Source organism: Pseudomonas sp. SP16.1, assembly GCF_052682975.1.
Genome location: NZ_JBQYFZ010000001.1, coordinates 2,801,735 through 2,916,140 on the forward strand (window position 1 = coordinate 2,801,735; position 114,406 = coordinate 2,916,140).

Annotated in this window: 86 protein-coding genes, 5 tRNA genes and 5 pseudogenes (1 of these 96 only partly in view); 33 read left to right on the top strand and 63 right to left on the bottom strand. The window is 64.9% G+C overall.

Going from position 1 to position 114,406, the window contains the following annotated elements:
• The 5 genes from ACUTAF_RS13435 to ACUTAF_RS13455 all read left to right on the top strand — a co-directional run.
• Nucleotides 1-1,536 carry the final stretch of a non-ribosomal peptide synthase/polyketide synthase gene (locus ACUTAF_RS13435; protein ID WP_445580434.1) on the top strand. It extends 12,519 nt beyond the left edge of the window, so the window shows 1,536 of its 14,055 coding nt (coding positions 12,520-14,055); its start codon lies beyond the left edge, outside the window; it ends in the stop codon at nt 1,534-1,536.
• Between the two features lie 87 nt (nt 1,537-1,623).
• Nucleotides 1,624-11,769 carry an amino acid adenylation domain-containing protein gene (locus tag ACUTAF_RS13440; protein ID WP_445580435.1) on the top strand — a complete coding sequence of 3,382 codons (10,146 nt, stop codon included), beginning with the start codon at nt 1,624-1,626 and terminating at the stop codon, nt 11,767-11,769.
• Nucleotides 11,769-15,611 carry a non-ribosomal peptide synthetase gene (locus ACUTAF_RS13445; RefSeq protein ID WP_445580436.1) on the top strand — a complete coding sequence of 1,281 codons (3,843 nt, stop codon included), beginning with the start codon at nt 11,769-11,771 and terminating at the stop codon, nt 15,609-15,611. Before ACUTAF_RS13440 ends, ACUTAF_RS13445 begins: the two co-directional genes overlap by 1 nt.
• A 1-nt stretch (nt 15,612) precedes the next feature.
• Nucleotides 15,613-17,250, top strand: a complete 1,638-nt coding sequence (locus ACUTAF_RS13450) for a cyclic peptide export ABC transporter (protein WP_445580437.1) — start codon at nt 15,613-15,615, stop codon at nt 17,248-17,250.
• 13 nt (nt 17,251-17,263) lie between these two features.
• Nucleotides 17,264-18,031: a thioesterase II family protein gene (locus tag ACUTAF_RS13455; protein ID WP_445580438.1), complete on the top strand. Its 768-nt coding sequence runs from the start codon at nt 17,264-17,266 to the stop codon at nt 18,029-18,031.
• A 74-nt stretch (nt 18,032-18,105) separates the two neighbouring features.
• Here the strand turns inward: ACUTAF_RS13455 and fhuF are convergent, their stop codons facing one another.
• Complete coding sequence (gene fhuF / locus ACUTAF_RS13460; protein ID WP_445582446.1) at nt 18,106-18,807, bottom strand: siderophore-iron reductase FhuF; 702 nt, start codon at nt 18,805-18,807, stop codon at nt 18,106-18,108.
• A gap of 184 nt (nt 18,808-18,991) precedes the next feature.
• Here fhuF and ACUTAF_RS13465 point away from each other — a divergent pair, with 184 nt between their 5' ends.
• Complete coding sequence (locus ACUTAF_RS13465) at nt 18,992-20,689, top strand: ABC transporter ATP-binding protein/permease (protein WP_445580439.1); 1,698 nt, start codon at nt 18,992-18,994, stop codon at nt 20,687-20,689.
• A 90-nt stretch (nt 20,690-20,779) separates the two neighbouring features.
• On the opposite strand, the gene ACUTAF_RS13470 is transcribed toward ACUTAF_RS13465, so the two are convergent.
• Nucleotides 20,780-20,854: transfer RNA gene (locus tag ACUTAF_RS13470), tRNA-Arg, on the bottom strand.
• Nucleotides 20,855-20,976: 122 nt separating this feature from the next.
• On the opposite strand from ACUTAF_RS13470, the gene ACUTAF_RS13475 reads away from it, so the two are divergent.
• Nucleotides 20,977-21,453: a GNAT family N-acetyltransferase gene (locus ACUTAF_RS13475; RefSeq protein WP_445580440.1), complete on the top strand. Its 477-nt coding sequence runs from the start codon at nt 20,977-20,979 to the stop codon at nt 21,451-21,453.
• 170 nt (nt 21,454-21,623) lie between these two features.
• Here the strand turns inward: ACUTAF_RS13475 and ACUTAF_RS13480 are convergent, their stop codons facing one another.
• From ACUTAF_RS13480 to ACUTAF_RS13490, 3 genes are all read right to left on the bottom strand, one after another.
• Nucleotides 21,624-23,018: a sodium-dependent transporter gene (locus tag ACUTAF_RS13480; protein WP_445580441.1), complete on the bottom strand. Its 1,395-nt coding sequence runs from the start codon at nt 23,016-23,018 to the stop codon at nt 21,624-21,626.
• Nucleotides 23,019-23,148: 130 nt separating this feature from the next.
• Complete coding sequence (locus ACUTAF_RS13485; RefSeq protein ID WP_445580442.1) at nt 23,149-24,207, bottom strand: Leu/Phe/Val dehydrogenase; 1,059 nt, start codon at nt 24,205-24,207, stop codon at nt 23,149-23,151.
• 80 nt (nt 24,208-24,287) lie between these two features.
• Nucleotides 24,288-27,755, bottom strand: a complete 3,468-nt coding sequence (locus tag ACUTAF_RS13490; protein ID WP_445580443.1) for an indolepyruvate ferredoxin oxidoreductase family protein — start codon at nt 27,753-27,755, stop codon at nt 24,288-24,290.
• A 199-nt stretch (nt 27,756-27,954) separates the two neighbouring features.
• Between ACUTAF_RS13490 and ACUTAF_RS13495 the strand changes: the two genes are divergently transcribed.
• Nucleotides 27,955-28,422, top strand: coding sequence for an Lrp/AsnC family transcriptional regulator (locus tag ACUTAF_RS13495; RefSeq protein ID WP_445580444.1), 468 nt, complete (start codon nt 27,955-27,957; stop codon nt 28,420-28,422).
• 145 nt (nt 28,423-28,567) lie between these two features.
• On the opposite strand, the gene phnN is transcribed toward ACUTAF_RS13495, so the two are convergent.
• On the bottom strand, nt 28,568-29,269 hold the full coding sequence (phnN, locus tag ACUTAF_RS13500; RefSeq protein WP_445580445.1) for a phosphonate metabolism protein/1,5-bisphosphokinase (PRPP-forming) PhnN: 702 nt from the start codon (nt 29,267-29,269) through the stop codon (nt 28,568-28,570).
• Nucleotides 29,270-29,748: 479 nt separating this feature from the next.
• Between phnN and ACUTAF_RS13505 the strand changes: the two genes are divergently transcribed.
• Nucleotides 29,749-30,075, top strand: a complete 327-nt coding sequence (locus ACUTAF_RS13505; RefSeq protein WP_445580446.1) for an Arc family DNA-binding protein — start codon at nt 29,749-29,751, stop codon at nt 30,073-30,075.
• 177 nt (nt 30,076-30,252) lie between these two features.
• On the opposite strand, the gene ACUTAF_RS13510 is transcribed toward ACUTAF_RS13505, so the two are convergent.
• From ACUTAF_RS13510 to mgtE, 4 genes are all read right to left on the bottom strand, one after another.
• Nucleotides 30,253-31,389 (bottom strand): sodium ion-translocating decarboxylase subunit beta, encoded by a 1,137-nt coding sequence (locus tag ACUTAF_RS13510; RefSeq protein WP_445580447.1) that lies wholly within the window; start codon nt 31,387-31,389, stop codon nt 30,253-30,255.
• Between the two features lie 10 nt (nt 31,390-31,399).
• Nucleotides 31,400-33,178, bottom strand: a complete 1,779-nt coding sequence (gene oadA, locus ACUTAF_RS13515) for a sodium-extruding oxaloacetate decarboxylase subunit alpha (protein WP_445580448.1) — start codon at nt 33,176-33,178, stop codon at nt 31,400-31,402.
• A gap of 24 nt (nt 33,179-33,202) precedes the next feature.
• Nucleotides 33,203-33,460, bottom strand: a complete 258-nt coding sequence (locus ACUTAF_RS13520) for an OadG family protein (RefSeq protein ID WP_445580449.1) — start codon at nt 33,458-33,460, stop codon at nt 33,203-33,205.
• A 202-nt stretch (nt 33,461-33,662) separates the two neighbouring features.
• Nucleotides 33,663-35,105 (bottom strand): magnesium transporter, encoded by a 1,443-nt coding sequence (gene mgtE, locus ACUTAF_RS13525; RefSeq protein WP_445580450.1) that lies wholly within the window; start codon nt 35,103-35,105, stop codon nt 33,663-33,665.
• A gap of 322 nt (nt 35,106-35,427) precedes the next feature.
• Here mgtE and ACUTAF_RS13530 point away from each other — a divergent pair, with 322 nt between their 5' ends.
• A complete protein-coding gene (locus tag ACUTAF_RS13530; protein WP_445580451.1) occupies nt 35,428-35,910 on the top strand; it encodes a DUF4124 domain-containing protein in 483 nt (160 codons plus the stop codon).
• 180 nt (nt 35,911-36,090) lie between these two features.
• On the opposite strand, the gene ACUTAF_RS13535 is transcribed toward ACUTAF_RS13530, so the two are convergent.
• The 15 genes from ACUTAF_RS13535 to ACUTAF_RS13605 all read right to left on the bottom strand — a co-directional run bounded on the left by ACUTAF_RS13535 (nt 36,091) and on the right by ACUTAF_RS13605 (nt 50,324).
• Nucleotides 36,091-36,167, bottom strand: a tRNA-Arg gene (locus tag ACUTAF_RS13535).
• A gap of 71 nt (nt 36,168-36,238) precedes the next feature.
• A tRNA-Arg gene (locus tag ACUTAF_RS13540) sits at nt 36,239-36,315 on the bottom strand.
• A gap of 71 nt (nt 36,316-36,386) precedes the next feature.
• Nucleotides 36,387-36,463 (bottom strand) — tRNA-Arg (locus tag ACUTAF_RS13545).
• Between the two features lie 48 nt (nt 36,464-36,511).
• Nucleotides 36,512-36,602, bottom strand: a tRNA-Ser gene (locus tag ACUTAF_RS13550).
• A 61-nt stretch (nt 36,603-36,663) separates the two neighbouring features.
• A complete protein-coding gene (gene csrA, locus ACUTAF_RS13555) occupies nt 36,664-36,849 on the bottom strand; it encodes a carbon storage regulator CsrA (protein WP_003244478.1) in 186 nt (61 codons plus the stop codon).
• 188 nt (nt 36,850-37,037) lie between these two features.
• Nucleotides 37,038-38,276, bottom strand: coding sequence for an aspartate kinase (locus ACUTAF_RS13560; RefSeq protein WP_445580452.1), 1,239 nt, complete (start codon nt 38,274-38,276; stop codon nt 37,038-37,040).
• Between the two features lie 102 nt (nt 38,277-38,378).
• Entirely contained in the window at nt 38,379-41,003 is a 2,625-nt protein-coding gene (gene alaS, locus ACUTAF_RS13565; protein WP_445580453.1) for an alanine--tRNA ligase, read from the bottom strand.
• 342 nt (nt 41,004-41,345) lie between these two features.
• Nucleotides 41,346-42,350: a low-specificity L-threonine aldolase gene (ltaE, locus tag ACUTAF_RS13570; protein ID WP_445580454.1), complete on the bottom strand. Its 1,005-nt coding sequence runs from the start codon at nt 42,348-42,350 to the stop codon at nt 41,346-41,348.
• A 245-nt stretch (nt 42,351-42,595) separates the two neighbouring features.
• Entirely contained in the window at nt 42,596-43,609 is a 1,014-nt protein-coding gene (gene astE, locus ACUTAF_RS13575) for a succinylglutamate desuccinylase (protein ID WP_445580455.1), read from the bottom strand.
• Between the two features lie 17 nt (nt 43,610-43,626).
• The gene (locus ACUTAF_RS13580; protein ID WP_445580456.1) at nt 43,627-43,905 is read right to left on the bottom strand and encodes a topoisomerase II; all 279 of its coding nucleotides are present in this window, start codon (nt 43,903-43,905) and stop codon (nt 43,627-43,629) included.
• 65 nt (nt 43,906-43,970) lie between these two features.
• Nucleotides 43,971-45,317 carry an N-succinylarginine dihydrolase gene (gene astB / locus ACUTAF_RS13585; RefSeq protein ID WP_445580457.1) on the bottom strand — a complete coding sequence of 449 codons (1,347 nt, stop codon included), beginning with the start codon at nt 45,315-45,317 and terminating at the stop codon, nt 43,971-43,973.
• Nucleotides 45,317-46,780, bottom strand: coding sequence for a succinylglutamate-semialdehyde dehydrogenase (gene astD / locus ACUTAF_RS13590; RefSeq protein WP_445580458.1), 1,464 nt, complete (start codon nt 46,778-46,780; stop codon nt 45,317-45,319). Before astD ends, astB begins: the two co-directional genes overlap by 1 nt.
• Nucleotides 46,781-46,839: 59 nt before the next feature.
• Nucleotides 46,840-47,856, bottom strand: a complete 1,017-nt coding sequence (gene astA / locus ACUTAF_RS13595; RefSeq protein WP_445580459.1) for an arginine N-succinyltransferase — start codon at nt 47,854-47,856, stop codon at nt 46,840-46,842.
• Nucleotides 47,857-47,951: 95 nt separating this feature from the next.
• The gene (gene aruF / locus ACUTAF_RS13600) at nt 47,952-48,968 is read right to left on the bottom strand and encodes an arginine/ornithine succinyltransferase subunit alpha (protein ID WP_445580460.1); all 1,017 of its coding nucleotides are present in this window, start codon (nt 48,966-48,968) and stop codon (nt 47,952-47,954) included.
• A 135-nt stretch (nt 48,969-49,103) separates the two neighbouring features.
• Nucleotides 49,104-50,324: an aspartate aminotransferase family protein gene (locus ACUTAF_RS13605; RefSeq protein ID WP_445580461.1), complete on the bottom strand. Its 1,221-nt coding sequence runs from the start codon at nt 50,322-50,324 to the stop codon at nt 49,104-49,106.
• A gap of 528 nt (nt 50,325-50,852) precedes the next feature.
• Between ACUTAF_RS13605 and ACUTAF_RS13610 the strand changes: the two genes are divergently transcribed.
• Nucleotides 50,853-52,532: a SulP family inorganic anion transporter gene (locus ACUTAF_RS13610; RefSeq protein ID WP_445580462.1), complete on the top strand. Its 1,680-nt coding sequence runs from the start codon at nt 50,853-50,855 to the stop codon at nt 52,530-52,532.
• 12 nt (nt 52,533-52,544) lie between these two features.
• On the opposite strand, the gene argR is transcribed toward ACUTAF_RS13610, so the two are convergent.
• The 14 genes from argR to gspE all read right to left on the bottom strand — a co-directional run bounded on the left by argR (nt 52,545) and on the right by gspE (nt 64,704).
• Nucleotides 52,545-53,525, bottom strand: coding sequence for a transcriptional regulator ArgR (argR, locus tag ACUTAF_RS13615; RefSeq protein WP_445580463.1), 981 nt, complete (start codon nt 53,523-53,525; stop codon nt 52,545-52,547).
• Nucleotides 53,526-53,650: 125 nt separating this feature from the next.
• Complete coding sequence (locus tag ACUTAF_RS13620; protein ID WP_445580464.1) at nt 53,651-54,415, bottom strand: ABC transporter ATP-binding protein; 765 nt, start codon at nt 54,413-54,415, stop codon at nt 53,651-53,653.
• A gap of 60 nt (nt 54,416-54,475) precedes the next feature.
• Nucleotides 54,476-55,174 carry an ABC transporter permease gene (locus ACUTAF_RS13625; RefSeq protein ID WP_445580465.1) on the bottom strand — a complete coding sequence of 233 codons (699 nt, stop codon included), beginning with the start codon at nt 55,172-55,174 and terminating at the stop codon, nt 54,476-54,478.
• Between the two features lie 10 nt (nt 55,175-55,184).
• On the bottom strand, nt 55,185-55,874 hold the full coding sequence (locus ACUTAF_RS13630) for an ABC transporter permease (RefSeq protein WP_445580466.1): 690 nt from the start codon (nt 55,872-55,874) through the stop codon (nt 55,185-55,187).
• Between the two features lie 154 nt (nt 55,875-56,028).
• Nucleotides 56,029-56,811 carry an ABC transporter substrate-binding protein gene (locus ACUTAF_RS13635; protein WP_445580467.1) on the bottom strand — a complete coding sequence of 261 codons (783 nt, stop codon included), beginning with the start codon at nt 56,809-56,811 and terminating at the stop codon, nt 56,029-56,031.
• Between the two features lie 447 nt (nt 56,812-57,258).
• A complete protein-coding gene (locus tag ACUTAF_RS13640) occupies nt 57,259-57,783 on the bottom strand; it encodes a type II secretion system protein M (protein ID WP_445580468.1) in 525 nt (174 codons plus the stop codon).
• Between the two features lie 2 nt (nt 57,784-57,785).
• Nucleotides 57,786-58,928 carry a type II secretion system protein GspL gene (gspL, locus tag ACUTAF_RS13645; protein ID WP_445580469.1) on the bottom strand — a complete coding sequence of 381 codons (1,143 nt, stop codon included), beginning with the start codon at nt 58,926-58,928 and terminating at the stop codon, nt 57,786-57,788.
• On the bottom strand, nt 58,925-59,899 hold the full coding sequence (gene gspK / locus ACUTAF_RS13650; protein WP_445580470.1) for a type II secretion system minor pseudopilin GspK: 975 nt from the start codon (nt 59,897-59,899) through the stop codon (nt 58,925-58,927). Before gspK ends, gspL begins: the two co-directional genes overlap by 4 nt.
• Nucleotides 59,896-60,576, bottom strand: a complete 681-nt coding sequence (gene gspJ, locus ACUTAF_RS13655; RefSeq protein WP_445580471.1) for a type II secretion system minor pseudopilin GspJ — start codon at nt 60,574-60,576, stop codon at nt 59,896-59,898. Before gspJ ends, gspK begins: the two co-directional genes overlap by 4 nt.
• Nucleotides 60,573-60,956: a type II secretion system minor pseudopilin GspI gene (gene gspI, locus ACUTAF_RS13660; protein WP_445580472.1), complete on the bottom strand. Its 384-nt coding sequence runs from the start codon at nt 60,954-60,956 to the stop codon at nt 60,573-60,575. Before gspI ends, gspJ begins: the two co-directional genes overlap by 4 nt.
• On the bottom strand, nt 60,953-61,543 hold the full coding sequence (gene gspH / locus ACUTAF_RS13665; protein WP_445580473.1) for a type II secretion system minor pseudopilin GspH: 591 nt from the start codon (nt 61,541-61,543) through the stop codon (nt 60,953-60,955). Before gspH ends, gspI begins: the two co-directional genes overlap by 4 nt.
• Before the next feature lie 5 nt (nt 61,544-61,548).
• Entirely contained in the window at nt 61,549-61,974 is a 426-nt protein-coding gene (gspG, locus tag ACUTAF_RS13670) for a type II secretion system major pseudopilin GspG (RefSeq protein WP_445580474.1), read from the bottom strand.
• 3 nt (nt 61,975-61,977) lie between these two features.
• A complete protein-coding gene (xcpS, locus tag ACUTAF_RS13675; protein ID WP_445580475.1) occupies nt 61,978-63,195 on the bottom strand; it encodes a GspF family T2SS innner membrane protein variant XcpS in 1,218 nt (405 codons plus the stop codon).
• A gap of 21 nt (nt 63,196-63,216) precedes the next feature.
• A complete protein-coding gene (gene gspE / locus ACUTAF_RS13680) occupies nt 63,217-64,704 on the bottom strand; it encodes a type II secretion system ATPase GspE (RefSeq protein ID WP_445580476.1) in 1,488 nt (495 codons plus the stop codon).
• A gap of 221 nt (nt 64,705-64,925) precedes the next feature.
• On the opposite strand from gspE, the gene ACUTAF_RS13685 reads away from it, so the two are divergent.
• The 3 genes from ACUTAF_RS13685 to ACUTAF_RS13695 all read left to right on the top strand — a co-directional run bounded on the left by ACUTAF_RS13685 (nt 64,926) and on the right by ACUTAF_RS13695 (nt 67,709).
• A complete protein-coding gene (locus ACUTAF_RS13685; RefSeq protein ID WP_445580477.1) occupies nt 64,926-65,576 on the top strand; it encodes a type II secretion system protein N in 651 nt (216 codons plus the stop codon).
• Between the two features lie 4 nt (nt 65,577-65,580).
• Nucleotides 65,581-67,521: a type II secretion system secretin GspD gene (gene gspD, locus ACUTAF_RS13690; RefSeq protein ID WP_445580478.1), complete on the top strand. Its 1,941-nt coding sequence runs from the start codon at nt 65,581-65,583 to the stop codon at nt 67,519-67,521.
• 101 nt (nt 67,522-67,622) lie between these two features.
• Nucleotides 67,623-67,709: a small membrane protein YohP gene (locus ACUTAF_RS13695; RefSeq protein WP_445582447.1), complete on the top strand. Its 87-nt coding sequence runs from the start codon at nt 67,623-67,625 to the stop codon at nt 67,707-67,709.
• An 82-nt stretch (nt 67,710-67,791) separates the two neighbouring features.
• On the opposite strand, the gene ACUTAF_RS13700 is transcribed toward ACUTAF_RS13695, so the two are convergent.
• The 4 genes and pseudogenes from ACUTAF_RS13700 to ACUTAF_RS13715 form a co-directional block, all read right to left on the bottom strand.
• A complete protein-coding gene (locus tag ACUTAF_RS13700; RefSeq protein ID WP_445580479.1) occupies nt 67,792-69,075 on the bottom strand; it encodes an FAD-dependent oxidoreductase in 1,284 nt (427 codons plus the stop codon).
• 249 nt (nt 69,076-69,324) lie between these two features.
• Nucleotides 69,325-70,179, bottom strand: a pseudogene (locus tag ACUTAF_RS13705) (universal stress protein); the annotation flags it as partial.
• A gap of 497 nt (nt 70,180-70,676) precedes the next feature.
• Entirely contained in the window at nt 70,677-71,102 is a 426-nt protein-coding gene (locus ACUTAF_RS13710; RefSeq protein WP_445580480.1) for a 3-isopropylmalate dehydratase, read from the bottom strand.
• A gap of 183 nt (nt 71,103-71,285) precedes the next feature.
• Complete coding sequence (locus tag ACUTAF_RS13715) at nt 71,286-71,723, bottom strand: HIT family protein (RefSeq protein ID WP_445580481.1); 438 nt, start codon at nt 71,721-71,723, stop codon at nt 71,286-71,288.
• A 180-nt stretch (nt 71,724-71,903) separates the two neighbouring features.
• On the opposite strand from ACUTAF_RS13715, the gene ACUTAF_RS13720 reads away from it, so the two are divergent.
• The 3 genes from ACUTAF_RS13720 (at nt 71,904) to ACUTAF_RS13730 (ending at nt 74,560) form a co-directional block, all read left to right on the top strand.
• Entirely contained in the window at nt 71,904-72,605 is a 702-nt protein-coding gene (locus ACUTAF_RS13720) for a glutathione S-transferase N-terminal domain-containing protein (protein ID WP_445580482.1), read from the top strand.
• Nucleotides 72,606-72,694: 89 nt separating this feature from the next.
• Nucleotides 72,695-73,915, top strand: coding sequence for an MFS transporter (locus ACUTAF_RS13725; RefSeq protein ID WP_445580483.1), 1,221 nt, complete (start codon nt 72,695-72,697; stop codon nt 73,913-73,915).
• Between the two features lie 87 nt (nt 73,916-74,002).
• Nucleotides 74,003-74,560, top strand: coding sequence for a COG3904 family protein (locus ACUTAF_RS13730; RefSeq protein ID WP_445580484.1), 558 nt, complete (start codon nt 74,003-74,005; stop codon nt 74,558-74,560).
• A gap of 54 nt (nt 74,561-74,614) precedes the next feature.
• Here ACUTAF_RS13730 and ACUTAF_RS13735 read toward each other — a convergent pair whose 3' ends face one another.
• The 3 genes from ACUTAF_RS13735 to ACUTAF_RS13745 form a co-directional block, all read right to left on the bottom strand.
• The gene (locus ACUTAF_RS13735; RefSeq protein WP_445580485.1) at nt 74,615-75,355 is read right to left on the bottom strand and encodes a MauE/DoxX family redox-associated membrane protein; all 741 of its coding nucleotides are present in this window, start codon (nt 75,353-75,355) and stop codon (nt 74,615-74,617) included.
• Nucleotides 75,356-75,425: 70 nt separating this feature from the next.
• Entirely contained in the window at nt 75,426-76,169 is a 744-nt protein-coding gene (locus ACUTAF_RS13740; protein ID WP_445580486.1) for an SDR family NAD(P)-dependent oxidoreductase, read from the bottom strand.
• 64 nt (nt 76,170-76,233) lie between these two features.
• Entirely contained in the window at nt 76,234-76,581 is a 348-nt protein-coding gene (locus ACUTAF_RS13745; protein WP_445580487.1) for a hypothetical protein, read from the bottom strand.
• A 590-nt stretch (nt 76,582-77,171) separates the two neighbouring features.
• Here ACUTAF_RS13745 and ACUTAF_RS13750 point away from each other — a divergent pair.
• Nucleotides 77,172-77,531: pseudogene (locus tag ACUTAF_RS13750) on the top strand (alpha/beta fold hydrolase); the annotation flags it as partial.
• 202 nt (nt 77,532-77,733) lie between these two features.
• Nucleotides 77,734-77,928 (top strand): annotated as a pseudogene (locus ACUTAF_RS13755) (LysE family translocator); the annotation flags it as partial.
• Nucleotides 77,929-77,954: 26 nt separating this feature from the next.
• Here ACUTAF_RS13755 and ACUTAF_RS13760 read toward each other — a convergent pair.
• A complete protein-coding gene (locus tag ACUTAF_RS13760; protein WP_445580488.1) occupies nt 77,955-78,398 on the bottom strand; it encodes a helix-turn-helix domain-containing protein in 444 nt (147 codons plus the stop codon).
• 82 nt (nt 78,399-78,480) lie between these two features.
• Between ACUTAF_RS13760 and ACUTAF_RS13765 the strand changes: the two genes are divergently transcribed.
• Nucleotides 78,481-78,975: a DUF2938 domain-containing protein gene (locus ACUTAF_RS13765; protein WP_445580489.1), complete on the top strand. Its 495-nt coding sequence runs from the start codon at nt 78,481-78,483 to the stop codon at nt 78,973-78,975.
• 73 nt (nt 78,976-79,048) lie between these two features.
• On the opposite strand, the gene ACUTAF_RS13770 is transcribed toward ACUTAF_RS13765, so the two are convergent.
• From ACUTAF_RS13770 to ACUTAF_RS13785, 4 genes are all read right to left on the bottom strand, one after another.
• Entirely contained in the window at nt 79,049-79,774 is a 726-nt protein-coding gene (locus ACUTAF_RS13770; RefSeq protein ID WP_445580490.1) for a substrate-binding periplasmic protein, read from the bottom strand.
• A gap of 224 nt (nt 79,775-79,998) precedes the next feature.
• On the bottom strand, nt 79,999-80,532 hold the full coding sequence (locus ACUTAF_RS13775) for a DUF3087 domain-containing protein (RefSeq protein ID WP_445580491.1): 534 nt from the start codon (nt 80,530-80,532) through the stop codon (nt 79,999-80,001).
• A gap of 47 nt (nt 80,533-80,579) precedes the next feature.
• Nucleotides 80,580-84,608 carry an ATP-dependent RNA helicase HrpA gene (gene hrpA / locus ACUTAF_RS13780; protein WP_445580492.1) on the bottom strand — a complete coding sequence of 1,343 codons (4,029 nt, stop codon included), beginning with the start codon at nt 84,606-84,608 and terminating at the stop codon, nt 80,580-80,582.
• A gap of 148 nt (nt 84,609-84,756) precedes the next feature.
• Complete coding sequence (locus tag ACUTAF_RS13785) at nt 84,757-85,260, bottom strand: MarR family winged helix-turn-helix transcriptional regulator (RefSeq protein ID WP_445580493.1); 504 nt, start codon at nt 85,258-85,260, stop codon at nt 84,757-84,759.
• A gap of 85 nt (nt 85,261-85,345) precedes the next feature.
• Here ACUTAF_RS13785 and ACUTAF_RS13790 point away from each other — a divergent pair, with 85 nt between their 5' ends.
• Entirely contained in the window at nt 85,346-86,248 is a 903-nt protein-coding gene (locus ACUTAF_RS13790; RefSeq protein ID WP_445580494.1) for a DMT family transporter, read from the top strand.
• Nucleotides 86,249-86,384: 136 nt separating this feature from the next.
• On the opposite strand, the gene fadD1 is transcribed toward ACUTAF_RS13790, so the two are convergent.
• Together fadD1 and fadD2 are read right to left on the bottom strand one after the other, a co-directional pair.
• Nucleotides 86,385-88,073 carry a long-chain-fatty-acid--CoA ligase FadD1 gene (gene fadD1 / locus ACUTAF_RS13795; protein ID WP_445580495.1) on the bottom strand — a complete coding sequence of 563 codons (1,689 nt, stop codon included), beginning with the start codon at nt 88,071-88,073 and terminating at the stop codon, nt 86,385-86,387.
• A gap of 407 nt (nt 88,074-88,480) precedes the next feature.
• Nucleotides 88,481-90,169 carry a long-chain-fatty-acid--CoA ligase FadD2 gene (gene fadD2 / locus ACUTAF_RS13800; RefSeq protein ID WP_445580496.1) on the bottom strand — a complete coding sequence of 563 codons (1,689 nt, stop codon included), beginning with the start codon at nt 90,167-90,169 and terminating at the stop codon, nt 88,481-88,483.
• A 181-nt stretch (nt 90,170-90,350) separates the two neighbouring features.
• On the opposite strand from fadD2, the gene ACUTAF_RS13805 reads away from it, so the two are divergent.
• From ACUTAF_RS13805 to ACUTAF_RS13815, 3 genes are all read left to right on the top strand, one after another.
• The gene (locus ACUTAF_RS13805) at nt 90,351-91,082 is read left to right on the top strand and encodes a substrate-binding periplasmic protein (RefSeq protein ID WP_445580497.1); all 732 of its coding nucleotides are present in this window, start codon (nt 90,351-90,353) and stop codon (nt 91,080-91,082) included.
• A gap of 114 nt (nt 91,083-91,196) precedes the next feature.
• Nucleotides 91,197-92,147 (top strand): alpha/beta hydrolase, encoded by a 951-nt coding sequence (locus ACUTAF_RS13810; RefSeq protein WP_445580498.1) that lies wholly within the window; start codon nt 91,197-91,199, stop codon nt 92,145-92,147.
• Nucleotides 92,144-92,614, top strand: coding sequence for a MaoC family dehydratase (locus tag ACUTAF_RS13815; RefSeq protein ID WP_445580499.1), 471 nt, complete (start codon nt 92,144-92,146; stop codon nt 92,612-92,614). The genes ACUTAF_RS13810 and ACUTAF_RS13815 overlap by 4 nt, the downstream gene beginning before the upstream one ends.
• A gap of 90 nt (nt 92,615-92,704) precedes the next feature.
• Here ACUTAF_RS13815 and ACUTAF_RS13820 read toward each other — a convergent pair whose 3' ends face one another.
• The 4 genes and pseudogenes from ACUTAF_RS13820 to ACUTAF_RS13835 all read right to left on the bottom strand — a co-directional run.
• Nucleotides 92,705-93,490, bottom strand: a complete 786-nt coding sequence (locus ACUTAF_RS13820) for a TatD family hydrolase (RefSeq protein WP_445580500.1) — start codon at nt 93,488-93,490, stop codon at nt 92,705-92,707.
• Between the two features lie 108 nt (nt 93,491-93,598).
• Nucleotides 93,599-93,955 carry a PilZ domain-containing protein gene (locus ACUTAF_RS13825; protein ID WP_279819072.1) on the bottom strand — a complete coding sequence of 119 codons (357 nt, stop codon included), beginning with the start codon at nt 93,953-93,955 and terminating at the stop codon, nt 93,599-93,601.
• 36 nt (nt 93,956-93,991) lie between these two features.
• A complete protein-coding gene (locus ACUTAF_RS13830; RefSeq protein ID WP_445580501.1) occupies nt 93,992-94,978 on the bottom strand; it encodes a DNA polymerase III subunit delta' in 987 nt (328 codons plus the stop codon).
• Nucleotides 94,971-95,321 (bottom strand): annotated as a pseudogene (locus tag ACUTAF_RS13835) (dTMP kinase); the annotation flags it as partial. The gene ACUTAF_RS13830 and the pseudogene ACUTAF_RS13835, both read right to left, overlap by 8 nt.
• Nucleotides 95,322-95,424: 103 nt before the next feature.
• On the opposite strand from ACUTAF_RS13835, the gene ACUTAF_RS13840 reads away from it, so the two are divergent.
• The 6 genes and pseudogenes from ACUTAF_RS13840 to ACUTAF_RS13865 form a co-directional block, all read left to right on the top strand.
• The gene (locus tag ACUTAF_RS13840; protein WP_445580502.1) at nt 95,425-96,267 is read left to right on the top strand and encodes a deoxynucleotide monophosphate kinase family protein; all 843 of its coding nucleotides are present in this window, start codon (nt 95,425-95,427) and stop codon (nt 96,265-96,267) included.
• Nucleotides 96,264-98,444: a hypothetical protein gene (locus ACUTAF_RS13845; protein WP_445580503.1), complete on the top strand. Its 2,181-nt coding sequence runs from the start codon at nt 96,264-96,266 to the stop codon at nt 98,442-98,444. Before ACUTAF_RS13840 ends, ACUTAF_RS13845 begins: the two co-directional genes overlap by 4 nt.
• Nucleotides 98,437-100,743, top strand: a complete 2,307-nt coding sequence (locus ACUTAF_RS13850) for a tyrosine-type recombinase/integrase (RefSeq protein WP_445580504.1) — start codon at nt 98,437-98,439, stop codon at nt 100,741-100,743. The genes ACUTAF_RS13845 and ACUTAF_RS13850 overlap by 8 nt, the downstream gene beginning before the upstream one ends.
• Nucleotides 100,736-101,779, top strand: coding sequence for a hypothetical protein (locus ACUTAF_RS13855; protein WP_445580505.1), 1,044 nt, complete (start codon nt 100,736-100,738; stop codon nt 101,777-101,779). The genes ACUTAF_RS13850 and ACUTAF_RS13855 overlap by 8 nt, the downstream gene beginning before the upstream one ends.
• Before the next feature lie 38 nt (nt 101,780-101,817).
• Nucleotides 101,818-103,104: a tyrosine-type recombinase/integrase gene (locus ACUTAF_RS13860; RefSeq protein WP_445580506.1), complete on the top strand. Its 1,287-nt coding sequence runs from the start codon at nt 101,818-101,820 to the stop codon at nt 103,102-103,104.
• A 55-nt stretch (nt 103,105-103,159) separates the two neighbouring features.
• Nucleotides 103,160-103,411: pseudogene (locus ACUTAF_RS13865) on the top strand (transposase); the annotation flags it as partial.
• 122 nt (nt 103,412-103,533) lie between these two features.
• Here ACUTAF_RS13865 and ACUTAF_RS13870 read toward each other — a convergent pair.
• A complete protein-coding gene (locus ACUTAF_RS13870) occupies nt 103,534-103,989 on the bottom strand; it encodes a helix-turn-helix domain-containing protein (protein WP_445580507.1) in 456 nt (151 codons plus the stop codon).
• A gap of 275 nt (nt 103,990-104,264) precedes the next feature.
• On the opposite strand from ACUTAF_RS13870, the gene ACUTAF_RS13875 reads away from it, so the two are divergent.
• The 3 genes from ACUTAF_RS13875 to ACUTAF_RS13885 all read left to right on the top strand — a co-directional run bounded on the left by ACUTAF_RS13875 (nt 104,265) and on the right by ACUTAF_RS13885 (nt 105,922).
• Nucleotides 104,265-104,711, top strand: coding sequence for a hypothetical protein (locus tag ACUTAF_RS13875; protein ID WP_445580508.1), 447 nt, complete (start codon nt 104,265-104,267; stop codon nt 104,709-104,711).
• Between the two features lie 3 nt (nt 104,712-104,714).
• On the top strand, nt 104,715-105,113 hold the full coding sequence (locus ACUTAF_RS13880) for a DUF6957 family protein (RefSeq protein WP_445580509.1): 399 nt from the start codon (nt 104,715-104,717) through the stop codon (nt 105,111-105,113).
• Nucleotides 105,114-105,616: 503 nt separating this feature from the next.
• Nucleotides 105,617-105,922, top strand: a complete 306-nt coding sequence (locus tag ACUTAF_RS13885; RefSeq protein WP_282491244.1) for a hypothetical protein — start codon at nt 105,617-105,619, stop codon at nt 105,920-105,922.
• A gap of 176 nt (nt 105,923-106,098) precedes the next feature.
• Here the strand turns inward: ACUTAF_RS13885 and ACUTAF_RS13890 are convergent, their stop codons facing one another.
• The 5 genes from ACUTAF_RS13890 to ACUTAF_RS13910 are packed head-to-tail and all read right to left on the bottom strand — an operon-like array spanning nt 106,099 to nt 114,277.
• A complete protein-coding gene (locus tag ACUTAF_RS13890) occupies nt 106,099-106,818 on the bottom strand; it encodes a M48 family metallopeptidase (RefSeq protein WP_445580510.1) in 720 nt (239 codons plus the stop codon).
• Nucleotides 106,808-109,915: a type I restriction endonuclease subunit R gene (locus ACUTAF_RS13895; protein ID WP_445580511.1), complete on the bottom strand. Its 3,108-nt coding sequence runs from the start codon at nt 109,913-109,915 to the stop codon at nt 106,808-106,810. The genes ACUTAF_RS13890 and ACUTAF_RS13895 overlap by 11 nt, the downstream gene beginning before the upstream one ends.
• The gene (locus tag ACUTAF_RS13900; protein WP_445580512.1) at nt 109,915-110,688 is read right to left on the bottom strand and encodes a DUF2971 domain-containing protein; all 774 of its coding nucleotides are present in this window, start codon (nt 110,686-110,688) and stop codon (nt 109,915-109,917) included. The genes ACUTAF_RS13895 and ACUTAF_RS13900 overlap by 1 nt, the downstream gene beginning before the upstream one ends.
• Entirely contained in the window at nt 110,685-111,881 is a 1,197-nt protein-coding gene (locus ACUTAF_RS13905) for a restriction endonuclease subunit S (RefSeq protein ID WP_445580513.1), read from the bottom strand. The genes ACUTAF_RS13900 and ACUTAF_RS13905 overlap by 4 nt, the downstream gene beginning before the upstream one ends.
• Nucleotides 111,878-114,277, bottom strand: a complete 2,400-nt coding sequence (locus tag ACUTAF_RS13910) for a type I restriction-modification system subunit M (RefSeq protein ID WP_445580514.1) — start codon at nt 114,275-114,277, stop codon at nt 111,878-111,880. Before ACUTAF_RS13910 ends, ACUTAF_RS13905 begins: the two co-directional genes overlap by 4 nt.
• Nucleotides 114,278-114,406 lie beyond the last annotated feature (129 nt).

The following is a 114,406-nucleotide window of genomic DNA, read 5'->3' on the forward strand; positions in this document are numbered from 1 at the left end:
GGTTTGCAGTTCATCGCCCAGGCGCGCGCCCAGGGCATCGGCCTGACGCCGCGCCAGCTGTTCCAGCAACGCAGCCTGGCCGACCTCGCGCGGGTCGCCAGCCAGGTCGAGCAGTGCCAGGCGGAACAGGGCCTGCTGGAGGGCGAGGCGCCGTTGCTGCCGATCCAGCACTGGCTGCTGGAACGAGCGCTGGTCGAGCCCGGCCATTGGAACCAGTCGGTGCTGCTCAAGCCCAGCCACCCGCTGCACACCGATGCCCTGCAAGCCACGCTGCAGGCCCTGGTCGAACAGCACGACGCCCTGCGCCTGCGTTTCACCCGCGAAGGCGATCGGTGGCGCCAGGCCTATGCCGATGCCAGCCAGGCAGTGGCATTCGCCCAGGTCCGTCTGGCCGTGCCCTGCACGCCGGAAGCCCTGCGCGCCTGCATCGCCGAACAGGTCGAGGCGAGCTTCGACCTGGCCGGCGGGCCGCTGATCCGCGCCCTGCTGATCGACCTGGCCGAGGGTGAGCAGCGCCTCTACCTGGTTGCCCATCACCTGGTGGTGGATGCGGTGTCCTGGCGCCTGTTGCTGGAAGACTTCAACACGCTCTACCCACGACTGGCCGCCGGCCAGAACGCCACGCTGCCAGCCAAGACCAGCTCCTACCGCCAGTGGGGCCAGCGCCTCTGGCAGCAGGCCGCCAGCCCGGCCGTGCAGGCGCAGCGCGACTACTGGCTGCAGCAGACGCTGCCCGGCGAGCTGCCGGTGGACCAGCCCCAGGCCGACAACCGCGTGGCCGACGAGGTCAGCCTGAGCGCGGCGTTGAGCGTCGAGGAAACCCAGGCGCTGCAGCAGGCGCAGGGCAGCTATCGCACCCAGGGCCATGAACTGTTGATCGCCGCCCTGGCCGGTGCGCTGCAGCAATGGTCGGGCGCGCGTGCCATCGGCATCGACCTGGAAGGCCACGGCCGCGACGCGCCGTTTGCCGAGCTGGACGTCAGCCGCACGGTGGGCTGGTTCACCCAGCTCTATCCGGTGCGCCTGGAGCTGCCGCAGGGCGGCGACAGCGGCGCGCTGATCGTCGCGGTCAAGGAGCAGCTGCGCGCCGCGGCCGACAAGGCCCTGGGCTACGGCCTGCTGCGTCACCAGGCCGAGGCGCCGCTGCCGGCGCACCGCCATCCGGTGCTGTTCAACTACCTGGGTCAGGCCGACGGCATCGGCGGCGAGGGGCTGCTGCAACTGGTGGATGAGCCGCTGCCGCCCACCGTCGCCGCCGACACCCCGCGCAGCCATGAGCTGGAGGTGGTGCTGGCGGTGCTTGGCGGGCGTCTGCAGGTGGAGATGAAGTTCGCCGGCCTGCGTCTCGCGCCGGCCAGCCGCGAGCGCCTGTTGCAGGCCTACCTCGCCCATCTGCGCGGCGTCATCCGCCACTGCCAGGGCAACCAGACGGGGCAGCTGTCACCAACCGACTTCCCCCTGGCCAAGGCGCTGAACCAGAAGAACCTGGACACCCTGCTGAGCAAACTCAAGAGCAAACCGATCTCGCAGAGCTAGCGAGCGCCGCGCCGGCCGCCCCACGGGGGCGCCGGCGCCCGCCCCGCACTCGACACCTTTTTACGGCCTACGGACTGGAACCAGAACATGAGCAACATCGAGGACATCTACTCCCTCTCGCCCACCCAGCAGGGTCTGCTGTTCCACAGCGTCTACGAGCCGGATTCGCGCGTGTACTACCAGCAGCTCAGCCTGGACATGACCGGACCGCTCGACAGCGGCGCCTTCCGCCGCGCCTGGCAAGCGCTAATGCAGCGTCATGCCGTGTTGCGCACCGCCTTTCTCTGGGAAGACCTGGACGACGCCTACCAGGTGGTACAGCACGAGGTGCCGCTGCCGCTGAGCGAACTGGACTGGCGCGACCGCGACGAGGCCGAGGAGGCGCTGCGCCAGCGCGCGCGGCAGGAACGCGACCAGGCGCTGGAACTGAACGAGGCGCCGCTGATGCGCCTGTGCCTGGTGCGCCTGCCCGAGCAGCGCTGGCACCTGATCTGGACCTTCCATCACATCCTCATGGACGGCTGGAGCGTCGGCGTGGCCATCCAGGAATGGCTGGCCCTGTACTACCAGCAGGTGCGCGGCGACGCCCCCGGCCTGCCGCCGAGCCCTGGCTACCGCGACTACATCGCCTGGCTGGCCGAGCAGGACGCCCAGGCCACCGAGGACTTCTGGCGCGAGCAACTGCTGGACTTCAGCGACCCCACCCCGCTGCCCTGCTTCGCCCCGCCGCCCGAGGCGCCGCAGACGCATCCCTACGCGGAACGCGAGACGCGCCTGGACGCCGCCGAGACCGAACGCCTGAACCGGTTCGCCCGCAGCCAGCACCTGACCGTCAACACTCTGATCCAGGGCGCTTGGGCACTGCTGCTGGGACAGCACGCCGGGCGTGACGAGGTGGTCTACGGCGTCACCGTCGCCGGTCGCCCGGACGGGCTGGCCGGGGTGGATGCCATGGTCGGCCTGTTCATCAACACCCTGCCGCTGCGCGTGCGCCTGGACGACGCCCGCCCGCTCGGCGACTGGCTGCAGGACCTGCAGCATCGCAACAGCGACCTGCGCCAGCACGCCTACCTGCCGCTGAGCCGGCTCAAGCCGCTGAGCCAGGTGCCGGCCGAGCGCGCGCTGTTCGATTCGATCCTGGTGTTCGAGAACTTCCCCGTTACCGACGCGCTCAACCAGGACGCCGGAGGACTGAGCTTCAGCGCCCCAGCGGAGCTGCGGCGCGAAGACGGCATCCGCCTGACCCAGGGCCGCAACCACTTCCCGCTGTCGCTGATCGTGGTACCCGGCGAGCGCCTGGAGTACCTGTTCAGCTATGACCGCAGCCGCTTCGGCGACGCCGAGATCGCTATCCTCAGTGCCCAGCTGCGGGCGATCCTGCTGGCCATGGCCGAACAGCCGCAGGCGCGCGTGCAGATGCTGGACTGGCTGAGCGACGAGGAACGCCAGCGCCTGGAGGCCCATGGCCAGGGCGCGCGCCTCGCGGTGCCCGCCGCCACCCTGCAGCAGCGCTTCATCCAGGGCGCGCAGGCCCACCCCGAGCGCCTGGCCGTGCAGGATCGCCAGCGCTCGCTGAGCTATGCCGAACTGGACGCCGAGTCCAACCGTCTGGCCCACCGCCTGCAGGCCCAGGGCATCGGACGTGGCCGGTTGCTCGCGCTGGCCCTGGAGCGCAGCGTCGACTTCGTGGTGGCGCTGCTGGCCACCCTCAAGTGCGGCGCCGCCTACCTGCCGCTGGACCTCAAGCAGCCGGCCGGGCGCCTGGCGGACATCCTCGAGGACAGCCGCGCCGACCTGCTGCTCAGCCGCCGCGCGCTGGAGTCGCGCCTGCCCCGTAGCGAAGGCCCGGCCCGGCTGTGGCTGGACGACGAGGCGAATGCCCTCGCCGACCTGCCGGCCCACCCGGTGATGGCGAGCGACGACCCGGACGCCCCCGCCTACGTCATCTACACCTCCGGCTCCACCGGCACGCCCAAGGGCGTGGTGGTCGAGCACCGCGCCATCGTCGGCTATCTCGCCGCCGTCGCCGAGATGCTCGATCCGCCTGCAGCGGCGCGCTACGGCCTGCTCTCAACGGTGGCGGCCGACCTCGGCCATACCCAACTGTTCGGCGCGCTGTGCAACGGCGGCAGCCTGATCCTGGTCGACGAGGACACCAGCTTCGATCCACTGGCGCTGGCCGACTTCTTCGGCGAACACCCGGTGGACGTGCTGAAGATCACCCCCGGCCATCTGCACGGCCTGCTCCAGGCCCACCCCGACCCACGCCTGCTGCCGCGCGAACGCCTGGTGTTCGGCGGCGACGCGCTCAAGCCCGAGCTGCTGCGCCAGGTCGGCGCCCTGGCGCCGGCCTTGCGCCTGTTCAACCACTACGGCCCGAGCGAGGCCACGGTGGGCGCGCTGGCCACGCCGCTGGCGGCCGACACCGGCCTGGTGGCCCTGGGCCGGCCGCTGGCAAACCGCCGCCTGCGTGTGGTCGACGGCAGCGGCCGCGAGGTGGCCATCGGCGTTCCCGGCGAATTGTGGATCGCCGGCGACTTGGCGCGCGGCTACCTGCACCGCGCCGACCTGACCGCCGAGCGCTTCGTCGAAGCCGACCGGCAGCGCTGGTACCGCACCGGCGACCGCGTGCGCTGGCTGGCCGACGGCCAGTTGGCCTTCCTCGGCCGGATCGACAACCAGGTCAAGATTCGCGGCAACCGCATCGAGCTGGGTGAGGTGGAGGCGCAGATCCGCCGCCTCTCGCCGCTGATCGAGCAGGCCCTGGTGCGCATGCTGGAGGTGGATGGCACGCCACGCCTGGTGGCCTACGTGGTGGCGAGCCAGTCGCTGTCGGCGAGCAAGCTGTGCGACGACCTCGGCCGTCGCGTGCCGGACTATATGGTCCCGGCGCACGTCATCACCCTCGACGCCATCCCGCTGACCGCCAACGGCAAGCCGGACCTGCGCCAACTGCCGCTGCCCAGTGCGCCGGCAGCCGACAGCGCCAGCCACGTCGCCCCGCGCAACGAGGTCGAGGCGCTGCTGGCGCGTATCTGGCAGGACGTGCTGAAGGTGGAGCGGGTCGGCGTGCACGACAATTTCTTCAGCCTCGGCGGCGACTCGATCCTCAACCTGCAGATCATCGCCCGCGCCAACCAGCAGGGACTGAAGCTGACGCCCAAGCAGTTGTTCGAGAACCGCACCATCGCCGATATCGCCCAGGTGCTCGGTGCCGGCGCCGAAAGCGCGGCGGCCCGGCAACAGGGCGATGGCTTCGTCATACCGCTGAGCGCCGGCCAGCATTCCCGCCTCGAAGCCGATGCCCTGCAGCCCAGTTGGCGCTGCCTGGCCATCGACGGCGAGCTGCCTGCCGCCCACCTGGCCCAGGCATTGACCGCCCTGCAAGGCCATCACCAGGCGCTGCGCCTGGCCGTTCAGCGCACCCCGGAAGGCGAGTGGCAACAACGCGTGCTGGCCACTGCCGCGCCCGTTGCAGTGAGCGAGCAGCCGCGCACCGACGAGCCGCTGCAAACCCTGGCCGAAGCGGCCTTCGCCCGCCTCGACCTCGCCGCCGGACAGAGCCTGCATGCCAGCCTGCTGCGCGGCGAAACGGGGGATCGGCTGCTGCTGGTCGCCCATCCGCTGTGCCTCGACGAAGCGGCCTGGCCACTGCTGCTTGCCGACCTCAACCTGGCGCTGTCGCAGTTGCGCCATCAGCGGCCGATTCGCCTGTCCTACACGGGCGGCGAGCTCGGCGCCTGGTGCGAACATCAGCAGCGGGACGCCGGCAGCGATCGCCTGGACGAGGTATGGGAGCACTGGCTGCAATTCGCCGGCCTGGAGCTGCCACCGCTGGCCCTGCCTGAGCAGACCGGGCAGGCCGAGCAGCGCCTGGACGACGCCACCTCGGCGCGGCTGAAGCGCCTGCTCGACACCCTGCAACTGGACTGGAACGCCCTGCTGGCGGCCAGCCTGGTCGAACGCCTGCGCGGCGAAGACGGCGCGCCGCTCGCGCTGACCCTGCTGGCCGGTCGCCCGGACGCCACGCGCCTGCCACTGCAAGCACCAATCGCCCAGGCCGATCTGGACCCGGCGCGTCTGCTCGGCGCCCTGGCCCTGCCGGTGCCCTTCTATCTGCAGGCTCCGACCGGCGACAGCCTGGCCCGCCTGCAGGACGTGGCCGCGCAATTGCGCGCCTACCCGCAGCAGGGCGCGGATTACGGCACCCTGCGCCACCAGGCGAACAACCCCTACCTGCTGGAGCCGCTGCGCGAGTTGCCGACGCCGGCGGTGGCCCTGCGCTGGCTCGGCGATTGGGATGCGCACCGCGAGGCGCAGGCGGTACTCGCCGGCGTCCAGGCTGCCAGCCGCGAACCGGCCCTGGCCAAGGCGCTGACCCTGGATGCCTGCTGGCACGACGGCACCCTGCAGCTGCGCGGCGAAGGGCCGCTGGCCAGTGCCTGGCTGCCTGCCCTGGTGGAACAGCTGCAGACCCTGGCGGCGCTGGCGGGCAGCCCCGAGCTACGCCCGGCCAGCGCGGCGTTCCCGCTGTGCCACGCGCAGGCCGCGACCCTGGCCAGCGAGCCGCTGCCCTGGGCGCGCCTGGAGGACCTCTACCCGCTCTCGCCCATGCAACAGGGCATGCTGCTGCACACCTTGCTGCAACCGCACAGCGGCATCTACCTGATGCAGCAGCGCTACAGCTGGGACGGCGCGTTGCAGCGCCCGGCCATGGAACGCGCCTGGCGCCTGCTGCTCGAGCGCCACCCGATGCTGCGCACCGCCTTCTGGTGGCAGGAGGACCATGCCCCGCTGCAGTGTGTGTACCGCGACACCGAGCTGGCCTTCGAGTGGTACGACTGGCGTCACCTCGACGCCGAACGCCAGCGCGAGGCGATGGACGCCGTGCTGGCCGACGAGCGCCAGCGCGGCCTCGACATGAGCCGCGCGCCGCTCACCCACCTGCGCGTGTTCCAGTTGGCGGACCAGCGTTTCAGCCTGGTGCGCAGCTTCCATCACATCCTCACCGATGCCTGGTGCTTCGGCCTGCTGATGGAAGACCTGCTGGCCATCTACCAGGCCGTGGCGCGCGGCGAAGCGGTGGCGCGCCCGCGCCTGCGCCCGTTCCGCGGCTACATGAGCTGGCTCGCCCGCCAGGACATGGACAGCGCGCAGGCCTTCTGGCGCGGCGAACTGGCCGGCTTCGAGGCGCCGACGGCGCTGCAGGTCGACCTGCCCGTGGCCCAGCCGGACCGCGCGCCGGAGGTGGTCGGCGACTGCGACCTGACCCTCAGCGTCGCCCGCACCCAACGCCTGCAGCAGCTCTGCCAGGCGCACCAGCTCACCCCCAACACCTGGATCCAGGGCGCCTGGGCCCTGCTGCTGTCGCGCTACAGCGGCAACCGCGACGTGCTCTTCGGCGTCACCGTGGCCGGCCGCCCCACCGCGCTGGCCGGGGTCGAGGAAATGGTCGGCCTGTTCATCAACAGCCTGCCGCTGCGGGTCGACGTCGACCCCGAGCGCCCGGTGATCGGCTGGTTGCAGGCGTTGCTGTCGCATAACGCCGAACTGCGCGATCACGAATATGCGCCGCTGGTGGACATCCAGCGCTGCAGCGAAGTCCCCCGTGGTCGCCAGTTGTTCGACAGCCTGGTGGTGTTCGAGAACGCGCCGCTGGACGTCGCCAGCGTCAGGCTCGACGGATTCAGCATCGACATCTACGAAGACCGGGTGCACACCAACTTCCCGATGACGGTGGTGCTCTACCCCGGCGACCGCCTGGGCATCCGCCTGTCCTACGACCAGAGCCGGTTCAGCGCCGACAGCGTGCAGCGCATGCTCGGCCACCTGGTGCAACTGCTCGGCGAGATGCTCGACCAGCCCGAGGCGCCGCTCGGCAGCCTGCAGATGCTGCCCGAGGCCGAGCGCCGGCAACTGCTGGTGGACTGGAACCGCAGCGCCGTCGACTTCCCGCTGCAGCGCGGCTATGCGGCGCTGTTCGCCGACCGGGTGCAGGCACATCCGCAGCGCCTCGCCGCAATCTGCGCCGGTGAAACGCTCAGCTACGCCGAACTCGACCGACGCAGCAATGCCATCGCCCATGCCCTGCAGCAGGCCGGCGCCGGCCCGGACACCCTGGTCGCCCTGGCCGCCGAGCGCGGCCTGGCCCTGCTGTGCATGATGATCGCCACGCTCAAGGCCGGCGCCGCCTTCCAGGCGCTGGACATCCAGCACCCGCCGCAGCGCCTGGGCGAACTACTGAGCCTGAGCGGCGCGCCGCTACTGCTGGCGGACGAGAACGCCTGCGGGCTGCTCGATGCGGTACTGGCCGGCCTCGCGCGGCAGCCCACCTGCCTGGTGGCCCAGGCGCTGTGGCAGGCCGACGCCACACCGGTGCGCTACGTCCATCGCGCCGACCAGCTCGCCTATGTGATCTTCACCTCCGGCTCCACCGGCACGCCCAAGGGCGCCCTGGTGGAACAGCGCGGCATGCTCAACAACATCTTCGGCAAAGTGCCGAGCCTCGGACTCTGTGGCGAGGATCGCATCGCCCAGACCGCCTCGCCGGCGTTCGACATTTCGGTCTGGCAGTTCCTCGCCGCGCCGCTGGTCGGCGCCACCGTGCATATCCTGGCGGACAGCGTCGCGCACGATCCCGCCGCGTTGCTCGACGCCATCGAAACCCAGCGCCTGAGCCTGCTCGAGGCGGTGCCCGCGCTGATCCGCGGCCTGCTCCAGGAGGCCGGCCCGCAGCATGAACTGGCCAGCCTGCGCTGGCTGCTGCCGACCGGCGAGGCGCTGCCGCCGGCACTTGCTCGCGACTGGCGCAGCCGCTTCCCCGGCACCCCGTTGATGAACGCCTACGGCCCGGCCGAGTGCTCCGACGACGTGGCCTTCCATGCCATCCACGAGGCGCTAGAAGGCGACTGCGCGCACATGCCGATCGGCCGGCCGACCGCCAACAACCAGCTGTTCATCCTCGACGACGCCCTGCGCCCGCTGCCCATCGGCGTGCCGGGCGAGCTGTGCGTCGCCGGCGTGGGTGTCGGCCGCGGCTACCTGGGCGATGCCGAGCGCACCCGCGCGGCGTTCGTCGAGCACCCGTTCGAGCCCGGCGCGCGCTTCTACCGCACCGGCGACATCGGTCGCTACCGCGCCGACGGCGTCATCGAGTACCTCGGCCGCCGCGACCAGCAGGTGAAGATCCGTGGCCACCGTATCGAACTGGGCGAGATCGAGAACCGCCTGATGCGCCACCCACAGGTAGACAGCGCCGCGGTACTGGCCCTGCCCGACGCCCGTGGCGACCTGCAACTGCTGGCCTGCTACGTGACCTGCGACGCGGCGCTGGACGCTGCCACGGCGCAGGCACTGCTGGCCGAGCATCTGCGTGGACAACTGGCGGCCTACATGGTCCCCGGCCACTGGCGCCGCCTGGAAAGCCTGCCGCTGAATGCCAACGGCAAGGTCGACCGCCGCGCCCTGACCGCCCTCGGCCTGCCCGGCGAAGCCGCCGCGCAGGCCCGGGTGGCGCCGCGCACGCCCACCGAGCAGGCCCTGGCCGAACTCTGGCAGGACCTGCTCGGCCTGACCTCGCTGGGCGTCGACGACGACTTCTTCGCCCTCGGCGGTCATTCGCTGCTGGCCACCCAAGTGGTCGCGCGCATCCGCCGCCGGCTCGCCGTCGACCTGCCGCTGCGCGCCCTGTTCGAGCACCGCACGGTGGCCGAGCTGGCCAAGGTGGTGGACGCCCAGGCACCCAACGAATCGGCAGCCGAGGAGATCGTGCCGGTGTCGCGAGAACAACTGCTGCCGCTGTCCTACGCCCAGCAGCGCCTGTGGTTCCTCGACAAGCTGGAAGGCCCCAGCGCCGCCTACAACCTCTCCACCGCGGTACGCCTGGAGGGCGAACTGGACGTCGAGGCGCTGCGCGCCGCGCTGCAGTATGTGCTCGACCGCCACGAGTCGCTGCGCACCGGCTTCAGCCTGGACGGCGATACGCCGCGCCAGGTGATCGCGGAGGACGTGCGCCTGGAACTGGCGCTGCAGCCGCTCAGCTCGGAGGAAGACGTCCAGCGCTGGATCGACGAGGAAGCCGTGCAACCCTTCGACCTGCAACGCCCGCCGATGCTGCGCGCGCGTCTGCTGCGCCTGGGCGAGAAGCTTCATGTGCTGCAGTTCACCCTGCACCATATCGCCACCGACGCCTGGTCCATGGGCATCCTGGTCGAGGAAGCCATCGCCGCCTACAGCGCCTATCGCGCCGGTCGGCAACCGGTGCTGGCGCCACTGCCGATCCAGTACGCCGACTACGCCCACTGGCAACGCAGCGCCCCGCAGCAACGCCGCCTGGCGCGCGACATCGACTTCTGGCGCAGTCAACTGCAGGGCGCACCGATGCTGCTGCGCCTGCCGCTGGACAAGCCGCGCCCGGCCGTTGCCGATTACCAGGGTGCGGCGCTGCGCCAGACCCTGCCCAGGGCCCAGGCCGAACGCCTGCAAGCCTATGCGCAGACGCAGCGCGCCACGCTGTTCATGGTGCTGCTCAACGCCTTCAACTGCCTGCTACAACGGGTCACCGGCGACGACGACTTCCTGGTCGGCACCGACCTGGCCAATCGCGAGCATCCGGCGCTGGAGCGGCTGATCGGTTTCTTCGTCAACGTGCTGCCGCTGCGCGCGCGCCTCGACCCGGCGCAGGACTTCGCCGCCCGCCTGCAGCGCCTGCGCGACGACACCCTGGCCGCCTTCCAGCACCAGCAGGTGCCGTTCGACAAGCTGGTCGAGACCCTGCAGCCGCCGCGTCAGGCCGGCGTCAACCCGCTGGTGCAGGCGCTGTTCGTCCTGCAGAACACGCCGCGCTCCTCCGCCGAGCTGCCCGGCCTGCACGTCGAGCAACTGGCCCCGCGCCAGGAAACCAGCAAGTTCGATCTGGCGCTGTTCGCCGAGGAAGACCAACAGGGCCTGACCCTGCGCTGGGTGTACCGCACCAGCCTGTTCCAGCAGCACACCATCGAGCAGTTGCAGCGCGGCTTCGACGACCTGCTGCAACGGGTCATCGAGGCCCCCGAACACGCCCTGCAAGGTTGGGACTGGCGCCTGTCCAGCCCGGCCGCCACGGAGAACGCCCCCATGTACGATGCCGACGAGGCGAGCCGCGCCTCGCGCAAGCTGTCCAAGCTGAGCAAGCTCAAGCAGACCCGTGCCACCGCCGTCAGCCAGCGTCCCGAGGAGCAGGTGCGCAGCGCCACCCTGGCCACCGGGCGTTCGCTGCCCCTGCTGATCGAGCCGCGCCTCGGCGAGCTGGACCCGGTGAGCTGGGCGCAGCAGGCCCGTGGCTGGATCGGCGAACAGTTGCGCCATCACGGCGGTCTGCTCTTCCGTGGCTTCGACCTGCCCGACGCCAGCGCCTTCGAGCAATTCGCCCAGGCCATCGAGCCCGACCTCTACGGCACCTACGGCGACCTGCCGAAGAACAACTCGGGCAAGAACATCTATCACTCCACGCCCTACCCGGAGCAGCACATGATCCTGTTCCACAACGAGAGCTCGCACCTCACGCAGTGGCCGCGCAAGCAGTGGTTCTATTGCGAGACGCCGGCCCCGCGCGGCGGCTGCACGCCCATTGTCGACTGCCGCGAGGTGCTCGCGCGCCTGCCGCGGCCGATCGTCGAGACGCTGCGGGCCAAGGGCCTGCTCTACGTCCGCCATTTCACCGACAAGCTGGACGTGCGCTGGCAGGACTTCTTCAAGACCGAACGGCGCGAGGAGGTCGAGCAGCGCTGCCGCGAGGCCGGCACCCAATGGCAATGGCTCGGCGAGGACGGCCTGCGCATCGCCCAGCGCTGCCCGGCCATCGTCAACCACCCGGACACCGGCGAGGAATCCTTCTTCAACCAGGTGCAGCTGCACCATCCGGCCTGCCTGGAGCCGGAGGTACGGCGCAACCTGATCGAGCTGTTCGGCCCCGAGCAGTTGCCACGCAACGTCTGCTACGGCGACGGCAGTCCCATCGAGGACGAGGTGATGGCCGAGATCGGCCGGGTCTACGAGGCCTGCGCCGTGCGCTTCGCCTGGCAGAAAGGCGACGTGGTGATGCTCGACAACATGCTGGTCGCCCACGCCCGCGATCCCTTCGAGGGCGAGCGCAAGATCTGCGTCGCCATGGGCCAGATGATGCGCCGCGACCAACTCGACGCGCTCACGGAAACGGCGACGCGCCACGAGCTGGCGCTGGAGGAGAACCTGTGATGGAGCAGTTCCAGCTTTCACCGCAACAGCGCCTGCGCTGGCAGTCGGGCCTGCCGGCCGCCTCGCTGACCCTCGACCTGCACGGCGCGGTCGACCCGGCCGACCTGCGCCGGCGCCTGCTGGCGCTGGTGGCTCGGCACGAGGCGCTGCGCCTGCGTCTGTGCCCCTCGCCCGGTCTGCGCGTGCCACTGCAGCAGGTCGTGCCGCCCAACGAGGCGACGCTGGCCGCAGTCGGCGTGCTGCTGGACTGCCAGGCGCTGGCCGCCGATCGCCAGCGCTTGCACCTGCAACTGCCGGCGCTGAGCGCCGACCGTGGCACCCTGCTGCGCCTCGCCAGGGCCCTGGCCGGCGAGGTGCAGCCGGACGACGAGGACATGAGCTACACCCAGTACAGCGCTTGGCTGTACGAACTGCAAGGTGATGACGACGCGGAGCTGGGCCGCCGCTACTGGCGCGAGCAGGCCCTGGGCGAACACGAGCAGGCCGAGCTGGTGTACCGCGAAACGCGCGAGCAGGCCGCACCCGGACACCTGGTGGCGCAACTGGATGGCACCCCAGAGCTGACCGCCCAGCTCGATGCCTTCTGCCAGCGGCACCAGGTGACCCCCGCCGAGGTGCTGCTTACCGCCTGGTGCGCCCTGCTGCAACGCCTGAGTCCGGGCGAGGCGCCGGCCCTGACGATGAACTGGGTGCATGACTGCCGCGACGATTACGAGGAGCTGGCCGGTTGTTGGGGAGCGTTCGCCAAACCCCTGCCCCTGGCCTGGCGCTTCCCCCTGCACAGCCGCTTCGCCGAGGCGCTCGATGGCGTGCAGCGCCAGTTCGACCGCGCCCGCGAATGGCAGGAGTATTGCGCCATCGCCGGCGATCCCTCTCCAGATGCCAGCCGCTACGGCTTCGAATGGGGCGGTGTGCTGCCCCAGGGGCTGCCCATGGCCGGCGTGCCGGGCGCGACGCTCTCGGTGCTGGAGCTCGATTCGCCGGCCCAGGCCTTCGAGCTGCTGCTCACCGCCGAGGCCCAGACCGGCGGGCACGGCGCAATCGCCTACCGCTTCAACCTCGCCTTCGCGACCGCCGGCTACAGCCTGCAGACTGCCCAGGTGCTGCTGGAGCAGTACCGCTCGCTGCTGCTCGCCGCCCTCGACGACCCCGAGCAGGCGCTCGCGGCCCTGCCGCTGCACAGCCCGAGCTTCGACGCCACCCTGGCCGCCGTGCAGGGCACGCGGACCGAGGCGTCCGCACCCTTCGTCGCCTTCCCCCTGCGCTTCAGCCAGCAGGCGGCGCGCTTCGCCGAGCGCCTGGCGCTGTGCGATGCGACCCGCCAACTGACCTACGCCGAGCTGGAGGCGCGCAGCAACCAGTTGGCCCGCTACCTGAACGCTCGCGGGATCGGTACCGAGGACCGCGTCGCCCTGCATCTGCAGCGCAACGCCGATGCCATCGTCGCCATGCTCGGCGTGCTCAAATGCGGCGCGGCCTTCCTGCCGCTGGACGTGCAGCAGCCGCTGGCGCGCAACCAGGCGATCGTCGAAGCCGCCCGCCCCGCTTTCCTCCTCGTCGACGGCAGCGCCACGCCGCCGACGCAACCCGGTCTGGACAGTCTCGACCTGGGCGACGTCCAGCGCTGGCAGGATCGACCGGACGGCCCGCTGGCGCTGCCAATCGCCGCGCACAGCGCCGCCTACGTGCTGCACACCTCCGGCAGCACGGGCACGCCCAAGGGCGTGGTGATCGAACACCGCCAGCTCGGCAGTTATGTGGACAGCCTGCTGCGTCGCCTGGCCCTGGCCCCCGGCGAGCGCAGTGCACTGGTCACCTCGCTGGCAGCCGACCTCAGCTATACCCTGCTGTTCCCGGCGCTGCTGAGCGGCGGCGAACTGCACGTGGTGGACAAGACCACCAGCCTCGATGCCGCGGCCTGGGCGACCTACCAGGCGCGTAACCCGATCGACCACCTGAAGACCGTGCCATCCTTGCTCGACGCCTGGCTCGGACACAGCGCGGCCGTCGCCACCCTGCCGCGCAAGCAACTGATCCTGGGCGGCGAACACAGCCCGCAGCGCCTGCTGCAGAGCCTGCGCCGCCTCGCGCCGGAGCTCGCCGTCTACAACCACTACGGGCCGACCGAAACCACCATCGGCGTACTCATGCATCGCCTCGACCCGGCCATCGACTACCGCCACCTGCCCCTCGACGACCGTCTGGACGGCATGCGCACCTATCTGCTCGACGACCAGGGCAACCCCGTTGCGCCGGGCCAGGCCGCCGAGCTCTACCTGGCCGGGCCGCAGCTGGCCCGCGGCTACCTCGACGAACGGCAGACCGACGAGCGCTTTCGCGACCATCCGCAGCGTCCCGGCGAGCGCCTCTACCGCACCGGCGACCGCGCGCGCTACCGCCCGGACGGCAGCCTGCAGATCATCGGCCGCGCCGACCGCCAGGTGAAAGTCCGTGGTTTCCGCGTCGAACTCGACGACATCGAGGCGCAGCTCGCCCGACTGCCCGGCGTGGCCCAGGTGGCCGTCAGCTGCGTGGCACGCGGCGAGTTCGACCAGCAGTTGTTCGCCTTCCTCAGCCTCGAACATGGCCAGGCCGGCACGCTCGCCCGGCTTCAAGCCCTGGCCCAGGAGCGCCTGCCGGAACACATGCTGCCGAGCCTGCGGCTGGTCGACGCCCTGCCCCTGCTGGGCAACGGCAAGCTGGACCGCAAGACGCTCGCGCAATGGGCCGAGCAGGTGCTCGAGCAGGTCGGCGACAGCCTGCCGCGCACGCCGCTGGAGCAGTTGCTGGCCGAGGTCTGGGCCGGCGTGCTGGGCCTGGAGCGGGTCGGCATCGAGGATGACTTCTTCGCCCTCGGCGGCCACTCGCTGGCGGCGGTAAAGCTGGCCAGCCGCCTGCAGAACGCGCTGGGCGCGCCGGTGCCGGTCAACGCGGTGTTCGATGCACCGAGCGTGGCGCGCTTCGCCGAATGGGTGCAGGCCGGGTTGCAGCTCTCGCCGCTGGTGCAGCTGTCCCGGGCCGAGGCGGCGAAGGGCAACCTGTTCTGCTTCCACCCCTCCACCGGCCACGTGCAGGACTATCGCATCCTGGCCGAGCCGCTGGCGGACTGGAGTCTCTGGGGCCTGCAAGCCACCTACCTGGCCGAGGGCAGCCCGCTGCCAGGCCGCGACAGCCTCGATGCCCTGGCCGCGGTGTATGTCGAGCAGTTGCGCCGGCAACAGCCACAGGGTCCCTACCACCTGCTCGGCTGGTCGCTCGGCGGCCTGCTCGCCCTAAGCGCCGCGGCGCAGCTGGAGCGCGCCGGCCAGGAGGTGGCGTTCCTCGGCATCGTCGATTCGCAGACCCAGCGCAGCGCCCCGGCAGAAACCTTCGAACAGTTGCTGCAAGCCGCCGCCGAACGGCTCGACGCCGACAGCCAGCGACGCCTGTCGGCGCTGACCGAGGCGGCACGCGCGCACCTGCTCGAGCGGACACCCGCCGAGTGGCCGCTCGCCCTGGCGCAATGGGCCCGGCAGCAAGGCCTGCAATTGGCAGGCGACAGCTGGGAGCAACTGGAATACCGTTTGCGCCAGCACGGCCACACCCAGGCGCTGATCGGCACCTTCCGCCCCGTCACGCTGCGCTGTCCGCTGCACCTCTGGTGGGCCAGCGCGACCCTGGAGGCCGAGGATTTCAGCGCGCCGGACTTCAGCCGCCTCAGCCAGGGCTTGACTAGAGAACGGGTCATCCCCGCGCAGCACCTGGACATCCTGCGCCAGGACGCCTGGCAACAGAGTCTGATCGAGAGCCTGGCAGCCCTGGGCCCGAACCGACGCGAACCTTCGAACGACGAGACGATTTGAGATGGATCTGTTACTGCTACTGGCGCGCCGCTCCTGGCCCACCCTGCTGATCGCCACCGCCACCGGCCTGGTCTGCGGCCTGGCGGCCGCCGGCCTGATCGCCAACATCAACCACTCGCTGGCCGGCTTCGGCCAGTTGCGCCCGATCGATGGCCTGCCGTTCGCCGGCCTGGTGGCGCTGGTGGTGGTCGCGCGCGTCGTCTCCGACGTCAGCCTGCTGCGCCTGGGGCAGACCGCGGTCAGCGACATGCGCCTGCACCTGAGCGGCAAGCTGATCGACACGCCCTACCCGCGCCTGCAGCGCCTGGGCAAGCACCGCCTGCTGGCGATGCTCACCGACGACACCCAGACCATCAGCCAGGCGGTGGAGCTGGTGCCGATCCTGCTGGTCAACAGCGGCATCGTGCTGGCCTGCCTCGGCTACCTGGGCTGGCTCAGCCTGCCGCTGCTGGGCCTCACCGCGGCGCTGATCCTGCTCGGCGCGGCCAGCTTCCACTGGCCGCAGCGCAAGGCGCTGACCTCCATCGGCAAGGCCCGCGAGCTTAAGGACCAGCTGTTCGACCAGTACCGCCTGCTCACCGACGGCAGCAAGGAGCTGCAGCTCAACCACTCGCGGCGCCTGCAGTTCTTCGAGCGCCTGCTGCATCCCATCAGCCAGCAGTACCGCCGCGACTTCGTGCGCGGCATGAGCATCTACGCCCTGGTGCTCAACTGGGGCAACGCCATCTTCTACCTGCTGATCGGCACGGTGCTGTTCCTCGCGCCGCAGTTCATCGAGCTCGGCGCGGCGCTGGTGACCGGGTACATCCTCACCCTGCTGTACATGATCACGCCGTTGTCGGAGCTGATGAACGCCCTGCCGACCCTGGGCAAGGCCAGCGTCTCGCTACGCAAGATCCGCACCCTGGAAGGCCAGCTGGAAGTCGCCGGCACGCCCGAGGACGCCCTGGCGCCGGCCCGTCAGGTGACCGGGCTGAGCTGCCGCCAGGTGCGCCACACCTACTATCGCGAAGGCGAAGACGGCCGCTTCACCCTCGGCCCGTTCGATCTCGACCTGCGGGCCGGCGAAGTGGTGTTCATCACCGGCGGCAACGGCAGCGGCAAGACCACCCTGGCCTTGCTGCTGACCGGCCTCTACCAGCCCGAAGGCGGCGACCTGCTGCTCGACGGCAAGGTCGCCTCCAGCAGCCAGAATCACCTCTACCGCCAACATTTCTCGGCGATCTTCACCGACTTCTGCCTGTTCGAGCACCTGCTCGACGGCGACGACCCGCAGCTGATGCAGCAGGCCCGCGACTACCTGGCGCACCTGCAACTCGCGCACAAGGTCAGCATCGACGGCGGCCGCCTGTCCACGCTGGATCTCTCCACCGGCCAGCGCAAGCGCCTGGCGCTGCTGGCCGCCTACCTCGACGACCGCCCCTGCTACCTGTTCGACGAGTGGGCGGCGGACCAGGACCCGGTGTTCAAGCGCTTCTTCTACACCAAGATCCTTGCGGACCTGCGCCAGCGCGGCAAGCTGGTGATCGTGATCTCCCACGACGATGCCTACTTCCCGCTGGCCGACCGGATGATCAAGGTGGACCAGGGCCGTGTGTTCGAAGCCAGCCGCGAAGCCCTCGCGGCAACGGCGTCCTGAGGAGCGGCCGATCATGCACGTTCATCGCCTGCAGGACTCGCCGTGGGTGCAGACCCGTCCGCTGCCCGGCGCGCGCCTGCGCCTATTCTGCTTTCCCTTCGCCGGCGGCAGCGTCGGCAGCTTCATGCCCTGGTTTCCGGCCCTGGCGCCGGATATCCAGCTCTGCGCCATCCAGTTGCCGGGGCGCGGCGCACGCTTCGGCGAGCCGGCCATCCACGACTTCGCCACCCTGATCGAGCAGCTGGGTCAGGTCCTCGCCCGTCACGACGACCTGCCCTACGCCTTCTTCGGCCACAGCCTCGGCGCCCTGGTGGCCTTCGAACTGGCGCACCACTGCGTCAGGCGCGGCCTGGCACGTCCACGCCACCTGTTCGTCTCGGCCAGCGGCGCACCGCGCCATCGCGTCGGCGCGCCACGCTACGACCTGCTAAGCGATGGTGAATTGCTGATCAAGCTGCGCGACTATGCCGGCACCCCGCCCGAGGTGCTGGCCAACCAGGAACTGATGGCGCTGCTACTGCCGGCCATCCGCGCCGATTTCGCCCTGCTGCGCCACTACCGCTACCAGCCGCGCCCACGCCTCGATGTTCCCATGAGCGTGCTCGCCGGGTACGACGATGCCCATGTAGGCGAGGAAACGCTGCGCGGCTGGCAGACGGAAACCTCGGCCAGTTGCGAGTTGCACGGCTTCGACGGCGGGCATTTCTTCCTGTTCGAGCGGCCGGATGCGGTGCTGGCGTTGGTCAGGCGTCGGTTGGGAGTCGCCGAGACGGTTCCGTAGCCCGGATGCAATCCGGGAAAATCGTCCAGCACCTGAAAACCGCTCCCGGATTGCATCCGGGCTATAGGGCCGAGCTAGCCCTCGCGATAGATGTAACGCAGATAACTCGCCTGCTCTGCCTGCGGTAGGCGATGCAGCTTCGGGCAGGACTCGCACAGCACCTGCGGCTTGCCGGGCTGCGGGGCGTGCAACTGGTAGTGCAGGCAGCAATGGCGGCGCAACGGGATGCGCGCGCAGACCTCCGGCGCCGGCGAATCGACCATCCATTGCAGGCTTCTCGGCTGCAGACGGCCGTCCGCGACGACGGCCTGTTCCAGCCAACGGTGGGCCTCGGCGAAACCCTCACGCTCCAGGTTGGCGTCGATCCGCGCGAATGCCCCGTCCCAGACCGCCGCCAGGTTGCCCCATAGCACCTTCGGCGCCAGCCCGCCCCAGGCGGCGATGCTGGCGAACAGCGGCTCCAGGTGCTGGTGCAGCAGACGCGTCCAGTAATCACCGCGCCGCTCTACGGCGGGCGCCGGCTGCGGCGAGGGCAGCAGCAATGCCGACGGCTGGCCGGCGTCATGCAGCAGCGCCACCTCCCGTTCCCAGAAGGCGATGACCCGATCACGGGTCAGCACGGCCGCGAGGGTAGCCGGCAGCAGCACGCTGAGGTAGTTCATCGACCACTGCGAGGCGACGGGAGGACGCTTGACGCCGGGATAGAGGTCGGCGAACCGGTCAAGCAGAGGGTGCAACACGCTCGCCTCGGCCAGCTCGGGCAACGGCACGACCATCCGCCCCTGGCTTTCGATCTGGATCACGCGCTGGATGGGCGGCCATGCGTGGCACAGCCAGTCCGGTAGTTCGATGGCCGGCCTCCGCAGCTCAGGGCACAAACAATGAGAACGATTAGCGTTGATGGTATAGACGCCCCTCTATAAACTCAACGCGTTTAACGCCGGGCAAACTCGAGGCCACATGCAGACACTCCGCGATTTCTGGTCGCTCGCCCGGCCGTTCTGGTCCTCTGCCGAAAGACGTCCCGCCCTCCTGCTGTTGTTCGGCACGATTCTGATGAACCTGTGCCTGGTGGGCGTGAACATCCTCTACAACCTGTGGAACCTGCATTTCTACAACGCTCTGCAGGCCCTCGACTACGACGCCTTCCTGATGGGCGGTGGCTATTTCATCCTGCTGCAGGCGGGACTGGCCAGCTTCACCGTGGCCGCCTTCCACTTCCAGCAGAAGCTCACCCTGCGCTGGCGCCGCTGGTCCACCGAGAACACCCTGCAGCTGTGGCTGCAGCGCCAGCGCTACCTCAAGTTGCAGCTCACGGCGCCGGAAACGGATAATCCCGACCAGCGCATCGCCGACGACATCAACCTGTTCATCAGCATGTCGCTGAAGCTCAGCCTGGGCCTGATGACCGCCCTGGTGTCGCTGTTCTCCTTCCTGCATATCCTCTGGCAGGCCTCGAGCCTGGTGCGGGTGCCCTTCGCCGGCGAAGAGCTGGTGATCCCCGGCCTACTGGTCTGGGCGGCCCTGCTCTACTCCATACTCGGTACCGGCGGCGCCTTCTGGCTGGGACGCACGTTGCCGCGGCTGAACTTCCTCCAGCAGCGCCGCGAGGCCGACTTCCGCTTCTCCCTGATGCGCCTGCGCGAGAACGCCGAAGCCGTGGCCCAGTACCGCGGCGAGAGCGAGGAGCACGCCCGCTTCAGCCAGCGCCTGGGCGCCACGCTGGAAAACTTCTGGGCCCTGGTGAAGCAGCAGAAGGTCGTGCTCGGCTACTCCACCTTCTACATGCGCAGCGCCATGATCATCCCGATGTTCGTCATGGCGCCGCAGTTCTTCGCCGGCGCCTTCCCGCTCGGCCGCCTGACCCAGCTCAGCGCCGCGTTCGGCGAGGTCCACGAGGCGATGGCCTATCTGGTCAAGGTGTTTCCGGAGATCGCCGAATGGAAATCGATCGTCGACCGTCTGACGGGCTTCCAGCAACGCCTGGCCAGTGTCGGCGACGAGGCCGGCGTGCGTCTGGAACACCAGGCTGACGGCTTCGAGGTACAGGACCTGGCACTCTGGCTGCCGAACGGCAAGCCGCTGTTCGCCGGTCTCGACCTGAATTTGCGGTCCGGCGACAGCCTGCTGATCCGCGCGCCATCCGGCTTCGGCAAATCCACCCTGATCCGCGCCCTCACCGGCATCTGGAGCCACGCCTGCGGCCTGGCGCGTTACGACCTGGGCAATGTCCTGACCCTGGCGCAGAAACCCTACCTGCCGCTCGGCAGTCTGCGCGGCATGCTCTGGTATCCGGCCCCTGCACGCCCGGAAGACGATGCGAGGTTGCTGCAGGTGATGCGCCAGTGCGGCCTCGATCACCTGAGCGAGCAGCTGAACGCCGAACTCGACTGGGCGCAGACCCTGAGCATCGGCGAACAGCAGCGCTGTGCTTTCGCCCGCGCCCTGCTGCTGCGCCCCAACGTGCTGTTTCTCGACGAAACCAGCTCGGCACTGGACGAAGCGACGGAGCGAAACTGCTATGCGCAGCTGAAACAGTCGCTACCGAATTCGATCATCATCAGCGTGGGGCATCGGGCGTCGCTGGAACAGCTGCACAGCCGTACGCTGAATCTGCAGCATTGCCAGCTGGCCGAGCCAAGACTGGAATACTCCTGACAGCGGCGACAGGCCGCGGTAGTCGAGGCCCCGGGATACGGGGAACGGGGGAAGGATCGATTGCAGCACTCGGCGCCGGGCCGGGAAAGGTGGCGTCCCCTGCTGGAATCGAACCAGCATCTAGCCCTTAGGAGGGGCTTATTCTATCCGTTGAACTAAGGGGACAAGGCCATTCGCAAGGGATCGCGAAGGCCGGGCGGCATCTTAGCGGCGTCGCGCGGATTTGTCATGCCGCTGCCACGCACGGCGCGCCATACTCCTTCGAGCCAACGCCTGGGAGCCGCGCCATGCCGAACCTCACCGCTAGCCCGCCCGATTCGCCGTTCGCCGATTACGTCATCCGCACCGCCTGCGCCGCCGATGCCCCACGACTGGCCGCGCTGCTGCAGCAACTGGGCGAGAACGAGCCGCGGCCCGATGCCGCCCTGCTCGCCCTGCGCCTGGCCGAGCTGCCGAGGGATCGCCTGGTGCTGCTGGCCGAGCGTGACGGCGAGCTGCTCGGCACCTGCACCTTGATCCTGATCGAGCACCTGGCGCACGGCTTCGCCCGCTCGGCGATCCTCGAAGACGTGGTGGTCGATAGCGAGGCGCGCGGCCTGGGCATCGGCCAGGCGCTGATGCGGCATGCGGTGCAGCACGCACGCGCCTGGGGCTGCTACAAGCTGGCGCTGTCGAGCAGCCAGAGCCGCGAAGCGGCGCACCGCTTCTATGCCAAGCTGGGTTTCCGGCCCCATGGCATCAGCCTGGCGTTGGCCTTGGAGTGAACGCGGTTCGCGGCTGAAGCCGCTCCTACAGGCCGTGTCCCGCCCCGCCATGGCGGCAATGCGGCACGGCTGTTGTAGGAGCGGATTTCTCCGCGAACAGGCACGTTAAAGACGGCTGGGGGCTACCCGTGGACAACCGTGAAGCGTTTTCCAGCAGCCCCGCCAGCGCCTCAGAACAACCCCAGGCTATGCAGGAACACCACCAGGATGCACAGCGGGGTGACCACGCGCAGCACCCGCCACCACAACGAGAACAGCCCGGGCTGCTCGATACCGATGGCTTCCTGGACGGTCTTGCGGCTCAGCACCCAGCCGGCGAACAGCACGGTGGCCAGGCCGCCCAGCGGCATCAACAGGTTGGTGGTCAGGTAATCCAGGCTGTCGAAGAAGGTCTTGCCCAGCAGGGTCACCTCGCTCCAGGCGTTGAACGACAGCACCGTGCCCAGGCTCAGCAGCCACAGCGCGATACCGCTGGTCAGCACCGCCGTGAGGCGGCTGATGCCGAACTTCTCGGTCAGCCAGGCGATGGTCGGCTCGCTCAGGGAGATCGCCGAGGTCAGCGCGGCGATCGCCAGCATGATGAAGAACAGCCCGCCAACCAGTTGGCCCAGCGGCATCTGGCCGAAGGCGATCGGCAGGGTGACGAAGATCAGCCCCGGCCCCGCGCCCGGCTCCAGGCCGTTGGCGAACACCAGCGGGAAGATCGCCAGGCCGGCCAGCAGCGCCACCCCGGTATCGGCCAGGGCCACCATCAGCGCGGTCTTGGCGATCGAGGTGCCGGCCGGCAGGTAGGAACCGTAGGCCATCATCGCGCCGCTGGCCAGGCTCAGGGTGAAGAAGGCATGGCCCAGCGCGGCCAGCACACCGGCGGCGCTGAGCTTGCTGAAGTCGGCGTCGAAGAGAAAGTGCACCGCCTGCATGAAATGCCCGGTGGTGGCGGCATAGCCCACCAGCACCAGGAGCAGGACGAACAGCCCCGGCATGAGGAAACGCAGCGAGCGCTCCAGGCCGCCGCGCACGCCGAAGGCGACGATGCCAAGAGTAACCGTCAGCACCAGGGTGCCGTAGCCGGCCAGCTGCCAGGGGTCGGCCAGCATGGCGCCGAACAACGCACCGCTGCTCTCGCCGATCAGCCCGGCGAAGCTGCCGCTCAGGGCCGCCGGGGTGTAGGCCACGGCCCAGCCGGCGATCACCGTGTAGAAGCTGAGGATGAGAAAACCGGTCAGCACCGCGAGCGTGCCCAGCCAGCGCCAGTGCCGGCTGGCCCGCGCCTCCTTGGCCAGGGCGGCGAAGGCGCCCTCGGGGTTGGCGCGGCCGCTGCGACCGATCATCACCTCGGCCATCAGCAGCGGAATGCCGATGGCCAGGATGCACGCCAGGTAGACCAGGACGAAGGCGCCGCCGCCGTTCTGCCCGGTGATATAGGGGAACTTCCAGATATTGCCCAGGCCCACGGCCGAGCCGGTGGCGGCGAGGAAGAACACCCAGCGCGACGACCACAGGCCTCGGCCGGCGCTGCTGGAGGCACCGGCGAAGGTGCCGGCGGCGATGCTGTCTTGACTCATTGGGACTTGCCCTCTTGTTGTTGTGAAAAAGTCAGGAGCCTGGGGTGGTCGGGCCACCCCGGTTGGCGCGCACGGCGCACCCTACGAGTCGGTGCGCCGTGCGCACCGACGTTTATTGCCTATCTATGGCTTAAAGACCGCCTTGCAGGCGCTCGCGGGCCATGCGGTCGGCGATCGCGGTGGTGGTCGCGCCCTCGCGCTCGGCGCGCTGGAAGATTTCCGTCAGGGTCGGGCCGATGCCTTCGATATGCGCCTTGAGCTGGGCGGGGCTGCCGCCGGTGCGCTCGTAGCAGACGTCGATGATGCCGCCGGCATTGATCGCATAATCCGGCGCGTACAGGCATTCGCGACGACGCAGAGTCTCGGCCAGGCTGGCGTCGGCAAGCTGGTTGTTGGCGGCGCCGGCGATGATCGGCGCGCGCAGCGCCTCCAGGGTCTGCGGGTTGACGATGGCGCCGAGGGCACAGGGCGCGAAGACGTCCACATCGAGACCGTAGATATCGTGCTGGCCGACGGCGGTGGCGCCGAGCTGGGCGACCGCGCGCTGCACGTTGGCCGCATGGATATCGGTCACCCACAGCTGGGCGCCGGCGTCCTTGAGCAGCTTGGCCAGGCCGAAGCCGACCTGGCCGACGCCCTGGATGGCCACGCGGATGCCGGAGAGACCCTGACGGCCGAGGCGATGGGCCACCGCCGCCTGGATGCCGATGAACACGCCATAGGCGGTGGACGGCGACGGATCGCCATCGCGGCTGCCGCCTCCGAAGGCCTCGCGCTGGCCGGCGCCGGCCACGTGGCGGGTGCGTTCGGCCATGATCTGCATCTCGGCCACGCCGGTGCCGGAATCCGCCGCGGTGATATAACGCCCGCCGAGGCTGTCGACGAAATCGCCCATGGCCTGGAACAGCGCCTCGCTCTTGCCGGTGTGCGGGTCGCCGATGATCACCGCCTTGCCGCCGCCCAGCGGCAGGCGCGCCAGGGCCGACTTGTAGGTCATGCCGCGCGACAGGCGCAGCACGTCGCGCAGCGCCTCCTCGTCCGAGGCGTAGTTCCACATGCGGCAGCCGCCCAGGGCCGGGCCGAGGGTGCTGTCGTGGATGGCGATGATGGCTTTCAGGCCGCTGGCCTTGTCGTGGCCGTAGACCACCTGTTCGTGCTGATCGAAGTCGACGTGGGTGAAGACGGACATCGGGTTACCTCGGGTATCGGATTGTAAAAGGCCGCCCCGCTCCCAGGCGGGAGGGGGTGGCAAGGGGTGACTGGGGAGGATCAGGCGGCCGGCTCGAACAGCTGCACCGTGGCGATTTCGCTGACCGCCAGGCGCGCCTTGAGCTGCGCGGCCTGCTCGCGTGCTTTGGCCAGCGCCGCTTCCTTGACGTGGCCGTAGCCGCGGATCTGCTCGGGAATCTCGGCCAGCGCCACCGCCGTGCGGTAGTTGCCGGCATCGAGCTCGGCCAGCAGATAGGCGACGGTCGCCTCGTACTCCTCGATCAGCTCGCGCTCCAGACGCCGCTCGGCACTGTGGCCGAACGGATCGAGCACCGTGCCGCGGAGGAACTTGAAGCGCGCCAGCACGGCGAAGACCTTGAGCATCCAGGGGCCGAAGGCGCGTTTGCGCGGCTGACCGGTGACCGCATCGGGCTTGCTCAGCCAGCTCGGCGCCAGGTGGAACTGCAGTTGGTAGTCGCCTTCGAACTGCGCCTCGAGCTGCTTGCGGAAGGCGGCGTCGCTGTACAGGCGCGCCACCTCATACTCGTCCTTGTAGGCCAAGAGCTTGAAGTAGTAGCGCGCCACCGCCTTGCTCAGCCGCTGCTCGGCGTCAGTGTCGGCCTGACTCACGCACTCGACCAGCTCGCGGTAGCGCGCGGCGTAGGCGGCGTTCTGGTAGGCGATCAGACGCTGCGCGCGATCCTCGACGATCTCCTCCAAGCTCTGGCAACGCGGCGCCTCGACCACCTTGGGCGCGGCCAGCTTCTCCACCGCGGCCAGGTCATGGGCGGCGCGGCGGCCCCAGAGGAACGCCTGCTGGTTGAGCTGCACCGCCACGCCATTGAGTTCGATGGCCTTCTCTATCGCCTCGGCCGATACCGGCACCAGGCCCTTCTGATAGGCGTAGCCGAGCATAAACAGGTTGCTGGCGATGCTGTCGCCGAGCAGCGCGGTGGCCAGGCGGGTGGCATCGACGAAGTGGGTCTTGCCCTCGCCCACCGCCTCGACCAGCGCCTCGCGCATGGCAGCGCCGGGTACCTGGGCATCGGGGTTGCGGGTGAACTCGGCGGTGGCCGCCTCATGGCTGTTGACCACTGCATGGGCGATCTTGTCGTTGAGCTTGGCCAGGGCCTCCTCGCCGGCGGCCACCACCAGGTCGCAGGCCAGCAGCAGGTCGGTCTCGCCGGCGGGGATGCGTACGGCGTAGATGTCGTCCTGCCTAGCGGCGATGCGGATGTGGCTGATCACCGGGCCGAACTTCTGCGCCAGGCCGGCCTGATCGAGCACGCTGCAGCCCTTGCCTTCCAGGTGCGCGGCCATGCCCAGCAGCGCGCCGACCGTGGTCACGCCGCTGCCGCCGACGCCCGGCAGGAGGATATTCCAGGGCCGCGCAAGATTCGGCTGCTTCGGCTCCGGCAGGGCAATGAACAGCGCGCCCAGGCCCAGGGCCTCGGGCTTGCGCAAGCTGCCGCCGTGCACGGTGACGAAGCTTGGGCAGAAGCCTTCGACGCAGGAGAAATCCTTGTTGCAGGCGTTCTGGTCGATTTCGCGCTTGCGCCCCAGTTCGGTCTCCAGCGGCAGCACCGACAGGCAGTTGGACTTGACGCTGCAGTCGCCGCAGCCCTCGCACACCGCGGGGTTGATGAAGGCGCGCTTGGCCGGATCCACCAGCTTGCCGCGCTTGCGTCGGCGACGCTTCTCGGTGGCGCAGGTCTGGTCGTAGAGGATCACCGAAACGCCCTTGAACTCGCGCAGCTCGCGCTGCACGGCGTCCAGCTCGCGGCGGTGGTGGAAGCTGACGATGGGCGCGAAGGTGGCGCGGGTCGGGTACTTGTCCGGCTCGTCGCTGACCAGGGCGATGCGTTTCACCCCCTCGGCATAGACCTGCTGGCTGAGCTGGTCGATGCGCAACTCGCCATCGATGGGCTGACCGCCGGTCATGGCCACCGCGTCGTTGTAGAGGATCTTGTAGGTGATATTGACCCCCGCGGCGACCGAGGCGCGCAGGGCCAGCTGGCCGGAATGAAAGTAGGTGCCGTCGCCGAGGTTCTGGAACACGTGCGGGGTGTCGGTGAACGGCGCCTGGCCGATCCAGGTGGCGCCCTCGCCGCCCATCTGGGTGAAGGTGTCGGTGTTGCGGTCCATCCACTGGGTCATGTAGTGGCAACCGATGCCACCCAGGGCGCGGCTGCCTTCCGGCAGCTTGGTCGAGCTGTTGTGCGGGCAGCCGGAGCAGAAATGCGGGGTGCGCGCGGTGCCGTGCTTGGGCGCGGCCAGCGCCGCCTCCTTGGCGGCGAGGAAGGCCAGACGCTCCTCGATCACCGGGCTGGAATAGATCGGCGCCAGGCGCCGGGCTATCACCCTGGCGATCATCGCCGGGGTCAGCTCGGAGAGGTTCGGCAGCAGCGAATTGCCGTCCTCGTCGAATTCGCCGACCACCCGCGGACGCTTGCCCACCGGCCAGTTGTACAGCTGCCCGGTCAGTTGGTCCTCGATGATGCTGCGTTTTTCCTCCACCACCAGGATCTCGTCCAGGCCCTCGGCGAACTCGTGCACCGACACCGGCTCCAGCGGCCAGCTCATGCCGACCTTGAGCACGCGCAGGCCGACCTGAGCGCAGAGCTGCTCGTCGAGGCCGAGGTCGTTGAGCGCCTGGCGCACGTCCAGGTAGGACTTGCCGGTGGTGATGATGCCGAGGCGCGGGTTGGGCGAATCGAGCTTGATCTGGTTGAGCTGGTTGGCCAAGGCGAAGGCGCGCGCGGCGTAGATCTTGTAGGTGTTGAGGCGTTTCTCCTGGACCAGGGGCGGGTCCGGCCAGCGGATATGCACGCCGTCTTCCGGCAGCTGGAAATCTTCGGGAATCTTGACCTCGACCCGCAGCGGATCGACTTCCACCACGGCCGAGGAATCGACGTTCTCGGCGATGGTCTTCAGCGCCACCCAGCAGCCGCTGTAGCGCGACAGCTCCCAGCCGATGATGCCGTAGTCGAGGATTTCCTGGACGTTGGCCGGGTTGAGCACCGGAATCGAGGCGGCGATGAAGGCATGCTCGCTCTGGTGGGCGATACTCGAGGACTTGCAGCCATGGTCGTCGCCGGCCAGCAACAGCACGCCGCCATGCGCCGATACGCCGGCCGAGTTGCCGTGCTTGAACACGTCGCCGCAGCGGTCGACGCCCGGGCCCTTGCCGTACCACATGGCGAACACGCCATCGTAACGGGCGCCGGGGAACAGGCTGGTCTGCTGGCTGCCCCAGCAGGCGGTGGCGGCCAACTCTTCGTTGACCCCGGGCTGGAAGTGGATGTGGTTGTCCTTGAGGTACTGCTTGGCATCCCACAGGCTCTTGTCCAGATTGCCCAGGGGCGAGCCGCGGTAGCCGGAGATGAAGCAGGCGGTATTCAGGCCATGGGCAGCGTCACGCTGTTTCTGCAGCATGGGCAGGCGGGTCAGCGCCTGGGTGCCGGTCAGGTAGAGGTGACCGGTGGCGAGACGGTACTTGTCATCCAGGCGGATCTCGGCCAGTGACATACGGGCGCTCCTTTTATTTTTATGGCGACCTTGGACGGCAACGGTGGGTGCCGCCCTTTCCTGTCCCGGCAGGATCGCTGCACGGGACGACTGGGCAAGATCATGACCGAGGGGTTCCGCTTTTTTCTTTCTATTTTTGGGCAACGCCGACGATACTTCGCATGATCCTTCCAACAATCACAAAAAAATGGAAACAGTCATGCAGGACAAGCTGAGCCCCATCGATCGCAAGATTCTCCGCCTGCTGCAGCACAATGCCGACCTGTCCGCCGCCGAGGTGGCGGAAAAGGTCGAGCTGTCGCAGTCGCCCTGCTGGCGACGCATCCACCGCATGCAGGAGGAAGGGCTGATCGAGCGCAAGGTCGCCCTGCTCAATCCCAAGCAGTTGGGCCTGGGCATGACGGTATTCGTCGATATCAAGCTGTCGGCCCACGGCCGCAACAACCTGGAGGAGTTCGAACAGGCGGTGGTCGGCTACCCGCAGGTGCTGGAGTGCTACACCATGGCCGGCGGCTCGGACTACCTGCTCAAGGTGGTGGCCCGCGACATCGCCGACTACGAGCGTTTCTTGCGCGATCACCTGCTGCAACGCCCGCACGTGCAGGAGGCGCATTCGCATATCGCCATGAGCGAGGTCAAGCGCACCACCGAGCTGCCGCTGGATTAGCAGGAGGGGCTGCCCGACGCCAACCCTGGGCGGGCACCGCAGCCGCGCCCTTCCCCATCCCCGCAGGGCGCACGAAGCACTCGGCCCGCCGCCCGGATTGCCGCCGAACTGCGGCATCTTACGGGCATCGCAGTGCGCAGCAGGGTCAGGCGTATCGCCGGGCCTCGTCGAGCAGCTGCAGCAGGCGGGTGACGGTTTGTTGAAGAGAGCCGGAGTTATCCAGGATTACAAGGCGCTCCACCGAGCAGGGGGAGGTCGGCTCGCGCATCCCCGGTCGCAGCCCAAGGGAAAGGGGCGCATGCCGCAAGCCGGCAGCGAACGGGCGCGGGGCAATCTCCTGCACCCCTGCGGTCGCAGCCGAGACCATCGTCCCCAAAGCACCTCCCATTGCAGTAGCGAAGCTGCGACTGCGCTCCAGACGCGCCTCGATCTGTTCCGGCGTCTCGCGGCCGCGGGCCAGCAGGCGCTCGCGCAACACCGCCTCGTCGACCTGCAGGAGAATCGCCAAGAGCTGCGGGTAGCGCTGCAGCGCCTCGTCGAGATGGCCCCGCGAACCGTTGATCAGCACGTCCTTGCCGTCAGCCAGCCAGTGGTCGATCTCGCGGGGGATGCCATAGGCCAGGCCGTTGGCGCGCCAGCTCAGGGCGAAGGCGTCCTCGGCCTCCAGGCGGTCAAATTCGGCCGGAGTGACGCCAACGGCGTCCTCGCCCACCGCCTCGGCGCTGCGGGTGATCACTCGCCGAGCAAAACGACAGCCGCACCTCTCAAGCGGCGCACGCGCGGCTTGCAACAGGCTGTCCTTGCCCGAGCCCGAAGGCCCCATCAGATAGATCAACCTGCCCTGCATCGGAAAACACCCATCGTGCTTGGCGCCACCCCTACTGGAACATCGACTGCAACGCGCGGTCCCAGGTGGCGACGACCGCAAGTCAATCATAGTAGTGCGGTCGGGCCGCATGCAGCAGGCTGGCCGAATTGTAGAATCGCCACCGCAATATGCTGGCCCTCTACTATCATTGAACGTAGGGGCAACGCCGCTGAAGGAAACGAGGCATGCGATTGAGTAACTGGAGCACTACTGGCATAGCGGTAGAATCGCTTCTGCCGACTGTTGCGCATTTCTGACGGCCGGTGCTGGCATAAAGCCGGTATCTGGCCCAGAATTCGACATGTAATTGGCGTCAAGGAACTGTTCAGATGGCCAATAGGTCATAATCGACGCAAACCGCCATACTGGTTGAACGGCTAGTGAATAAGGTTGTCAAACCGGTGACAATCTTGAAACTGATTACCAGTATCGCCCTCCTGAACTAACCGGTTTAATGTATGCGCCCTATGAAACAGGCTACCTATTCCAGCCGCACGGCTGACAAATTCGTCGTTCGCTTACCCGATGGGATGCGTGAGCGTATCGCTGACGTAGCACGTAACCATCATCGCAGCATGAATTCGGAGATCATCGCTCGCCTGGAGCAGAGCATGCTTCAGGAAGGCGCACTGGGCGACGAGTTCGACCTGCGTCTCGACAGCCCTGAACTGAGCTTGCATGAGCGCGAGTTGTTGCAGCGTTTCCGCCAGCTTTCCCGTCGTCAGCAGAACGCCTTGGTGGCATTGATCGCCCATGACGTAGAAATGGCCGCCGAAGAAGCCTGAGGCGAACACCCACAAAAAAACCGGCCTCTGCCGGTTTTTTTGTGTCCCTGTGCTTCAGCCCTTCGGGGCTTAGGCGTAAAAAACGCTTCGTGCCGCCGCAAGCGACGTCAGGAATTTCCCCGGCAAGCTTTGTACGCAGGAGGCGAGCAAAGGGGCGCACCACGCGCCCCTTCGACTTCAGCCGACGAAGTTGAGCAACACCCCCGCCGCCACTGCCGAGCCGATCACCCCGGCCACGTTCGGGCCCATGGCGTGCATCAGCAGGAAGTTCTGCGGGTTGGCCTCCAGTCCCACCTTGTTCGACACCCTTGCTGCCATCGGCACCGCCGACACGCCGGCCGAGCCGATCAGCGGGTTGACCTTGTGGGTGCTGAACAGGTTCATCAGCTTGGCCATCAACACCCCGGCAGCGGTGCCGGCGCAGAAGGCGACCATACCCAGCAGCAGAATGCCCAGGGTCTTGAGCTGCAGGAAGGCCTCGGCCGACAACTTCGAGCCCACGGTCAGGCCGAGGAAGATGGTGACTATGTTGATCAGCGCATTGCGCGAGGTATCGGCCAGACGCTCGACCACACCGCACTCGCGCAGCAGGTTGCCGAGGGCGAACATGCCGATCAACGGCGCGGCGTCCGGCAGCAGCATGCCGATCAGGATGCACAGCACGATGGGGAAGATGATCTTCTCGGTCTGTCCCACCGGACGCAGCTGCTGCATGACGATGGCGCGCTCCTCCTTGGTAGTCAGCGCACGCATGATCGGCGGCTGCAGCAACGGCACCAGAGCCATGTAGGCGTAGGCGGCGACGGCAATCGGACCGAGCAGGTGCGGCGCCAGCTTGGAGGTGACGAAGATCGAGGTCGGCCCGTCCGCCCCGCCGATGATGGCGATGGACGCCGCCTCCTTGAGGGTGAACTCCATACCCGGAATGCCGATGGCGGTGATCGCCAGGGCGCCGAGCAGGGTGCCGAAGATACCGAACTGCGCAGCGGCGCCGAGCAGCAGGGTCTTCGGGTTGGCCAGCATCGGACCGAAGTCGGTCATGGCGCCGACGCCGAGGAAGATCAGCAACGGGAAGATGCTGGTCGGCAGGCCCACCTCGTAGATCAGGTGGAGAAAACCCGCACCCTCGGCCATGTTGGCCACCGGAATGTTCGACAGTAGGCCGCCGAAACCGATCGGCACCAGCAGCAGCGGCTCGAAGCCTTTCTTGATCGCCAGGTAGATCAGCAGCATACAGACCGCGATCATGAACGCCTGGCCGGGCTCCAGATGGTAAAGGCCGGTGCTCTGCCAGAGCTTGAGCAGCTTGTCCATGGCGCGCCCCTCAGCCGATGGTCAGCAGGCTTTCGCCCACCGCCACCGCGTCGCCGACCTTGACGTTGACCGCACCGATGGTGCCGGCCTTGAACGCGCGAATTTCGGTTTCCATCTTCATCGCTTCGAGGATGATCACCAGTTGGCCCTCTTCCACGGCCTGGCCCGGCTGCACCAACACCTTGAAGATGTTGCCGGCCAGCGGCGCCGCCTGCGGCTCGCCGCCACCGGCTGCGACGGGGGCCGCTGCCGGCGCAGCGCCTGCAGCGCCCCCGACAGGCTTGATACCCTCGATGTCGCCGCCTTCGTTTACCTGCACGACGAATGACTTGCCGTTGACCTCGACGCTGTACACCTCGGGCTTGCCGGCTTCGCGAACGGGCGCTTCCTTGCCGGTAGGCGCCGGCTCGAAGGCCGCCGGGTTGCCGCGGTTCTCCAGAAACTTCAGACCGATCTGCGGGAACAGCGCATAGGTCAGCACGTCGTCGATCTCGTCGGCCGCGAGCTTGATGCCCTTCTCCCGCGCGATGCCCTTGAGTTCGGCGGTCAGCTTGTCCATCTCGGCGTCGAGCAGGTCGGCCGGACGGCAGGTGATCGCCTCGCCGCCGTCGAGCACGCGGGCCTGCAGCTCGGCGTTGAACGGCGCGGGGGCGGCGCCGTATTCGCCCTTGAGCACGCCGGCGGTTTCCTTGGTGATGGACTTGTAGCGCTCGCCGGTGAGCACGTTGATCACCGCCTGGGTGCCGACGATCTGCGACGTCGGGGTCACCAGCGGGATGAAGCCGAGGTCTTCACGCACGCGCGGAATCTCGGCCAGCACCTGGTCGAACTTGTCCTGGGCGCCCTGCTCCTTGAGCTGGCTTTCCATGTTGGTGAGCATGCCGCCCGGCACCTGGGCGACCAGGATGCGCGAGTCGACGCCCTTGAGGTTGCCCTCGAATTTCGCGTACTTCTTGCGCACTTCACGGAAATAGGCGGCGATCTCTTCGAGCAGCTCCAGGTTCAGCCCGGTGTCGCGCTCGGTGCCCTGGAACATGGCTACTACCGACTCGGTCGGCGAATGGCCGTAGGTCATCGACAGCGAGGAAATGGCGGTATCGACGTTGTCGATACCGGCTTCCACCGCCTTGAGAATGGCGACCGACGACAGACCCGCGGTGGCGTGGCACTGCATATGGACCGGAATGGCCAGGCTGGCCTTCAAGCGCGAGACCAGCTCGAAGGCGGTATAGGGGGTGAGGATGCCGGCCATGTCCTTGATGGCCACCGAGTCGGCGCCCATGTCCTCGATCTGCTTGGCCAGATCGACCCACATATCCAGGGTATGCACCGGACTGGTGGTGTATGAGATGGTGCCCTGGGCGTGCTTACCCTGGCGCTTGACCGCCTGCAGTGCGGTCTGCAGGTTGCGCGGGTCGTTCATCGCGTCGAACACGCGGAACACGTCGACGCCGTTGATGGCTGCACGCTCGACGAACTTCTCCACCACATCGTCGGCGTAGTGGCGGTAGCCCAGCAGGTTCTGGCCGCGCAGGAGCATCTGCTGACGGGTGTTGGGCATGGCCTTCTTCAGTGCGCGGATACGCTCCCAGGGATCTTCGCCCAGGTAGCGAATGCAGGCATCGAAGGTCGCACCGCCCCAGGACTCCACCGACCAGAAGCCGACCTGATCGAGCTTGGGTGCGATCGGCAGCATGTCCTCCAGGCGCACGCGGGTGGCCAGGATGGATTGGTGGGCGTCACGCAGCACCACATCGGTGATCCCGAGTGCTTGTTTAACGGCAGTCATACAGGTGCTCCCTCTAGAACCTGATCAACCGCGACGGGCGCGGTGCTGATGAATGGCGGATTGGATGGCGGCCAGCAATTCGGCATCCGGCATCGGGCTGGCCGGCTTGACGCTGGTTGCTGCGGAAGAGGCGACGGGGGCAGGCGTGTGCGGGGCAAAAGCTTCGATCAGACGCGACATCACGCGGATCGCCAGCACCAGCAGCACCAGAAAGACAAACACGAAACCCATACCGAACAGCATGAGCTCGACACCCTCGAGCAGGAGTTCACTGGGGGTCATCTTGGCTCCTTTTGCCAGCAGCGCGCAGGCTGCACTCATTATTGATTAGGAGCGCCCGGGATCAGCCCCCGGGCAAAGCTGGCGAACCTTAGCCTGAAACGAGCGTTTCAAGCAAACCCCAGACCGACCAGTCGGACATTTTTTGTAGTGAATGCGTCATCCCCACTACCAAGGGAGGAGAATCGCCCGCAAGGTCAGGCCGCTAAAGCAGGAAGATCGACGCCAAACCGAGGAAGATGAAGAAGCCGCCGCTGTCGGTCATCGCCGTGATCATCACGCTGGCGCCCATGGCCGGGTCGCGCCCCAGGCGCGCCAGGGTCATGGGAATCAGCACCCCCATCAATGCCGCCAGCAGCAAGTTGAGGGTCATTGCCGCGGTCATCACCACACCCAGCGACCAGCTGCCGTAGAGCATGTAGGCCACCGCGCCGATCACCCCGCCCCAGAGCAGGCCGTTGATCAGCGACACGCCCAGCTCCTTGCGCAGCAGGCGCGAGGTGTTGCCGGTGCCGACCTGGTCCAGGGCCATGGCCCGAACGATCATGGTGATGGTCTGGTTGCCCGAATTGCCGCCAATGCCGGCGACTATGGGCATCAGCGCGGCCAGGGCCACCAGCTTCTCGATCGAACCTTCGAACAGGCCGATCACCCGCGAGGCGAGAAAGGCGGTGACCAGGTTGATCGCCAGCCAGGCCCAGCGGTTGCGCACCGATTTCCACACCGAGGCGAAGATGTCCTCCTCCTCGCGCAGACCGGCCATGCTCAGCACTTCGCTTTCGCTCTCTTCACGGATCAGGTCGACCATCTCGTCGATGGTCAGACGACCGATCAGCTTGCCGTTCTTGTCTACCACCGGGGCGGAAATCAGGTCGTAGCGCTCGAAGGCCTGAGCCGCGTCATAGGCGTCCTCGTCCGGATGGAAGCTGACCGGATCGTCGGCCATCACCTCGCCGACCTGCTTGTCCGGGTCGTTGACCAGCAACCGCTTGATCGGCAGCACACCCTTGAGCACGCCGTCGTAGTCGACCACGAACAGTTTGTCGGTATGCCCCGGCAGCTCCTTGAGGCGACGCAAGTAACGCAGCACCACTTCCAGGCTGACGTCTTCGCGGATAGTGACCATCTCGAAGTCCATCAGCGCACCGACCTGGTCCTCCTCGTAGGACAGCGCCGAACGCACGCGCTCGCGCTGCTGCGCATCGAGCGACTCCATCAGCTCGTGGACCACGTCGCGCGGCAGCTCCGGCGCGAGGTCGGCCAGCTCGTCGGCATCCATCTCCTTGGCCGCGGCGAGAATCTCGTGATCGTCCATGTCGGCGATCAGGGTCTCGCGCACCGCGTCCGACACTTCGAGAAGGATGTCGCCATCGCGCTCGGCCTTGACCAGCTGCCAGACGGTCAGACGATCATCGAGCGGCAGGGCCTCGAGGATGTGGGCGATATCGGCGGGGTGCAGGTCGTCGAGCTTGCGCTGCAGCTCGGCGAGGTTCTGCCGGTGCACCAGATTCTCGACCAGGTCGTGGTGCTGGCCTTCCTGACGATGGGTCAGGTCTTCCACCAGCCTGTGCCGGTGCAGCAGTTCGACCACCTGGGCCAGGCGATCCTGCAGGCTCTCTTGCGGCTTCTTGGCTTCTACTTCAGTCATAGCGCGCTCCACCCCCAGTTGGCGGGCGCGCCAAAGGGGATCAATCAGGTATTACACGATTGTGCGATGGGAGTATTGAGTAACTACTGGGTAAGTCCATGGTGGTATTCCACAAGCCCCGGCGGGGCTGACGCGGCAAATGATAACACCGCAACGAGGCTTTGCACGTGAGAAAGCCTGGCAAGAACAACTGTTTGCATCACAAACTTCAATCCGCGCTGAAATCCTGTTACTGCGACGCCGCCCCTGTCCGGCAGGACACCTGGCATGCACCGAACAACGGGCTAAGCTGATTCAGGCACAGGTCAAGGAGGACGCCCATATGCGAGGACTGCTGCGCGCCACATTCTGCGCCGCCCTGCTCTACCCTACCCAAGCCAGCCTGGCCGCCACCGTGTTCCGCTGCGAGGACGCCAACGGCCATATCACCTTCACCCGCCACGGCTGCCCGGTAGAACAGCAACAGCAAACCCAGAGTGCTCATAATCAGACGCCGAGCAGCGGCAAGGCCGTGCCACTGGCCAAGCCCGCACGCAGCCCCCAGGCAAGCGGGACCGGACAAGTGGTGGTGGTCGGTCAACAGGACGACGGGTGCGGCAACCGCATTACCGGTAGCGCGCGACGCGCCGCGATCATCAAACAGGATATTCGCAGCGGCATGACGCGCAACGACGTGGAAAGCAGCCTGGGCAAGCCGCACAAGATCAGCCGGCAGAACGGCCGGCAGCGTTACCACTACCGCGACGACAGCGGCAACACGCGCCAGGTGAGCTTCGACGAAGCGGGCTGCGTGAAAGGCAGATAAAAGGCTATGCCGCTGTTGGTTGCCGCGCCCCCGCAGGAGCGGATCTATCCGTAAAACTCGCGACTGAAGCGCTGCGCCGCTCGGCTGCCCCTACAAGCGCTGGATCGGAGCGTCGACACGTAACTAATGGGGGACATCGCCAATAAAAAAGGGCCTGCATCACTGCAGGCCCTTTTGGTATGGCGGACTCAGGAGGATTCGAACCTCCGACCGCTCGGTTCGTAGCCGAGTACTCTATCCAGCTGAGCTATGAGTCCGTTTGGTGGTTTTAGACCAGATCACCACTGGTTGAAACAAAATGGCCTGCACTGCTACAAGCCATCCTAGATGGCGGACTCAGGAGGATTCGAACCTCCGACCGCTCGGTTCGTAGCCGAGTACTCTATCCAGCTGAGCTATGAGTCCGTTTGGCGCTTTTAGACCAGATCACCACTGGTTGAAACAAAATGGCTTGCACTGCTGCAAGCCATCCTAGATGGCGGACTCAGGAGGATTCGAACCTCCGACCGCTCGGTTCGTAGCCGAGTACTCTATCCAGCTGAGCTATGAGTCCGTGTCTCTGTTGCCTATCAGGTATGACGCCTGCCTGATCCGCGAAATATGGCGGAGAAGGGGGGATTCGAACCCCCGACACCCTTTTGAGGTGTACTCCCTTAGCAGGGGAGCGCCTTCGGCCACTCGGCCACCTCTCCGCAACACGGGGCGCATGATACTCATGTTTTCCCCGTTTGCAAACCAAAATTTCGAGAAAAATTAGTGGCTTGGTTCGTCACCCTTCTCTTTCTGGATGCGCTGGTAGATTTCCTCACGGTGCACGGCAACCTCTTTGGGCGCATTGACGCCAATGCGCACCTGATTACCTTTCACGCCCAACACGGTGACAGTCACATCATCACCGACCATCAGGGTCTCTCCGACCCGGCGAGTCAGAATCAGCATTCCTTTCTCCTCACGGATTTCATTATCAGGACAACAGTCTGCAAAAAAGAAAACGGCGGCAGCTCCCGACCAACGCAAGCCCGGAAACCTTCACCCAAGTATTGACCAGCCCGCCCAGAAAGAAAGTTCCGAGGCACTCGTCAAAAAAGCGAAAGGCGCGGAACCAGCCGCGCCTTTCGGGTCATGCATCACTCGCCCTGTCGGGCCGGGGCGTCGAGGTCGAAGGCAGTGTGCAGGGCGCGCACGGCCAGTTCCAGATATTTCTCCTCGATGACCACGGAAACCTTGATTTCCGAGGTGGAGATCATCTGGATATTGATGGTTTCCTTGGCCAGCGCCTCGAACATGCGGCTGGCCACACCGGCATGGGAACGCATGCCGACGCCGACGATGGAGACCTTGGCGATGTTGGTATCGCCGACCACTTCACGAGCACCCAGTTCACTTGCGGTCTTCTGCAGCACGGCCAGGGCGTTGTTGTAGTCGTTGCGGTGCACGGTGAAGGTGAAATCGGTGGTGTTATCGTGCGAGACGTTCTGGACGATCATGTCCACTTCAATATTGGCGGCGCTGACCGGGCCGAGAATCTTGAAGGCGATGCCGGGGATATCCGGTACCCCACGGATGGTCAGCTTGGCTTCGTCGCGGTTGAAGGCGATGCCGGAAATGATCGGCTGTTCCATGGATTCCTCTTCATCAAGGGTAATGAGGGTGCCCGGCCCCTCCTGGAAGCTGTGCAGGACGCGCAGCGGGACGTTGTACTTGCCGGCGAATTCCACCGAGCGGATCTGCAGCACCTTGGAACCGAGGCTGGCCATTTCCAGCATCTCCTCGAAGGTGATCTTCTCCAGACGCTGGGCCTGGGGCACCACGCGCGGATCGGTGGTGTAGACGCCATCGACGTCGGTGTAGATCTGGCACTCGTCGGCCTTCAGTGCCGCGGCCAGGGCCACGCCGGTGGTGTCGGAACCGCCGCGACCGAGGGTGGTGATGCTGCCGTGCTCGTCGACGCCCTGGAAACCGGCGACGACGACGACGCGGCCAGCCTTGAGGTCGGCGCGAATCTTGTGGTCGTCGATCTGCAGAATACGCGCCTTGTTGTGCGCGCTGTCGGTGAGGATGCGCACCTGGTTGCCGGTGTAGGACACCGCCGGCACGCCGCGCTTGATCAGCGCCATGGCCAGCAGGGCGATGGTCACCTGCTCGCCGGTGGACACCATCACGTCCAGTTCACGCGGCACCGGATCGCCGTCGCTGACCTGTTTGGCCAGGTCGATCAGGCGGTTGGTCTCGCCGCTCATGGCAGAGACCACGACGACGATGTCGTCGCCCTTCTCGCGGAACTTCTTCACCTTCTCGGCCACCTGCTGGATACGCTCGACGGTGCCGACTGAGGTGCCTCCAAACTTCTGTACGATCAAAGCCATTTCAAAAAGCCGCCTGATTCCTCGAAGGGCGCCCATTAAACCCGCATCGGGTCACACTGCCAAGGCCCGCCGGACGCACTGCGGACCTGGCTTTCACACCTGTTACAGGCCTTGTTCGACGAAGGTGCCGGCCAGCGCCAGGGCCTCGTCCAGTTTGCCGGCGTCGACGCCGCCGCCCTGGGCCATGTCCGGACGACCGCCGCCCTTGCCGCCCACGGCCGCAGCGGCCTGACGCATCAGGTCGCCGGCCTTGAGTCTGGCGATCAGATCCTGGGTGACGCCGGCGACCAGCACGACCTTGTCGTCTTGCACGCCACCGAGCAGGATCACCGCGCTGCCGAGCTTGTTCTTCAACTGGTCGACCAGCGCCAGCAGGGCCTTGCCGTCCAGGCCGTCGAGCCGTGCGGCCAGTACCTTGGTGCCCTTGATCTCGACGGCCGCGCCGGCCAGGTCGTTGCCGGCGGCGCTGGCGGCCTTGGCCTTGAGCTGTTCCAGTTCCTTCTCCAGCTGGCGGTTGCGTTCGAGCACGCCGGCCAGCTTGTCCAGCAGATTGTCGCGGCTGCCCTTGACCAGCACCGCGGCTTCCTTGAGCTGCTCCTCGGCCGCGTTCAGGTAGGCCAGCGCCGCGGCGCCGGTAACCGCCTCGATACGGCGCACGCCGGCGGCCACGCCGCCTTCGCTGGTGATCTTGAACAGGCCGATGTCGCCGGTACGCGAGACGTGGGTGCCGCCGCACAGCTCGACGGAGAAGTCGCCGCCCATGCTCAGCACGCGCACCTGGTCACCGTACTTCTCGCCGAACAGCGCCGTGGCGCCCTTGGCCTTGGCGGTGTCGATATCGGTTTCCTCGGTTTCCACCGCGGAGTTCTTGCGGATTTCGGCGTTGACTATGTCTTCCAGCGCCTTGAGCTGCTCGGGCTTGATCGCCTCGAAGTGGCTGAAGTCGAAGCGCAGGCGCTGGCTGTCGACCAGCGAGCCCTTCTGCTGCACGTGCTCGCCGAGCACCTGGCGCAGCGCGGCGTGCAGCAGGTGGGTGGCCGAGTGGTTCAGCGCGGTGGCCTGGCGCACGCTGGCGTCGACCTCGGCCTTGAGCGAGGCGCCGACGCTGAGGCTGCCCTTGGCGACCAAGCCGTGGTGCAGGAAGGCGCCGCCGGCCTTGGTGGTGTCGCGAACCTCGAAGCTGACGCCGGCCCCCTCGAGGTAGCCGCAGTCGCCGACCTGGCCGCCGGATTCGGCGTAGAACGGGGTCTGATCCAGCACCACCACGCCCTCCTCGCCTTCCTGCAAGCTGTCGACGGCCTGGCCGTCGGCGAACAGGGCGACGATGGCGCCACTACCGCGGGTGCCTTCGTAGCCGAGGAAACGGGTGTCGGCGTCGACCTTGACCAAGGCGTTGTAGTCCATGCCGAAGGCGCTGGCGGAACGGGCGCGCTCGCGCTGGGCAGCCATCTCGCGCTCGAAGCCGCTCTCGTCGAGGCTCAGGCCACGCTCGCGGGCGATGTCGCCGGTCAGGTCGTAGGGGAAGCCGTAGGTATCGTAGAGCTTGAACACGGTCTCGCCGGGGATGACCTTGCCCTTGAGGCCGACCAGATCCTGCTCGAGGATCTTCAGGCCCTGCTCCAGGGTCTTGGCGAACTGCTCTTCCTCGGTCTTCAGTACGCGCTCGATATGCGCCTGCTGTTGCTTCAGCTCGGGGAAGGCCTCGCCCATCTCGGCCACCAGGGCGGCGACGATCTGGTAGAAGAAGCTGCCCTTGGCGCCCAGCTTGTTGCCGTGGCGGCAGGCGCGGCGAATGATGCGGCGCAGCACGTAGCCGCGGCCTTCGTTGGACGGGGTCACGCCGTCGGCGATGAGGAAGCCGCAGGAGCGAATATGGTCGGCCACCACCTTCAGCGAGGCCTGGCCATCGTTGCTGCAGCCGATGGCCTTGGCCGAAGCGGCCAGCAGGTTCTGGAACAGGTCAATCTCGTAGTTGGAGTTGACGTGCTGCAGCACGGCGCTGATGCGCTCCAGGCCCATGCCGGTATCCACGCTCGGCGCCGGCAGCGGGTGCAGCACGCCATCGGCAGTCCGGTTGAACTGCATGAACACGTTGTTCCAGATCTCGATGTAGCGGTCGCCGTCTTCTTCCGGGCTGCCGGGCGGGCCGCCCCAGATGTGCTCGCCGTGGTCGAAGAAGATCTCGGTGCAGGGGCCGCACGGACCGGTGTCGCCCATCGCCCAGAAGTTGTCGGAAGCGTACGGCGCGCCCTTGTTGTCGCCGATGCGGATCATCCGCTCGGCGGGGATGCCGACTTCCTGGGTCCAGATGTCGTAGGCCTCGTCATCGGTGGCATAGACGGTGACCCAGAGCTTTTCCTTGGGCAGCTTCAGCCACTTGTCGGAGGTGAGGAATTCCCAGGCGTAATGAATGGCGTCACGCTTGAAGTAGTCGCCGAAGCTGAAATTGCCCAGCATTTCGAAGAAGGTGTGATGGCGCGCGGTGTAGCCGACGTTTTCCAGGTCGTTGTGCTTGCCGCCGGCGCGTACGCACTTCTGGCTGGTGGTGGCGCGGGTGTAGGCGCGCTTCTCCAGGCCGAGGAAGCAGTCCTTGAACTGGTTCATCCCCGCGTTAGTGAACAGCAGGGTCGGGTCGTTCGCCGGGATCAGCGAGCTGGAAGCGACACGGGTGTGCCCTTTTTCTTCGAAGAAGCTCAGGAAGGCTTCACGGATTTCTGCGCTTTTCATAGGGGTCTTCCACGGAAACAGGCGGCCACGGCAACGCCGGCGAAGCAGACAAAGTGAAAACGTAGCGAGCGAAGGTCAGGCAAGGCGCGACGACCAACGGGAGTAACAGCCGAAGGCTGGCCCGAAGGGTGAGCGCCAGCGAATCAAACCGGCGAAGAACGCACTGGGCTCGCAAACGAGTTTACGAGTTGTAAACGAGCATTCTGAGCCGGTTTTTTAACGCAGCATGACCGAGCGCAGTAGTTTTCACGCAGTCTGCAAAGGGTCGCATTATATCGGGCCCACGCCGCGCGGCTAGTGCCTTGTTGATCGCCGGCGGCACTGGGGCGCTGCGCTTGCGACTCAGAACGAACGAAAAGCGGCAAAGGCCTCGAGCACCCACTCGATATCCTCGGCCCCGATATCCAGATGGGTCACCAGGCGCAGACGCGGCGCGGCCACCACGGCGATGTCGCGCTCGGCCATAAAGGACCTGATCGCCGCCGCCCGCTCGCCGAGCTCGACGTAGACCATATTGGTCTGCACCGGTTCGACCTCGTAGCCCAGCTCGACCAGGCCAGCGCCCAGGCGCGCGGCGTTGGCGTGATCCGCGGCCAGGCGCTCGACCTGGTGCTGCAGGGCATATAGCCCCGCCGCCGCCAGTACGCCGGCCTGGCGCATGCCGCCGCCGACCATCTTGCGCAGGCGCCGCGCCTTGCCGATCAGCGCCTCGCTGCCGCACAGCACCGAGCCGACCGGCGCGCCGAGCCCCTTGGACAGGCACACCGAGACCGAGTCGAAGTGGCGGGTGATCTCCCGCGCGGGCACGCCCAGCTTGACCGCGGCGTTATACAGGCGCGCGCCGTCCAGGTGCAGGGCCAGGCCGCGGCGGCGGGTCAGCTCGCGGGCGGCGGCCAGGTAGTCGAGAGGCAGTACCTTGCCCTGCATGGTGTTTTCCAGGGCCAGCAGGCGGGTGCGGGCGAAATGGAAGTCGTCCTGCTTGATCGCCGCCTCGACCCTGGCCAGGTCCAGCGAGCCGTCGGCCTCGCCGTCGAGCGGCTGCGGCTGGATCGAGCCCAGCACCGCGGCGCCGCCGCCCTCGTACTTGTAGGTGTGCGCCTGCTGGCCGACTATGTACTCGTCGCCGCGCTCGCAGTGGGCCATCAGGCCGAGCAGGTTGCTCATGGTGCCGGTGGGCACGAACAGCGCCGCGGCGAAGCCCAGCTCGTTGGCCAGCCAGGCCTCCAGGCGATTGACGGTCGGATCTTCGCCGTAGACATCGTCGCCCAGCTCGGCGGCGAGAATGGCTTGGCGCATGGCGGCGGTGGGCTGGGTGACGGTATCGCTGCGCAGGTCGATCTGGGGCATGGCGGACATCCTTGAGAGGCACGGAAAAGGCCATGCTACGAGGCCGCCTCGCGCCGTCACAAGATACAGTTGGGCGCGAAAACCGCAGCCATGGCTAAACCCGCCGTAGCAGCCCCGCCGCGGGGCGAAGCTTTGGGTTCGGCAGCGCTTGAGCGAGCGTATTCGCCGCGGGGCGCGGCTCCTAAAGATAGCGCGCGGCCTCATGGGTCACGCCAACCGCTGTAACTCGCGGTGCACCCGGCCCCTCAGGCCAGCCCGGAACCGTCGTCCGGCACGATGAGGATGCCGGCGCGCAGGCCGTTTCTCACCTTGGGATTGGGGAAGATGATGCGCGCGCCCTGCTCTTCGACCACCCAGCGGGTGTCGGCGATGTCCTCGGCGAGCAGGTAGCCGGGCGCAAGTTCGCTGAAGTTCTCGATATCGGCCGGCAGGTGCAACTGGAAGCTGTCGCTGTGCTTGATGATCTCGCGCGCCACGGCGAACAGTTGCAGGCCGTCCAGGCCCTGGGCCTGCGGCGCCGGTTCGCGCCCTTCGATCAGTTCGACGAGGGCATTCTCCAGCAGGTCGAGGTTGACCAACTGGTTCTGGCCGAAGGCGCGCGCCTTGCCCAGCTCCAGGGTGAAGGCCTCGGCGCCGAGCTGGGCATAGGTGTAGGAACTGAAGGTGATCGAGCTCTTGTTCTGCAGCAGCACCGCCTCGATGCCAGCGGCGCGCAGGCGCTCGAGCTCGCGACGCGAATGGGTGCGCCCTTCGTGCCAGGGATAGAGGGCGAACTGCTCGATCTTGGAGCCGCGAATGGCGGTGTGCAGGTCGTAATGCAAACGGGTGCGGCCATTCTCCTTGCCGAAGAAGGTGGCGGCCAGGTGCTCCAGATCGCAGGCGCGGATCGCCTCGAAGCCGCTGGACTGCTCGTGGCGACCGTTGAACAGACGGTTAATGTCCTGTTCGACGAAACGCTCGCCACGGCGGATCGCCTCGGGGTTGCCGAACAGGAAGAGAATGCGCGCCGCCGGGTGCAGCTCGTTGCGAGCGACACCGCGCAGCAGGCGATCGAGCAACTCGATCGGCGCCGTCTCGTTGCCGTGGATGCCGGCCGACAGCAGCAGATCCAGGCCACTGTCGCGCGCCGACGGCGGCGTCACTTCCAGCGCGCCCTCATCGAGCCAGCGCAGACGCGTGCCATCGGGGGTCAGTTGAATCTTCGCTGCCGGCTCGTGGCCGGCCAGGGTCAGTTCAAGCAGTTTGCCGAGGGCAAGCATCAGACACTCCTCAGGGCTTAGTGATTGCAGTCCGGGCCGTGAACATGATCATCCTCGTCGGCGATCGCCGGCTCCATCTCGAGCTGCAGGCTGACCAGGTTAGTGGCCTGGGGGCGCAGCAGCAGGTTGGCGTACTCGCTGTCGCCCTCGGCGACGTCGACGCCGATCAGCAGCTGATCGCCGACGGCCTGCACCCACAACTCCTTGCCCTGCCAGACCACGGCGAAGCGGCTGCAGGAGGTTTCCAGCTGGGTGCCGTCGGTATCTTCGAGAATCAGTTGCAGGGCGTCGCTCATAAAATCTCCGAGATTTGGGTACACGCATGGTGGATGTAAACAGCGACATCCACCCTACGACGTGCCTAGTTCAGTTGGAAAGGATAGACCGAGCCCAGTTTAAGGATCTGCGTCAGTTCATCCAATGCCGTGCGGCATTCGATCAGCAATTGCGGATCGGCCAGATCGGCTTCGCTGAGGCGGTCGCGGTAGTGCTTGTCGACCCAGGCCACCAGGCGGTCATGCAGCTGCGGCGTCATCACCACACCGGGGTTGACCGCGGCCAGTTCCCGTTCCTTGAGCGCCACGCGCAAGCGCAGGCAAGCTGGGCCGCCGCCGTTCTGCATGCTCTGCTTGAGGTCGAACACCTTGACCTCGCGGATCGGCCCGTTGCCGGCGGTGAGCTGCTCCAGGTAGCGCCAGACGTTGGCGTTGTTGCGACACTCCTCCGGCACCACCAGCAGCATGCTGCCATCGGCGCGGCTCAGCAGCTGGCTGTTGAACAGGTAGGAGCGCACCGCGTCGTCCACGCTCACCGCGCTATCGGGGACGCACACCGCCTGGAAGTTGCCGCCGCGGCGGGCGAGCTTGTCGCCGAGCTCGGCCAGCACCCGGTCGCTGTCGAGAAAGGCGTGCTGGTGATGGAACAGCACCTCGCCGTTGCCTACCGCGATCACGTCGTTGTGGAACACGCCCTGGTCGATCACCTCGGGCGTCTGCTGGGCGTAGACCACACCCTGCTCGCTCAGCCCGTGCAGGCGAGCCACCGCCTGGCTGGCCTCCAGGGTCTGCCGCGCCGGATAGCGCTGCGGGGCCGGGTAGCGGCTGTCGAAGGCACTGCGACCGTAGACGAAGAACTCCACGCCCGGCTCGCCGTAGCCCTTGCAGAAGCGCGTGTGGTTGGCCGCGCCCTCGTCGCCGAACTGGCTGACCGCCGGCAAAGCCGGATGATGGGCGAAGTGCGCCTCGCTGGCGAACATCGCCTGCAGCACGCGACTGGTGGTCGGATGTTCGATCGAGCGGTGGAACTTGCAGTTGAGGTTGGCGGCAGTGAAGTGCACGCGGCCATCGGCCGTGTCGGCGCTGGGGCTGACGGTGCAGGCGTTGGCCGTCCACATGCTGGAGGCCGAGCAACTGGCCACCAGCAGGGGCATGGCTTCCTTGGCCGCTTTCTCGATCACCTGCGCGTCGCTGCCGGAGAAGCCCAGGCTGCGCAGCGCGGCGACGTCCGGGCGCTCCTGCGGGGCCAGCACGCCCTGCTTGAAGCCCAGCTCCATCAGCGCCTTCATCTTGGCCAGGCCCTGCTTGGCGGCTTCCTTCGGGCTGGAGACCGCCTGGCTGTTGCTCTGCGAGGCGACGTTGCCGTAGGACAGGCCGCCGTAGTTGTGGGTCGGCCCCACCAGGCCGTCGAAGTTCATTTCATGGGCGGTCATCACAAAGTCACTCCCGGGGTCAGGGTGGTGGGCAGGGCCAGGGTGTCGCTTTCCAGCGAGGCCACCGGGTAGGCGCAGTAGTCCGCGGCGTAGTAGGCGCTGGCGCGGTGGTTGCCGGAGGCGCCGACGCCGCCGAACGGCGCGCTGCTGGCGGCGCCGGTCAGCTGCTTGTTCCAGTTGACGATGCCGGCGCGACTGTGCAGCCAGAACTGCTCGTAGCGCGCCTTGGAGTCCGACAGCAGGCCGGCGGCCAGGCCGTAGGCAGTGGCGTTGGCCTCGGCGATGGCGCCGTCGAAGTCAGCGTAACGGATCACCTGCAGCAGCGGGCCAAAGAACTCCTCGTCCGGACGCTCGGCCACGGCGGTGACGTCGAGGATGCCTGGGGTCAGCAGCGCGGCGTCGGCCTGCGGCTGGGTCATGCTCAGCAGCGCGGTGGCGCCCTTGGCCAGCAAATCGGCCTGCGCGTTGAGCAACTGCTCGGCCGCAGCGAGCGAGATTACCGAGCCCATAAAGGGTGCCGGCTGTGCGTCGAAACGACCGACCCTGAGCTGCGCGGCGACCTGCACCAAACGCGCCAACAGCGCGTCACCCCACTCCCCCTGCGGCACCAGCAGTCGGCGGGCACAGGTGCAACGCTGGCCGGCGCTGATAAAGGCGGACTGGACGATGGTGTAGACCGCGGCATCGATATCGGCGACCTGATCGACGATCAGCGGGTTGTTGCCGCCCATCTCCAGCGCCAGGATCTTGTCCGGGCGCCCGGCGAACTGGGCGTGCAGCAGATTGCCGGTGCGGCTGGAGCCGGTGAAGAACAGCCCGTCGATTCCCGGATTGCCGGCCAGGGCCACGCCGGTCTCGCGGCCGCCCTGCAGCAGATTGAGCACCCCGGCCGGCAGACCGGCCTCGTTCCAGCATTTGACCGTCAGCTCGGCAACCTTGGGAGTCAGCTCGCTGGGCTTGAACAGCACGCAGTTGCCGGCCAGCAGCGCCGGCACTATGTGGCCGTTGGGCAGGTGACCGGGAAAGTTGTAGGGGCCGAACACCGCCACCACACCATGCGGCTTGTGCCGCAGCACGGCAGTAGCGTCGGCCAGCGGGCCGCTCTTCTCGCCAGTACGCTCGCGGTAGCTCTGGATGGAGATGGCGACCTTGTTGACCATGCTGGTCACCTCGGTGGCGGCCTCCCACAGCGGCTTGCCGGTTTCCTCGCCGATGGCGCGGGCCAGCGCGTCGGCATGGGTCTTGAGACAGGCGGCGAAGCGCTCCAGCACGGCGATGCGGCCGTCGAGCGAATGCGCGGCCCACAGCGGGAAGGCGGCGCGGGCGGCCTGCACGGCGGCCTCGACCTGCGCCGCGCTGGCGCCACGCCCCTGCCAGATCACGGTCTGGCTGACCGGGTCGAGCGACTGCAGCGGCTCGCCCTCACCGGGCTGCCACTGGCCTGCGATGTAATGAGTGCTCATTTTGTTCTATCACTCCCAGCGTTCATCGGCAGACCAAAGGCCTGCGCAAAAAAATCCTCTCAGCCGCGTGCCGACAGCGGCACCGCGCGCACCTGGTCGCCAGCCGACAGCTGCAAGCGCCGGGCGGTCTGCGGGTCGACCACCAGGGTGCCGGCGGCCAGCCGCGCCGGCGCGGCGGTGATGCGGCAGTCCTCGCGCTTGCGGTTGTGCATCAGGAAGGGCGCGGCGTCGTCGCTCGGGGTGCCGATAGCCAGCACCAGGTTCTGGCTATCGCGCACCGCGCGGATCTTCGCGGTCTCCGCCTCGATGGCCGGGCCGGCGTCGAAGATGTCGACGTAGCCCTGGTAGCTGAAGCCCTCGGCCTTGAGCATGGCCAGCGCCGGCTCGGTGTCGGGGTGGACGCGACCGATCACCGCGCGCGCATCCTCGGAGAGGAAGCAGGTGTAGAGCGGGAACTTGGGCATCAGCTCGGCGATGAAGGCCTTGTTGCCGACCCCGGTGAGGTAGTCCGCCTGGGAGAACTCCATCTTGAAGAAATGCCGGCCGAGGCTCTCCCAGAACGGCGAGCGGCCGTTGGCGTCGGACATGCCGCGCATCTCGGCGATCACTTTGTCGCCGAACAGCTCGCGGAACTCGGCGATGAACAGAAAGCGCGCCTTCGACAGCAGGCGGCCGTTCAAGCCGGTGCGGTGATCGGCATGCAGGAACAGCGAGCACAGCTCGGAGTTGCCGGTCAGGTCGTTGGCCAGGAACAGGGTCGGCACCTGGCGGTGGATATTGAGTTCCTGCGAGGCGCTGACGGTCAGGCCGACCCGGTAGTTGTACCAGGGCTCGCGCAGGCCGACGGCGCCGGCCACGGCGGAGATGCCGACGACGCGGCCGTCGTCGTCCTCGAGCACGAACAGGTAGTCGGCGTCGGCGCGCTCGGCCTGGCCACGGAAGGTCTTCTCCGCCCAGCCGACCCGGTGCGCCAGGCGCTCCTCGTTGGCCGGCAGGGTGGTCAGGCCGGCGCCGGTACTGCGTGCCAGGTCGATCAGGGCAGGCAGGTCGGCGCTGCGCACGGGACGAACGATCATGGATCCTCCGGATCAGCTATTAGCTTCGAACGGCAAGCTACAAGTTGGAAGACGGGCCGGCTCGCCAGCGATGACGCACCGCATGCCGCTTCGATTCAAACCGCCACCAGCCGCACGCTGGCCCCTTCGCCGACGCCCAGGGCCTCGGCCGCTTGGGGGCTGAGCGTCACCGGCTTGCCCGGCACCCAGTCGAGGTCGGCGACTATGGCGCGGAAATCCTGCAGCTGGCCGTTGCTCACCAGGTACTGGCGCCCGCCCGCCTCGGCCTCACCGATCTTCACCGGCACCAGGCGGCTCTGGGCGATGCTGCGGATACCCGAGGTGCGGGCGTGCAAGGTCGGGCCGCCATCGAAGATGTCGATGTAGTGGTCGGTCTCGAAACCTTCGCGCATGAGGATGTCGAAGGTGATCTGCGCCCGCGGATGTACCTGCCCCATGGCCTCCTGCGCCGCGTCGGGCAGCAGCGGCACGTAGATGGGGTAATGCGGCATCAGTTCGGCGAGGAAGGTGCGGCTCTTCAGCCCGCACAGGCGCTCGGCCTCGGCGTAGTTCATGTCGAAGAAGTTGCGCCCCACCGCGTCCCAGAACGGCGAGTCGCCGTGCTCGTCGCTGTGGCCGACGATCTCCACCACCACCGCGTCGGCGAAGCGTTCGGGGTGGCCGGCCATGAACAGCAGGCGGCCGCGCGAGTTGAGCTCGGCGAACACGCTGCTGACCAGCGGCCGCTCGACGTAGAAGCTGGTGAGCAGGCTGTTGCCGGTCAGGTCGTGACACAGCGACAGCACGTGGATCTTGTTGTGGATCTTCAGCTCGCGCGAGTTGTGCACGAAGGTTTCGTTGCGAAAGCTGTAGAAGGGTTCCGAGTAGCCGGCCGAGGCGACGATGCCCGAGCAGCCGACCAGGCGCCCGCTGTCGCTGTCCTCGAGGACGAAGAAATAGCTTTCCTCGCCGTTGAAGCTGACTTCGGCGGCGAAGGACGCCTCGGAGGCGGCGATCTTGTCGCGCAGCCGCTCGGCATCGTCCGGCAGCGAAGTGACCCCCACCGGGCTGTCCGCGGCGAGCCGCTGCACGTCCGCCAGGTCCGCCATTTGCGCAGGGCGCATCACCAGCATGGGGTCACTCCTTCTCAAGAAAAGCTCCGACTGCCGCGCACGGGCAGGCGGAGAACGCCGGCGTCAGAGACACCGGCACACACAGGAACGTCATCCGTGAGGCAAGCCCGGCGCCTACCTGCGCCGGGCACTCGCTCAGGCGCCAGTCAGCTTGCTCAGGGCACGCTCGAAACGGGCCAGGCCCTCGTCGATATCGGCATCCTCGACCACCAGGCTGGGGGCGAAGCGCACCACGTCGGGACCGGCCTGCAGCACCATCAGGCCCTCGCTGGCGGCGGCATCGAGAATCGCCTTGGCCTTGCCCTTCCAGGCATCGCTGAGCACGCAGCCGATCAGCAGGCCGAGGCCGCGCACCTGGCTGAAGGTGCCGAAGCGCTCGCCGAGCTCGCCGAGCTTGGTGACAAAGCGCTGGTGCTTGGCCTTGACCCCGGCCAACACCTCGGGGGTGTTGATCACGTCGACCACCGCCTCGGCCACCGCGCAGGCCAGCGGGTTGCCGCCGTAGGTAGTGCCATGGGTGCCGACCGTCAGGTGCTTGGCCAGCTCGCTGGTGGTGAGCATCGCGCCGATGGGGAAACCGCCGCCCAGGCTCTTGGCGCTGGAGAGGATGTCCGGGGTGACGCCGTAGTGCATGTAGGCGAACAGCTCGCCGGTGCGGCCCATGCCGCTCTGCACCTCGTCGAACACCAGCAGCGCGTTGTGCGCGTCGCACAGGGCGCGGGCGCCTTCCAGGTAGGCCTTGTCAGCCGGCAGCACGCCGCCCTCGCCCTGGATCGGCTCGAGCACCACGGCGCAGGTCCTGTCGGAGATGGCCGCCTTCAGCGCGTCCAGGTCGTTGTACGGGACATGGGTGATGCCCTGGATCTTCGGCCCGAAGCCGTCGGAGTACTTCGGCTGGCCGCCAACGCTGACGGTGAACAGCGTACGACCGTGGAAGCTGTTGGTGGCGGCGATGATCTCGTGCTTGTCCTCGCCGAAGCGGTCATGGGCAACGCGGCGGGCCAGCTTGAACGCGGCCTCGTTGGCCTCGGCGCCGGAATTGCAGAAGAACACCCGCTCGGCGAAGGTGGCGTCGACCAGCTTCTTGGCCAGGCGCAGAGCCGGCTCGTTGGTGAACACGTTGGAGATGTGCCAGAGGGTGTTGGCCTGCTCGGTCAGCGCGCCGACCAGGGCCGGGTGGCAGTGGCCGAGCACGTTGACAGCGATGCCGCCGGCGAAGTCGATCAGCTCTCGACCGCTCTGATCCCAGACTCGCGAGCCCTGACCGCGCACGGGTACGAAGGCTGCGGGGGCGTAGTTGGGCACCATGAACTGGTCGAAATCGGCGCGTTGCACCGCATCGTGCTGAACGGACATCGAAACTCTCCTGATAAGGAAGACCGGCCTGCAGCGGGCCACGCGGGCAGCCCATTGCGGCAGGCAATGCAAGGATTGTAGGGGCTGATTCGGGGTGGGCATTGTCGCCATGCGACAACTTCTTATAGCGCCAACCCGGGATTTCCGGGGGCTTTCGTCAAAGCGACAGAAAGCGTCGGAATGGCGCAGTTTAAACGCTGCACGGCCACATCCTAGCCCCCGCCGGGAAAAAAGCAGGATGCTCCGAGCGCCGACGCCCCTTGCCGAGTCGACGGCCTCCCGCGCCCCTGCAGCGCCGGCCACGGACGAGCACAGGCGCGCGGGACTGGCACAACGGCGCCGCCGCGAGGGCGGCCAGCCCTGCGACAAAAGAACACGCCGCCGCCTAGCCATATGCCAGCCTCAACTATGTTTACAGGGCAACCATACCCGTGGCGCCCGGACCAGCCCAGGACGCCGGATCCACGACGCGCTCGCGCCTGCATCGGGGCCTTTCAGCAAACCGGCCGGAAGCAAGGAATCCTGGAAATGACAATACTGCTCAGCGAGCTCGGCAAGACCTGGCGCTTCGACCTGATAGCAGGCCTCACGGCGGCCGCCGTGGTACTGCCGAAGTCCATGGCCTATGCCACCGTTGCCGGACTTCCGGTGGCAGTCGGCCTGTATACCGCCTTCGTGCCGATGCTGATCTACGCCCTGCTCGGCAGCTCACGCGTGCTCAGCGTCAGCTCGACCACCACCCTGGCGATCCTGGCCGGCACCCAGCTCGGTCTCGCCGTACCGGATGGCGACCCCGGCAGGCTGCTGGTCGCAGCAGCCACGCTCAGCGCCCTGGTGGGCGCCGTGCTGATGCTGGCCGCGGCGTTGCGCCTGGGCTTTATCGCCAATTTCATTTCCACCCCGGTACTGACCGGCTTCAAGGCCGGCATCGGCCTGGTCATAGTGCTCGACCAGATTCCCAAGCTGCTGGGCCTGCAGCTGGACAAGCAGGGCTTCTTCGCCGACCTGCTGAACCTGGTCAGCCTGCTGCCACAGACCTCCCTGACCACCCTGGCAGTGGCGATCGCCACGCTGGTGGTATTGATCGGCATGGAGCGCCTGTGGCCACATTCGCCCGCACCGCTGGTCGCGGCGGCAGGCGGCATCGCCGCGGCCTGGTTGTTCGGCCTGCAGGCGCAGGGCGTGTCGATTGTCGGCCTGATCCCACAGGGCCTGCCCTCCCTGACGCTACCGGACACCAGTCTGCTGATGCAGCTGCTGCCAGGCGCACTGGGTATCGCGCTGATGAGCTTCACCGAGTCGATTGCCGCCGGCCGCGCCTTTGCCCAGGCCAACCAGCCGCCGATCAACGCCAATCGCGAACTGCTGGCAACCGGCGCCGCCAATCTGGGCGGCGCGCTGTTCGGCGCCATGCCGGCCGGCGGCGGCACCTCGCAGACCGCCGTGGTCAAGGCCGCCGGCGGTCGCTCGCAGATGACCTCGCTGGTGACTGCCGGCACCGCTGTGGCAACCATGCTGCTGCTCGCCCCGCTGCTCGGCCTGCTGCCGCACGCCACCCTGGCAGCCGTGGTGATCGTCTACTCGGTCGGCCTGATCCAGCCTGCCGAGTTCCGCTCGATTCTGCGGGTGCGCAGCATGGAATTTCGCTGGGCCTGCATCGCCTGTGTCGGCGTACTGCTGTTCGGCACGCTGCAGGGCATTGTCGTCGCCATCGTGGTATCGCTGGTGGGCCTCGCCAGCCAGACGGCCAAACCCCACGTGTACGTGCTTGGCCGCAAGCGCGGCACCGACGTGCTGCGCCCGGTCTCGAAGGAACATCCGGACGACGAGCTCTTCGACGGCCTGCTGCTGGTGCGCCCGGAGGGCCGCCTGTTCTTCGTCAACATCCAGGCGGTCGCCGAACAGATCAAGGCCCTACTGAGCCAGTACCAGCCCAAGGTGCTGACCCTGGACCTGAGCCGGGTGACGGACATCGAGTACTCCGCCTTCAAGATGCTGCAGGAAGCCGATCAACATGCCGCGCAGCAGGGCATCAGCCTGTGGCTGGCAGGATTGAATCCGGATGTGCTGCAGATGGTCCGGCGTGCCGGCCTGGCGCAGCAGCTCGGCAAGGAGCGCCTGCTGTTCAACGCACGGCAGGCCATCGCCCAGTACCAGGCGCAGCAGTGCGCCGCCACCCCAGCGCGCAACCCCGAACCGCTGGAGTGACGGGCTGACCGCCTAGCCGCGCTCGACCGGCGGGGAGCTGAGCTCGAAGGGGCTGTTGCTGCGCCGCTGGTTGCGGTCGTCGCGCGGGGTGGCGCCGAAGAAGTTGCGGTAGGCGCTGGAGAAATGCGGCCCGGAGGAGAAGCCGCAGGACAGGCCGATCTGGATGATCGACTTGCTGGTCTGCATCAGCAGCTGGCGTGCCTTGTTCAGGCGCAGCTCCAGGTAGTACTGGCTGGGCACGCGATTGAGGTACTGCTTGAAGATGCGCTCGAGCTGGCGACGCGAGACGCACACGTGCTGGGCGATCTCGTCGGTGGTCAGCGGCTCCTCGATATTGGCCTCCATCAGCAGCACCGCCTGGGTCAGCTTGGGGTGGCTGGAGCCGAGGCGGTTCTGCAGCGGAATGCGCTGGCGCTCGCCGCCCTCGCGGATGCGCTCGACCACCAGCTCCTCGCTCACCGCGCCGGCCAGCTCGGCGCCGTGGTCGCGCGCCAGCACCGCCAGCAGCAGATCGAGCACCGCCAGGCCGCCGCAGGCGGTGAGGCGATCGCGATCCCAGTCGAACAGGTGGCTGGTGGCGATCACCTTGGGGAAACGCTCGGCGAAGTCGTCCTGCCAGCGCCAGTGCACCGCGGCGCGGTAGCCATCGAGCAGGCCGAGCTGGGCCAGCGGGTAGACCCCGGCTGAAAGCCCGCCGATCACACAGCCTGAGCGCATCAGTTGCTTGAGTGCGGCGGCCAGGCCGACGGAAACCTGCGCCGGCGGCACGTCGGCGAGCAGGAACAGCTTGTCGCAGCCGTCCAGATGTCCGGCCCAGGGCTCGCCGGGCAGGCGCCAGTCGCCGGCCGCCAGCGGCTCGGCCTGCAGGAACACCAGCTCGTATACCACTTCCGGATGCACCCGCTGGGCCACGCGCAGCGCCTCCTCGGCCAGCGACAGGGTCAGGGCCTTGGTGCCGGGCCAGTAGAGAAAGCCGATTCGGTGGGGAGTCATGAGAGCCTGTTCAAAGTCTGCCGCGTCGGGCCTGCGATCGGGGCAGGCTCAGGGCGAAGTTTAGCCACTTCTTGCAACCCGTTTACGATCTGGCGAGCCGACGCGCAACAGATCGCAGGCGGGCTCTACTTGAGGCTGCCGGAAAGGAACTGCTGCAGCCGCTCGGACTGCGGGTTGGCCAGCACCTCGCGCGGGCAACCGCGCTCCTCGACCAGCCCCTTGTGCAGGAACACCAACTGGTTGGACACCTCGCGGGCGAAGCCCATCTCGTGGGTCACCACCACCATGGTGCGGCCCTCGGTGGCCAGGTCCTGCATCACCTTGAGCACCTCGCCGACCAGCTCCGGGTCGAGCGCCGAGGTCGGCTCGTCGAACAGCATCACCTCCGGCTCCATGGCCAGGGCGCGGGCGATGGCCACGCGCTGCTGCTCGCCGCCGCTCATGTGCGCCGGGTAGGCGTCCTTGCGGTGCGCCACGCCGACCTTGGCCAGGTAGTGCTCGGCCTTGTCGCGGGCCTCGGCCTTGTCCACGCCGAGCACGTGCACCGGCGCCTCCATCACGTTCTCCAGAGCGCTCATGTGCGACCACAGGTTGAAGTGCTGGAACACCATCGACAGGCGCGAGCGCATGCGCTGCAGCTGCTTGGCGTCGGCGGCCTTGAGCGCGCCGTCCTTGTTCGCCACCAGCTTGAGCTCCTCGCCGTTGAGCAGGATCTTGCCGGCATGCGGCTGCTCCAGCAGGTTGATGCAACGCAGGAATGTGCTCTTGCCCGAGCCGGAGGAGCCGATGATGCTGATCACGTCGCCGGCCTTGGCCGCCAGGGACACGCCCTTGAGCACTTCATGGCTGCCGTAGCGCTTGTGCAGATCCTGAACTTCGAGTTTGTACATGGTTTCCACTCTCTTGAATCAGTCGCGGGCAAGCGACCCTGGGAAATTGAAAGGCGACGATCAGGCCTTGCGCGGCGCGAGGTAGGCCAGCCAGCGACGCTCGGCCAACTTGAACAGGCGCACCAGGATGAAGGTCAGCGCCAGATAGAACAGGCCGGCGGTGATGAAGGCCTCGAAGGGCATGTAGTACTGCGCATTGACCGTGCGCGCGGCGCCGGTGATGTCGATCAGGGTGACGATCGAGGCCAGCGAGGTGGTGTGCAGCATCATGATCACCTCGTTACTGTACTGCGGCAGCGCACGGCGCAGCGCCGACGGCAGCAGGATGCGGCGGTACAGCTTGGCGCGCGACATGCCCATCGCCTTGGCCGCCTCGATCTCGCCATGCGGCGTGGCCTTCAGGCTGCCGGCGAGTATCTCGGCGGTGTAGGCGCTGGTGTTGATGGCGAAGGCCAGGCAGGCGCAGAAGGTGGCGCTGGAAAAATACGGCCACATGAAGCTGTCACGGATGAAGTCGAACTGGGCCAGGCCGTAGTAGATCAGAAACAGCTGCACCAGCATCGGCGTGCCGCGGATCACGTAGGTGTAGAGCCAGGCCGGGAAGTTCACCTGCGGCGCCTTGGACACCCGCATCAGCGCCAGCGGCAGGGCCAGGCTGAGGCCCAGCGCCAGTGAGATCAGCAGCAGCTTGAGGGTCACCAGCACGCCGCCGAAGTACAACGGCAGGTTTTCCCAGATCATTTGGTAGTCGAAGATCATGGCGCGACTCCTACAGCTCGGCGGCCTTAGTGCCGACCGAGTAGCGCTTCTCGAAGAAACGCAGGGCCAGCAGGGAAACACTGGTCAGCACCAGGTACAGCGCCGCCACCGCCAGGTAGAAGGTGAACGGCTCGCGGGTCGCGTCGGCGGCGCTCTTGGCCTTGAACATCATGTCCTGCAGGCCGACCACCGAGATCAGCGCGGTGGCCTTGGTCAGCACCAGCCAGTTGTTGGTGAAACCGGGAATGGCGAAGCGGATCATCTGCGGCACCAGGATGCGGAAGAACACCTGCATCCCGTTCATGCCGTAGGCCGCGCCGGCTTCCGCCTGCCCCTTGGGAATGGCCATGAAGGCGCCGCGGAAGGTCTCCGACAGGTAGGCGCCGAAGATGAAGCCCATGGTGAACACGCCGGCGACGAAGGGATTGATGTCGATGTAGTCGTCGTAGCCGAGCAGCGGCGCGACGCGGTTCACCAGGTCCTGGCCGCCGTAGAAGATCAGCAGGATCAGCACCAGGTCGGGAATGCCGCGAATCACCGTGGCGTAGGCCTCGCCGAGCATCGCCAGCCAGCGGATCGGCGACAGGCGAAAGGCCGCGCCGAGCAGGCCGAGGAAGATCGCCACCGCCATCGACGTCAGGGCCAGCAGCAGGGTGAGCCAGGCGCCGTCGAGAATGGTCGAGCCATAACCTTGAAGCATGCGCTAATACCTCATGCGGGCGCCGCGGACGGCGCCAGGTAGCACAACAGAAAATGCCGGGAGCAGCGCTCCATGACGGCGGCCGTCAGGAGCGGGGAATAAAAAAGTGGCACAAACCGCGGATCAAGTTTGTGCCACTTCCCGTGACCTGCGCTTACTCGCCGTAGACGTCGAAATCGAAATACTTGTCCTGCACTTCCTTGTACTTGCCGTTGGCGCGGATCGCCAAGATGGCGGCGCTGATCCTGTCGGCCAGCGCCTTGTCACCCTTGCGCACGGCGATGCCCTGGCCTTCGCCGAAGTACTTGACGTCGGTGAAGTCCGGCCCAGCGAAGGCGAAGCCCTTGCCGGCATCGGTCTTGAGGAAGCCGTCGTCGATGTTCACCGAGTCGGCCAGGGTGGCGTCCAGGCGGCCGGACTGCAGGTCGAGGAACACCTCGTTCTGCGAGCCGTAGCGCACGATCTCGATACCGGCCGGAGCGAAGACATCGGTGGCGTAGCGGTCGTAGACGGAGGAGCGCTGCACGCCGACCTTCTTGCCTTTCAGATCGGCCAGCGGGTCCTTCACCTCGCTACCGGCCTTCATCGCCAGCTTGGCGGGGGTAGCGTAGTACTTGCCGGTGAAGTCCACCGACTTCTTGCGGTCCTCGGTGATCGACATGGACGACAGCACCGCGTCGAACTTGCGCACCTTGAGCGCGGGAATCAGGCCGTCGAACTCCTGCTCGATCCACTGGCACTTGACCTTCATCTCCTCGCACAGGGCGTTGCCGATGTCGTAATCGAAGCCGGCGATCTGGCCGTCCGGGGTCTTGAAGGCGAAGGGCGGGTAAGCCGCCTCGATGCCGATACGCAGCGGTTTCTCGGCCATGGCCAGCGGCGACAACAGCGACAACAGCGACAGCGCCAGCGCGCCGAGAAGTGCGATCTTCTTCATTGTTTTGCTCCTGCGAAGGGGTTGGCAACAGTGGCAGTGAGAGTTGGCCCTGGCCTTGGAATGAATTGTAGAAAGGCTGCCGGCGTTTGCCGCCCGGGCGACCGGCGAGGGGCCTCGGCTGGGTGAGCGGCATTCTAGCGACAGGGGCTGAGGCGATATTTCCTCAATGCGACAACTAATTACAGAAGCCCTGGAGGCGCCGAGCAGGCGTATTGACAGGCAGGCAAAAACATGCAGAAAAAATAAAATCGCGAACCTTGGATAAAAGCAATAATCGCGCCCCATTTCATCGAAGCCCCGAACTACGCGCCCTACAGCACTCGAGCACTAGCGAATAGACATCCCGCAAGGCTTCAGCCCGGGGCGCGGGCGTTTCCTATCGCCCCATCCCGATGCGCCCTGTTACCCCTGGGCTGGGCGCGCGCACCAGTGTCAACGCCGCCAAACTCAGGAGCCCGCGCGCAAGCTCAGCCTGGCGGCTACCCGTCCCTCGTCGCGGCGCTCCAGGCCGGCCTCCTCGATGCGCACGCCCTGCCCTTGCAGGCTCTGCAGCCAGCGCAGCAATTGCTCGAACGGCGCCGGCTGCAAACTGACCTGCAGCGCACCATGGCCCTCGGCATCGATCCGCTCGATGGCCAACCCCTGCTCCGCCGCCGAGGCAGTGACCAGCCCCTGCAGGCGCGCCGGATCGACGTTGGCACGCGGTTGCAACTGGCGACCACGCAGCTCCGGCGCCCGGCTCTGCAGGTAGACATGCAGGCTGCGTTGCTCCTCGAAGGCGCTGCGCGCCGCCTGGGCACTACGCGCCGCCGGCTGCCACAGCAGCAGGTAGAACAACAGCAGGGCGAGAAACGCCCCCAGCGCCAGCAACGCCAGACGGTCGCGCGGCGGCAAGCCCTGCCAGCGCTGCGCCAGGGCCGAACGCTGCCATTGCAGCTGCAGCCCGCGATTGAATTCACTCCAACCAGCCATGCTCATCCTCCTATCACCAGGCGCGCGCTGACGCCGTCCGCCTCGCGGCTGGCCGAACCCATCTGCACGCTGAGCCCGGCCTGCTGCAGCCGCTCGCGCAGCCTCTCCAGTTCGGCGAAACCCGGCGCCTGCAGCTGCAGGGCGAGGTCGGCGCGGCTGGCGCTGTAGTCGAGTTGATTGACCTGCACCTGCGCCGCGCCACCTGACTGCAGCGCCCGCGCCACCTCGCCGAGCTGCGCCAGCAGTGGGCTGTCGCCGCTGCCAGCGGCATCGGCCAGGTGCTGGTCGAGTTGCGCGCGCAGGTTGATCAGCTTGCTGTCCTGGGGAAACAGCTCGCGGTACAGCGCCTCGCTGGCCTGCGCATAGGCGTCGGCCTGGCGCTGCAGATACCAGCCCTGGGCCAGGTTGAAGCCCCATTGCAGCAACACGCAGAGCGCCAGCACCCCGGCCAGCGGACGCCAGCGGCGCCAGTCATCCCCCGCCTGGCGTAAGGCGAACTCGCCCTGCGCCAGGTCCACTCCCGCGACCTGGCGCACCAGCCACTGCTGCGGTTGCTCCAGCAGATGCGTCTCGTCGACCGGCGCGGGCAGCGCCTGGGCGGCCGGCGCACTGGCGATGCTCGGCGCCGGACAGTGCGGCGCCAGCGCCGGCCAGCTCTCGGCTTGCAGCGCCAGGCGCAGGGGCGTCTCGCCGCCGAGCAGCCAGCGCGATTCCAGCCAGAGCAGCTGGCTGCCCTGGCGCGGCAGTAGATCGGCGTCGACGCGAATCGCCTGCGGCGGCTGCGCCGCGCACAGCGCCAGACACTGGCGCAGCCAGTCGGCGCGCAACGCATAGACGCGGTGGCGGCCATCGGCCAGTTGCTCGCCCAACGCCAGGTGCATCTGCTCGACGTCCTCGGCGAGCAGTTCCTCCACCGCGAACGGCAGCGCCTGGCGCAGCCAGCGCGCCTTCTGCGTCGGCAGTTGCACGGCGCAGGCGGTCACCGCTTCGACCGGCAGCACCAACTCCCAGGCCGGCGGCAGCTCGGCCAGGGCCTCGCCCAGGCTCAGCGTGCGACTCTCGGCGAGCGTCACCCACTGCACCGGCAGCTCGCTCGACAACTGCTGACAGGCCTGCGGCGGCAGGAAGATCCATAGCTGAGTCATTCTTCCGTTTCCTCGATGGGCGACGGCGGCATGCCGCTCTGCCCCAGATCACGCGCCAGGACTCTAACCTGGCCCTCGCTGCTGCGCTGCAACAGGCTACGCAACACCACACGGCGCTCGCCGAGGCTCACCTCGCTGAACACCTCGAAATACTGACTGCCCACCGCCAGCCCCTGTACCGCCTGCTCACCGAGCCCGGCCAGCGCCGGCTGGGCGGCGAAGGCGGCCGGGCTGGCAAAACCCTCGCGCCCGCGCACCGCCACCAGGGCCTGCGCCGCCTCCGGGCTGAGGCCGTCGGCGAGACTGGAAAGCACCATCGCGCCGGCACTGTTGACGTTGAGCAGCGCCTCGCCGGGCAGCGCACTGACGTACGGCAGCAGGCGGCGGTAATCGGGCTCCTCCATCTCCAGCAGCAGGCGCAGCTCGGAGACGTCGCTGAGCTGGCGGTTGGCCGCGCGGTAAGGTGGTGTTGCCAGCAGATACTGGCTGTCCTCGGCGCCCTGGCTGGCGCCGGGCTCGTCGTTGCCGTCGAGCCAGTCGAGCAGGCGCTCGGCGTACGGCTTGTCGATCTGCAGACGCAGCAGCAGGCGACGCAGGCGCTGCAGCGCCACGGCGTCCGGCTGGCCCTGGCGCACCAGGCTGTTGAGGTTGAAACGGCCACTGGGATCGACGATGCGCACCCGCAGCTCGCCGCCTTCGTCCAGCGCGAAGGGCGCCAGCGGCTGCGCCCAGGGCTCGGCCAGGTGGTCCACCGGCTGCCGCGGATCGCCCTGGCGCAGATCGCGCTGCAGCACCGCCTTGGCCAGGGTCTCGCCGCCCAGGGCGTAGTGCCAGGCCTGGCGCACGTGCAGCTGGTTGGCGCTGCTGCGGATCGACAACTGCTGGCGGGCGATCAGCCCGGCGCAGAGCACGGTCACCACCGCCACCACCAGCAGCACGGTGATCAAGGCCACGCCGCGCTGACGCCTCATGCCTGCGGCTCCTCGGACTCGTCGGGGCCGGGACCGGGGATGGCATCGCGCGCCGGCTGATCCGGCAGGCGCAGCAGGCGCCGCAGCTCGCCATAACGACGATGCTCCAGGCGCAGCTCGACGGCGCGCGGCAGCGTGGTGAGACGGCTGTCGCCGGAGACATTGGGCGGCGGCCAGTCGGCGTGCCACTGGCCGTCGTCGTCCAGGTAACGCAGGCTCAGCGCCTGCACGCCATCGAGCGCCTGCTGCACCTGCGGCTGGCTGTCCTGGGCCTGGTCCAGCACGCGCCAGTAACGGCGCTGCCAGCGCTCGCCGCTGAGCTGCCAGCGCACCCGCTGCAGCTCGGCGCGCGGCTGGCCGAGCGGGTTGCGCCAGCCGGCACGGGTCAGCTCCAGCACCGAGGCGTCGCTCGGCTCGCTGTGCAGCGCCGGCTGCGGGTCGCCGAAGCCGTCGCGAATCGGTCGCGGCGTCACCTGCAGCACGTCGCGCTCGAAGGCGGCCATGGCGCGCACCAGTTCGCGCAACTGCTGCTCGTGGTTGCGCGTGGTGGAGTCGACGGCGAGCACACTGTCGAGCATGCGGTAGGTGGCCAGCCCGAGCAGGGCGAAGATGGCGATGGCGATCAGCAGTTCAAGCAGGGTAAAGCCGCGCATCGAATCAGGCGGATGCTTCATCATGGCGCCCCCAGAAAGCCGCTGAGGCTGACCAGCGCGCGCTCGCGCAGATCGCCCGAGGCGCCGCGCTGCTCGGCGGCGACCCACAGGGTCACGCGGCGCATGGCCGGTTCGCTGGTGGCCTGGATCTCGCTCTGCCACAGCCAGCGCCGCCCGGCGAACTCCACCCGGCCCTGGTCGCGGCCATCGCTGGGCGGCGTCTCGGCCAGCTGCAGCTCGCTCAGGCGGTTGTCGGCCACCCACATGGCCAGGGTCTTGGCCTCCAGCTGCGCGGCGGTCTGCAGGCTGCGCGCGCTGGCGGTCAGCACGCTGGCGGCGACCAGGGCGAAGATGGCCAGGGCCACCAGCACCTCGAGCAGGGTGAAGCCACGCGCCCGCTTCATCCGGCGCGTCCCGCCGTCAGCTCCTCGATCCGCGGCAGGCCGAAGCCGTCGCTGGACAGCTGCAGCTGCAGACCGTCGCGGCGCCGCTCGGCCAGACGAAGGCGAAAGGGCGTCAGCTCGCCGCTGGAGAGGATCAGCAGCTGCGGCGCCACGGCGTTGTCGGCGGCGGGCAGGCGGAGCGCCTCGCCCTCCACTTCGAAGTCCAACTCGGCCCACTCGGGCAGGCGGTGCAGCTGGCGATCCAGCGCCTGCCACTCGGCGCGCCGCGGGTCGTAGCGCAGCACGCGATAGCCCTCGCGGGTGAAATTCAGGCCGTACTCGCGGTTATCCAGCACCGCCTCGTCGCTGAGCACGCCGATCAGGCCGGCCAGGCGCTCGGCCTCGCCGCGCAGTTCGCGCCCCGGCCCGGCCAGGCCGGTGCCGAGCACCGCCAGGCCGATCAGGCTGCCGAGGATGACCAGCACCACCAGCAGCTCGATCAGGGTAAAGCCGCCCTGCCGAGCGCCCCGACCAGCGAACGACAGGACGCCGGCAGGCGGCCGCGAGCGCAGCGCGCCGCGCTCCGGGCAGGCCGACGCGTGAGTCATGGCGCTCAGAGATCCCAGTTGCCGATATCCGCATCCAGGTCGCTGCCGCCCTGCTTGCCGTCGGCACCGAAGGAATAGAGGTCGTAGGCGCCCTTGGTACCCGGCGCCAGGTACTGGTAGGGGTTGCCCCAGGGATCGACCGGCAGGCGCTTGAGGTAGCCGTCCTTGTTCCAGTTCTTCGCCGGCGGGTTGCCGCCGGGCTTGCTCACCAGCGCCTCGACGCCCTGCTGGGTGCTGGGGTAGCTGTGGTTGTCCAGCTTGTACATGTCCAGCGCCGCACCAATGGCGCGGATGTCGTTCTGCGCCGCGGTGACCTTGGCCTGGTCCGGCCGGCTCATCACCTGCGGCACTACCAGCGCCGCGAGGATGCCGAGGATGACCACCACCACCATGATCTCGATCAGGGTGAAACCCGCCTGTCTTCTGCTCACCTGTTACCCCACCATTTGGTTCAACGAAAGAATCGGCAGCAGGATGGCCAGGACTATGACCAATACCACCGCCCCCATGAATACCAGCATGAACGGCTCGAACAGCCCCACCAGCAGGGCGATCTGCGCGCCGAGGTCGCTCTCCTGGTTCTTCGCCGTGCGCGCCAGCATCTGATCCAGTTCGCCGGAGCGCTCGCCGCTGGCGATCATGTGCAGCATCATCGGCGGGAACTGCCCGGTGGCCTCCAGCGAACGGGTCAGGCTGCCGCCCTCGCGCACCTTCTGCGCCGCCACCAGTACCTCGCCGCGGATCACCCGGTTGCCGATCACCTCGCCGGCGATCGCCAGCGCCTCGACCAGCGGTACGCCGCTGCGGGTGAGGATGGCCAGCGTCGAGGCGAAGCGCGCGCAATCGGTGGCGCGGCCCAGCCGGCCGATCAATGGCAGGCGCAACAAAAAGCGATGCCAGCGCAGCCTGAGCGCCTCGTCGCGCAGCGCCCAGCGCAGCGCGAACAGCGCCAGCGCCAATACCACCACCGCCACCAGCCCCCAGGCCTTGACCCAGTCGCTCAGGGCGATCAGCGCGCGGGTCAGCGCCGGCAGGATCTGCCCGGAGTCGACGAAGACCTTGACCACGTCCGGCACCACGTAGCCGAGCAGGAAGCCGACAATGAGCAAGGAGGCGCACATCAGGATCAGCGGATAGAGCAGCGCCAGCTGGATCTTCTGCCGCGACTGCTGGCGCTGCTCGGTGTAGTCGGCCAGCTGTTCCAGCACCGGCCCCAGATGCCCGGCATGCTCGCCGGCGGCCACCGTGGCGCGGTACAACTCGGGAAAGGCAGCGGGAAACTCCCTGAGGCTGGCGGCCAGGCTGTGGCCTTCCAGTACCCGCGCACGCACCGCCAGCAACATGGCCTGGATCCGCGCGTTGACGGCCTGCGCGGCGGCCGCGCGCAGCGCCTCCTCGATCGGCAGCGCCGCCTGCACCAGGGTCGCCAGCTGGCGGGTGACCAGTGCCAGATCGCGCGCCGACAAGCCGCGGGCGAAACCCAGGCGCCCACCATTGCCGGCCTGCTCGCGGTGGCGCGTGGCCTTGACCTCCAGCGGCGCCAACTGGCGCTCGCGCAGCAATTGGCGCACCTGGCGCGCGCTATCGGCCTCCAGTACGCCCTTCTGCTGGCGGCCACGCCCATCCAGGGCGATATATTCGAAGGCGGCCATGCTAGCTCAGATATCCGTTCATCATTCCTCGCGCGTCACCCGCAGCACTTCCTCCACCGTGGTCACCCCTTCGAGCACCTTGCGCCTACCGTCGTCGCGGATGCTCGGGCCCAGCGTGCGGGCGTGGCGGGTCATGTCCTGCTCGGAGGCGCGGCTGTGCACCAGGGTGCGCATGGTCTCGTCGAACACCACCAATTCGTAGATGCCGGTACGCCCGCGGTAGCCCTGTTGATGGCACTGGGCGCAGCCGCGCGCATGGTACAGGGTCGGCTCCGGAACCACCGGCACACCGAGCAGTGAGCATTCGGCCGTGTCGGCCGGGTAAGGTTCCTTGCACGCCGGGCACAGCACCCGCACCAGGCGCTGGGCCAGCACGCCGAGCAGCGAGGATGACAGCAGAAAGGGCTCCACGCCCATGTCCACCAGGCGGGTGATGGCGCCGATGGCGCTGTTGGTGTGCAGGGTCGACAGCACCAGGTGGCCGGTCAGCGAGGCCTGCACGGCGATCTCGGCGGTTTCCTTGTCGCGGATCTCGCCGACCATCACCACGTCCGGATCCTGGCGCAGGATGGCGCGCAGGCCGCGGGCGAAGGTCATGTCCACCCGCGCGTTGACCTGGGTCTGGCCGATGCCTTCGAGGTGGTATTCGATCGGGTCCTCGACGGTGAGGATGTTGCGCGTGTGGTCGTTGAGGCTGACCAGGCTGGCGTACAGCGTGGTGGTCTTGCCCGAGCCGGTGGGCCCGGTGACCAGCAGGATGCCGTGCGGCTTGCGCACCGTGGCCTCCATCAACGCGCGATCCTCGGCGCGCATGCCCAGGTGCTGCAGCGACAGGCGCCCGGCCTGCTTGTCGAGCAGGCGCAGCACCACCCGCTCGCCGTTGGCCGAGGGCAGCGTGGAGACGCGGATGTCCACCTCGCGCCCGCCCACCTTGAGCGAGATGCGCCCGTCCTGCGGCACGCGCTTCTCGGCGATGTCCAGGCGCGCCATGACCTTGACCCTGGAGACCAGCAGCGCCGCCAGCTCGCGCTTGGGCTCGAGCACTTCGCGCAGGATGCCGTCGACGCGGAAACGCACCACCAGGCGCTTCTCGAAGGTTTCCAGGTGGATGTCGGAGGCGTTCTCCTTGATCGCCTCGCCGAGAATGGCGTTGATCAGGCGGATGATCGGCGCGTCGTCCTCCTGCTCCAGCAGGTCCTCGGTTTCCGGCACCTGATCGGCCAGCGACGCCAGATCGAGGCTGCCGCCGATGTCTTCGGCCAGTTGCATCGACGCCGAGTCGTGCTGGTAGGCCGCGCCCATCACCTGGGCGAACTCGCTGGCGGCGAGCAGGCGCAGCGGCAGGGTACGCCCGGCGAAGCGCTGCGCCTCGGCCAACGCCACCGGTTCGCAGTCGGCGCGGCAGGCGAGGCAGGCCTGGCCCTCGTGCAGCATGAACACCACGCCGTGGCGTTTGGCGAAGCTGAAGGGCAGGCGGCGCAGGGGAGTCTCGAGCAGCGAAGCGTTCATGCGGTGAACCTTGGGACAGGACCTTGTTCTGAGTATGACAGCCAACTTTGGCGGTTTTCCTGCCTCGCGGCAGGTCTCGCTGTAACGATGGTCGAATTATCTTTAACACATCGACAGTTACGGCACATCCTCCCCATTTAGGGGGATGTCAAGGTCGCACAGGCTGCTATGATCGGCGCGCGACGCAGTACGCATAGAAGCACCAGAACGTCGTTTCCGGAGTGTCCCATTTGCCCAAGCCGACCCTCTCCCAGCGCCTCAAGGACAATGCCCCGAGCCTGCTCGGCATGCTCGTGCTGATCGCCCTGAGCGTCGGCCTGGCCTGGCAGACGGCCGAGCTGCTGCGCCTGGTCCGCGGCCCCGCCGTGCAGCCGCAGGACCGAGCCGCCACAGCGTCGGAACAACCCAGCCTGGCCCCCGTCGCCCAGCTGTTCGGCACGCCTGGGCCGGCCGAAGACGGTCCGCCACCGGCCACTAACCTGCAGCTGACCCTGCTCGGCAGCTTCGTCCACAGCGATCCGCAGCGCTCCAGCGCGCTGATCCAGCGCCAGGGCCAAAACGCCCAGCGCTATGCCGTCGGCATGGAAGTGGACAGCGGCGTGCGCCTCGATGCGGTCTACGCCGATCGCGTCGAGCTGCTGCGCAACGGCCGCCGCGAGAGCCTCGCCTTTCCCCGGCAGCAAAGCGGCCAGTACAACGCCTACACGCCGCCGGCCGAACCGGTAGAGGATGCCGCCGAGGAGCTCGACCAGCTGGAACAGGACAACCTCGATCAACTGCGCCAGCGCATGCAGATGCTGCGCGAACAGATGGAAGCCTCCGGCACCCTCGCCGAGGACCCGCCCACCGATCAGCCCATGGAAAGCGACTGAACCGATGCACGCCCTCCGTAGCCGACTGCCCCTCGCCCTCCTCGTCGCCGGCCTGGCCACCGCTCCCCTGCCCCTGCTGGCGCAGATCGAGCAGGTGCCGACCAGCGCCAACCAGCAGGACGAAAGCTGGACCATCAACCTCAAGGGCGCGGACATCCGCGAGTTCGTCGACCAGGTCGCCGCCATCACCGGCCAGACCTTCGTCGTCGACCCGCGCGTCAAGGGCCAGGTCAACGTGGTCTCCAGCACCCCGCTGGGCCTGTCCGAGGTCTACCAACTGTTCCTCTCGGTTATGGCCACCCACGGCTTCAGCGTGCTGACCCAGGGCGATCAGGCGCGCATCGTGCCCAACGCCGAGGCCAAGGCCGAAGCGGGCGAAGGCCGCCCGGCGCCGGATCGCCTGGAAACCCGGCTGATCCAGGTGCAGCACACCCCGGTGGCCGAACTCATTCCGCTGATCCGCCCGCTGGTGCCGCAGTACGGCCACCTGGCCGCCATCAGCTCGTCCAACGCGCTGATCATCAGCGACCGCAGCGCCAACATCGCGCGCATCCAGGACCTGATGCGCCAGCTCGACCAGGCCGGCGGCGGCGACTACAGCGTGATCAACCTGCAGCATGCCTGGGTGATGGATGCCGCCGAAGTGCTCAACACCTCCATCGCCCGCGGCCAGGCCAAGGGCGTCAACGCCACCCAGGTAGTGGCCGATGCGCGCACCAACCGCCTAATCCTGCTTGGCCCGCCCGAGGCGCGCGCCCGCTTGGCCAAGCTGGCCCAGTCGCTGGATACCCCCACCAGCCGCTCGGCCAATACCCGGGTGATCCGCCTGCGCCACAACGACGCCAAATCCCTCGCCGAGACCCTCGGCGAGATCTCCGAGGGGCTGAAGAACAATCAGCAGAACGGCGAGACCGGCGGCAAGGCCAGCAACATCCTGATCCGCGCCGACGAGAGCCTCAACGCCCTGGTGCTGCTGGCCGAACCGGACCTGGTCGCCACCCTCGAAGACATCGTGCGCCAGCTCGACATCCCGCGCGCCCAGGTGATGGTCGAGGCGGCCATCGTCGAGGTCTCCGGCGACATCACCGACGCCCTCGGCGTGCAGTGGGCGGTCGATGCCCGCGGCAGCACCGGCGGCCTGGGCGGGGTCAATTTCTCCGGCACTGGCCTGTCGGTGGGCAGCGTGCTGCAGATCCTGCAGAGCGGCGAGATCCCCGAGAACACCACCCTGCCCGACGGCGCCATCATCGGCATCGGTACCGACAGCTTCGGCGCGCTGGTCACCGCGCTGTCGGCCAACAGCAAGAGCAACCTGCTGTCGACCCCGAGCCTGCTGACTCTGGACAACCAGAAGGCGGAAATCCTGGTCGGCCAGAACGTGCCATTCCAGACCGGCTCCTACACCACTGACGCGGCCGGGGCCAACAACCCCTTCACCACCATCGAGCGCAAGGACATCGGCGTCACCCTCAAGGTCACCCCGCATATCAACGAGGGCGCCACGCTGCGCCTGGAGATCGAGCAGGAAATCTCCTCGATCGCCCCCAGCACCGGGCTCAACGCCCAGGCCGTGGACCTGGTGACCAACAAGCGCTCGATCAAGAGCACCATCCTCGCCGACGACGGCCAGGTCATCGTGCTCGGCGGGCTGATTCAGGACGACGTCACCGAATCGGTGTCCAAGGTGCCGCTGCTCGGCGACATCCCGCTGATCGGCGGCCTGTTCCGCTCCACCCGCGAGTCCCACGTCAAGCGCAACCTGATGGTCTTCCTGCGGCCCACCGTGGTGCGCGACGGTGCCGGCCTGGCCGCGCTGTCGGGCAAGAAATACGGCGACATCCGCGTGCTTGGCGGCAGCGCAGGGGGCCGGCCGAGCATCCTGCCGAGCAAGCCGGGGCAGCTGTTCGATGGTCAGGGCGAGCCGGCGGTGGATCTGCGCCAGTAATCCACCGGGCGCCCTGCCGGGGGCGCGGATATTTCCTCTGAACGTTGCGTCGCGGGGCTCAGTCGGAGATAGGGAATGGACCGACGCGAGGAGCAACCTTCATGTTGAAATTCATAACCAGCACCGTAGGCATCATCTTCCTGATCGGCTTGTTGGTGGTGATCGGCTTCTTCATGCTGATCTTCTGAACGCCGCCGAAGACCGTCTAAATACTCAACCGTGCTAGCCGAGGGGGCCGGGTGCCGACGGCGCCATTCCCGCGCCGCCCTGTCATTCCCAGGCCTCGCGCTCGCCTCGCCAGGCGTGCAGATCGCGCCTCCCTCCTCCCGACCATAGCCAGCCGCTGCGCGCGCCGACCAGGGTGGTGACGGCATGGTCGCGGCCGAAGCGGTTGTACCGCGCCAGCAGCAGCGCCAGGTCGCGCAGTACCGCCAGAGTGTCGCTGTGGGACTGGAAAAGCGGCGTCAGCAGACGGCTGGCCTGGCGGTAGTAGCGCAGGTGATCGCGGCGGGACTCGCCATAGCGGACGTAGGCCGACGGAAAGTCGATCATCTGCTGCTCGCGCCCGTCCGCCTCGCCCAGGGCATCGGCCAGCGCGGCGGCGTCGACCAGGGCCATGTTCGCGCCCTGGCCCAGTTGCGGGCTCATGGCGTGGGCGCAGTCGCCGATGGCCAGCACCCGACCATCGTGCCAGCGCTGCATGCGCACGTCGGCGTAGGCAGCCAGGGTCAGCTGCTGCGGGTCATGGAGTTGCTGCAGGTAGGGCTCGGCGACCGCGCCGGCCAGACGCCGCACGCGGCTCTTCCAGGCCTCCAGCCCGGCCGCGCGCCAGGCATCATGCTCGGCCAACGGCAGGCTCCAGAACAGGCTGGTCAGGCGGTTGTCGCGCGCCTGATGGGTGCAGCCGGTGGGCATCAGGCCGAACATCTCGCGGCAGCCGCGGTACCACTGACGCAGCTCATCGGAGTCGCTCGCAGGTGGCGTCGGCAGCAGGCTCCACAACGCGCCCCAGGGATAGGGGCGCGCCCACTGGCGCACCTGCAGCTGCGCGCGCAGGGTCGAGCGCGTGCCATCGGCGAGGATCAGCGCGGCGACATCCCCCAGAGGCCACTCGCCGCCATCGCCATCCTCGGCGAACAACCGCACATGCTGCTGCGCCTGCTCGAAACGGCTGACCGCTGTGCCGGTCCGCACCTCGACGCCGAGCCGCCGCGCCGCGCCCAGCAAGGCGGTCATCAGCACACCGCGGTGGATGCCCAGGCCGAAGCTGCCGGGCTGCCAGTGCTGATAGCGGGTGTCGAGGATCACCCGACCACTGCAGCTGGTGCCATACAGGCGACTGACCGCGGCGCCCAGCGCGGTGCACTCGGCCAGCAGGCCCAGGCGCTGCAGCACCGCCAGCCCGGACGGCTGCAGCAGGATGCCGGCGCCCACCGGCTGCAGCTCGCCGACCCGCTCCAGCAGGCGCACCGCATAGCCCTGGCGCGCCAGGAAAATCGCACTGGCCAGGCCGGCGGTTCCGGCCCCCACTATCGCGATCGGCAATCCCTGCATGACTCGTCCCCTCGTTGCACTAGCTAGCTGGCGGGGATTCTAACCGCGCCGCGCGCAACGGTCGGGAACTGTCGCGCGTCCCTGCGCGACGGCACCGCCTTTCCGTCCTCAGTGCCTGACCGGCTGCGCCGCCACCCCAGGCGACGGCACCTCGCAGTTCGCCTGGCTCGCGGCCAACGTCTGCGCCGCCGGACCGTGGCTGTAGGGCCAGGAATGGGTCGCCTGGCTGAATGCGACGTTCGTCACCGGCGCCTCCAGCTCCTCCAGGTGGCTGATGACGTCGTCGGGCTTGAGTACCAGGACGTCGCAGTCCAGGCTGTCGAGCACCGTCTCGGCGGTATTGCCGATCAGCGCGCCGCTCAGGCCGCTGCGCGCCACGCTGCCGATCACGCACAGCACCGCCTCGAAGCGCCTGGCGATGGCCGGGATCAGCGACTCCGCCGGCCCTTCCTCGATATGCAGGCGGACATCGTCGATATTGAACTCGGCCTGCAGCGCCCTGCAGCGTTCCAGATACAACGAGCGAATGCTTTCCTTGACCCGGTACACCGGGTCCCCGGCCAGCTGCTGCGGGCAGGGGTGGGCGGACATCAGGTGCAGGGTACCCCCGGTCATGCGGGCGATGTCGTAGCCGTGGCCGACGATGCCGGCGTGCAACAGCCGATGGCTGACATCGCCGTTACCGGCATCGATCGCCGCGAGAATGCCGCCACCGAGCCAGGACGCCGCCGACTTGACGATCAGCACCGGGCAGGGGCAGTGACGCAGCAACTTCCAGTCCTCGGACGGCAGGAAGGTCTTGAGCAACGGATTGTCCGGGCGGTGCTGCTTGATCACCAGCCCGCAGCCCTGCGCCTGCTGCACGGCGATGATGGTGCTGTGCTCGCAATGCTGCCATGCCTGCTCGGCCGTGACGCTGAAACCCTCCTCGCGTAGTTGATCCGCCACGGCCTGCAGATGCGCGGTTGCGCCGTTCTTCTTTTCGCAGTTCAACAGATGCAGGTGGGACTGGGTGGAACGGGCGATCAATCTGGCTTTATTCAGTATTATTGGTTCAGGTTGCTTTACATCCATCACAACCAAAGTGTTTCGGATGGTATGCATCTTCATGCGTCCTGTAAGTTAAATTAACTTATACCGACCTCATGAACTTTACAGAGCCAGACGACTCCATAATCCCTTTTCCAAATCCATGTTCTGGCCGGGCATGATGGAAATCGCTCGAGTTGCCTTATCGCTGGCAACTAGAGTACTGCCGAAAACTGCGGCGAACGGCCGCGCGATTGCCACCGGGCCGCTGCGCTCGGCCTACGCCGGCATCGGGGCCGGCGAAGCGGAGTATGACCGACTGCTGGCGCGCCTAATGACCCTAGCAGGCGGTACGCCACGAACCGGCCCTTGACGAATAAGTCAATGCGATAAATAACTCCGCCCGGTAACGTTTCATTCTGGTTATTGTTGCGGTAACCGACAAGGCCGTCGGTCGCCCGCATCATTTATTTATCGCATAAGAAAAAGTTACTTATACGACTCGCCGAAAAATGGCTGCCGAACAACTTCGCGACGGCGAAAAGTGTTCGAAACAATCCAAATGGCAAGCGTCAGCGAACATCTGGCCGAATATCGAAACCACCCTTGTTCTGGCTGACGATACGCAAGGCATGGCGCTCGCCGGCCTTGACCGGCAGCGCCACCTCGCGCAGCAGACGGCCCATGCCGCACAGGCTGTCATCCTGCCGGTCCGGGGTGATGCCCACCACCCGCGTGCCGGGCCGCACGCGGAAGGTCGCCACCTCGCCGACGCCGATGCGCGCGGCGACCTGGCGATCGACCTCGATGGCCACGTAGCAGCCGCCCCCCATCATGCCGAAATCGCGATTGACCACGATCTCCGCGCTGTCCGCCTGCGCCTCCTGATAGGCCAGCAACCGCTCGGCCGGCACCGGGCGGATATGTTCCGGATCGCCGCGAAACGACGAGCAAGCGGTCAACAGCAACAACGAGGCAAGGAGCGGGATCGAACGCATGGGGCCCTCCATGGGCGCGGTGGATGCCGCCTGAGTATTGGTGCGGCAAGGCCGTCGGGCAAGCTGGCGATCGCAGCGATGCGGCCCCGGACGGCACCAACGCCCCCAGGCAGCCAGATAGCGTAGGGTGCACCGCGCACACCGGGGATGGCGGATGGTTGGTGCGCATGGCGCACTAACGCGCTAACCCTGCAGCCGCTTGACCAGTCGCGCCTGCAGCGCCTCGAGCTCGGCGGCATCGGCCCGGTTCGCCGCGTGGATGCCCAGCTGCTCGCCGGGAAAACGCGGGATCACGTGCATATGGATATGGAACACCGTCTGCCCGGCCGGCGCGCCGTTGAACTGCGCGACCTGCACGCCGGCCGGCTCGAGCTCCTCGACCAGGGCGCGGGTGAGCTTCTGCACCACGGCCATCACCCTGGCCAGGCTGGCCTCGTCGATCTCGAGGATATTGCGCGCCGCAGCGCGCTTGGGGATCACCAGGCTGTGGCCATAGGACTGCGGGAACAGGTCGAGGAAGGCCAGCACCTCGTCATCCTCGTACAGCTTGTAGCAGGGCGCCTCGCCACGAATGATCTGGGCGAAGATGTTCTGGGGATCGTAGGTACCGTGCAGGCTCATGCCGATGGGCTCCGTGCCGGGTTGAGGAAAGCTCGCACGATACCGGCTCGCCGCCGCGCAGGGAACCGAGCGAAATCAGCCGGGTCGATCCTCATCAACAGTGCGATCGATTTCCCTAGTCCCGCCTGCCGTGGTCTGATCGCCCGCATCCCGTCACCCCATGCCGATATGGAGCCAAGCATGACCGACCTTTCGCAGTTCCCCATCACCCAGAAGTGGCCCGCCCAGCACCCCGAACGCCTGCAGCTCTACTCGCTGCCCACGCCCAACGGCGTCAAGGCGTCGATCATGCTGGAGGAAACCGGGCTGGCCTATGAACCGCATCTGGTCAGTTTCGACAGCGACGAGCAGTTCAGCGAGGAGTTTCTCTCGCTGAACCCGAACAACAAGATTCCCGCCATCCTCGATCCCCAAGGGCCCGGCGGCGAGCCGCTGGCGCTGTTCGAGTCCGGCGCCATCCTGCTCTACCTGGCGGAGAAAACCGGCCAGCTGCTGCCACAGGCCCCCGCCGCGCGCTACCAGGTCATCCAGTGGCTGATGTGGCAGATGGGCGGCGTCGGCCCGATGTTCGGCCAGCTCGGCTTCTTCCACCGCTTCGCCGGCCGCGACTACGAGGACAAGCGTCCGCGCGACCGTTACGTGGCCGAAGCGCAGCGCCTGCTCGGCGTGCTCGACCGCCACCTGCAGGGCCGCGACTGGATCGCCGGCGACTACAGCATCGCCGATATCGCCGTGTTCCCCTGGGTGCGCAACCTGGTGGGTTTCTACGAGGCCGGCGAGCTGGTCGAATTCGAACGTTTCGCCAACGTGCACCGCGTGCTCGAGGCCTTCCTCGCCCGCCCGGCGGTGCAGCGCGGCCTGCAGATCCCGCGGCGCGGCTGAGTGCCCGCGACGCCCGAGCCAGAGCCCCCGGCAGCCTGCCGGGGGCCTATAATGCCCTGCCCTTCTTTTCTCCCCCGCCAAGGTTTTCCATGAGCAGCTCCTCCGCGCAGGCCCGGCGCCTGTCCCCCGGCGCAATCCTTTTGATCGAGCTGGCCCTGGCCCTCGGCGGCTTCGCCATCGGCACCGGCGAGTTCGCCATCATGGGCCTGATGCCCAACGTCGCCGCCGACCTGGCCATCAGCGAACCGCAGGTCGGCCATGTGATCAGCGCCTACGCCCTCGGCGTGGTCGTCGGCGCGCCGATCCTGGCCCTGCTCGGCGCGCGCCTGCTGCGCCGCCACCTGCTTCTGCTGCTGATGGGCTGCTTCGCCCTCGGCAACTTCGCCAGCGCCCTGGCCCCGGACTACCTGTCGCTGATGCTGTTCCGCTTCATCGCCGGCCTGCCGCACGGCGCCTATTTCGGCATCGCCATGCTGGTGGCGGCGGGCATGGCGCCACCGCACAAGCGGGCCAAGGCGGTGAGCCGGGTACTGGCGGGCCTGACCATCGCCATCCTGCTCGGCAACCCGCTGGCCACCTGGCTCGGCCAGGGCCTGAGCTGGCGCTATGCCTTCGCCCTGGTCGGACTGATCGCGCTGACCACCGTGGCCATGGTGGCGGCCTTCCTGCCGCTGGATCGCGACGAGGTGCGCAGCAGCCCGATCGGCGAACTGCGCGCCTTCAACCGCGCGCCGATCTGGCTGGCCATGGCCATCGGCTCGATCGGCTTCGCCGGGATGTTCTGCGTGTTCGCCTATATGGCGCCGACCCTGCTGCAGGTGACCGGCGTGCGGCCCGGCTGGATTCCCCTGGCCATGGCGCTATTCGGCATCGGCTGCATTATCGGCAACGGCGTCGGCGGCTGGCTGTTCGACCGCCTGCGCTTTCAGGCGGTGGCCTGGATCCTGCTGTGGAGCGCGCTGATCCTGCTGCTGATGCCCTGGGCGGCGCAGTCGACGTGGAGGATGGCACCGGCCATCGTCGCCCTGGGCACCATGGTGGCGCTGGCTCCGGCGCTGCAGACCCACCTGATGGATGTGGCCACCGGCGCACAGACCCTGGCGGCGGCGTCCAACCACGCCGCCTTCAATATCGCCAATGCCCTCGGCCCCTGGCTCGGCGGCCTGGCCATCGGCGCCGGCATGGGCTGGACAGTCACCGGCTATATCGGCGCGGCCACCGCCCTGCTCGGCCTGGCGCTGTTCGCCTGGGCCTGGCAGGTGCAGCGCAGCGAGGCCGGTACCGCGCCGATCGAGCACCCCGCCAGGTAACTCGGCGTATGCGGCCACAGGTGCAAGGCGCGGCACTCGCGGGTATCTTCTGCCACCGACGCCACCGCCCTGCCCCCGAGCCCGCCCATGATCCACCACCTGCTTCGCCCCGTTCTGCTCTGCTGCCTCACCCTCGCCGCACTGCCCGCTCATGCCAGGGTGGACGTCGAGACGCAAGGCGGCCTGCTGGCGGCGAAGATTTCCGAGGAGATCACCCCGGGCGACTACGAGCGCCTGCTCCAGGGCCTGCGCGCCAATCCCGGCGCCTACAGCCGCAAGATCGTCTTGCTCGACAGCATCGGCGGCAGCGCGCCGGAGGCGATGCGCATGGGCCGGCTGCTGCGCGAAACCGGCTTCGAGGCGCTGGTGCCGTCCGAAGGCCTATGCCAGGGCAGCTGCGTCTACCTGTTGGCAGCGGGCACGCGCAAGATCGTCAAGGGGCATGTCGCCCTGCGCCGCCCGCCCTTTCCCGCCGGCGACTCGGCCCAAGCCCAGCGCGTCCATGGTCGCCAGCCGTTCAGCCCAGCCGGTTACCTGCGCGAGATGGGCGTCGATATCCGCCTGGCCGAGGATATCTACCAGGCCGCCCCCAACCAGTTGCGCCTGCTGAGCCGGGAGGAACTGGCGCGTTACCGGCTGAACTGAGCCCCGTCGCTTGGCGTCGACGAAACCGCTCTGCTCGATACCTCGCGCCGAGGCTCAGCCCAACACCACGCGCAGGCCCATGCCCACCATCATCAGGTTCTCGGTCAACGAAACGAAACCCAGCGGCACCCGGCTGCTGCCGCCGACGCAGGCGCATTTCAGCGCGCGGCGTTCGATATACACCGCCTTGAACACCGACACCGCGCCGAGCGTGCCGATCGACAGCGCCACCGGCCCGGACAGCCAGGGCAGCACGCCAGCGATCATCAGCACACCGGCCAGCAATTCGCCGAAGGGATAGACGTAGGCATAGGGCACCAGCCGCTGGGCCAGCAGGTCGTAGCCGAGGAACGTATTGGCGAACGACTCCGGCTCGCGCAGTTTCAGGCTCGCCAGCAGGCACATGCTGAAGGCCACGAACCACTCCAGAACACGCCACTCCAGCAGCGCCTGGAAGGCCTGCCAGTGCGCCGCCAGCGCCATCAGCGCAGCCACGCCGAACACCACCTGCACCGGCCGATAGCTGGTCGCCTGCGGATCCGTCACCGACAGACCGAAGAAGCGCCGCAAGTCGTCGTAACCGCCGATGCGATGCCCCTCGATATACACCTGGGGCGTACTCTGCACCCCCTCCCTGGCCTTGAACGCATCGGTCTGCTCGCGGCTGCGCAGCCAGTGGTCGTCTACCTGGTAGCCCTTGCGCCGCAGCAGATAACGCGACCTGAGCCCGAACGGGCACAGGTGTTCCTTCATCACCATGCGGTAGAGCGAGGCGTGTTTTTCCGGACGAGTCATGGCGGGCCTCCGATAGCTGCTGTTACTAACAGCGACCCACCAAGGCCGTGAACATTCCGGGAAAATGCTTTCAGCGCAGGGTGTAGCCCTTGTCGACCACCCAGTCCTGTCCGTACACGCCACGGGCGCCTTGGGACAGCTGGAACAGCACCACCTCGGCCACCGCGTCGGCGCGGAGAAACTCGCCGTCCACCAGCCGCGCACTGACCTCGCTGGCGACGCCGGCCAGCGCCTCGTCCGGCAGGCCCAAGCCGTTCCAGATCGGCGTGGCGGTCGGCCCCGGCGAGACCAGGTTCAGACGCAGGTCCTCCCGCGCATGCTCCAGCGCCAGGCTACGCACCAGCGCCGACAGCGCCGCCTTGCTGGCGATATAGGCGCCGAGGCCGACGAAGCCGAGTTGGCGCAGGAAGGTGCTGATGAACACCACAGAGGCACGCTCGGCCAGCTGCGCCTTCAGCGCGTAGAAGGTATTCACCGCGCCAGCGCCGTTTACCCGCCACTGCGCGTCGAATGCCTGTAGGTTGTTGCCCGGCGCCAGCAGGGCGATACCCGCGTTGGGCACCAGGTAATGCACCTCGCCCAGCTCGGTCGCCCGCGCGGCCAGCCCCTGCAGCGACGCTTCGCGGGTCACATCGCCCTCGTACCAGAACAGCTGCCCGGGATAGCGCTCCAACAGCGGCGCCAGTTCACCCAGGCTGCGCGACAGCGCCAGCACCCGCGCGCCGCGCTGCAACAACTGCTCACACACGGCCAGGCCGATACCGGAACTGGCGCCGGTCACCACCGCCAGACGTTGCTCGAATTCATTGCTCATCATTACCTCGAAAGCAGAACGGAGGGTCGCGCCCCGGGCCAGGCCCGGAGCGGAGGCGAAGGGATCAATGGGGATAGAGCCGGCCCTGGCGCAGGTCCACCTGCTGGCCACGCTCGAAGCGCTGCTGCGGCGAGCGCACCCAGCGCTCCACGCCCTCCTCGTCACGCACGATGTAGGCGGTGCCACTCTGGCCCGTGGCGCGCTGCACCTGCGCGCCGGACCAGCCACCCACCGCCGCCCCCACCACGGCCCCGACCGGCCCGCCGGCAACGGCCCCGACCATCAACCCAGTCAGGCCGCCGAAACTGGTACCGACCGAGTTCTCCTCCTTCTGCGCCACCACCTCGACGGCCTGAGCGGATTGCGCGGCCAGCAGGCCGATTGTGAAAGCGAGCAAGGCAAAGCGATTCATCTGAACTCTCCTGTATTGGACATTACATCCACAGCAAGTCATATTTCGTGCCAAGTATTTTTTGCTTTTATTCCAATAATTTAAGAAACGCAGAAGTCTTAATGACAACAACAGATCGATGTCTATATGACACATGTTAAGGTCTAAATGACCTCGAAGAGGCAGGCGATCGAAGCTGCACCAGAGAAAAAACCTCATCAATCGAAAGGACAACTTGGCCGGTTCCCGTGACCGGCGCCTCCCTCACGCCAATGGCGATGGCTCATTCCCATCGCACCGCCAAACAGGGTGCCACCCCACCGGACCCAGTTAGTTCGGCGCGATAAGCCATTGGCGTCGCAATCACCGCGACCATCCGGCGGAATGCTCCACCATCCACCGGGCTCCGCTGCCATAGACGGGACCAGCAACCCTTCGCGGAGGTCTCATGCCCCCTCAGCTCAGGTTCTGCACCAGCACCTGGATCTCGATGGCGTCGAGGTGCTCTATCGCCAGGCCGGTCTGCCGGATGCGCCAGTGCTGCAATCGCCCCATGGCTGCCCCTGCTCCTCGAACCAATTCCGCAATCTGATGCCGCTGCTGGCCGACCGCTGGCCGACCGCTGGCGGCTGGTAGCAGCGTATTTCCCCGGCTGCGGCTATTCGGGCACGCCCTTTGGCTTCAGCTACGACTTCGCCGGCTACACCGACTTCCTCGCTCGCTTCGCCGGGCGCCTGGGCATCGAGCGCTTCGCCCTCTATCTGCACGACTTCGGCTCGCAGATCGGCCTGTGCCTGGCCATCAGCCGGCCGCAGCGGGTCGCCGTGCTGATCGTGCAGAACAGCGATATCTACGAGGATCAGCTGGGACCGAAGTACGCCGCGCTCAAGCAGTTCTTCGCCAAGCCCAGCGAGGAGTTCGTCAACGAGGTGGAGCCGCCGGTGCTGGCGCGCATCCCGCCGGATCTGTGGCAGCTGCATTGGGCGCTGATGACGCCGCTGCGCAAACGCATCGCCCTGAAGCTGATCGCCGGGCTCAAGGAGAACCTGGCCTGGTTTCCCCACTACCAGGCCTACCTGCGCCAGCACCGCCCGCCGACGCTGATCCTCTGGGGACCGCGCGGCGGCTACATGCCCGAGGGCGCAGCGCGCGCCTACCTGCGCGACCGGGCAGCGCGAACTGGGGCCGCTGGGCGCGGCGCTGCCGCAGCTGGTCAACCCCAAGGTGTGGATGATGGCGGTCGCGCTGGCCAGCCTGTTCGCCGCCGGCAGCGCGCGCCTGCTGCGATCGCCGCGGCGGATGCAGCGATTCAACCAGTTGCTGGCCCTGCTGCTGTTCACCTCGACCTGGCTGGCGTTGCTGCTGTAGTCCCGGACGGCGCGCGGTGCGCGCGCTTACGAAGCGGAGCCGGCAGCGCGCCGGCCATTGCTCTTCCTGCCGGTCTTGCGCGCATGAGCGCCGGCGGCGGCGGCCTTGAGCAAACGCTGGAAGGTCGGGCACTCGGCGTGGCTCGGCGCCGGGCAGGCGGCGGCATGCCGCAGACCCCGGCTCATGGCGCGCAGGCGCTTGATGCTGGCGTCTATCTCGTCGGCCTTGGCCAGCAGCGCCTGGCGATCGATTTGCGGCTCGCCGTGGCTGGTCAGCATGTTGCGGATCTCTTCCAGGCTGAACCCGGCGGACTGGCCGAGCGAGATCAGCGCCAGCTGATCCAATACCTGCGCCGCGAAACGGCGCCGCTCGCCCTGCCGGTTGAGCACCCGCAGCAAGCCCTTCTCCTCGTAGAAACGCAGCGTCGACGCTGGCAGACCGGAACGCCTGGCGACTTCGGCGATATCCATGGGCAACCCCTTGACTTCAAGTTCACTTGAACTTGTAGCCTCACATCGACGCCAGCCATGGTCAACCCGAGTGAGGCCCAAAATGAACCTACCGCACGATCTCTTGCCGATGTTCGCCATCGGCGCCGGCGCCACCCTGGTGATGGACGCCTGGCTGCTGCTCCTGCAGCGCCTGGGCATCGCCACCCTGAGCTTCGCCCTGGTCGGACGCTGGGTCGGCCACCTGCTGCGCGGCCGGGTCCGCCACGCCGCCATCGCCAGGGCCGCGCCGGTTCGCGGCGAACTGGCGCTGGGCTGGCTCGTCCACTACGCCACCGGCATCGTCTTCGCCGCCCTGCTGCTGGCTCTCGCCGGTCCCGGCTGGGCTGCGCGTCCCTCGCTACTGCCGGCCCTGGCGCTGGGCCTGGTCAGCGTGGCCGTGCCGCTGCTGCTGATCCAGCCGGCGATGGGCGCCGGCATCGTCTCGCGTCACACGCCGACGCCGCTGAAGAACTGCCTGAAAAGCCTCGCCACCCACGGCGTGTTCGGCCTCGGCCTGTACCTGAGCGCCAGCCTGCTGGCCGCGTTGCCGGCCTGAGCCCGGCCTTCGCCCCGGGGAGTCCGCCTGTCTGGCAAGCATCGAGAGCGGCTGACCCGCTGGCCGAGCGCACTCAGGGCCCCAGGTAGCGCTGTTCGATGCGGGTGTAGCTGCCGTCCTCCACCAACCCGCGCAGGGCGGCGGCGTAGTTCTGCACGAACTCGGGCTGTACGCTCCTCCTGCTGAACGCGACCTGCGCCGCGTCGCTGGACACCACCACGGTGGTCGGGCGGATATGCTCGCTCAGGCCCAGACCCTGCAGCTCGAAGCGGGCGGAATGTTCGTCTGCGATCAGCCCGTCGATGCGCCGCCGGGCCACCATCTGCCAGAGGTTGAGACGAGTGGCGTTGAGTACCACGCGGCTGGCGAAGGCCTCGTCGGCCATCAGTGTCTGGTAGTCCGCCCCGTAGGACACGCCGATCTGCGCGCCGAGGCGCAGCGGCGTGTCGCGCAGTTGCAGCAGGTTATCCAGCGGCCAGCGCTGCGCCGCATCGCTGCGCAGGAAGAGGATATTGCGCGACGGCTCGAGAATGACGCCGGAGAAGTGCGCGTAGGCCTCGCGTTCCGGCTTGCGGAAGGCGCCGGGCAGGATGTCGAGGCGACCCTGCTCCAGCTCCAGCAGCGCCCTGGCCCAGGGCAGGCGCACCAGGCGCGCCTGGCAGCCCAGGCGGGCGAGCACCGCGCGATTGAGGTCGATATAGATGCCGCCGACCGAGCCGTCCTCCAGCTGCATGCTGAAGGGCGGGTCGTGATCCCAGCGCAGCGACAGTTCGCAGTTCGCCCCGGCCAGCCCTGGCAACAGCGTAAGCAGCAGAAGGAACCGGCGAAGGGCACCTGGGCGAGCCAGCGGGGGACGAACTGCAGATAGCGTCAAAGGCGACTCTCGGGACTACAGGGGACCGATGCGCCCGAGTCTAGGGAAAGCGCGGGTGGATGGCAAAGCGCCACGGCCAGCGTGTGCGACGACGCCGACGAGACGTCGTCGCGTCAGGCTGAACCTGGGGTTAACGCCAGTAGCGGCTCTTAGCGCGTGGCCGCGAAGCCCTTTACCCGCTCCAGCCAGGCCGGGTCGAGGCGGTTCTGCTCCACCTCCAGCCCCTGCGCCTGCATGGCTTCGCGGTGCGCATCGATCTCGCGCACCATCTGGCTCAGCTCGCTGGAATTGCCGTCGAGCTGGTGCATCTGGGTCAGGCCCAGGTGGTAGAAGCGCAGCAGCTTCATCGCGCTGGCGTCGCCCTGGGCCACGCCGGCTTTTACATGATGCATGACGTTGGTCACGCGCATCAGGCTGCGCTTGAGTCGCCAGCCGTATGCGGCCGCGGCCATGAAGGGCCGCGACCACAGCTGCAGGCGCACGAATGCGACGGTCAGGCCCAGACCGGCCAGCACGCCGAGCAGGTTCCAGCGGAAATTGTCGCCGCCGGGCGTGCCAAACAGCTGGGTGCTGGCGGTGGCGCAGAGCATGGCCAGCATCAGGAAGATGAGCGCGATAAGCAGCGTGCTGCGGCGGGTCTGCTGGCGGTAGTGCTCGGGATCGATGGGGGTGATTTCGAACATGACAGACAATTCTCGACTGTAATTGGGCGGGCGCTGCCCTCTCGACATCAGGCCTCGACCTGGCTCCATTGCTTGGAGAGGCGCTTGTCCGATACCGCCATCTTGGTGCCCAGTTGCTGAGCGAACAGCGACACGCGGTATTCCTCCAGCATCCAGCGGTACAGCGTCAGCTGCGGGTCGCGCTTGCCCTCCTGCGCGTGCTTGGCGGCACGGGCTGTGTATTGCTCCCAGGCAGCGGTCAGCTCGCCGGTCCAGACGCGGTCGCGCTGCACCTGGGCGCCGACCTTGTCCAGGCGCTGCTCGATGGCCTTGAGATAACGCGGGATTTCCTTGAGCCACTCGCCCGGCGTCTCGCGCACGAAACCGGCATAGACCAGGTTCGCCAGCTGCTGCTTGATGTCGTTGAGCGCCATGGCCTGGGCCAGGTCGATCTTGCCCTTGAAGCGCTTCTGCAGGCCGTGGTGCAGCTTGAGAATCTCCAGCACCTGGCGGGCGATGCGTTCGGCGTGGGCGGTCCAGTCGCCGCGCTTGCGCTCGGCCAGTTGCGCCAGGGCCGCACCGTCGCGCGGTAGCGCCGCTTCGCCGTCGAGGATGCAGGCATCCAGGCTGGCCAGCAGGATGTCCTCGACCAGCGCCTCGACGCGGCCGATGTCGCGATAGAGCAGGCCCAGCTCGGTCAGCCCCGGCAACTTGCCGCGCAGGAACTTGGCCTGCTCGGCCAACTGTTGCAGCAGCAGGCGTTGCAGGGCGCGGCGGTGCTGGAAGTCGGCTTCGGCCTGGGTCGGGAAGCGCCCTTCCTTGACCACGCCCGCCTCCTCTACCAGCGCCGGGTAAACGGTCATGGAGAGGCCGGCGATCTTCTGCTGAGCCTTTTCCGCCACCTCGGCGAAGGCCTTGGCCTCCACCGTTTTCGGCTTGTCGCTCTGCTGCGGGATGGCCAGGGCGGCCTGGCTGGCCTCGGCGAAACGCGCGGTCAGCTCGGCCAGGTCGCGGCCTTCGCCGAGGAACTTGCCACGGGCATCCACCACCTCGATGTTCATCTTCAGGTGGTTTTCCAGCCCGGCGGCGGCCTCGGACCAGGCCTCGTCGGAGACCCGCGCACCGGTCATGCGCAGCAGCTCCTGGCCCAGGGCCTGCGGCAACGAGCCCTGGCCGAACACCAGCTTGCCCAGCGCCGCGCCGACGAAATCCGGCACCGGCACGAAGTTCTTGCGCAGCGCCTTGGGCAGGCCGCGCACCAGGGCGATGCATTTGGCTTCCAGCAGCCCCGGCACCAGCCATTCCAGGCGCTCGGGTTGCAGTTGCGGCAGCAGCGGCGCCGGCACCCGCAGGGTCACGCCGTCGCGCGGATGGTTGGGCTCGAAGTGGTAGCTCAGCGGCAGTTGCAGCTCGCCGATGCGCAAATTGTCCGGGTAGTGCGCGGCGGTGACGTCCTTGGCGTCGCGGGCCAGGGCGTCCTCCTCGCGCATGATCAGCAGCCCGGCGTCGGCGGCGCTGCCCTTCTTGTACCAGGCCTCGAAACTGGCGGTCTGGTAGATGTCCTGCGGGATGCGCGCGTCGTAGTAGCCGAACAGGGTTTCCTCGTCGGCGAGGATGTCGCGGCGGCGCGACTTGGCCTCCAGCTCGTCGAGGCGTTCGAGCAACTGGCGGTTGGCGGTCAGGCAGCGCACCCGGCTGTTGATCTCGCCGCGCACCAGGCCCTCGCGGATAAACAGCTCGCGCGAAACCTGCGGGTCGATGGGGCCGTAGTGCACCGGGCGGCGAGCGACCACGATCATGCCGTACAAAGTGACCTGCTCGAAGGCCACCACCTGGCCGCGCTTCTTCTCCCAGTGCGGCTCCAGATGGTTCTTCTTAACCAGATGGCCAGCCAGCGGCTCGATCCAGTCCGGCTCGATCTTCGCCACCATGCGGGCGAACAGCTTGGTGGTTTCCACCAGCTCAGCAGCCATCACCCAGTAGGGTTTCTTGCGCCCGATCACGCTGGACGGGTGAATCCAGAAGCGCCGCTGGCGCGCGCCGAGGTAGTCGCCGTCCTCGGTCTTCTGGCCGATCTGGCTGAGCAGGCCGGCGAGAATCGCCTTGTGCACGGCGGCGTAGTTCTTCGCCCGCACCGCCGCCTCGCCGGCCTCGGCCTGCTGACGGGCGATGGCGTTGACGCGGGTGTCCTTGGTCGGCTGCGGTTTATCTGCTGCCTGCTCGTTCTGCGCCGGCTCCCGATTCTGGCCGCCCTTGCCCGTCAACTGCAGATCACGGGCTATCAGCACCAACTGCCGATGCGCATCGCGCCACTCGCGCAGGCGCATGTAGTTGAGGAAGTTCTTCTTGCACCAGGTGCGCAGCGGGTTGCTGCCCAGCTCCTGGCGCTTTTCCTCGAAACCGCGCCACAGGTTGATCAGCGCGGCGAAGTCGGAGTCCACGTCCTTCCATTGCGCATGCGCCTGGTCGGCGGCCTGCTGTCGATCCATCGGTCGTTCGCGCGGGTCCTGTACCGACAGCGCGGCGGCGACGATGAGGATTTCCTCCAGGCTGCCCTGCTTGGCGCCCTCCAACACCATGCGCCCCAGGCGCGGGTCGATGGGCAGGCGCGCCAGCTGGCGGCCGATGGGCGTGAGTTGGCTGTCGCGGCCCACCGCCGACAGCTCCTGCAGCAGGTTGAAGCCGTCGCTGATGGCCTTGCCGTCTGGCGGCTCGATAAAGGGGAAGTCCTCGATGCTGCCCAGGCGCAGGTGCAGCATCTGCAGGATCACCGCCGCCAGGTTGGTGCGCAGAATCTCCGGGTCGGTGAATTCGGGGCGCCCGAGAAAATCCTCCTCGCTGTACAGACGGATGCAGATGCCCGGCTCGACCCGCCCGCAGCGGCCCTTGCGCTGGTTGGCGCTGGCCTGCGACACCGGCTCGATGGGCAGGCGCTGCACCTTGGCGCGGTAGCTGTAGCGGCTGATGCGCGCGGTGCCGCTGTCGATCACATAGCGGATGCCCGGCACGGTCAGCGAGGTCTCGGCGACGTTGGTGGCCAGCACTATCTTGCGCCCCGGCATCGGCGCGAAGATCTTCTGCTGCTCGGCCGGGGTCAGCCGCGCGTAAAGCGGCAGCACCTCGGTATGGCGCAGGTTGGCCTTGCGCAGCACCTCGGCGGCCTCGCGGATCTCGCGCTCGCCGGGCAGGAACACCAGCACGTCGCCGGGACGCTTGCCGACCTCGCGTTCATGGGCGGCGATCTCGTCCAGCGCGGCGAGAATACCCTGGTCGATGGAGAGGTCGTCGAGCAGGCGCTCGCCCTCCTCGTCCACCTCGGCCGCCAGCGGGCGGTACCAGGTTTCCACCGGGTAGGTGCGGCCGGATACCTCGATGATCGGCGCATCGTTGAAATGCTTGGAGAAGCGCTCCAGGTCGATGGTCGCCGAAGTGATGATCAGCTTCAGATCCGGCCGACGCGGCAGCAGGGTCTTCAGATAGCCGAGCAGGAAGTCGATGTTGAGGCTGCGTTCGTGGGCCTCGTCGACGATGATGGTGTCGTACTTTTCCAGGAAGCGGTCGTGCTGGGTCTCGGCGAGCAGGATGCCGTCGGTCATCAGCTTGATCAGCGTGCCGTCCTTGCTCTGATCCTCGAAACGCACCTGGTAGCCGACCAGCTCGCCCAGCGGCGTGCCGATTTCCTCGGCCACCCGCGTCGCCACGCTGCGCGCCGCCAGGCGGCGCGGCTGGGTGTGGCCGATCAGGCCGTGCATGCCGCGGCCGAGCTCCAGGCAGATCTTCGGCAGCTGGGTGGTCTTGCCCGAGCCGGTCTCGCCGGCGATCACCACCACCTGGCTCTTCTCCAGCGCGGCCTTGATCTCGTCGCGCTTGGCGGCGATCGGCAGCGCGTCGTCGTAGCGCATCGGCGGCACGCTCTGCTTGCGCGCCAGCACCTTGGCGCAGGAGGCCTGGAAGCGCTCCAGCCACTGCGCCAGCTTGGCTTCGTCGGGCTTTTTCTGCAGCTCGTGCAATTGCCGGCGCAGGCGATGGCGCTCGGCCTGCAGCGCCTGGTCGAGATTCTTGTGCAGTTGGTCGAAGCTGGGAATGGCGTCGGTCATCGGAGCCGTGCTGGGTCTGTCGTCGGGAAATCAGCCGGCGATTGTCGCAGATTGCGCCCCGCCCGCGTAGGGCGCAGCGCAATGCCGGCCGGCGCAGGGGCGCATAGGACGAACTTCAGGAGGGCCAGCGAACGGCCCGCCGATGACGTCACGACTCCCCTCGCGGGCCGAGCCCCGCCAGCAGCTTGCCGGTCAATTCATGCAACGTGCGCTGCTCGTCGGCGGTCAATCCTCTGAGCACACGCTGCAGGTTGGCCACGTGGGCGGCGAGCATGCCGTCGATCAATTCGAAACCGGCCGGCGTCAGCGCCACCAGCACGCCGCGGCGGTCGCTGGGATGCTTGCGCCGCTCGATCAGCCCGGCCTTTTCCAGGCGGTCGATGCGGCTGGTCATGCCGCCCGAGGAAATCATCGCACTCTCGTACAAGGCGGTGGGCATCAGCGCATAGGGCTCGCCCGCGCGGCGCAGGGTGGCGAGCAGGTCGAACTCGCCGGCCTGCAGGCCGTGCGCGGCGAAGAACGGCAGCAGGTGATCCCGGCTGATCACCTGGCTGAGTTCGCCAAGACGTCCGATCACCGCCATGGAAAAGCCGTCCAGGTCGGGCCGTTGTTGCTGCCACTGCTCGGCGGCCAGTTGCGCGCGGTCCTGCATATCGCCCTCGATTTATCTTGCCATCAAGATACTTTTCAAAAAGAATGTTGCCATCGTAGCGTATTCATACCCAGGAGGCAGCTGCATGTCCGGCTCCACTTCCCGGCCGATTCTGGCCCTGTCGCTTCTACTGGCCGTCGGCGCGCTGATGGGCCTGACCAGCAATCTGGTAAAGCTGGCCGGCAACGCCGGCTGGCCGCCGCTGGCCTATCTGCTGTGGAGCCTGCTCGGTGGCGGCCTGCTGCTGTTGCTGCTGGCCTGGCTACGCGGCGAACGCCCCGGCCTGAGCCCGCGTCTACAGCGCTATTATCTGGCCTCGGGGCTGCTCAGCATCGCCGTACCCAATGGCCTGCTGTTCAGCTCGATCGGCCATGTCGGCGCCGGCTTCGCGTCGATGTGCCTGGCCTTTCCGCCGCTGATCACCTATCTGCTGGCCCTGGCGCTGCGCATGGAAGGTCTCAGCCGCATCCGCCTGCTGGGCATCTGCATCGGCCTGGGCGGCAGCCTGCTGCTGGCGCTGGGCAAGCTGCACACGGGCGACAGCCCGACGTTGTGGGTCCTGGCCGCGCTGTGCGTGCCGCTGTTCCTGGCCCTGGGCAATGTCTACCGCTCGCGCTATTGGCCACGCGGCGCCAGCCCGCTGTCGCTGGCGCCGGGGATGCTGCTCGGCGGCGCGGCGTTGCTGCTGCCCGTGGGACTGCTCGGCGTCGATCTCGCCCCGCGCCTGGACAGCCCGTCGGCCCTCGGCCTGCTGCTCGCGCAGATGCTGCTGTTCGCCATGATCTATGCGCTGTTCTTCGTGCTGCAGAAACTGGCCGGCGCGGTGTTTCTCAGCCAGATCGGGTCGGTGGCGGCGATCGTCGGCGCGGCCATCGCCATCGGTCTGCTCGGCGAACGGGGCAGCCTGACGATGCTGCTGGCGGCCCTGTGCATAGTCGGCGGCGTGCTATTGGTGGCCTGGCGCGGGGCGAAGGAGGCGCAAGGCTGACAGGCCATGCGCCGGTAAACGCCGCCCCGCCGCGCGCACCAGCAAACCCAAGCCGTCCCCGGTGCACACAGCGCACCCTAGGATGACGCAATAAAAAACGCCACCCGAAGGTGGCGTTCTTGTCAGCGTAGGCGAATCACTTCTTGCCCAGCTTCTTCAGCTCTTCGTCGCGCAGTTCGCGACGCAGGATCTTGCCGACGTTGGTGGTCGGCAGCACGTCGCGGAACTCCACGGCCCTGGGCACCTTGTAGCCGGTGAGGTTGGCGCGCATGTGCTCCATCACCTGCTCCTTGGTCAGGCTTTCGCCCGGCTTGACCACCACGAACACCTTGATCGCCTCGCCGGACTTCTCGTCCGGCACGCCGATGGCGGCGCACTGCAGCACGCCCGGCAGGGTAGCGAGCACATCTTCCAGCTCGTTCGGGTAGACGTTGAAGCCGGACACTAGAATCATGTCCTTCTTGCGGTCGACGATACGCAGGTAGCCGTCTTCCTGGATCAGACCGATGTCGCCGGTCTTCAGCCAGCCGTCGGCATCGAGGATCTCGTCGGTGGCTTCCTGGCGCTGCCAGTAGCCCTTCATCACCTGCGGGCCCTTCACGCACAGTTCGCCGATCTCGCCGATGGCAAGCGTATGGCCGTCGTCGTTGATGATCTTGCACAGGGTCGAGGGCAGCGGAATGCCGATGGTGCCGAGCTGGATGGCGCTGAACGGGTTGACCGTGGCCACCGGGCTGGTCTCGGTCATGCCGAAGCCTTCGCAGATGGCGCAGCCGGTGACTTCCTTCCAGCGCTCGGCGGTCGCCAGTTGCAGGGCCATGCCGCCGGATACGGTGAGCTTCAGGCTGGAGAAGTCCAGCTTGCGGAAGTCCTCGTTGTTGCACAGGGCGACGAACAGGGTGTTGAGGCCGACGAAACCGGTGAAACGGTACTTGGCCAGGTCCTTGACCACGGCCGGCAGGTCGCGCGGGTTGGTGATCAGGACGTTGTGGCCGCCGATCAGCATCATCGCCATACAATGGAAGGTGAAGGCATAGATGTGGTACAGCGGCAGCGGCGCGATCAGCACCTCGCAGCCTTCGTCCAGGTTGGCGCCCATCAGCTCCTTGACCTGCAGCATGTTGGCCACCAGGTTGCGATGGGTGAGCATGGCGCCCTTGGCCACCCCGGTGGTACCGCCGGTGTACTGCAGTACGGCGATCTCGGCGTTGCTCGGGTTGGCTTCATTGAATTTCTGGCCGCGGCCCCTGGCCAGCGCATCGTTGAGTTTGATCGCGCCGGGCAGGTTGTAGGCCGGAACCATCTTCTTCACATGCTTGATCACGGCATTGACCAGCAGGCGTTTGAAGGTCGGCAGCATGTCGCCGACTTCGGTGACGATTACCGTCTTCACGCCGGTCTTGGGCACCACCTGCTCGGCGAGGTGGGCCATATTGGCCAGGCAGACCAGCGCCTTGGCGCCGGAATCGTTGAACTGGTGCTCCATCTCCCGGGCGGTGTACAACGGGTTGGTGTTGACTACCACCAGGCCGGCGCGCATGGCGCCGAACACCACGACCGGATACTGCAGCACGTTGGGCAGCTGCACGGCGATGCGATCGCCCGGCTTGAGGTCGGTGTGCTTCTGCAGATAGGCGGCGAAATCACCGGAGAGCTGGTACATCTCGCCGTAGGTGAGCGTCTTGCCCAGGTTGCTGAAGGCGGGCTTGTCGGCGAAGCGTTGGCAGGACTCCTTCAGCACCGCGAGGATGTTCGGGTACTGGTCGGGATCGATTTCGGCAGCAACCCCAACGGGATACTTGTCCTTCCAGAAGTTTTCGGTCATGGAAGCCCACTCCTAAGCAACAGCTGATCTTCACCGCGTGTAGACGGTTGTTTGTTGTGTGTTTAGCTCGCTTTACCTCGGGCCAGGCGCCCGAAAGCGCGCCGAGAGTAGCAGCTTTGCCAGAGGCCGACCAGCACCAAACATAGCCTGCAGAGTCACGAAAGTGACCAGGAAAAACCATCCGGTCACAACCCATCATTTCTTCGCAATATTTCAGAAATGGCTCTGGCTCGCGCATTTCAGCGCATCGAGCCTGACCCGCAAAGGATGGCAATGGGCTGCGGAGGTCGATGAAACGCAGCGCAAGGGTGTCCGTCCGGTTACCAAATCAACACAAATGAGTTGCCGCGGCGGCGAATCAGGCGGGAAAGCCCCCCGCCCGCGGCGGGGCGAAGGGGGCTTGCGGGTCAGGCGATGTCGCGCAGTTCGCGACGCAGGATCTTGCCGACCGGCGTCATCGGCAGGGCATTCTTGAGCACGATGTGCTTGGGTACCTTGTAGCCGGTGAAGTTTTCCTTGCAGTAGGCCTTGAGCTCCTCGACCGTGACGCCGCCGTCGCGCGGCACCACGAACAGCTTGACCACCTCGCCGGATTTCTCGTCCGGCACGCCGATGGCTGCGCAGCTGGCCACCTTCGGGTGGGCCATGACCACGTCCTCGATCTCGTTGGGGTACACGTTGAAGCCGGAGACGATGATCATGTCCTTCTTGCGATCGACGATACGCACGAAGCCGTCCGGGTCGATCACCGCGATGTCGCCGGTCTTGAACCAGCCCTCGGCGTCGAGTACCTCGGCGGTGGCCTCCGGGCGCTGCCAGTAGCCCTTCATCACCTGCGGGCCCTTGATGCACAGCTCGCCGCGCTCGCCGAGCGGCATCTCGTTGCCGTCGTCGTCGATCACCTTGAACGCGGTGCCCGGCAGCGGGATGCCCACGGTGCCGAGGCGCGCCTTGTCGCCGTAGGGGTTGGTGCTGGCCACCGGCGAGGTTTCGGTCAGACCATAGCCCTCCACCACGGTGCAGCCGGTCATCTGCTGCCAGCGCTCGGCAGTGGCCTTGACCAGCGCGGTGCCGCCGGAGTTGGTGACCTTGAGGTTGGAGAAGTCGAGGTTCTTGAACTCGGGGTGATCCATCAGCGCGACGAACAGGGTGTTGAGCCCCAGCAGCGCGGAGAACTTCCATTTGCCCAGCTCCTTGACGAAGCCGGGAATGTCGCGCGGGTTGGTGATCAGCACGTTGTGGTTGCCGTTGACCATCATGCACATGCAATTCGCGGTGAAGGCGTAGATGTGGTACAGCGGCAGCGGCGCGATCATGATCTCCTGGCCCTGCTTCATCAGCGGCTGGCCGTCGTCGCCCTGCTGCGACAGGCAGGCGTCGACCTGCAGCATGTTGGCCACCAGGTTGCCGTGGGTGAGCATGGCGCCCTTGGCCACCCCGGTGGTACCGCCGGTGTACTGCAGCACGGCGATGTCGTCATGGCTGGCCTTGACCGGCGTCAGCGCCTGGCCGTGCCCCTGCTTGAGCACCTGCTTGAAGGCGATGGCCTGGGGCAGATGGTAGTCGGGCACCATCTTCTTGATCTTCTTCACCACCGTGTTGACCAGCCAGCCCTTGAGGCTCGGCAGCAGGTCGCCCATCCTGGCTTCGATCAGGTAGTCGATCTCGGTATCCGGCAGTACATCCTGCACCAGCTTGCCGAACATGTTGAGGTAGACCAGCGCGCGCACGCCGGCGTCCTTGAACTGGTGCTTCATCTCGCGCGCGGTGTACAGCGGGTTGGTGTTGACCACGATCAGCCCGGCGCGCATGGCGCCGAACACGGCGATGGGATACTGCAGCACGTTGGGCATCTGCACCGCGATGCGCTCGCCCGGCTTGAGGTCGGTGTGCTTCTGCAGGTAGGCGGCGAAGGCCGCGGACAGGCGATCGAGCTCGGCGTAGGTCAGGGTCACGCCCAGGTTGCTGAACGCCGGGCGATCGGCGAAGCGCTTGCACGAGCGCTCGAACACCTCGATGACCGATTTGTAGCTGGCCAGGTCGATGTCGTTGGGCACGCCGGCCGGACGCTTGTCGCTCCAGAAATCAGGCTGCATTGTTATTGTCCTCTTCCCCTGAATTGGTCTGGCCCGCGCTGCGGGACTGTCGGAAAGTAGCAGTTCGGGACGGCGTCGCAAATAGCACAGAGGCGTCATTGACGGACTGAATCTCACAGCCCACTCTCCACTTTCACTCCGTAGCGTCCATAACCATTACTACAATTCAAATACGACGCCGATGCCTCGAACCGCCCTGCTCGCCTGCCTGCTGCTGATCTCTGGCCTGGCCCGCGCCGAACCCGGCCCAAACCTGGCCACGCTGGAATACCCGCCCTATGCCTCGCAGCGCCTGGACGACGGCGGCGGCATCGTCGCCCTCACCCGACGCGCCTTCGCCCTGCGTGGCTACCAGGTGAGAATCGATTTCCTGCCCTGGGCGCGGGTGCGCGCCGAACTGGACGACGGCAACTACCAGGGAGCCCTGGCGCTGTGGCCGCGCGAGGTGATCGAGGCTCGGCTGATCGCCTCACGCCCGCTGTTCTACAGCGAGCTCGGCCTGTTCGTGCGCCAGGATCATCGGGTCGACTCGCACGACCTGCGGCAACTGGCCGGGCAGAAGCTCGGCATCGTCCGCGGCTATGGCTACCCGCAGCGCATCCTCGACGCCGGACTGGTGCTGGAGGAGGCGGTGGACGACATCAGCAACCTGCGCAAGCTGCAGGCCGGGCGCTTCGATATGGTGCTGCTGGAACGTCGGGTCGGCGACTACCTGGTCGCCGCCGATCCCTATCTGCGCGGCCGGCTGCGCTGGCACGGCAGCGTGCTGGAACGCATCCCGCTGCTGGTCGGTTTCGTGCCCGCACGAGCGGGCGAAACCGACTGGAGCGCGGTGTTCGAACAGGGCCTGCGCGAACTGCACGCCAGCGGCGAATATGTGCAGATTCTGCGGCGCCATGCGCCTGCACCCTGACCGCGCAGCGTGCCGCTCTGGCGTGACAGCTGGACGGCATTGCGCCATCGGCGGGCTTTGCGGCTAACGGTACGCGGTGCACAATGCGGCCAACTTCCGGCACAAGGATTCGCCATGCGCCACCATGCGTTCTCACTGACCGCCAGCGACGGTCTGGCGCTGCACGTCAACCACTGGCAGGCCGAGCAGCCGCCACGCGCGGTGGTCATGCTCGCCCACGGCATGGCCGAGCACAGCCTGCGTTATGCGCGCCTGGGCGAGGCGTTGGCGGCGGCGGGCATGGCCCTCTATGCGCTGGACCAGCGCGGCCACGGCCAGACCGCGGCGCACGGCACGCTCGGCCACTACGCCGACGAGGGCGGCTGGGACAAGGTGGTCGGCGACCTGGCGACGCTCAACCACCATATCCGCCAGCAGCATCCGCAGGCGCCGATCTTCCTCTTCGGCCACAGCATGGGCAGCTACATCGGCCAGGCCTACCTGCTGGGGCACAGCTGCAGCCTGCAGGGTGCGGTGCTGTCCGGCTCCAACTACCAGCCCGTGGCGCTGTACCGCGCCGCGCGGCTGATCGCCGGTTTCGAGCGCTGGCGCCTGGGGCCGAAGGGGCGCAGCAAGCTGATCGATTTCCTCTCCTTCGGCTCGTTCAACAAGGCGTTCAAGCCCAACCGCACCGCCTTCGACTGGCTCAGCCGCGATCCGGCCGAAGTGGACAGGTACGTGGCCGACCCACTGTGCGGCTTCATCTGCACCACCCAGCTGTGGTGCGACCTGCTCGGCGGTCTGCAGCAGATCACCCCGCCGGCCAACCTGGCACAGATCGACGCCGGCCTGCCGCTGCTGGTGATCGGAGGCGGCCGCGACCCGGTCAGCGCAGGCAAGCGCCTGGCCGATCTGGCGGATGCCCTGCGCCAGGCCGGGCTCAGGGACGTGCAACTGAAGATTTATCCCGAGGCCCGTCACGAGCTGCTCAACGAGAGCAATCGCGACGAGGTCACCACCCACCTGATCGACTGGCTGCAGCAAGCGCTGAGCCACAGTCGTCACCCAAGCAAGGAGTCCCCATGACCCAGGTCACCAATATCCCCTACGCCGCCCTCGAAGTCGGTCAGCAGGCCAGTTTCGAGAAGCGGGTGGAAGAGCGCGACGTGCAGCTGTTCGCCGCCGTTTCCGGCGACAACAACCCGGTGCACCTGGACGCCGCCTTCGCCGCCGAGACGCTGTTCAAGGAGCGCATCGCCCACGGCATGTTCAGCGGCGCCCTGATCAGCGCGGCAATCGCCTGCCGCCTGCCCGGCCCGGGCACCATCTATCTCGGCCAGCAACTGAAGTTCACCCGTCCGGTGAAGCTCGGCGACACCCTGACGGTGAAGCTGGAAGTGCTGGAGAAGCTGCCGAAGAACCGCGTGCGCATCGCCACCCGGGTGTTCAACCAGAACGACGAGCAGGTGGTCGACGGCGAAGCCGAAGTGCTGGCGCCACGTAGCGAACAGACCATCGATATGCCGGCCATGCCACGGGTGACCATCGGCTGAAACCGGCGCTGGCGCCGGGCTCGGGCTCGGCGCCAGCCTCGGCTATATGAGCGCCCTCGAATCCGACCTTATGCAGCAACCCTGTACCACTCAGCCCACCACCCGCGCCAGCGGGAACAGGCGCTTGAAATTGGCCGTGGTCTGCTCGGCCAGGGTCTCGATGCTCACTCCGCGCAGGATCGCCAGGTATTCGGCTACCTCACGCACGTACTGCGGCAGGTTGGATTTGCCGCGGTGCGGCACCGGCGCCAGATAGGGCGAGTCGGTTTCCACCAGCAGACGGTCGGCCGGCACCTGACGGGCCACCTCGCGCAGCGCCTCGGCGTTGCGGAAGGTGACGATGCCCGACAGCGAGATATAGAAACCGATGTCCAGCGCCGCCTTGGCCATCTCCCAGTCCTCGGTGAAGCAGTGCAGCACGCCGGCCTGCGGCAGCGCCGCCTCGCGCAGCAGCGCCAGGGTATCGGCACGGGCCTCGCGGGTATGCACGATCACCGGCTTGCCGCTGATGCGCGCCGCCTCCAGGTGCAGGCGAAACGAGGCCTGCTGCAGCGCGGCGGATTCGGGTTCGTAGTGATAGTCCAGGCCGGTCTCGCCGATGGCCACCACCTTGGGATGGGCCAGCTCGGCCAGCAGCCAGTCCAGTGCGGGCTCGGCGCCCGGTTCGAGATCCAGCGGATGCACACCCACCGAACAGTCGACATCGGCATAGCGCTCGGCCAGCGCCTTAACCGTGGCGGCATTGTCGGCACTGACGCCGATGCACAGGAAATGCCCGACGCCCGCATCGCGCGCCGCATCCAGGGCGGCATCCAGCGAGCCTCCGTGGGCGGCGAGGTCGAGACGGTCGAGGTGGCAGTGGGAGTCGATCAGCACAACAGGGAACTCGGGCAGGGGAAAACCCGAATTGTAATCGAAAGCGGCGGATGCCTGGTTGGCAGGAGGGGCATTAGCCACGACGTGCAGCGGTCGCGGCCAGCGGGTCTACATCGTATGGGTCGGACGATCCGACTTGAGTGCCCCGGCCAGATAGGTCTCGATCTTGTTACGCGCGGTGCTGTCGCCGTCGTTGAACTGCACCCCCACGCCGGCGGCGCGATTGCCCTGGGCGCCTTTGGGAGTGATCCACACCACCTTGCCGGCGACCGGAATCTTCTCCGGCTCGTCCATCAGGTTGAGCAGCATGAACACTTCGTCACCGAGCTTGTAGCTCTTGTTGGTGGGAATGAAGAGGCCGCCATTCTTGATGAAGGGCATATAGGCCGCGTACAGCACCGACTTGTCCTTGATGGTCAAGGACAGAATGCCATTACGGGGGCCCAGATTGGGTGGCAGGCTCATCAGGTGTTTCCTGGCGTCATTGCGTAGTGGCCGATTCTAGCCCGGCCCGGGCAGGCTTGCCCACTGCACCAGCAGGGCTTCGAGAAGCAACACACGGTTGAGGTTGGCCTTGCCGATCACCTTCTGTCGCTGCGCGAGCAACCACTCCTGGATCGCCAGTACCTTGGCCTGCGGGGTTTTCTCGGCCAGGTACTGCACCACCTTGCGCATGTCGGCCTGGCCCAGGCCCGACTCGTCGCGGGTCAGCTGGTAACGCAGGATCAGTTGCGCCCAGTCGCAGAACCAGTCCATCAGCAGGTTCAGCGGCACGGCGTTCCAGCTTTCGGCCAGTTGACTGGGGGCGATCTGCTGCTTGAGCAGCTTCTTCACCCCTTCCACCGCCTGCACCCGCTGCTCGCGCACGCCCTGCGCCTGCAGACGCAGCGCCGCCAGCGGCGAGCCGGCGGCCAGGGTCAGCAGATCGGCGCGCTCCTCATCGCTCGACTCCGGCAGGGCCTGGGCCAGCCAGGCCAGGCTCAGCGCCTCGCTCGGCAGCGGGCAGGCCTGCTGCACGCAACGGCTCTTGATGGTCGGCAGCAGACGACTGGGCTGGTGGCTGATCAGCAGCAGCACGGTATCGCCGGAGGGCTCCTCCAGGCTTTTCAGCAGGGCGTTGGCGGCATTGAGATTCATCGCCTCGGCCGGCTCCAGCAGCACCACCTTGCGCCCGCCGAGCTGGGCGGTCTGCACCACGAAGTCGACCAGTTCGCGCACCTGGTCGACCTTGATCGGCTTGTCCGCCTCTTCCGGCTCCAGCACGTAGTTGTCCGGGTGGGTACCGGCCGCCAGCAGGTGACAGGACTTGCAATGGCCGCAGGCATCCAGGCCGTTCGGGCTCTGGCACAGCAGCTGCGCCATCAGGCGTTCGGCCAGGGCACGCTTGCCGATCCCGGCGGGGCCGTGCAGCAGGTAGGCGTGGGCGTGCTGGCTACGGCCGGCCAGTTGCTGCCAGAGGCCTTGCTGCCAGGGATAGGCGTCAGCCACGGCAAGCCTCCAGCAGGCTCGGCAACAGAGCGTCGAGATCGGCCTGGACCCGGGCCAGCGGCTGCCCGGCATCCAGCACGCGGTAGCGCTGCGGGGCCTGTTCGGCACGCCGCAGATAAGCCTGGCGCACCGCCTCGAAGAAGCCGCGGCCTTCCTGCTCGAAACGATCCAGCCGGCCACGGGCGGCGGCGCGGGCCAGGCCCACCTCCACCGGCAGGTCGAAGATCAGGGTCAGATCCGGACGCAACTCGCCCTGGACGAAACTCTCCAGCAGGGCGATGCGCTCGACGGGTAGACCCCGACCTCCCCCCTGATAGGCATAGGTGGCGTCTTGTTTCCGGTTTCCTGTAAATGTAAACGCCAAAGGGCTACAATCCTTTTAACAAAACGTAAACGCCTCTAAAGCCCTATGATAGAAGGGTTGAGCGACGAAACAGGAGTCCTCCGTGAGAACAATCATTGGCCTTGCCGCCTTAGCGAGATCAGGAAAAGACACCGTAGCATCTATTCTTCTGACCTACCCCGGGGTGGCTGCCTTTGCCCTCGCTGACCCTCTCAAGGTCGGTTGCCAAGCGCTCTTTGGTTTGACGGACGAAGAGACCTGGCATGACGACCTGAAAGAGAAAACTATCGAACTGTGGGGTCACTCGCCGAGAGAGTTCTTTCAGACCGTCGGGACTGAATGGATGCGGCATCATAACGCAGACCACTGGCTAATGAGAGCAGACCGGGAAATCAACCCACCTGCTGGCACGAAGAACCCGCCTTTCCCGGCGAACCTTGCCTCCCCTGACGCTCCGTTCGCCCTTGCCGCTCAAGCATTTTTCGACTTCACGAACGACCAAGTGTGGAACAGTGCTAGCGCGACTATTAAGGATGAGGCTTGGGGTCTTGCCCCGCGCGAGGCCATCGAACTACTCAAGCGTCACGCCTACGCAATGTTTCCGGATTACGACCTGAGACGAGCGGCACGCCAAACAACCCTGCTGAAGCCGCGCGGCCAGGTTCCCCGGGCCGCGAAGACAATCATCTTTAAGGATATCCGCTTCGAGAACGAAGCCGCTTTCTTGCGCGCTCACCATGGTGAAATTTGGCATATCACCCGTCCCAACCTGCTGAAGGTGAACGTACACTCCTCAGAGCACGGCATCAACCAGGCCCCCGAGGACATCCTGCTAGAAAACAATGGCTCTCTAGCAGACCTGAAAGCTCTCGTAGAACAAGCCTGGGACGAATACACAGTACGCACTGCACATACCCCGGGCATCAATGAAGGCAGCGCTAAATGACTGCCTTCAACCATGCGATCTCGGAAGTAGAATGCGTGAATGGTATGCGCATTGAGTGCCGCTACCTAATGAGCCCGAACTACAGCCCTACCTCTAACGTCTGCCTATGCCTGCATTGGCTCTTCCTTCTCTACTCCCCAAGCCGCACCCATCCAAATGGATATCTGCTCAGATCAGGCATTGAGCACTTCTTGGACTACATGGCGCTCCACAACCAGAACAACCCCGAGCCGTTGCATATCAGAAAATACACCGATATCAACACGGAAATATTTTCGGGCTTCATTAATTATATTTACGAAAATAAAATTAACCTCGCCAGCGCTGAGAAACTCAAGACAGCAATGACCGCAGTGGCCAAAGAGACTGGAAAACTTCCACTCATTGCGTTACCCATAGTTCCTATCCCAAAAAGAAAAGGCAGCCAACCCTTGAGCTCCGAGGGATTTGAATCATTCCAGCTCGCACTCACCCAGCATATTACTGTTCTTTGGAAAAAACTTGAATTTCGTGCAGAGGTAGAAAAGGCTGAGCCTTATACTGCCGTAGCCGTTATGGAAGAGGTGCGACCAACACCGACCAAAGAAAACCTTTTCCAATGGCAAAAGTTTCTGCTCTCCAAAGGCGGAAAATCCACAAAATCGGTATACATCTCGCGCTTCGAAAAGTCCCCCGATGAAGAAATCAGAGCCCTAGCAAATGATGTAGATGGCGTAAAAAAATTTCGCAAGATATATCAGCGTGATATAGGCCAATTCAATTGCGATGGAAGCTTCGACCCATTTTCAACCGGCGGCTTTGCCAACTGGAAAATTGATTATGCTCGCGCGGTTAAAACATTCATCGTCCATGGCTTTCCATTCAAGTATGACATGGATGTCCTTTACAACAATTACCGCCAGAGGCAAATCGTCTCGATCCCAGATGACTGTGATGATGTAATCAAAATCATCATGCATCGCCTGACAGGGGCGAACAGGAGTAGCAGCCAAGAGCGAACGCTCCAAGTTGATGAGGTTTTCTCTCTTTATTACGCAGACACACTAGATATGACAGCAATCCTGCTGTTCATGATGTTTCAGTCAGGCTGGAACAAAGAGACAGCCTTGGCGCTTGACCAGGACAACCACGAGCACATCCTGAGTGAAACTATCGAGGCCGCGATCAAAGTCGTTTTCGCTGAGAAGAATAAATCTCAGGGACTGGGAAAGCCGTTCGAGTCACCCAAGCGGATCAGCATACCAACCCGGGATGATGACCCGTACAGTTTTTACAATCTCATTAGATTGTCACGCAAGCTTTCTGAACCGCTTACTGAGTTTGAATTCGACCACATCCCGGTCGTCTCATCCGATGAAAGAATGAACCCCCTGTTCCTATGCATCAGGCCTTGGGCCGAGTGGAAGAAAGGGGGGCGCCATACGTCTATTGCAAACCCCAAGACGTTTCAGGTCGGCGTGCAATTTTTCCTCAGGCAGTATGAGGTCATCGACGATGGTAAACGCCTAACGATGGCTGCCGAGCTTACCAGGCGTCTCAGACCGACTTGGCTACTCTACAAGAAAAAGCACAACCCGATTTCCCTGCTCTCCATGACGATGGCGCACGCCGACCGCGACACCACCGATATCTTCTACGACAACTCCAGCGCAGCCCACCAAGAGCGAATGAAGCGCCTGCGCTCAGAGCTCGAAGAAGTCCTTAATCTTCTGCGCACGCGCCAATTCAAAGGCCTGCTGGGTAAGCAGGCCCAGGCTGACGCGTCAGCAAAACTCAAGATCTTTCATATCCCTGGAAAGTCGCGGGCGCTCTGGGGCTGTGCCGATCAAACCAAACCAGACTGGGTCGGCTCGGCGATTATCGCCACCACTGGGCAGAAATGCTTTGCCATCAAAGAATGCATTTTTTGCAGCCAACTGCGCGTATTTGAAGACTCTCTCCCATTCCTCATGGAGCGCGAATCCCATTTGGATGAGCTTCTAGCTGACTCATCCGATATGGGATTCAAGTCGCGTATCGCGAAAGAAAGGGAAGCCCTCCAATTCATTGTTGATGAGTGGGGGGACGAGGACGAAATCGCCGCTGCTGCAAGGTACCGCCGCCGTGAATCTCCCCTACTGCCTCGCGATCTGGGCATCCTAGAAATTATCTTCGAAAGTGAGGATGAAAATGTCTGACCATAAAAATGCATCCGACTTCGAAACAGTGAATATTCAAGAGACCGTACACACCAGCACCAAAGATACTGGACTAGGTGGCTCCAGGACTGATGAAGCCACATCAACGCTCGTTTTCGAACAACGTTTTACCAGTACTTGCGATGCCACTGAAACTAAGGCATCACATTCGGAGGAAGACACTAAGCTCAGCGCTACCACCCATGACGACACAGCAGAAGTAAACCATGACGCGCCTAAGAAAAAGACCGAGGGCAAGAGCGAGATCAATGAGGAGGACGGTGACGACTCTGAGATAATTGAGCAGGAGCGCTTGCTACATGATCTGGAGGAAGATTACTCAGAGTCAGAGCTGGAGGAGTTGGAGGGGTTGCAGGAGGAGTTCGAATCCCCCATGACGGAGCCGTCTGTGACGCTCGTGAAGAAGCTGCAAATGACAGGAGGAGATTTCCCCGTCAGTAAGCTCTCAAACTACCATGACGTTATTTGGCGCCTGACGCACGGTAAGCACGCATTTCCAAACAATATTCGCTTCAACCGCAAGATGCCGGGGTCAAACGCGCTCAAGCGAGCGCTCATCTACCATGTGATCCCTGAGTTTTCGCCGTTCAGCTACATCCGTTCGTACTCAACGACCAAATCCTACGGTAATGAGTACAAGCTCTTGGAGCAATACATTTTCTCAGCCAACCAGCTAACGGCAGAGCCACACCATATTCAGATGATCTCTGTGCCCTTGGTGCTCCAAGCGTTCGAAGCTGCGAGTAATAGCGAGTGCAAGAATCACTATTTTGCCCTCTTCAAGACGATTAAGCACTGGATCAACCTCTCGGAGCATAAATTGATCCCTGAGGAGCTGCGGCTGAACATCAAGCTTGAGCACATTGACACCCCAGAGCGTCGTCAGGAGGTCGTGAAATCACGCTTCCAAGGTACGCTGGAAGGCTGGGTGTCCTACTCGGAAGAAGACCTTGAGATTCTCATGGACTACTCGATGTTCTGGCTTGAGGGTGTCATGCCCAAGCTCCAAGACTTAAAGAACCATCTGCTCGAAACCAAAGCCGCATTTCTGGCCGACCGAGTAATTACCCGAACAACTCGCCAGGAAGAGCTTGAAAGGCTGATGACCATCACCGTCGACGGCAAAACAGTCATGCGCCCTCAGATCCGGGAGCACGTCAAGTATGACGTGCAGAACTACTCCTATACTTGGATCGAGTCCTACGCAGATGTCTTGGACGGAATTCGCAATGCCATCTTCATCCTGGTCGCCCTGATCACCGGTGCTAGGAAATCGGAACTGGCCGTCATGAATTTCTCAGACCTGACGCAGGATGACAACGGCGAATACTGGTTGCGAATTGTGCGCTGGAAGACGGCTAGCAGCCCAACCCACGGGGAGGAAGACCGTCTACCGATTCCCAAATTCTTGGGGGACATGATCTGCCAGTACAAGGATGTCCGTAGCATTGAGCCTTTCGTCAAGCAGGGCTGGTTGTTCCAAGCTCAGAAGTCCAACAAGACCGTGAAGAAGGCCACGCCAGGCCTGATCAACTACATCATCATCCAACTCAAGAAAGACCTCCCTATTGAACGGCTGCATTGCCACCGTTTCCGTAAGACAATCGCAGAAATCTTGATCAACCGTGACGAAAGGAACGTCGACATTATCCGCGCTCTGTTTGGGCACAAAAGTTACGCGATGACTTTGCGCTACATCGCTCGCAATCCGTTAATGGTTCGCAGTGTGGCGATTGCTATTGAACAGAACTACACCCGCGAATTTCACGAGATCGTCGCGGGGATCAGGCTTGGCGCTCATTCTGGAGATGCTGCCAATCGAATTTTTGGCCAGATCATCAAGCGCCCGGAAGACTTCGCCGGTAAGCAGTTCAAGGTGTCGCTGATCAGCTACATTACTCATCTGCTGTCCGCTGGTGAGCCGATCTTCATTCGCCGCACGGCGGTCGGCACTTATTGCCTGTCTGGTGAGCACTTTACCCCCAAAAACCTTCCTCCGTGCCTGATAGGCAGGAAGGTCGAAGGTGATTTGATCATGCCTGACCCCTCTAACTGCCAACTGGAATGCAAGAAGGTTGTGGTGCTGGAGTCGGCCAAGCAAGCCTTGAGTGACAACATCATCTTCTACTCCGCCGTGCTGGAAAAAGCCAACGGCAAACTGAGCAGCACGGCTGAACGTGAGTTGCAGCGTCGCATCGCTGCAACTCAAGTTCACCTGGACAACCTTACAGCCACTGGCCATTCCGTCTCTCAGCTGATCGAGGCACGCAATGTCTAAGTTGCAAGCCCCCCATACTGATATCTCGTCTCCCCCTACTGAACCAGGAAGTGGTAGCGACCGCCGCGCGCATCTGATCAAGATCATCGTCGAACATCATCTTTCCGGAAGTACCGCAAAGCTCAAGCTGGTCGATGTGGCAGAAATGGCTGGCATCAGTCGCCAGGCCCTAGACCGCTATTACGGTGATCTGAAGCCCTACATAGCAGGGAAAAGGGATGTTGCAGACCTAGTCAATGGCCAGGCGCTTAGGTCGCAGATTCAGACGCAGACGGCGGTAAATGACGTCGAAGCGAAATGGAAGCAGAAAATTCAGAAGCTCCAAACAGAGCACGAGAAGGCCTTAAAAATGGCCATCGACACGCACATTACCTCACTCATGAATACTGATATCGCATTGCTTGAGAGCAACCAAATGCGAGTATCGCTAGAGAAGCAGACCCTTCACAACGCTGAGCTGCTAAAGAAGATCCAGATGCTCGAACTCAAGCAAGGTCTGAGCGCCATCGCCAGCCCAGAGCAAGAGGGAAGCGGATCAATACCCAAGCAAAACAAAATTATTTTCGATCTCGACATTGAGGCCATGTGCATCACTTACCAGCGAGAACAGAGTCTTGACGGCTTCGAACAAGAAAAGAGTGATCAGGTACGTAAAATACGCGAAAAACTAAACAAATATGTGGGCACACAGAACGTGCACGTCATCCTGTTCGCTGACCGTTATATTTCAAGATTCAAAACATTTGCTGACCGCTACACCAGCCTTACAGCGGAAGTCAGCTTAATTATTAGGCTACCGCTGTTCACTCGCAGTGAGATAGTGGCGTTCCTCAAACACATTCCATCCGGCTTCAAACGAAGCATTCACGTGCCATACTCAGACTCAGATGCTGAGAAAAAAGCCCAACGCGTCTTCATCTATCAAAAATATCCGCTCCCCCAAAAGGAGATAAAATGGGCGGATGATGCCGACACCCCCAATATAGCCTGGGGATTTGATGAAGTCGTTTTCTTTAAGATAGAACAGGGCAACTAAACCGGGCAGCGACGAATGAAACCTGGACACCGAATACAATGCTAAGCATAAAAACTAAAGAAATTAGCTACAACAGCATTGAGACATCACTGGATGTCACACACTGCATTCTCATTGCACAGCAGGAAGGTAAAAATATCCTGCTCTCGCATCCCAATATGTTTCTGTACAAAACAACTAGGGCTTCAATTAAAACCTCGGTGCGATACGCAAGCATCATTTCAATGTTTTATCGTTTCCTGTCAACTCAGGAAAAGATGAAGGGAAAAGAGCTGGGCGTCTATCACATGCTCGCTGACAACAAAGACATCATGCGCTGGCAAGTGCAGCGACAGATTGATCGGGTAGAACGACAGTCCTTACGCCCTTCGTCGGAGACCATCTTCGAGGACGCCAAGATCCTCCTGATATATTTCAGATGGCTCAACGCCCATGGCTACCTCAGCAATGTTGAAGTACAGTTGAAAACATGGCAGGCAAATTTTCGCAGCAAACGTATGCTTAACTACGTGCAACTTAAGGCGAAAAGCAAGATAAATTCGGACAACATCCGAGTACTTGACAAGAAAAGCCGGCAGCGCAAGTCCAACTTCCTCATCAGCAACCACGAAGTCAAGCAACTGCTTGAGGCCTATGCAGACCCGGTATACGCCTGCCTGTTCAACCTGGCTCTGGGCACCGCGATGCGCCCTATGGACTTGGTTAAATTTCCATATATAGGCAACCGCGACAACAAGCACATCCTGCCATATTCAGAAATGAATAAGAACCTTGTTACCACTAAATATACCGTTTACAAAAGCAAGGGAAACAAGGATCGTACCATTATAATCCACATGGAAGACCTAAAGGCACTTGAAGAAAACTACATAATTCCATACTACGCAAAGCGCAAGCAATTATATCAGAAACGTTACGGCCACCCCTGCCCACCTCACATCCTATTTCTGAATAAAAAAGGAGAACCCGTTACTGAGAAAATGATCTCATCCCGCACAAATGATGCGAAAGAAAAAATTATAGCCAAAGATCCAAATTTTCGCCCACACTTGTGTTTTTATCAGAGCAGACATTGGTGGCCTACGCAGCACCTCATCAAAACGTTTGGCGAGCGGCTGCTGACTGAATCGATGGATGCGCTATATCTCGCCACAGCACAGGCGATAACTGCCCAAATGGGCCACGAGGACATAGAAACGACATATAAGTACTATATCGACATGGCCAGAATCATCATGATGCTCCATAAGGGGAAAACCTTCGAACTCATCAACAATCCGAATCAGACGACAGGTGCCTTCATGCGGGCCCTAGGGACAGTCTGAAAAAGACTTTCTGATTTTGGCAAAATAGCCGAACGCCCCCCCACCGAGTTTTCTGATGAAGCAGATGACCTTCGCCGATGCCGAGTACGCCGGCAAGCGCAAGCAGACCCGCAAAGAGCTGTTCCTGATCGAGATGGGCCGGGTGGTGCCGTGGAAGGGGTTGATTGCCTTGATCGAGCCGCATTACCCCAAGGGTGAAGGTGGCCGTCCGGCGTACCCGTTGATGGCGATGCTGCGGGTTCATCTAATGCAAAACTGGTTCGGTTATAGCGATCCAGCGATGGAGGAGGCACTGTACGAGACCACCAGAGACCTACCAGGCAGGTGGAGCACGGTGTAGTGGTCTAGATCCTTTGCGTCTCAACATCCCGTCTTCGTCGGTATTCACAGGACTAGACCTTGCAGGCGCTTGCTCTATTTCTGCTCCTACTAACTGCTTGACCAATACCGCTGGACGGTTCTTAGCCCTACATCGAGCTTCTTGGCTACCTCTTCCTTGCTTAGCCCTTCGCCCTGTAATCGCAAGACAGCATCACGCGTACTGTCTGCTTTCTGCCCCCTAATCCCCCGAATAGCATCATCGGCAGCAACCGGATTTAACCGGCCAGCATTCAATAACGCCATCAGCCTGTTATTGCTCCTGAGAATCTGATCCTGAACATCGAGGCCAGAACGCCGCGCCTCGACAACCAGCAGCACATCGCTGAGAGCTACACCAAGCACACCGCATAAGGCAGCAAGCGTATCGATCCTCGGCAGGATCTGACCGTTTTCAATCTTGCTCAGATTTGAAATGTGGAGGGTTTCTACGAGCTCTGTGCGCGTGAGGCCTGAGTGGATTCGAATGTCCCGTAGCACCTGCCCCAATACCTTTTCGAACCCCATTTTCTTTGCGCTCAAAATTGAGCATCAGACCAGTTTTGACGCGCCACATCGTTAGCTTATATGCTATCAATATGGCGCGGCGATCTTATCAGAAACCCCGTCAATAAATTGCCAATTGAAATCCTTGGCACCAGCCAAGCAGGTGTGATTGCAGCCAGCGGCCCCAACCGAGTCCGCAAAGAGCGATGCCCAGCTTCTGCTCCTGCCGCCCTGAATGACACCCCGCCTCCATGGCGGCATAGCGACTGAACAGATATTTTAAGCGGAGGAACACCATGGCTGATCAAGCCGGACATATAGACTTTGAGTTCAAGTCAGAAAGTGCAGGACTCTGGTGCCTCAATAAGAAAGGCAGCGAGCGCTGGATGAGCATTACGCTGGCCAGTACCGAAACCAATGGTGTTGTAAATACAATCGCTACAAATGACCCAGAGATCATCAAGCGAACCCTTAATGCCCCTGGCGAAGGACTGTACATCCGAAGTTTCCAAGCGGTCGTAAGCTGCAATTATCCGGATAACAAAGGAATTGCCGTAGCTGATGTACTAAAGCTCATAGAGGAACGAACCAAGCGCGGCGAGCTTATACATCTCGTTCACACAAAGTTTGGTTGCTATCAATTCGGAGGGCCGACCAAACTGATGGCTAGTCAAGTTCAGATGGGGTCTGATGTAGTGCTCTACACCGCCGAGCCACCTGCGCGTCGGTATTACGGTGGATAAGCGATGAAAGAATTGCATGAGATAACCGATCTGCTCTACGGCGATGGAGTACAGATGCCTGGAGCAAAGGTCAGTCAGGATGAGGCTGTTCGGATTGTCCGTGAGTGCCACCCATACTCTGAGTACTGCCTCATTTCTGATTGGCGCTGGATAGATCTGGACGTCACCTCAGCGCAACTCAACGAGCTAACTAGAACCAACCGGCACCCAGTCGTCATCTACGCCCATACCGTGATTTACGATAGTCAGCGCAGATGGGATGTTGGTGACTTTGTGCGCACAAGCTATCTTCATAAATTCGAAGACGGGTTCATCTTCCAGACACTAAATTCGATTTACATCCTGATCGGCGATGGCATCAGATCAAGAGCTTCTCTTGAGACCCTTGGGCGCATTTTTTGATGTCAATGAGCGAACTATCAAGACGCACCAGGCTACGCCTGTTCAAAGCACAAAACACCCATTTCTCTTGGCGAGTGACTGGATATCTAACAGATGTCCATATCTTCATAAGATCAGCCATTGGCTGTGTGTACCACCATCAAGGAACTCGAAAATTCTTCAAAGAGGGAGTGACTATTCGCACGTCCGATGTAATCCACCTCTACAAAGAAAGTGGATTCTGGGTGCTGCATACCACAAGCGGCAGTTTCTACGTGATCGCGACTTTTGAACGCAAAATCGGATGGTATTCGCTGATGCATTTCAAGGCTTCTGGGGAAGCTAGGTTGCGCGTGCCCTGGCGCCTCTTGAACTAGCTTAGGCTGCTTATGCAATGTAGATTGACCTGCTATTCCCTTGGTAAGGCCTGGCTGACATCAGATCTTTGGTGTATATGTTGATGTATGTATAGCTAAGAGTCGTCTACACTTTCCGTGTGTAGCCACTACTAGGAAAGTGTATCAATGCCGACGATAGCCGAACAGTATCAAATTCTCGCGAAGATGATTGAAGACTTATGCGAAATCAAGAAGGAGTACTATCACCTTTGGCATTACACATGTGGAAAGTCAGTACCGGATGATTATCGAAAAGCAGTGGATAGCTTGATGGAAAAGGCCAAAAACGAGTGCGAACGCTGGGTTCATCCTGCTCCGGAAATTTTATATTGGGAGGCTTGGAAAGCCTTCTATCGTGTTGATACGCCATTGAATACGGAAGCAATAAGGCGTGTTTTAGTCAAGAAATTAGAGATCGATCTTGACGTGTGAAATGCTCTATCTAAATGTGGTGCATTCTTCCCGCTTGCTATTTTCTGGAACTTGGATAATACGCAGCTGGCTACGTTCTTCTCGCTAATTAATCTGGTCAACAACTACCATCAACCGCTTAGGGCCATGCCTTGCTTTTGGCACCAAAAGTTGTGGCGTCCACTCACCACACTGGCTTAAAACTCTGTCAGCACTGAACTATTCAGCTCCTCACGCAGCGTTCGCCATTGCGGCAAATGCAGGTCGAGGAAGCCTGTGAAACGCTCGTTGTGATGCCGCTCATGCAGGTGAGCCAGTTCGTGCACGAGGATGTATTCAAGGCACTGCAAGGGCTTTTTGGCTAGTTCGAGGTTGAGCCAGATGCGCCGGGCTTCGATATTGCAGGTGCCCCACTTGGTCTTCATCCGTTTGATGCCCCAGGCCCTTACTTCAACGCCTAGCTTCGGCTGCCACTTTTCCAGCAGCTCTGGCACCAGGCGCTTCAACTCTGCACGATAGAAGTCCTGAAGCACCTGCTCGCGTCGCTCGACGGTGGTCTCTGGACGCACGAACAGATCCATGCAGGCCTTACCGCGCAGCGTTACATGCAGTGCTATACCACTGCTCTCGTGCACGCGCAGGCGATACCGCTGACCTAGGAAGTAATGGCTCTCGCCGCTGACCATGCGCCGTTGGGATTGCCGGGGCTGGGCCTGAAATTTGGCCCGTTGGCGCTTGATCCAGCCCAGCTTGCCAACCACCGCCAGGCGCACGGCTTCGTCATCTACCGCCAACGGCGCGGCCACACGCACACGTCCTTGCGGCGGATAAACGCCCAGATGCAGGTTCTTGATCGGCTTGCGCACGACCTCCACGGTCAAACCGCTGACCGTGATATTACGGGACTCAATACTCATGCTGATGCTTGACCAGTTCCAGCAAAGCATCCAGCTGTTCGCTGTCCTGTCCTGCCGAATAGTCACCCAAGGCTTCAGCGGCGTCTTTACCCCACTGATCCAGCACATGCTTGATCGCCAGGCGTACGCGTTTGATCTTCATGGCATTGCCGCGCCAGTCGTCCTGCCGGCTATCTAGTACAGCGGCATCCACAGCCAATGCCAGGCCTGCATTGTGCCCCAGGTTGTCATACAGCGCTTTGCGAGCAGCGCTATTGATCGAGCCGGGATAGTTGGTCGAGCTGGTTGGGTTCTTGGCCTGCTGAGCCAGCTTCACCACCTCATCCAGATACTCCTGATAGCTGATGGCGTCTTCCTTGCGCTTAGCGATCAGCGCATCGAGAAGCGAAGACATGGTCTCGTAGTACTTCGGGTTGATCGGCGACTCATCGATGATCAGCTTGCGCACGTTGTTCTCGATGGTCTCGGCGACGGCTTCCTGGCTTTCGCGGATGCCATTGGGCAGAGCGTCCACCGCATCGACACCACGTTCCACGATCAGCTGGATCAGCGACATATCATCGAAGGCTGAGATCTTCTCGCTGTCCTCGGCCCGGATGTAGGTGTCGATCAAAAAGCGCATGTCCGGCTCGTAAGCCTTCAGGTCGATGTAGTCACCGCTGGCCAGTTTCACCTCGTCGCGCACCTTGGTGAAGTGATCAACCTCATCCTTGATCTCGCTGATTTCTCTGGCGCTATAGCCGGCTTCTTCCAGCTCGTTGGCCAAATTGCCGAAGCAGCGAATCAGCGCTGAGGTCATCTTGTACAGGTTCAGCCGCTTAGGCTCATTGGCTTTAAGCACCTCGGCGTTACCCGAGTCGGTGCCGCAGAAGAAGCGGATATAGGCAGGCGTGTCCTTGGGTTTCTCCACCGGCTCGCACAGGGCCTTGATCGCCTCGCGGGCGTCCTCTAGGTCTTCCTGGGCCTTGCTCAGCCGGTCTTCCAGCAGGCCTGCAACATCGGCCTTGTCGTAACCGTCCAGTGCACCGCTGGTGTAGTCGCCGATGGCGCCTTCCAGCTGCTTGAACAAGTCCTTGTAGTCGATGATGTAGCCGTACTGCTTGTCTTCACCGTCCAGGCGGTTGACCCGACAGATGGCCTGGAACAGGCCGTGGTCGCGCATCTGTTTGTCGATGTAGAGGTAGGTCGCTGAAGGCGCGTCGAAACCGGTCAGCAGCTTGTCCACCACGATGAGCAGGCGCATCTGGCCCGGCTCTTTGATGAAGCGCTGTTTGACCTCTTTCTCGAAGGTCTCCGGATCTTTGTCGCCGAGCATCTGGTTGTAGATGGCGTACTGACGCAGCTTCTCGGTCAGTCCTTCGCCAGTGGCTTCACCCTTGATGTCAGCAGGCGATGGCTTGTAGCTGGTGACAATGGCGCACCTGTCGCCCATCCCGGCTTTGCAGAATAGCTCATAGCACTTGCAGGCCTCGAAGATGCTGCTGGTGACCAGCATCGCATTGCCCCGGCCATCGGCCAGGCGGTGCTTGGTAGCCATATCGAGGAGGATGTCGGCGACGATCTTCTCCAGCCGCGACTGGCTGGACAGCACTTTCTGCATGGTGCCCCAGCGCTGCTTGAGCTGGGCCTTGGCCAGGTCGTTCAGGCCCTTGGTCTTGGCCTCGAACCACTGATCGATCTTCTGCTGCGAGGTGATGTTCTGGTCGATGTCGCGGGCTTCGTAGCGCAGGTCAAGCACCACACCATCGGACACCGCCTCGTCGAATTTGTAGGTGTGGATGTAGCGACCAAACACTTCGATGCTCTTTTGCTTGTCAGCTTTGAGCAGCGGCGTGCCGGTGAAACCGATAAACACGGCATTGGGCAGGATGGCTTTCATCGCCTTGTGCAGCTCACCGGACTGGGTGCGGTGGCACTCGTCGACGAACACATAGAGGTCGCCCTTGGCGCGGAAGTCTGGCGGCAGGCTCTTGCGCAGCTCCTCCACAAAGTCTTCTATATCGGCATCCTCGCGGGTGCCGAACTTATGGATCAGCGAACACAGCAGCCAGGGAGATGGCTGGTTGAGCTTGTCAATAAGGTCGGCACCGCTAGTGGTACGCACGATCTGCTCGTTAACGCCGGTAAACACCTTCTCGATCTGCTCATCCAGCTCGGTGCGGTCGGTGATGATCAGCACCCGCGAGTCCTGGATGTTTTCCCGAATCCATTTGGTCAGCCAGACCATGGTCAGGGACTTACCCGAGCCCTGGGTGTGCCAGATGATCCCCCCCTCGCGCCGACGCAGGTAGCGCTGCGCCTCGCGGATACCGAAGTACTGGTTATGCCGGCAGAGCTTTTTCACCCCGCTGTCGAACACGATGTAGTCGTGGATCAGCTCCAGAAAGCGCGCCTTGTTGCACAGCTGAAGCAGGTGCCGATCCAGCAGATTATCGGCAGCGGCGCTGTCAGCGTTTTCCTCCTTCCAGGTGAGGTAGTACTTCTCGCCGGTCTGGATGGTGCCGTAGCGCAGGCCCTGGCTATCGTTACCAGCCATCACGTACTGCATGGTGGAGAAGAACGGCTGGATAAATTCGGCCTTCTGGTTATCCAGGTTCTGCCGGATACCCTCGTTCACCGCCACCTTGGAACGCTTCAGCTCCAGTACACCGAGGGCAATGCCATTCACATAGAGCACGATATCCGGGCGCTTGGTATTGGCCTTGGCATCAGCGCCCTTGACGGTGACTTCCTCGGCAATCGCGAAGTGGTTGTGCTCAGGATGCTTCCAGTCGATCAGCCACACCGTCTGGGTGTTTTCGCCAACTTCAGGTTTGATCTTCACGCCGTAACGCAGAAGTTCGTAGACCGCCTTGTTACGGTCATACAGGCCCTTGCTGGCATCATTGGCTACACGGTTTAGTTCGAAAATAGACCGGCTGGCCAGGTTGGCGTCCACGCCCTGCTCAAGCAGCCAGCCGCGCAACATTTCCGCTTCGATATTGACGTTGCTCGGGCGCTCGGCCCAGTCGCCGAGGTGCTCATAGCCCAGCACCTGCTGAAACAGCTTGGCCACGCGTTGCTGGGTCTTTTTTTCGATCTGCCCGACTGTGCTCATCAGTGTCTCTCACCAATTTCACTTTGAGCGGAAACCGTTATCTCAAACCGATGTTTTGTCCGAGTGGCATCAAAAAAGCGAACATCTCGACCGGCCATAATTTGCATTATTGCTTGACGATCTTGAAGGGACGTAAGCTCGCCAAAAACAATTTCACGAACTGCACTCGAATCATGTTGATAAAGCCCGTACCCACTCCATGTGAAGCCTTGCTGGCTATCGGGGCTTGGTGGAACAACGATTCGACACTCTTCTTCGTGTGAGTACGCATGAGATTTTGTGGCGAACATTTTTTGGCGCTCTATGTCCGTCAGATGGTTGTTCTGAAGAAGCGCCACTTCATTAATTTCGGTTAATTCTTCATTGTTGTAGCTCAAATCATAAATATATTTCCAGCGCGGAGTGCATTCGTTTGCTGATGGATTGGTAGGGGTAAGTGTTTTCAATAGTTCCGCCAAATCGTAGCCAACTGCAACGCCTCTCAGGCCACTGCCGTAGTAAGACCACATGGGCAGGTTGGAATTGCTTTTGCACAAGCAAAGTATTCCGGCTTCGCGGATGTCTCGACTTAGTGCGCCACTAAAGTTACTGCCGGAAAAAATGCGCTCTGGTTCAAATGGATCATTGAAAGAGTCTGGCTTAGCAAGCCAGACTTGGTTCAATAGCAGAGATCTGAAGAGGAATTCATTTGCCTCGCGGTACTTGTAAACGATCCTTGGTAGCTCAAGGGTTGATGGTACGGGGCAGACATAATTTATGTTGAGCAGGCTCATGCCAATCGAATCCTTCCGGTGAGTAGTTCTTGCATCATACCCTGCTTGACTTGGAAAGCCTTGTTGCGGCGGGCTTCGAGGGTGGTGAGCTCGCTTCCCATATCGGAGAGGATGGTGGCGATAGCAATTTGTTCTTCCAAATCACTAGGAATTAGCAGCTCAAAGCTGGCAAGCGTCCCTCGGACAATTTGCGGTTGACCAGTACCCGTAATACACACGGATAGATCTTGGCCTAGCAGCAGAAAATATAGGAAGTTTTTGTTAATGCCACTGGACTGATCGCAGTTAACCACCATTGCATTTCCAGTTATCCATGATTTTTCAACGGTTCGATTAACTGTTCCGCAGGTTGAGCCACGACATGTAACGGTGACCTGACACGTGTCATGGTTGAACTCTGGAAAGAAACCGACCACTCCATTTGCGCCATAAACGGGATAGCCAGACTCGGTGAATTGCTTGGCGGAAATCGTGACCGGTTGGTATAGATTTGCAATATCCCCCAGCCGTTTTATCTCCAGCTTCCCACTAAATCCTGGAAGGCGGTGCTGGCCGGTTAGGAGTTGTTGCATGGCGGCTTGTTGGACGTCGCGCTTTTTGGCAATCAGTTGATCCAGTCCGCTAATCAGGGAATCAATATCCGATAGAGCATTACCAATGGCAACCTGTTCTTTTTTTGGTGGGACAGGCATGCAAAAAACAAGCAGATCTCTGGTATATATTGCTGCAACACTCGTGGTGCCAGTGGCAATTGCCTTCAAGCGGGCAATGCTAGATATTGAATTCAAGGCGTAATTGGCATACTCAGTTGATGCGATTTTGCGCTGATCGAATTCTAGCCTCATAAGGTTTGAGTTGTAGTAGGCGATTGGAAGCTCATCGCGCCAGATAGCGACCTTCCCAACTAGCTCAAGAGTATTTCGAGTATTAAAAAGTACGTCACCTTTATTTAGCTTGTGCGAAGGGTCAATCGAATCTATGTCTTGGATATACTCAATTTTATCGAGACTGAATATGCCGCGATTTATATTTCCCATCTTCATGAGCGGGGCAGATGTTTCACGCTCGCTATTTCCGTAGTTACCTCCAAGTCGACCTCGAATTAAGGTCTCCTTCAAAGGAAGGGCGTCCCATACAAGTGGAATTAATCCAGCCTCGGTTAGCTTATAACCCAATGCGGCTTCAGAACTCATACCGCAAACCCCATCTTGGCTAGATGCGCATTTACCTTGGTCGCTAGCGCTTCCACCTCGGCATTCAGCGCCGGCAATGGTGTGGCATAACGCTCAGCCAGTTGGCGAATACGACCACTAAGGGCCTGGGACACCCGATCCAGCTCGGTCTGTACATCGGCTTGCAGGGTGGCCAGCCATTTATCGTCCACCACCAGGGTTATCAGCTCGGCTTCGCTGAGCTGGGCGTAGTGGGCCAGCACCTTGGCATCCAGCACCTTCTGCGCAGCTTTGGCCTTTTTGCTGGCTTCTGCCTCGCGCTCGATCAGCGCCAGGCATTGCTCCAGCGCCTGGCGTTCTTCATCGGCGTCGCGGTCGTGCTTGATGGCTTTAAGACGTGCCTTGACGCTGGCGGCGGTGAGTTTGCCCTTGTCGGTTTTGCCTTCTGCCAGCAGGCCGTCTTCGCCACCCTGCTCCTCATCCAGCTCTTCCAGCTCACGGCTGATAGCGTCGCGCTTGGCTTCCAGCTCAATGATGGCGGCGGCTTCGGCAGCATAAAAGCGACGTACGACCAGCTCGGGTGGCAGCAGGTCGGTATTGGGCTCGCCCTGGCTAGAGCCGCTGGCAATTAGCGGCTTCCATCCATCGATCACCAGTTGGTACACATCGTCCTGCAAGGTGGCGTACCAGTAGTCCTGGAGGTGCTGGTAGACGTCGTAGGCATCCAGCAGCGGTGCTGCTTCGAAGCGATGCAGCAGATCTTCGGCCAACTCTTTGAGCAGCGCTTTGGGCTGATCGCCAATGGCGATGCCGGCGAGGTTTGGGCGGTGTTCGGCACGCCAGACCTCGAACAGGCCCGCCACCGTCTGGCGAAAGGCTTCGAACTCGGGGTGGCCGAAGATGGTCGGCTTGATCTCGCTGATGGAAACTTTAAGGCTGAGGTAGCCGGCGCGCAGTGGCTCGAACAGCGCGCCGCGCAGGTTAGGCATTACCTCCCAGTAAGCATGTAGAGCGTCGATATCACGCTCGGGAATGCCGCCATGCAGGTGGGCCTCGATGTCCTGAAGATCTTCTGCTTCGCTGGTGTCGATATAGCGCGGGATATTCAGGTTGAAGTCGTTGGCCTCAATCTCGGCCATTGGCACCAGCCGCGCGAATTTCTCCACCTCAATTTGCTGGGTGAAGGTATCGACGATCTTGTGGATGTCCTGCTCACGCAGACGGTTCTTGTTGCCGTCCTTTATAAAGCCCTTACTGGCGTCGATCAGGAACAAGCCTTTGCGCCCAGCGCTGCCTTCTTTGTCTAACACGATGATGCAGGCAGGAATGCCGGTGCCGTAGAACAGGTTGGCCGGCAGGCCGATGATGCCCTTGATGTAACCCTGCTGGAGGATGCGCTTACGGATGGCGGCCTCAGCACCACCCCGGAACAGTACGCCGTGGGGCAGAATTACTGCCGCCTTGCCGGTGCTTTTCAGCGAGGTGAGCATGTGCAGGAGGAAGGCGTAGTCGCCGTTCTTCTCAGGCGGAATGCCGTAGCTGAAGCGGTTGTACTCATCTTCTGCCGGGTTGAAGCCATTGCTCCAGGCCTTGGTGGAGAACGGCGGGTTTGCGACGATAAAGTCGAACAGCTTGAGCTTGCCCATCGGGTCTTTGAAATGTGGCGCGGACAGGGTGTTGTCCTTCCAGATCTCCGCCGTGGGGCAGTCGTGCAGGATCATGTTCATCTTGGCCAGGGCGCTGGTGGCGTTGTCCATTTCCTGGCCGTAGATGGCCAGATCCAAGCCTGTGACGCTCTTGGCTTCGTCGTGTGCCTTGAGCAGCAGTGAGCCCGAGCCACAGGTCGGGTCATAGATGCTCTGCTTGCTGTCAGTAGCACCGGCCAGGCCGATGACCTGAGCCATAATCCGCGAGACTTCTGCGGGGGTGTAGAACTGCCCCTTGCTCTTGCCGGACTCGGTGGCGAAGTGGCGCATCAGGTATTCGTAGGCATCGCCAAGGATGTCGTCGCCCTGAGCGCGGTTGCTGCGGAAATCCAGGCCCGGCGAGTTGAAGATGCTGACCAGGTTGGAGAGGCGGTCGACCATCTCCTTGCCCTTGCCGAGCTTCTCCTGGTCGTTGAAATCCGCTACGTCGATGACGCCGGTGAGGTTATTGGCCTCGGCCAGGCGGGCAATGATCTGGTTGATCTTGTCGCCGATCTCCTTGTCGCCCTTGAGCGCCACCATATCGGCAAAGCTGCCGCCTTCCGGCACCTCGATCAGCGAGTTGGGGTCGCCGGCGTACTTGTCCGACACGTATTTCACGAACAACAGCACCAGGACGTAGTCCTTGTACTGCGAGGCATCCATCCCGCCACGCAGCTCGTCGCAGGATTTCCACAGGGAGGAATAGAGTTCGGATTTCTTGATGGCCATCGGGCGTACTACCTTGCAATGCGGGATAGCAGGTAGCAGCGGGTCAAAGCCCCGTACGCGTCCCTGCCGAAAGGATGGGCCGAGAGTACCAGAAATGCGGAGCAGGCCTCATCCTTGGCCGGCAACAGA

What these genes read in the sequence shown, in the direction of transcription:
- ACUTAF_RS13440 (WP_445580435.1), top strand. Translation starts at nt 1,624, where the DNA reads ATGAGCAACATCGAGGACATCTACTCCCTCTCGCCCACCCAGCAGGGT.
- ACUTAF_RS13445 (WP_445580436.1), top strand. Translation starts at nt 11,769, where the DNA reads ATGGAGCAGTTCCAGCTTTCACCGCAACAGCGCCTGCGCTGGCAGTCG.
- ACUTAF_RS13450 (WP_445580437.1), top strand. Translation starts at nt 15,613, where the DNA reads ATGGATCTGTTACTGCTACTGGCGCGCCGCTCCTGGCCCACCCTGCTG.
- ACUTAF_RS13455 (WP_445580438.1), top strand. Translation starts at nt 17,264, where the DNA reads ATGCACGTTCATCGCCTGCAGGACTCGCCGTGGGTGCAGACCCGTCCG.
- fhuF (WP_445582446.1), bottom strand. Translation starts at nt 18,807, where the DNA reads ATGGTCGTGCCGTTGCCCGAGCTGGCCGAGGCGAGCGTGTTGCACCCT.
- ACUTAF_RS13465 (WP_445580439.1), top strand. Translation starts at nt 18,992, where the DNA reads ATGCAGACACTCCGCGATTTCTGGTCGCTCGCCCGGCCGTTCTGGTCC.
- ACUTAF_RS13475 (WP_445580440.1), top strand. Translation starts at nt 20,977, where the DNA reads ATGCCGAACCTCACCGCTAGCCCGCCCGATTCGCCGTTCGCCGATTAC.
- ACUTAF_RS13480 (WP_445580441.1), bottom strand. Translation starts at nt 23,018, where the DNA reads ATGAGTCAAGACAGCATCGCCGCCGGCACCTTCGCCGGTGCCTCCAGC.
- ACUTAF_RS13485 (WP_445580442.1), bottom strand. Translation starts at nt 24,207, where the DNA reads ATGTCCGTCTTCACCCACGTCGACTTCGATCAGCACGAACAGGTGGTC.
- ACUTAF_RS13490 (WP_445580443.1), bottom strand. Translation starts at nt 27,755, where the DNA reads ATGTCACTGGCCGAGATCCGCCTGGATGACAAGTACCGTCTCGCCACC.
- ACUTAF_RS13495 (WP_445580444.1), top strand. Translation starts at nt 27,955, where the DNA reads ATGCAGGACAAGCTGAGCCCCATCGATCGCAAGATTCTCCGCCTGCTG.
- phnN (WP_445580445.1), bottom strand. Translation starts at nt 29,269, where the DNA reads ATGCAGGGCAGGTTGATCTATCTGATGGGGCCTTCGGGCTCGGGCAAG.
- ACUTAF_RS13505 (WP_445580446.1), top strand. Translation starts at nt 29,749, where the DNA reads ATGCGCCCTATGAAACAGGCTACCTATTCCAGCCGCACGGCTGACAAA.
- ACUTAF_RS13510 (WP_445580447.1), bottom strand. Translation starts at nt 31,389, where the DNA reads ATGGACAAGCTGCTCAAGCTCTGGCAGAGCACCGGCCTTTACCATCTG.
- oadA (WP_445580448.1), bottom strand. Translation starts at nt 33,178, where the DNA reads ATGACTGCCGTTAAACAAGCACTCGGGATCACCGATGTGGTGCTGCGT.
- ACUTAF_RS13520 (WP_445580449.1), bottom strand. Translation starts at nt 33,460, where the DNA reads ATGACCCCCAGTGAACTCCTGCTCGAGGGTGTCGAGCTCATGCTGTTC.
- mgtE (WP_445580450.1), bottom strand. Translation starts at nt 35,105, where the DNA reads ATGACTGAAGTAGAAGCCAAGAAGCCGCAAGAGAGCCTGCAGGATCGC.
- ACUTAF_RS13530 (WP_445580451.1), top strand. Translation starts at nt 35,428, where the DNA reads ATGCGAGGACTGCTGCGCGCCACATTCTGCGCCGCCCTGCTCTACCCT.
- csrA (WP_003244478.1), bottom strand. Translation starts at nt 36,849, where the DNA reads ATGCTGATTCTGACTCGCCGGGTCGGAGAGACCCTGATGGTCGGTGAT.
- ACUTAF_RS13560 (WP_445580452.1), bottom strand. Translation starts at nt 38,276, where the DNA reads ATGGCTTTGATCGTACAGAAGTTTGGAGGCACCTCAGTCGGCACCGTC.
- alaS (WP_445580453.1), bottom strand. Translation starts at nt 41,003, where the DNA reads ATGAAAAGCGCAGAAATCCGTGAAGCCTTCCTGAGCTTCTTCGAAGAA.
- ltaE (WP_445580454.1), bottom strand. Translation starts at nt 42,350, where the DNA reads ATGCCCCAGATCGACCTGCGCAGCGATACCGTCACCCAGCCCACCGCC.
- astE (WP_445580455.1), bottom strand. Translation starts at nt 43,609, where the DNA reads ATGCTTGCCCTCGGCAAACTGCTTGAACTGACCCTGGCCGGCCACGAG.
- ACUTAF_RS13580 (WP_445580456.1), bottom strand. Translation starts at nt 43,905, where the DNA reads ATGAGCGACGCCCTGCAACTGATTCTCGAAGATACCGACGGCACCCAG.
- astB (WP_445580457.1), bottom strand. Translation starts at nt 45,317, where the DNA reads ATGACCGCCCATGAAATGAACTTCGACGGCCTGGTGGGGCCGACCCAC.
- astD (WP_445580458.1), bottom strand. Translation starts at nt 46,780, where the DNA reads ATGAGCACTCATTACATCGCAGGCCAGTGGCAGCCCGGTGAGGGCGAG.
- astA (WP_445580459.1), bottom strand. Translation starts at nt 47,856, where the DNA reads ATGATCGTTCGTCCCGTGCGCAGCGCCGACCTGCCTGCCCTGATCGAC.
- aruF (WP_445580460.1), bottom strand. Translation starts at nt 48,968, where the DNA reads ATGCTGGTGATGCGCCCTGCGCAAATGGCGGACCTGGCGGACGTGCAG.
- ACUTAF_RS13605 (WP_445580461.1), bottom strand. Translation starts at nt 50,324, where the DNA reads ATGTCCGTTCAGCACGATGCGGTGCAACGCGCCGATTTCGACCAGTTC.
- ACUTAF_RS13610 (WP_445580462.1), top strand. Translation starts at nt 50,853, where the DNA reads ATGACAATACTGCTCAGCGAGCTCGGCAAGACCTGGCGCTTCGACCTG.
- argR (WP_445580463.1), bottom strand. Translation starts at nt 53,525, where the DNA reads ATGACTCCCCACCGAATCGGCTTTCTCTACTGGCCCGGCACCAAGGCC.
- ACUTAF_RS13620 (WP_445580464.1), bottom strand. Translation starts at nt 54,415, where the DNA reads ATGTACAAACTCGAAGTTCAGGATCTGCACAAGCGCTACGGCAGCCAT.
- ACUTAF_RS13625 (WP_445580465.1), bottom strand. Translation starts at nt 55,174, where the DNA reads ATGATCTTCGACTACCAAATGATCTGGGAAAACCTGCCGTTGTACTTC.
- ACUTAF_RS13630 (WP_445580466.1), bottom strand. Translation starts at nt 55,874, where the DNA reads ATGCTTCAAGGTTATGGCTCGACCATTCTCGACGGCGCCTGGCTCACC.
- ACUTAF_RS13635 (WP_445580467.1), bottom strand. Translation starts at nt 56,811, where the DNA reads ATGAAGAAGATCGCACTTCTCGGCGCGCTGGCGCTGTCGCTGTTGTCG.
- ACUTAF_RS13640 (WP_445580468.1), bottom strand. Translation starts at nt 57,783, where the DNA reads ATGGCTGGTTGGAGTGAATTCAATCGCGGGCTGCAGCTGCAATGGCAG.
- gspL (WP_445580469.1), bottom strand. Translation starts at nt 58,928, where the DNA reads ATGACTCAGCTATGGATCTTCCTGCCGCCGCAGGCCTGTCAGCAGTTG.
- gspK (WP_445580470.1), bottom strand. Translation starts at nt 59,899, where the DNA reads ATGAGGCGTCAGCGCGGCGTGGCCTTGATCACCGTGCTGCTGGTGGTG.
- gspJ (WP_445580471.1), bottom strand. Translation starts at nt 60,576, where the DNA reads ATGATGAAGCATCCGCCTGATTCGATGCGCGGCTTTACCCTGCTTGAA.
- gspI (WP_445580472.1), bottom strand. Translation starts at nt 60,956, where the DNA reads ATGAAGCGGGCGCGTGGCTTCACCCTGCTCGAGGTGCTGGTGGCCCTG.
- gspH (WP_445580473.1), bottom strand. Translation starts at nt 61,543, where the DNA reads ATGACTCACGCGTCGGCCTGCCCGGAGCGCGGCGCGCTGCGCTCGCGG.
- xcpS (WP_445580475.1), bottom strand. Translation starts at nt 63,195, where the DNA reads ATGGCCGCCTTCGAATATATCGCCCTGGATGGGCGTGGCCGCCAGCAG.
- gspE (WP_445580476.1), bottom strand. Translation starts at nt 64,704, where the DNA reads ATGAACGCTTCGCTGCTCGAGACTCCCCTGCGCCGCCTGCCCTTCAGC.
- gspD (WP_445580478.1), top strand. Translation starts at nt 65,581, where the DNA reads ATGCACGCCCTCCGTAGCCGACTGCCCCTCGCCCTCCTCGTCGCCGGC.
- ACUTAF_RS13695 (WP_445582447.1), top strand. Translation starts at nt 67,623, where the DNA reads ATGTTGAAATTCATAACCAGCACCGTAGGCATCATCTTCCTGATCGGC.
- ACUTAF_RS13700 (WP_445580479.1), bottom strand. Translation starts at nt 69,075, where the DNA reads ATGCAGGGATTGCCGATCGCGATAGTGGGGGCCGGAACCGCCGGCCTG.
- ACUTAF_RS13710 (WP_445580480.1), bottom strand. Translation starts at nt 71,102, where the DNA reads ATGCGTTCGATCCCGCTCCTTGCCTCGTTGTTGCTGTTGACCGCTTGC.
- ACUTAF_RS13715 (WP_445580481.1), bottom strand. Translation starts at nt 71,723, where the DNA reads ATGAGCCTGCACGGTACCTACGATCCCCAGAACATCTTCGCCCAGATC.
- ACUTAF_RS13720 (WP_445580482.1), top strand. Translation starts at nt 71,904, where the DNA reads ATGACCGACCTTTCGCAGTTCCCCATCACCCAGAAGTGGCCCGCCCAG.
- ACUTAF_RS13725 (WP_445580483.1), top strand. Translation starts at nt 72,695, where the DNA reads ATGAGCAGCTCCTCCGCGCAGGCCCGGCGCCTGTCCCCCGGCGCAATC.
- ACUTAF_RS13730 (WP_445580484.1), top strand. Translation starts at nt 74,003, where the DNA reads ATGATCCACCACCTGCTTCGCCCCGTTCTGCTCTGCTGCCTCACCCTC.
- ACUTAF_RS13735 (WP_445580485.1), bottom strand. Translation starts at nt 75,355, where the DNA reads ATGACTCGTCCGGAAAAACACGCCTCGCTCTACCGCATGGTGATGAAG.
- ACUTAF_RS13740 (WP_445580486.1), bottom strand. Translation starts at nt 76,169, where the DNA reads ATGAGCAATGAATTCGAGCAACGTCTGGCGGTGGTGACCGGCGCCAGT.
- ACUTAF_RS13745 (WP_445580487.1), bottom strand. Translation starts at nt 76,581, where the DNA reads ATGAATCGCTTTGCCTTGCTCGCTTTCACAATCGGCCTGCTGGCCGCG.
- ACUTAF_RS13760 (WP_445580488.1), bottom strand. Translation starts at nt 78,398, where the DNA reads ATGGATATCGCCGAAGTCGCCAGGCGTTCCGGTCTGCCAGCGTCGACG.
- ACUTAF_RS13765 (WP_445580489.1), top strand. Translation starts at nt 78,481, where the DNA reads ATGAACCTACCGCACGATCTCTTGCCGATGTTCGCCATCGGCGCCGGC.
- ACUTAF_RS13775 (WP_445580491.1), bottom strand. Translation starts at nt 80,532, where the DNA reads ATGTTCGAAATCACCCCCATCGATCCCGAGCACTACCGCCAGCAGACC.
- hrpA (WP_445580492.1), bottom strand. Translation starts at nt 84,608, where the DNA reads ATGACCGACGCCATTCCCAGCTTCGACCAACTGCACAAGAATCTCGAC.
- ACUTAF_RS13785 (WP_445580493.1), bottom strand. Translation starts at nt 85,260, where the DNA reads ATGCAGGACCGCGCGCAACTGGCCGCCGAGCAGTGGCAGCAACAACGG.
- ACUTAF_RS13790 (WP_445580494.1), top strand. Translation starts at nt 85,346, where the DNA reads ATGTCCGGCTCCACTTCCCGGCCGATTCTGGCCCTGTCGCTTCTACTG.
- fadD1 (WP_445580495.1), bottom strand. Translation starts at nt 88,073, where the DNA reads ATGACCGAAAACTTCTGGAAGGACAAGTATCCCGTTGGGGTTGCTGCC.
- fadD2 (WP_445580496.1), bottom strand. Translation starts at nt 90,169, where the DNA reads ATGCAGCCTGATTTCTGGAGCGACAAGCGTCCGGCCGGCGTGCCCAAC.
- ACUTAF_RS13805 (WP_445580497.1), top strand. Translation starts at nt 90,351, where the DNA reads ATGCCTCGAACCGCCCTGCTCGCCTGCCTGCTGCTGATCTCTGGCCTG.
- ACUTAF_RS13810 (WP_445580498.1), top strand. Translation starts at nt 91,197, where the DNA reads ATGCGCCACCATGCGTTCTCACTGACCGCCAGCGACGGTCTGGCGCTG.
- ACUTAF_RS13815 (WP_445580499.1), top strand. Translation starts at nt 92,144, where the DNA reads ATGACCCAGGTCACCAATATCCCCTACGCCGCCCTCGAAGTCGGTCAG.
- ACUTAF_RS13825 (WP_279819072.1), bottom strand. Translation starts at nt 93,955, where the DNA reads ATGAGCCTGCCACCCAATCTGGGCCCCCGTAATGGCATTCTGTCCTTG.
- ACUTAF_RS13845 (WP_445580503.1), top strand. Translation starts at nt 96,264, where the DNA reads ATGACTGCCTTCAACCATGCGATCTCGGAAGTAGAATGCGTGAATGGT.
- ACUTAF_RS13850 (WP_445580504.1), top strand. Translation starts at nt 98,437, where the DNA reads ATGTCTGACCATAAAAATGCATCCGACTTCGAAACAGTGAATATTCAA.
- ACUTAF_RS13855 (WP_445580505.1), top strand. Translation starts at nt 100,736, where the DNA reads ATGTCTAAGTTGCAAGCCCCCCATACTGATATCTCGTCTCCCCCTACT.
- ACUTAF_RS13860 (WP_445580506.1), top strand. Translation starts at nt 101,818, where the DNA reads ATGCTAAGCATAAAAACTAAAGAAATTAGCTACAACAGCATTGAGACA.
- ACUTAF_RS13870 (WP_445580507.1), bottom strand. Translation starts at nt 103,989, where the DNA reads ATGGGGTTCGAAAAGGTATTGGGGCAGGTGCTACGGGACATTCGAATC.
- ACUTAF_RS13875 (WP_445580508.1), top strand. Translation starts at nt 104,265, where the DNA reads ATGGCTGATCAAGCCGGACATATAGACTTTGAGTTCAAGTCAGAAAGT.
- ACUTAF_RS13880 (WP_445580509.1), top strand. Translation starts at nt 104,715, where the DNA reads ATGAAAGAATTGCATGAGATAACCGATCTGCTCTACGGCGATGGAGTA.
- ACUTAF_RS13885 (WP_282491244.1), top strand. Translation starts at nt 105,617, where the DNA reads ATGCCGACGATAGCCGAACAGTATCAAATTCTCGCGAAGATGATTGAA.
- ACUTAF_RS13890 (WP_445580510.1), bottom strand. Translation starts at nt 106,818, where the DNA reads ATGAGTATTGAGTCCCGTAATATCACGGTCAGCGGTTTGACCGTGGAG.
- ACUTAF_RS13895 (WP_445580511.1), bottom strand. Translation starts at nt 109,915, where the DNA reads ATGAGCACAGTCGGGCAGATCGAAAAAAAGACCCAGCAACGCGTGGCC.
- ACUTAF_RS13900 (WP_445580512.1), bottom strand. Translation starts at nt 110,688, where the DNA reads ATGAGCCTGCTCAACATAAATTATGTCTGCCCCGTACCATCAACCCTT.
- ACUTAF_RS13905 (WP_445580513.1), bottom strand. Translation starts at nt 111,881, where the DNA reads ATGAGTTCTGAAGCCGCATTGGGTTATAAGCTAACCGAGGCTGGATTA.
- ACUTAF_RS13910 (WP_445580514.1), bottom strand. Translation starts at nt 114,277, where the DNA reads ATGGCCATCAAGAAATCCGAACTCTATTCCTCCCTGTGGAAATCCTGC.